The 115343-nt window shown below is 64.3% G+C and carries 97 protein-coding genes, 1 tRNA gene, 1 other RNA gene and 2 pseudogenes (1 of these 101 running past the window's edge); 70 read left to right on the top strand and 31 right to left on the bottom strand.

What is annotated here, in order from left to right; translation table 11 throughout:
• The 4 genes in view from O3932_RS04470 to O3932_RS04455 are tightly spaced (at most 44 nt apart) and all read right to left on the bottom strand, a layout consistent with a single transcriptional unit that may run on beyond the window.
• On the bottom strand, window positions 1–5845 hold the 5' portion of the coding sequence (locus tag O3932_RS04470) for a fatty acid synthase subunit beta domain-containing protein (RefSeq protein WP_371536529.1). The gene continues 3383 nt to the left of window position 1, outside the view; only the first 5845 of its 9228 coding nucleotides appear in the window; its start codon is at window positions 5843–5845; its stop codon lies beyond the left edge, outside the window.
• Between the two features lie 44 nt (window positions 5846–5889).
• Window positions 5890–7446 (bottom strand): acyl-CoA carboxylase subunit beta, encoded by a 1557-nt coding sequence (locus tag O3932_RS04465; RefSeq protein ID WP_371536519.1) that lies wholly within the window; start codon window positions 7444–7446, stop codon window positions 5890–5892.
• Entirely contained in the window at window positions 7443–9236 is a 1794-nt protein-coding gene (locus O3932_RS04460) for a biotin carboxylase N-terminal domain-containing protein (protein ID WP_371536517.1), read from the bottom strand. Before O3932_RS04460 ends, O3932_RS04465 begins: the two co-directional genes overlap by 4 nt.
• Complete coding sequence (locus tag O3932_RS04455) at window positions 9223–10107, bottom strand: biotin--[acetyl-CoA-carboxylase] ligase (protein WP_371536515.1); 885 nt, start codon at window positions 10105–10107, stop codon at window positions 9223–9225. The genes O3932_RS04460 and O3932_RS04455 overlap by 14 nt, the downstream gene beginning before the upstream one ends.
• Before the next feature lie 318 nt (window positions 10108–10425).
• Between O3932_RS04455 and ettA the strand changes: the two genes are divergently transcribed.
• The 3 genes from ettA to malQ all read left to right on the top strand — a co-directional run bounded on the left by ettA (window position 10426) and on the right by malQ (window position 14858).
• Window positions 10426–12108 carry an energy-dependent translational throttle protein EttA gene (gene ettA / locus O3932_RS04450; protein WP_009648576.1) on the top strand — a complete coding sequence of 561 codons (1683 nt, stop codon included), beginning with the start codon at window positions 10426–10428 and terminating at the stop codon, window positions 12106–12108.
• A gap of 273 nt (window positions 12109–12381) precedes the next feature.
• Window positions 12382–12666: a PTS transporter subunit EIIB gene (locus O3932_RS04445; RefSeq protein WP_009648597.1), complete on the top strand. Its 285-nt coding sequence runs from the start codon at window positions 12382–12384 to the stop codon at window positions 12664–12666.
• A 41-nt stretch (window positions 12667–12707) separates the two neighbouring features.
• The gene (malQ, locus tag O3932_RS04440) at window positions 12708–14858 is read left to right on the top strand and encodes a 4-alpha-glucanotransferase (RefSeq protein ID WP_009648599.1); all 2151 of its coding nucleotides are present in this window, start codon (window positions 12708–12710) and stop codon (window positions 14856–14858) included.
• A gap of 97 nt (window positions 14859–14955) precedes the next feature.
• On the opposite strand, the gene O3932_RS04435 is transcribed toward malQ, so the two are convergent.
• From O3932_RS04435 to O3932_RS04420, 4 genes are all read right to left on the bottom strand, one after another.
• On the bottom strand, window positions 14956–15423 hold the full coding sequence (locus O3932_RS04435; protein ID WP_296504512.1) for a PTS glucose transporter subunit IIA: 468 nt from the start codon (window positions 15421–15423) through the stop codon (window positions 14956–14958).
• On the bottom strand, window positions 15420–15650 hold the full coding sequence (locus tag O3932_RS04430; RefSeq protein ID WP_009648624.1) for a glucose PTS transporter subunit EIIB: 231 nt from the start codon (window positions 15648–15650) through the stop codon (window positions 15420–15422). Before O3932_RS04430 ends, O3932_RS04435 begins: the two co-directional genes overlap by 4 nt.
• Window positions 15651–15742: 92 nt before the next feature.
• On the bottom strand, window positions 15743–17008 hold the full coding sequence (locus O3932_RS04425; RefSeq protein ID WP_371536511.1) for an MFS transporter: 1266 nt from the start codon (window positions 17006–17008) through the stop codon (window positions 15743–15745).
• Window positions 17009–17024: 16 nt separating this feature from the next.
• Entirely contained in the window at window positions 17025–17903 is an 879-nt protein-coding gene (locus tag O3932_RS04420; protein WP_371536508.1) for an HAD hydrolase family protein, read from the bottom strand.
• 128 nt (window positions 17904–18031) lie between these two features.
• On the opposite strand from O3932_RS04420, the gene O3932_RS04415 reads away from it, so the two are divergent.
• Together O3932_RS04415 and O3932_RS04410 are read left to right on the top strand one after the other, a co-directional pair.
• Window positions 18032–20473: a glycoside hydrolase family 3 C-terminal domain-containing protein gene (locus O3932_RS04415; protein ID WP_371536506.1), complete on the top strand. Its 2442-nt coding sequence runs from the start codon at window positions 18032–18034 to the stop codon at window positions 20471–20473.
• A 349-nt stretch (window positions 20474–20822) separates the two neighbouring features.
• Window positions 20823–21833, top strand: coding sequence for a glycosyltransferase family 2 protein (locus O3932_RS04410; RefSeq protein ID WP_371536503.1), 1011 nt, complete (start codon window positions 20823–20825; stop codon window positions 21831–21833).
• A gap of 9 nt (window positions 21834–21842) precedes the next feature.
• On the opposite strand, the gene O3932_RS04405 is transcribed toward O3932_RS04410, so the two are convergent.
• Entirely contained in the window at window positions 21843–22361 is a 519-nt protein-coding gene (locus O3932_RS04405; RefSeq protein WP_371536501.1) for a GNAT family N-acetyltransferase, read from the bottom strand.
• 348 nt (window positions 22362–22709) lie between these two features.
• On the opposite strand from O3932_RS04405, the gene glf reads away from it, so the two are divergent.
• The 5 genes from glf (at window position 22710) to O3932_RS04380 (ending at window position 27484) form a co-directional block, all read left to right on the top strand.
• On the top strand, window positions 22710–23852 hold the full coding sequence (glf, locus tag O3932_RS04400) for a UDP-galactopyranose mutase (protein ID WP_009648639.1): 1143 nt from the start codon (window positions 22710–22712) through the stop codon (window positions 23850–23852).
• Window positions 23853–23868: 16 nt separating this feature from the next.
• Window positions 23869–24807, top strand: a complete 939-nt coding sequence (locus O3932_RS04395) for an AEC family transporter (RefSeq protein ID WP_371536498.1) — start codon at window positions 23869–23871, stop codon at window positions 24805–24807.
• A 175-nt stretch (window positions 24808–24982) separates the two neighbouring features.
• The gene (locus O3932_RS04390; RefSeq protein ID WP_371536495.1) at window positions 24983–26569 is read left to right on the top strand and encodes a sodium-dependent transporter; all 1587 of its coding nucleotides are present in this window, start codon (window positions 24983–24985) and stop codon (window positions 26567–26569) included.
• Window positions 26566–26727, top strand: a complete 162-nt coding sequence (locus tag O3932_RS04385) for a methionine/alanine import family NSS transporter small subunit (protein WP_009648582.1) — start codon at window positions 26566–26568, stop codon at window positions 26725–26727. The genes O3932_RS04390 and O3932_RS04385 overlap by 4 nt, the downstream gene beginning before the upstream one ends.
• A 10-nt stretch (window positions 26728–26737) precedes the next feature.
• Window positions 26738–27484 carry an HAD-IIB family hydrolase gene (locus tag O3932_RS04380; protein ID WP_296504501.1) on the top strand — a complete coding sequence of 249 codons (747 nt, stop codon included), beginning with the start codon at window positions 26738–26740 and terminating at the stop codon, window positions 27482–27484.
• A gap of 86 nt (window positions 27485–27570) precedes the next feature.
• Here the strand turns inward: O3932_RS04380 and O3932_RS04375 are convergent, their stop codons facing one another.
• The 4 genes from O3932_RS04375 to O3932_RS04360 all read right to left on the bottom strand — a co-directional run bounded on the left by O3932_RS04375 (window position 27571) and on the right by O3932_RS04360 (window position 31074).
• A complete protein-coding gene (locus tag O3932_RS04375; RefSeq protein WP_296504500.1) occupies window positions 27571–28440 on the bottom strand; it encodes an RNA methyltransferase in 870 nt (289 codons plus the stop codon).
• Window positions 28441–28448: 8 nt separating this feature from the next.
• On the bottom strand, window positions 28449–29513 hold the full coding sequence (locus O3932_RS04370; protein WP_296504499.1) for a quinone-dependent dihydroorotate dehydrogenase: 1065 nt from the start codon (window positions 29511–29513) through the stop codon (window positions 28449–28451).
• 18 nt (window positions 29514–29531) lie between these two features.
• On the bottom strand, window positions 29532–30260 hold the full coding sequence (locus O3932_RS04365; RefSeq protein ID WP_371536491.1) for a hypothetical protein: 729 nt from the start codon (window positions 30258–30260) through the stop codon (window positions 29532–29534).
• A gap of 193 nt (window positions 30261–30453) precedes the next feature.
• Window positions 30454–31074, bottom strand: coding sequence for a DUF3043 domain-containing protein (locus O3932_RS04360; RefSeq protein WP_371536488.1), 621 nt, complete (start codon window positions 31072–31074; stop codon window positions 30454–30456).
• A 58-nt stretch (window positions 31075–31132) separates the two neighbouring features.
• Between O3932_RS04360 and O3932_RS04355 the strand changes: the two genes are divergently transcribed.
• The 7 genes and pseudogenes from O3932_RS04355 (at window position 31133) to trpD (ending at window position 36505) form a co-directional block, all read left to right on the top strand.
• A complete protein-coding gene (locus O3932_RS04355; RefSeq protein WP_371536485.1) occupies window positions 31133–32506 on the top strand; it encodes a M20/M25/M40 family metallo-hydrolase in 1374 nt (457 codons plus the stop codon).
• A complete protein-coding gene (locus O3932_RS04350) occupies window positions 32503–33465 on the top strand; it encodes a glycerate kinase (RefSeq protein ID WP_371536483.1) in 963 nt (320 codons plus the stop codon). The genes O3932_RS04355 and O3932_RS04350 overlap by 4 nt, the downstream gene beginning before the upstream one ends.
• A gap of 85 nt (window positions 33466–33550) precedes the next feature.
• A complete protein-coding gene (erpA, locus tag O3932_RS04345) occupies window positions 33551–33904 on the top strand; it encodes an iron-sulfur cluster insertion protein ErpA (protein ID WP_009648609.1) in 354 nt (117 codons plus the stop codon).
• A 20-nt stretch (window positions 33905–33924) separates the two neighbouring features.
• Window positions 33925–34485: pseudogene (locus O3932_RS04340) on the top strand (FKBP-type peptidyl-prolyl cis-trans isomerase); the annotation flags it as partial.
• Window positions 34486–34649: 164 nt separating this feature from the next.
• Window positions 34650–34757, top strand: a pseudogene (locus O3932_RS04335) (hypothetical protein); the annotation flags it as partial.
• 300 nt (window positions 34758–35057) lie between these two features.
• Window positions 35058–35453 (top strand): response regulator transcription factor, encoded by a 396-nt coding sequence (locus O3932_RS04330; protein ID WP_009648606.1) that lies wholly within the window; start codon window positions 35058–35060, stop codon window positions 35451–35453.
• Window positions 35450–36505 (top strand): anthranilate phosphoribosyltransferase, encoded by a 1056-nt coding sequence (trpD, locus tag O3932_RS04325; protein ID WP_371536481.1) that lies wholly within the window; start codon window positions 35450–35452, stop codon window positions 36503–36505. Before O3932_RS04330 ends, trpD begins: the two co-directional genes overlap by 4 nt.
• Window positions 36506–36519: 14 nt before the next feature.
• Here trpD and O3932_RS04320 read toward each other — a convergent pair whose 3' ends face one another.
• Window positions 36520–38115, bottom strand: coding sequence for an exonuclease domain-containing protein (locus tag O3932_RS04320; RefSeq protein ID WP_371536478.1), 1596 nt, complete (start codon window positions 38113–38115; stop codon window positions 36520–36522).
• Window positions 38116–38311: 196 nt separating this feature from the next.
• Here O3932_RS04320 and O3932_RS04315 point away from each other — a divergent pair, with 196 nt between their 5' ends.
• From O3932_RS04315 to O3932_RS04305, 3 genes are all read left to right on the top strand, one after another.
• A complete protein-coding gene (locus tag O3932_RS04315) occupies window positions 38312–39127 on the top strand; it encodes a 1-acyl-sn-glycerol-3-phosphate acyltransferase (RefSeq protein WP_009648614.1) in 816 nt (271 codons plus the stop codon).
• 201 nt (window positions 39128–39328) lie between these two features.
• Window positions 39329–40546 (top strand): pyrophosphate--fructose-6-phosphate 1-phosphotransferase, encoded by a 1218-nt coding sequence (locus O3932_RS04310; protein WP_009648598.1) that lies wholly within the window; start codon window positions 39329–39331, stop codon window positions 40544–40546.
• Between the two features lie 10 nt (window positions 40547–40556).
• A complete protein-coding gene (locus O3932_RS04305; RefSeq protein WP_371536475.1) occupies window positions 40557–41996 on the top strand; it encodes a class II 3-deoxy-7-phosphoheptulonate synthase in 1440 nt (479 codons plus the stop codon).
• Between the two features lie 131 nt (window positions 41997–42127).
• On the opposite strand, the gene pknB is transcribed toward O3932_RS04305, so the two are convergent.
• The gene (gene pknB, locus O3932_RS04300) at window positions 42128–44101 is read right to left on the bottom strand and encodes a Stk1 family PASTA domain-containing Ser/Thr kinase (RefSeq protein WP_371536473.1); all 1974 of its coding nucleotides are present in this window, start codon (window positions 44099–44101) and stop codon (window positions 42128–42130) included.
• Window positions 44102–44184: 83 nt separating this feature from the next.
• Here pknB and O3932_RS04295 point away from each other — a divergent pair, with 83 nt between their 5' ends.
• A complete protein-coding gene (locus tag O3932_RS04295) occupies window positions 44185–44538 on the top strand; it encodes an Rv2175c family DNA-binding protein (protein WP_299241571.1) in 354 nt (117 codons plus the stop codon).
• An 18-nt stretch (window positions 44539–44556) separates the two neighbouring features.
• On the opposite strand, the gene O3932_RS04290 is transcribed toward O3932_RS04295, so the two are convergent.
• Complete coding sequence (locus O3932_RS04290; protein WP_371536470.1) at window positions 44557–45660, bottom strand: polyprenyl synthetase family protein; 1104 nt, start codon at window positions 45658–45660, stop codon at window positions 44557–44559.
• Between the two features lie 145 nt (window positions 45661–45805).
• Between O3932_RS04290 and O3932_RS04285 the strand changes: the two genes are divergently transcribed.
• From O3932_RS04285 to O3932_RS04205, 17 genes are all read left to right on the top strand, one after another.
• Window positions 45806–47296, top strand: a complete 1491-nt coding sequence (locus O3932_RS04285; RefSeq protein WP_371536467.1) for an RNA polymerase sigma factor — start codon at window positions 45806–45808, stop codon at window positions 47294–47296.
• Between the two features lie 126 nt (window positions 47297–47422).
• The gene (locus O3932_RS04280; protein WP_314736070.1) at window positions 47423–47818 is read left to right on the top strand and encodes an ABC transporter; all 396 of its coding nucleotides are present in this window, start codon (window positions 47423–47425) and stop codon (window positions 47816–47818) included.
• Between the two features lie 57 nt (window positions 47819–47875).
• Window positions 47876–49105, top strand: coding sequence for a signal recognition particle-docking protein FtsY (ftsY, locus tag O3932_RS04275; protein WP_314736069.1), 1230 nt, complete (start codon window positions 47876–47878; stop codon window positions 49103–49105).
• 100 nt (window positions 49106–49205) lie between these two features.
• Window positions 49206–50789 carry a signal recognition particle protein gene (gene ffh / locus O3932_RS04270; RefSeq protein WP_299241583.1) on the top strand — a complete coding sequence of 528 codons (1584 nt, stop codon included), beginning with the start codon at window positions 49206–49208 and terminating at the stop codon, window positions 50787–50789.
• 3 nt (window positions 50790–50792) lie between these two features.
• Window positions 50793–51899, top strand: a complete 1107-nt coding sequence (locus O3932_RS04265) for an amidohydrolase family protein (protein WP_299241586.1) — start codon at window positions 50793–50795, stop codon at window positions 51897–51899.
• Between the two features lie 224 nt (window positions 51900–52123).
• Window positions 52124–52582, top strand: a complete 459-nt coding sequence (rpsP, locus tag O3932_RS04260; RefSeq protein WP_009648590.1) for a 30S ribosomal protein S16 — start codon at window positions 52124–52126, stop codon at window positions 52580–52582.
• A 2-nt stretch (window positions 52583–52584) separates the two neighbouring features.
• Complete coding sequence (locus O3932_RS04255; RefSeq protein ID WP_003792828.1) at window positions 52585–52824, top strand: RNA-binding protein; 240 nt, start codon at window positions 52585–52587, stop codon at window positions 52822–52824.
• Window positions 52825–52913: 89 nt separating this feature from the next.
• Complete coding sequence (gene rimM / locus O3932_RS04250) at window positions 52914–53426, top strand: ribosome maturation factor RimM (protein ID WP_371536462.1); 513 nt, start codon at window positions 52914–52916, stop codon at window positions 53424–53426.
• 1 nt (window position 53427) lies between these two features.
• Complete coding sequence (trmD, locus tag O3932_RS04245; protein ID WP_371536459.1) at window positions 53428–54801, top strand: tRNA (guanosine(37)-N1)-methyltransferase TrmD; 1374 nt, start codon at window positions 53428–53430, stop codon at window positions 54799–54801.
• A 154-nt stretch (window positions 54802–54955) separates the two neighbouring features.
• A complete protein-coding gene (rplS, locus tag O3932_RS04240) occupies window positions 54956–55312 on the top strand; it encodes a 50S ribosomal protein L19 (RefSeq protein ID WP_009648633.1) in 357 nt (118 codons plus the stop codon).
• Between the two features lie 111 nt (window positions 55313–55423).
• The gene (gene lepB, locus O3932_RS04235; RefSeq protein ID WP_371536456.1) at window positions 55424–56170 is read left to right on the top strand and encodes a signal peptidase I; all 747 of its coding nucleotides are present in this window, start codon (window positions 55424–55426) and stop codon (window positions 56168–56170) included.
• Window positions 56167–56838, top strand: coding sequence for a ribonuclease HII (locus O3932_RS04230; RefSeq protein ID WP_371536453.1), 672 nt, complete (start codon window positions 56167–56169; stop codon window positions 56836–56838). Before lepB ends, O3932_RS04230 begins: the two co-directional genes overlap by 4 nt.
• Before the next feature lie 55 nt (window positions 56839–56893).
• Window positions 56894–57193: a DUF2469 domain-containing protein gene (locus tag O3932_RS04225; protein WP_021611788.1), complete on the top strand. Its 300-nt coding sequence runs from the start codon at window positions 56894–56896 to the stop codon at window positions 57191–57193.
• A gap of 141 nt (window positions 57194–57334) precedes the next feature.
• Entirely contained in the window at window positions 57335–57775 is a 441-nt protein-coding gene (locus O3932_RS04220) for a YraN family protein (RefSeq protein WP_371536451.1), read from the top strand.
• Complete coding sequence (locus O3932_RS04215; protein WP_371536448.1) at window positions 57772–59319, top strand: YifB family Mg chelatase-like AAA ATPase; 1548 nt, start codon at window positions 57772–57774, stop codon at window positions 59317–59319. The genes O3932_RS04220 and O3932_RS04215 overlap by 4 nt, the downstream gene beginning before the upstream one ends.
• Window positions 59309–60478, top strand: coding sequence for a DNA-processing protein DprA (gene dprA, locus O3932_RS04210; RefSeq protein WP_371536446.1), 1170 nt, complete (start codon window positions 59309–59311; stop codon window positions 60476–60478). Before O3932_RS04215 ends, dprA begins: the two co-directional genes overlap by 11 nt.
• A 4-nt stretch (window positions 60479–60482) precedes the next feature.
• A complete protein-coding gene (locus tag O3932_RS04205; protein WP_371536444.1) occupies window positions 60483–61394 on the top strand; it encodes a tyrosine recombinase XerC in 912 nt (303 codons plus the stop codon).
• A gap of 192 nt (window positions 61395–61586) precedes the next feature.
• Here the strand turns inward: O3932_RS04205 and O3932_RS04200 are convergent, their stop codons facing one another.
• Window positions 61587–62105, bottom strand: a complete 519-nt coding sequence (locus O3932_RS04200) for a M23 family metallopeptidase (RefSeq protein WP_371536442.1) — start codon at window positions 62103–62105, stop codon at window positions 61587–61589.
• A 420-nt stretch (window positions 62106–62525) separates the two neighbouring features.
• Between O3932_RS04200 and rpsB the strand changes: the two genes are divergently transcribed.
• The 18 genes from rpsB to aspA all read left to right on the top strand — a co-directional run bounded on the left by rpsB (window position 62526) and on the right by aspA (window position 78845).
• Window positions 62526–63353 carry a 30S ribosomal protein S2 gene (gene rpsB / locus O3932_RS04195; RefSeq protein WP_291452378.1) on the top strand — a complete coding sequence of 276 codons (828 nt, stop codon included), beginning with the start codon at window positions 62526–62528 and terminating at the stop codon, window positions 63351–63353.
• A 26-nt stretch (window positions 63354–63379) separates the two neighbouring features.
• The gene (gene tsf, locus O3932_RS04190; protein ID WP_009648644.1) at window positions 63380–64207 is read left to right on the top strand and encodes a translation elongation factor Ts; all 828 of its coding nucleotides are present in this window, start codon (window positions 63380–63382) and stop codon (window positions 64205–64207) included.
• A 130-nt stretch (window positions 64208–64337) separates the two neighbouring features.
• Window positions 64338–65048 carry a UMP kinase gene (pyrH, locus tag O3932_RS04185; protein ID WP_009648591.1) on the top strand — a complete coding sequence of 237 codons (711 nt, stop codon included), beginning with the start codon at window positions 64338–64340 and terminating at the stop codon, window positions 65046–65048.
• 38 nt (window positions 65049–65086) lie between these two features.
• Window positions 65087–65644 carry a ribosome recycling factor gene (gene frr, locus O3932_RS04180; protein WP_009648630.1) on the top strand — a complete coding sequence of 186 codons (558 nt, stop codon included), beginning with the start codon at window positions 65087–65089 and terminating at the stop codon, window positions 65642–65644.
• Window positions 65644–66555 (top strand): phosphatidate cytidylyltransferase, encoded by a 912-nt coding sequence (locus tag O3932_RS04175; protein WP_299240972.1) that lies wholly within the window; start codon window positions 65644–65646, stop codon window positions 66553–66555. The genes frr and O3932_RS04175 overlap by 1 nt, the downstream gene beginning before the upstream one ends.
• 53 nt (window positions 66556–66608) lie before the next feature.
• Window positions 66609–67832, top strand: a complete 1224-nt coding sequence (gene rlmN / locus O3932_RS04170) for a 23S rRNA (adenine(2503)-C(2))-methyltransferase RlmN (protein ID WP_009648579.1) — start codon at window positions 66609–66611, stop codon at window positions 67830–67832.
• On the top strand, window positions 67829–68449 hold the full coding sequence (locus tag O3932_RS04165; protein WP_314568050.1) for a cell division protein DivIVA: 621 nt from the start codon (window positions 67829–67831) through the stop codon (window positions 68447–68449). The genes rlmN and O3932_RS04165 overlap by 4 nt, the downstream gene beginning before the upstream one ends.
• Window positions 68449–68997: a DivIVA domain-containing protein gene (locus tag O3932_RS04160; RefSeq protein WP_009648589.1), complete on the top strand. Its 549-nt coding sequence runs from the start codon at window positions 68449–68451 to the stop codon at window positions 68995–68997. Before O3932_RS04165 ends, O3932_RS04160 begins: the two co-directional genes overlap by 1 nt.
• Window positions 68997–70268: a 1-deoxy-D-xylulose-5-phosphate reductoisomerase gene (gene dxr, locus O3932_RS04155; RefSeq protein ID WP_009648640.1), complete on the top strand. Its 1272-nt coding sequence runs from the start codon at window positions 68997–68999 to the stop codon at window positions 70266–70268. The genes O3932_RS04160 and dxr overlap by 1 nt, the downstream gene beginning before the upstream one ends.
• 2 nt (window positions 70269–70270) lie before the next feature.
• Entirely contained in the window at window positions 70271–71512 is a 1242-nt protein-coding gene (locus O3932_RS04150) for an RIP metalloprotease (RefSeq protein ID WP_371536436.1), read from the top strand.
• 135 nt (window positions 71513–71647) lie between these two features.
• Entirely contained in the window at window positions 71648–72814 is a 1167-nt protein-coding gene (gene ispG / locus O3932_RS04145) for a flavodoxin-dependent (E)-4-hydroxy-3-methylbut-2-enyl-diphosphate synthase (protein ID WP_051023533.1), read from the top strand.
• Between the two features lie 18 nt (window positions 72815–72832).
• Window positions 72833–73336, top strand: coding sequence for a hypothetical protein (locus O3932_RS04140; protein ID WP_009648641.1), 504 nt, complete (start codon window positions 72833–72835; stop codon window positions 73334–73336).
• Between the two features lie 109 nt (window positions 73337–73445).
• On the top strand, window positions 73446–73862 hold the full coding sequence (locus O3932_RS04135) for a hypothetical protein (RefSeq protein WP_371536433.1): 417 nt from the start codon (window positions 73446–73448) through the stop codon (window positions 73860–73862).
• Window positions 73863–73939: 77 nt separating this feature from the next.
• Window positions 73940–75748 (top strand): proline--tRNA ligase, encoded by a 1809-nt coding sequence (locus tag O3932_RS04130; protein ID WP_371536430.1) that lies wholly within the window; start codon window positions 73940–73942, stop codon window positions 75746–75748.
• A 1-nt stretch (window position 75749) separates the two neighbouring features.
• Window positions 75750–76241 carry a peptide deformylase gene (gene def / locus O3932_RS04125; protein WP_009648613.1) on the top strand — a complete coding sequence of 164 codons (492 nt, stop codon included), beginning with the start codon at window positions 75750–75752 and terminating at the stop codon, window positions 76239–76241.
• Window positions 76242–76416: 175 nt separating this feature from the next.
• Entirely contained in the window at window positions 76417–76920 is a 504-nt protein-coding gene (locus O3932_RS04120) for a DUF3145 domain-containing protein (protein WP_034504225.1), read from the top strand.
• Complete coding sequence (locus O3932_RS04115) at window positions 76920–77297, top strand: phosphopantetheine-binding protein (RefSeq protein WP_009647345.1); 378 nt, start codon at window positions 76920–76922, stop codon at window positions 77295–77297. The genes O3932_RS04120 and O3932_RS04115 overlap by 1 nt, the downstream gene beginning before the upstream one ends.
• Before the next feature lie 135 nt (window positions 77298–77432).
• A complete protein-coding gene (gene aspA, locus O3932_RS04110) occupies window positions 77433–78845 on the top strand; it encodes an aspartate ammonia-lyase (RefSeq protein WP_371536427.1) in 1413 nt (470 codons plus the stop codon).
• A 79-nt stretch (window positions 78846–78924) separates the two neighbouring features.
• Here the strand turns inward: aspA and O3932_RS04105 are convergent, their stop codons facing one another.
• The 3 genes from O3932_RS04105 to aceE form a co-directional block, all read right to left on the bottom strand.
• Window positions 78925–79494 (bottom strand): flavin reductase, encoded by a 570-nt coding sequence (locus O3932_RS04105; RefSeq protein ID WP_371536425.1) that lies wholly within the window; start codon window positions 79492–79494, stop codon window positions 78925–78927.
• 120 nt (window positions 79495–79614) lie between these two features.
• Window positions 79615–81354, bottom strand: coding sequence for a tetratricopeptide repeat protein (locus O3932_RS04100; protein WP_371536422.1), 1740 nt, complete (start codon window positions 81352–81354; stop codon window positions 79615–79617).
• Window positions 81355–81764: 410 nt separating this feature from the next.
• Window positions 81765–84512 (bottom strand): pyruvate dehydrogenase (acetyl-transferring), homodimeric type, encoded by a 2748-nt coding sequence (gene aceE / locus O3932_RS04095; RefSeq protein WP_371536419.1) that lies wholly within the window; start codon window positions 84510–84512, stop codon window positions 81765–81767.
• A gap of 324 nt (window positions 84513–84836) precedes the next feature.
• On the opposite strand from aceE, the gene O3932_RS04090 reads away from it, so the two are divergent.
• Together O3932_RS04090 and O3932_RS04085 are read left to right on the top strand one after the other, a co-directional pair.
• Window positions 84837–85238, top strand: a complete 402-nt coding sequence (locus O3932_RS04090; RefSeq protein ID WP_276740735.1) for a DUF3052 domain-containing protein — start codon at window positions 84837–84839, stop codon at window positions 85236–85238.
• Between the two features lie 103 nt (window positions 85239–85341).
• Window positions 85342–85415 (top strand) — tRNA-Val (locus O3932_RS04085).
• A 76-nt stretch (window positions 85416–85491) separates the two neighbouring features.
• Here O3932_RS04085 and O3932_RS04080 read toward each other — a convergent pair.
• Complete coding sequence (locus O3932_RS04080; protein ID WP_371536416.1) at window positions 85492–87837, bottom strand: tetratricopeptide repeat protein; 2346 nt, start codon at window positions 87835–87837, stop codon at window positions 85492–85494.
• A gap of 1454 nt (window positions 87838–89291) precedes the next feature.
• Between O3932_RS04080 and O3932_RS04075 the strand changes: the two genes are divergently transcribed.
• On the top strand, window positions 89292–89474 hold the full coding sequence (locus O3932_RS04075) for a transposase (RefSeq protein WP_371536414.1): 183 nt from the start codon (window positions 89292–89294) through the stop codon (window positions 89472–89474).
• A gap of 383 nt (window positions 89475–89857) precedes the next feature.
• On the opposite strand, the gene O3932_RS04070 is transcribed toward O3932_RS04075, so the two are convergent.
• From O3932_RS04070 to lipB, 5 genes are all read right to left on the bottom strand, one after another.
• Window positions 89858–92674 (bottom strand): tetratricopeptide repeat protein, encoded by a 2817-nt coding sequence (locus O3932_RS04070; protein WP_371536411.1) that lies wholly within the window; start codon window positions 92672–92674, stop codon window positions 89858–89860.
• 173 nt (window positions 92675–92847) lie between these two features.
• A complete protein-coding gene (locus tag O3932_RS04065; protein WP_371536408.1) occupies window positions 92848–94215 on the bottom strand; it encodes an NAD(P)/FAD-dependent oxidoreductase in 1368 nt (455 codons plus the stop codon).
• Window positions 94216–94293: 78 nt separating this feature from the next.
• A complete protein-coding gene (locus tag O3932_RS04060) occupies window positions 94294–95787 on the bottom strand; it encodes a class I adenylate-forming enzyme family protein (protein WP_371536406.1) in 1494 nt (497 codons plus the stop codon).
• Window positions 95784–96851 (bottom strand): lipoyl synthase, encoded by a 1068-nt coding sequence (gene lipA, locus O3932_RS04055; protein ID WP_371536404.1) that lies wholly within the window; start codon window positions 96849–96851, stop codon window positions 95784–95786. Before lipA ends, O3932_RS04060 begins: the two co-directional genes overlap by 4 nt.
• Window positions 96848–97525 (bottom strand): lipoyl(octanoyl) transferase LipB, encoded by a 678-nt coding sequence (lipB, locus tag O3932_RS04050; RefSeq protein WP_299241336.1) that lies wholly within the window; start codon window positions 97523–97525, stop codon window positions 96848–96850. Before lipB ends, lipA begins: the two co-directional genes overlap by 4 nt.
• Before the next feature lie 61 nt (window positions 97526–97586).
• Here lipB and O3932_RS04045 point away from each other — a divergent pair, with 61 nt between their 5' ends.
• Complete coding sequence (locus O3932_RS04045; protein ID WP_371536401.1) at window positions 97587–98498, top strand: Nif3-like dinuclear metal center hexameric protein; 912 nt, start codon at window positions 97587–97589, stop codon at window positions 98496–98498.
• Complete coding sequence (locus tag O3932_RS04040) at window positions 98495–99238, top strand: hypothetical protein (RefSeq protein ID WP_315294745.1); 744 nt, start codon at window positions 98495–98497, stop codon at window positions 99236–99238. Before O3932_RS04045 ends, O3932_RS04040 begins: the two co-directional genes overlap by 4 nt.
• Before the next feature lie 3 nt (window positions 99239–99241).
• Here O3932_RS04040 and O3932_RS04035 read toward each other — a convergent pair whose 3' ends face one another.
• Both O3932_RS04035 and O3932_RS04030 read right to left on the bottom strand, forming a co-directional pair.
• The gene (locus O3932_RS04035; protein WP_371536399.1) at window positions 99242–100579 is read right to left on the bottom strand and encodes an alpha-L-fucosidase; all 1338 of its coding nucleotides are present in this window, start codon (window positions 100577–100579) and stop codon (window positions 99242–99244) included.
• A 79-nt stretch (window positions 100580–100658) separates the two neighbouring features.
• Window positions 100659–101471: a YaaA family protein gene (locus tag O3932_RS04030; RefSeq protein ID WP_371536396.1), complete on the bottom strand. Its 813-nt coding sequence runs from the start codon at window positions 101469–101471 to the stop codon at window positions 100659–100661.
• 51 nt (window positions 101472–101522) lie between these two features.
• On the opposite strand from O3932_RS04030, the gene rnpB reads away from it, so the two are divergent.
• Window positions 101523–101888, top strand: an RNA gene (gene rnpB / locus O3932_RS04025) — RNase P RNA component class A.
• A gap of 77 nt (window positions 101889–101965) precedes the next feature.
• Here the strand turns inward: rnpB and ppgK are convergent.
• From ppgK to panB, 3 genes are all read right to left on the bottom strand, one after another.
• On the bottom strand, window positions 101966–102715 hold the full coding sequence (ppgK, locus tag O3932_RS04020) for a polyphosphate--glucose phosphotransferase (RefSeq protein ID WP_009647816.1): 750 nt from the start codon (window positions 102713–102715) through the stop codon (window positions 101966–101968).
• Window positions 102716–102879: 164 nt separating this feature from the next.
• On the bottom strand, window positions 102880–103764 hold the full coding sequence (gene map / locus O3932_RS04015) for a type I methionyl aminopeptidase (protein WP_296504449.1): 885 nt from the start codon (window positions 103762–103764) through the stop codon (window positions 102880–102882).
• Between the two features lie 28 nt (window positions 103765–103792).
• The gene (gene panB / locus O3932_RS04010; RefSeq protein ID WP_371536393.1) at window positions 103793–104653 is read right to left on the bottom strand and encodes a 3-methyl-2-oxobutanoate hydroxymethyltransferase; all 861 of its coding nucleotides are present in this window, start codon (window positions 104651–104653) and stop codon (window positions 103793–103795) included.
• Window positions 104654–104822: 169 nt separating this feature from the next.
• On the opposite strand from panB, the gene pheS reads away from it, so the two are divergent.
• From pheS to tyrS, 8 genes are all read left to right on the top strand, one after another.
• Complete coding sequence (pheS, locus tag O3932_RS04005; RefSeq protein WP_009647819.1) at window positions 104823–105908, top strand: phenylalanine--tRNA ligase subunit alpha; 1086 nt, start codon at window positions 104823–104825, stop codon at window positions 105906–105908.
• Between the two features lies 1 nt (window position 105909).
• Window positions 105910–108558 carry a phenylalanine--tRNA ligase subunit beta gene (gene pheT / locus O3932_RS04000; RefSeq protein WP_034504611.1) on the top strand — a complete coding sequence of 883 codons (2649 nt, stop codon included), beginning with the start codon at window positions 105910–105912 and terminating at the stop codon, window positions 108556–108558.
• A gap of 100 nt (window positions 108559–108658) precedes the next feature.
• Window positions 108659–109147, top strand: coding sequence for a flavodoxin domain-containing protein (locus tag O3932_RS03995; protein WP_009647824.1), 489 nt, complete (start codon window positions 108659–108661; stop codon window positions 109145–109147).
• Between the two features lie 74 nt (window positions 109148–109221).
• Complete coding sequence (argR, locus tag O3932_RS03990) at window positions 109222–109743, top strand: arginine repressor (protein ID WP_051023510.1); 522 nt, start codon at window positions 109222–109224, stop codon at window positions 109741–109743.
• 63 nt (window positions 109744–109806) lie between these two features.
• Window positions 109807–111027: an argininosuccinate synthase gene (locus O3932_RS03985; RefSeq protein ID WP_009647825.1), complete on the top strand. Its 1221-nt coding sequence runs from the start codon at window positions 109807–109809 to the stop codon at window positions 111025–111027.
• Window positions 111028–111124: 97 nt separating this feature from the next.
• The gene (locus O3932_RS03980; RefSeq protein WP_314736681.1) at window positions 111125–112483 is read left to right on the top strand and encodes an O-antigen ligase family protein; all 1359 of its coding nucleotides are present in this window, start codon (window positions 111125–111127) and stop codon (window positions 112481–112483) included.
• A 43-nt stretch (window positions 112484–112526) separates the two neighbouring features.
• On the top strand, window positions 112527–113954 hold the full coding sequence (argH, locus tag O3932_RS03975; RefSeq protein WP_009647834.1) for an argininosuccinate lyase: 1428 nt from the start codon (window positions 112527–112529) through the stop codon (window positions 113952–113954).
• Window positions 113955–114026: 72 nt separating this feature from the next.
• Window positions 114027–115289 (top strand): tyrosine--tRNA ligase, encoded by a 1263-nt coding sequence (gene tyrS, locus O3932_RS03970; protein WP_296504444.1) that lies wholly within the window; start codon window positions 114027–114029, stop codon window positions 115287–115289.
• Window positions 115290–115343: the final 54 nt, after the last annotated feature.

Raw genomic sequence — 115343 nt, 5'->3', positions numbered from 1 at the left:
TGGGCAGGGAGACGGCGATGCCTTTGCGGGCCGCGACGGCCGCCACGGCCGCGTCGATGAGGGCATCGACGCCTGCGGCGTTCGTCGGGGCGTCCAGCGGCAGGGTCGCCAGGCCGCCGTCGCGGGTCGAGGCGCCCTCACGGGTGCCCAGGACGATCTCAGCGGTGACGTGCTGGGCCCAGCCGGCACCCAGCTGCCACGTGCCCGTGACACGCTCGGTAATGCGGTTCGCCTTGACGCCGGCAGCACCGAACAGCTTGCGTGTGCGCTCCTTGACGGCCTCGGCCAGGACCGGGCCGAAGGGCTTGTAGCCCTTGGCGGCCTTGTCGACCGTCGCGGACAGGGTGGCCACGTCGGCCTCGCCGGCACCGTCGATGGAGTTCAGGCCCAGCTCGGAGGACATGTCCATGAGGAGCTGGTTACGACGCGAGGAGACGCCGTTGGTCAGCGACTCGGTCGTGTCGGTGGCACCGACCTCGTCGATGCGAATCTTCGCGGACAGCGCCAGCAGGGCGCGAATCGCGGAGGACGCGGTGAAGGGTAGATCGGCGACGTCGGCACCCGAGGGACCACCGGTCGCAGCCACGGGGGCGGGGGCCGGAGCGGCCTCGGCCACGGGGGCGGCGGGAGCGGGCGCGGGGGCAGCCTCGGCGGCGGGAGCCTCTGGGGTGATCTCCTCGTCGTCTTCGTCCTCAATCACGGCAACATCGGTCGCGTAGACGCGGGACTCGTCGCGCTGGACGTTGAAGACAACCACACGCGAGAGCGCGAACTCGGGGGCGAGCAGAGTACGGGCAGCCAGGTTGGCCAGGGTCGGGGCGGCACCGAGGCCCACCTCGATGACCTGATCGACACCCAGGCCGGCGACGCCGGGGGCGGCCTCTTCGGTCGAGAGCAACACGCGCTGCGTCTCGATCCAGCGCACCGGAGAGGCAAACTGCCAGCACAGCAGCTCGATGAGCAGCGTGCGGGTCAAGGCACCCGGGTTGGCCAGGGCCGCGTCCCACGCGCCGGGGACCTCAAGCAGCACGCGCACCGTCTCGGAGGGAACCACGTCGAGGATGGAATGAGCGAACTCACGGGTGAGCTCGAAGGGACGGGCCACCAGGTTGGGGATGTAGCGGCCCACGAGCTTCGCGGGATCGATTTCGGCCGGGATGCGCTCGTCGAGCTTCGTGCGGAAGTCCGCCACACCGCTGCGCAGGACGGTGGAGTGGAAGGGCACGTCGATGCCGGGAACGTACATGAAGGGACGCTTGCCGCCGCGCTCGGCGGCGCGCTTGGTGGCGTCCTCCTCGAGGGCCTTCAGGCCCGCGACCGTACCGGCGACCGCGTACTGTGCACCGGCCAGGTTGAAGTTCACGATCTGGAGGAACTCACCCGAGGCCTGAGCGATCGAGTCGACGTACTCCACGACGTGAGCATCGTCGACGCCGAACTGGTTGGGACGCAGGGCACCCATGCGGTAGTTCGAACGGCCGTTCTCGTCGCGGGGCACGAGCGAGTGCATCGTTGAACCGCGCTGGAAGACCAGGTCGAGGACGGTTTCGAGGGGGAACACTTCCGCGTAAGCTGCCAGCGCGTCGTACTCACCGAGGGAGTGACCGGCGAAGGCAGCGCCGGGGACCAGGACGCCCTCTTCGCGCATGCGGGCCGTCTGGCCAATCGCCAGCGTGGCGAGCGCGACCTGTGTGAACTGGGTGAGGTTCAGGACGCCCTCGGGGTGACGGTAGGTCACGCCGCGCGCCACGATCTCGGTCGGGTTGTCGCGCACGATAGCGAGGATGGAGAAGCCCATTGCCGAGCGGGTGTGTGCATCCGCGCGACGCCAGACCTCGTCCACGGCCTTGGACTTGGTGCGTTCGTCCAGGCCCATGCCGGCGCTCTGGATGCCCTGGCCGGGGTAGACGTAGGCGACCTTCGGCGCGAAGGTGTAGGCCGACGCGCGAGAAACGACCTGCTTGTTGATGCGGCAGGTGACCTCAAGGGACAGGCCGCCGCCGACAACACGACCCACGCGCTCTACGGTGATCTCGACCTCGTCATTCAGGTCGACGGTGCCGTACATGTAGTACGTCCAGCCCGCGATCTGGGCACCGCCCTGACCGGCGACGACGGCCTCGGCGGCGTGCTGAGCGGTGGCCGACAGCCACATGCCGTGCACGAGCGGGGCGTCCATGCCAGCGACCTTGGCGGCCGCGTAGGAGGTGTGGATCGGGTTGTAGTCGCCCGAGACAATCGCGAAGGGTGTCATGTCGTCGGGAGCCTTGACACTCACGCGGCGCAGGACCGAGCGAGGCGTGTCAACGACCTCGACCTTGGCACCGCCGAAGGGCGCGGCCTCGGAGGGGGCGCGGTTGCCGGTAGCTCGGCCGCGGATTGCGAAGCGCTCCTGCGTGGAACCCACGTGCTCGCCGTTGGCCTTGAGTTCGAGAGCGACCGTGACGATACGTCCGGAGGATGACTCATCGACGGCGGCCACGTGGCTGGTCACGTCAATCGTGGTGATACCGCGCTCAAGCATCTGCTCGGGCGTGTACTCCAGGGTGATCGAGTGGTCGAGGTGGACGGCGTTGAGGAGGCCCTCAATGACCGGGTAGTCGTTGTGGATGGCCGAACCCAGGGCCGCGTAGATCGCGGGCCAAGCGGGGCCGAGCAGGGCATCGGGTGCCCACGCAGCCAGCTCGTAGTTGGCGGGCAGCGCAGCGCCCGTGGCCTCGGCGTGGTCGAAGCCGAGGGTGGGGGCCAGCGTGAAGGAGTAGTGGGCCTCGCCGAAGACCGACTTGGTGGAGGGAATCGTCACGGGCAGCGCGTCCACGGTGTCACCCGCGACGGACACGGAGGTCACGCCGGCGGTCGCCGCGAGCATCGCGTACATGTGCTGGGGCAGCTTGGCCTCGTCGATGACGGGGACCGCGCCGTCTTCACCGGAGATAACCAACGGGAAGATGAGCTCGCGCACCGCGTGCTTCTCGGCACCACGAGGGTCGTGATCCCACGCCGTGTCCAGGTGGATCACCATGTCCACGCCGGTCTCGGTCGGAATCAGGGAGACGCGCTCCTCATCAAGGATGGAAGCCGGGTTGGTCATGAGGTGACCGGTCCACGAGATGAAGGGGACCTTACGCAGCCATTCCTCGCGGGTGGCGGCCGGCTTGCCGTTGCCCAGGCGAGAAGCGACCGGGGTTGCCACCACGCCGGAGTCGGCCAGGCGAGAAGCAGCGGCGGCCTCGAAGCGACCCAGGAGGGAGGCGACGGGTTCGTCGACGCGGTCAATGCCAGCCACGGAGACGGGGCCGGGGATGATACGGACCTGGTCGGCGCTGTAGCGCTCGTCCTGCGCCTGCCACAGGCAGTCCTGGCCCCACCAGCGGATGAGGTCGTCGTCCAGGATCGGGACGAAGGGCATCGGCTTGGGGTAGGAGCGGCACAGTGCCGGGAACCACGCGGCGTCGATGGGGGTGATGTGGGTGGTCGCGGCGTTCGGGTAGGCGGCCAGCAGACGGTCGGCGGCGGCGTGTGCGTCGGCGACGTCTTCGACGGTCGGGAAGAGTGTCTCGACCTCGCCGTGGTCCACGGGGGCCAGGCGCGCCTCGACGCGCTGGAGCAGGTCGTGGTAGCGGATCTGCCACGTGGGATCAACCCACGGGTAGGACAGCTCGGCGAAGCGGCGCACCCAGGCCTCGTAGGTCATCTCTTCGAGGTCACCGAAGTAGGGCTTGGCCGTGTGGGAGAGAATTTCGACGATCTCGTCCTTGCGGGCGCGCACCTGGGCACCGTCGGAGCCGATCTCGGCGATGATGCGCGCGGCGGCTGCCGCGGCGTTGGAGACTTCGTGCATGTCGGCGCGCAGGTGGGACAAACCAGAGGTCATGCCACCGCGGGTGACACCCTCGCCGACCCAGCCACCGAGTTCGTCGTTGTCGGGCACGCCCGGGGTGGCGACGAGGAGTTCCTTGACGGCTTTGGTGGTGTGTGCTTCCTTGGTCGTCATTGCGGCGGTGCCCACGAGGACGCCATCGACGGGCATCGGCGGGCGACCGTAGCGGGCCGACCAGTCGCCGGTGAGGAAGTCAGCGGCGCGCTCGGGGGTGCCGATGCCGCCGCCCACGGTCAGGACGATGTTGGACTGGGCGCGCAGCTGGGCGTAGGTGGCCAGCAAAAGGTCGGAGAGGTCCTCCCAGGAGTGGTGGCCGCCGGAGTGGCCGTCTTCGACCTGGACGATGACCTTGATCGGGTCGGCTTCGCGGGCGATCGCGATGACCTTGCGGATCTGGTCGACCGTGCCGGGCTTGAAGGCCACGTAGGGGAAGCCGTCGGCGCGCAGCTGCTCGATGAGGGCGAGAGCCTCGTCCTGCTCGGGGATACCCGCGGAGACGACGACACCGTCGATGGGGGCACCGGACGCGCGCGAACGCGACACGATGCGGGCCTGGCCGAACTGGAGGTTCCACAGGTAGCGGTCCAGGAACATGGAGTTGAACTCGGCGGTGTGGCCGGGGCGCAGCTGGGCGCGCAGGCCCGCGAGGTTCTCGTTGTAGACCTCTTCGGTGACCTGGCCGCCGCCCGCCATCTCGGCCCAGAAGCCGGCGTTCGCGGCAGCGGCGACGATCTCGGGGTCCACGGTCGTGGGGGTCATGCCGGCCAGGAGGACGGGGGAGCGGCCGGTCAGGCGCGAGAAGGCGGTGTCAACGACGGTCTTGCCGTTGGGAAGGGTGACGAGGCCGGGGCGCAGGTGTGACCAGTCGGTGCCGGGTTCGGGGGCCCAGCCGGGGGTCGCGGCCTTGTCGCGGTCGGAGGCGGTACCGGCGGCGACGACGCCGACGCCGGTACCCTCAACGAGGGCACGGGTCATGCGAACCGTCGTGGCACCCGGACCCATGTCAACGATCCACGTGGCACCAGATTCGGCGGCGGCGCTGATCTGCGCGGGCCAGTCCACGGGAGTCGTGAGCACGGCGGCTGCCAGCGAGTGCGCCAGCTTCGCATCGATGCCGCACTGCGCGGCCCACTCGTCCACGAGAGCGAGAGCGTCGGCGAGCATAGGGGAGTGGAACGGCACGTACACCGGCAGGTATTCGCACACGGGGGTCAGCGGGCGACCGCCGCGCTCGTGAGCGTCGTGCGCTGCCTTATCGGCGGCGGCCGCGCGCTCGATGGCGGCAACCAGGGATGCCAGGTCATTCGGCGCGCCCGAGACCACGTGCGTGTCGGTGTCGTTGCGCAGCGCGATCGACAACGGGTGCGAGGTAGAGGGCAGGGAGTCAACGATGCGGGTCAGCAGCGCGTCGGACACACCACGCACGGACACCATGTAGGTCGCGTCCCCGGCGTGCGGGGCGCGCGCACGACGCGTCACGCGGGCGGCGGCCGCACCGATCAGGCGAGCAAGCGCGAACACAGACGCAGCCCGGGCCTCGTCCCCGGCGATCCAGGCGCGCGCGATCTCCACGCCGAGTACACCCTGCGAGTGACCCTCGAAAGCGGTGGGCTGGTTGCTCATGATGTTCAGGCCCGCGCGCGTCAGGTCGATGAGCGCGCCCAGCTGGGCGGCGACGATACCCGGAACGGACAGGGCGGCCTCGTCAGGACCGGCAACCTCGCGGGTCACGGCCACCTCACCATCGGGAGCGGGCAGAGTGAAGGGGAGAACCGACACGGACTGCGTGGCCAGCGAGCGGCGCACGGGGGAGAGCACCTTGTCCGAGGCCTCGATGACGCCCGCGACGATCGCCGCGATCTCCGGGTCGTGGGCAATCTCGTCGAGCGCAGCGCGCCACGGGGTCGCCTGACCAGCGAAGGTCAGCGCGTAGGGGGTCTCATTCAGAGAGGACACAAACGACATGTTCATTCTTTCAATCGGGGACAATACTTCTCAAACGACGCCGGTCACAGGGGACCGTTGTCGTGACGCTTCACATGGGGGGCACGCTGATCCTTGGTGGCCAGCAGGTGCAGGGAATCGATGATGGTCTGACGGGTGTCTGCCGGAGCGATGATGCCGTCAAGCTGACCCGAGGCCACGGACACCTCCGGGTTGACGGTCTCATCCTCGTAGCGCGCCACGAGAGCAGCCTTCGTCTCGTCGAAGGTCCCGTCCTCGCGGGCGGCGGCCAGCTCGCGGCGGTACATGATCGAGGCCGCGCCCTCGGCACCCATGACCGCGATCTGAGCATCCGGCCACGCGAACGCCAGATCCGCGCCAATCGACTTCGACCCCATCACGATGTACGCACCGCCGTAGGCCTTACGCAGGATGACGGTCACCATCGGGACGGTCGCGTTCGCGTAGGCGACGATCACCTTCGCGCCGCGGCGGATGATGCCCGCCTGCTCCTGTTCGGTGCCCGGACGGTAACCCGGGACGTCCACAAATGTCACGATCGGCAGACCGAAGGCATCGCAGAAACGCACGAAACGCGCCGCCTTCTCCGAGGCATCCACGTCCAGCGTGCCCGCGTCGTTCATCGGCTGGTTCGCCACGATGCCCACCGACTGCCCGTCCACGCACGCAAAACCAATCGTCACGTTGGGGGCGAACAGGTCCTGAATCTCCACGTACTCGCCATGGTCCACGAGCGCGCGCACGACGTCACGCACGTCGTAGGGCTGACGCGCCGCGGTCGGCACCAGGTCCGCGACCGCACGGGCCGCAGCCTCGTCCTCGGCATTGGGAACGTACTCGTACTTGGGGGGCGCAACCTCGCACGAAGACGGCAGGTAGTCGAGCAGCGAGCGCACGTAGTCGATCGCCTCTTCCTCGGTGTCAGCCATGTGGTGGGCCACGCCAGACTGGAAGTTGTGGATCGTCGCGCCACCCAGCTCATCAAGCGTGACCTTCTCACCCGTCGTCGCGGCGACGACATCCGGGCCAGTCACAAACATGTGCGAGTTCTCGCGCGTCATCACAATGAAATCGGTCAAAGCCGGCTGGTAGACCGCGCCGCCCGCGCAGGGACCCAGAATGATCGAAATCTGGGGAACCAGACCCGAGGCCTCACACGTCTTCTTGAAGATACGACCGTACTGGGCGAGCGCGACGACACCTTCCTGGATACGGGCGCCACCCGAATCCTGAATGCCGACAATCGGAATACGCATCCGAATACCCCGGTCAATGAGATCGACGATCTTGTCGCCCTCCACCTTGCCGAGCGTCCCACCCAACACCGAAAAATCCTGCGCGTACGCGGCGACCATACGGCCCTGCACACGACCGAAGCCGGCAGCGACAGCCGAACCAACGCGCCCCGCACGAACGGACCCACCAATGAACTGGCCGACCTCATGCCACACGCCGTCGTCAAAGAACAGCGCGAGGCGCTCGCGGGCCGTCAGCTTCTGCTTGGCGTGCTGGCGCTGGGCGGCCTTTTCTTCGGCCGCCTTGGCGATCTCTTCCTGGGCTTGGATGAACCCTTCGCGCGTAAACCGGTTGGGGGTGGTCATTGCGCCTCCTCTTCAGTGGCGATGTGTGCGATGCGGGTACCCGCAGTCACGGTGTCACCCTGCTTGATGGACAGGGACGTAACGGTGCCCGCGCGGGGAGCCAGCAGCGGCTTCTCCATCTTCATGGCCTCCAGAACGGCCACGAGCTGGCCTTCCTCCACCTGATCACCGTCAGCGACGGCCAGGGCGACGACGATGGCCTGCATGGGGGCGACGATGTCGCCGGGGGCACCCTGGTGGGACCCCGCCTGGTGCGTCGAGGTTGCGGTGCGGCGCGAGGCCGAGCGCAGCGGCTGCGGCGGACGAGGGGGCGCAGCAGACGGTGCGTTGAACATGCCGGCGGGCAGGGTCAGGGACACGCGGCGACCATCCAGCTCGATGATGTAGGTCTGGCGCGGCAGATCCGCGGTGGACGAGGCCTCGGCGGGGACAGCCAGATCCGAGTAGTCGTGCTGGGGCATGAACGTCGTCTCGAACCAACGGGTGGAAACGTTGAAGCCGCCGACGCCGCAGAAGTCGGGGTCGTTGATGATGTCCTGGTAGACGGGCACAGGAGTGGCCACGCCCTGCACTGAGAACTCGGCCAGCGCGCGCCGCGAACGGGCCAGCGCCTGTTCGCGGTCCGCACCCGTCACGATGATTTTGGCGATCATCGAGTCGAAGGCCGTCTGCACGGAGTCGCCCTGATCAATACCGAGTTCCAGACGAATGCCCGGCCCCAGCGGCCAATGCACCTCATCCAGGCGGCCCGCCGTGGGCGTCAGGTCCTTCGAGGGATCCTCCGAGGTCACTCGGAACTCGAACGAATGACCGCGCGGCTCGGGGGGCGTCGTGAGTTCCAGGCCCTGCGCAATACGAATCTGCTCGCGCACCAGGTCGATACCGGTCACCTCTTCGGAGACCGGGTGCTCAACCTGCAGACGCGGGTTGACCTCGAGGAACCAGATGTTGCCGTCCGGCTCCAACAGGAACTCCACCGTGCCCACACCCACGTAGTCCACATGCTCGAAGAGCGCGCGGGAGGCGTTCACGAGCGTCTCGTGCGCGCCCTCGGGCAGGAAGGGAGCCGGAGCCTCCTCGACCAGCTTCTGGTTGCGACGCTGCACTGAGCAATCACGCGTCGAAATGACGTGGAAGTTCCCCAGAGAGTCACGCGCGGACTGCGTCTCAACGTGCCGGGCGACCTCGACGAAACGCTCCACGAAGTGGGCACCCAGATCAGCCGCATCCGTGTGACGCGCAAAAAACAGATCGAGGTCGGAAGCCGAGCGAATGATGCTGATGCCTCGTCCACCACCACCGTCGGCACGCTTGAGCACCACCGGATAACCGGCCGACTCAATAAACGCCTCAACTTCCTCACGCGACGTCACAGGCTCCGACACCCCCGGCACAGGGGAGACACCGCAGGCCTCGGCAATACGACGCGCATTGATCTTGTCGCCCAACGCATCGATCACCGAAGACGCGGGACCCAGCCACGCGATACCGGCGTCCTCGACGGCGCGCGCAAACTCGGAGTTCTCAGACAGGAAGCCATACCCTGGGTGAATGGCATCCGCACCGGTCTCCAGGGCAATCGCCAGGATCTTCTCACCGTTGAGGTACGTCGACGCAGCATCGTCCCCGCCCAGCGAGAGCGCCTCGTCGGCCTCGCGCGTGTGGGGAGCAGCCATGTCCTGATCGGCATAGACCGCAATCGTGGCAATGCCCATGTCGGTGGCCGTTCGGCACACACGCAGGGCGATTTCGCCACGGTTGGCGACGAGGATTCGGTTAATTGTTCGCACGCTTCTCCTTGGTGTCGTGAACGGGTGTCAGGGGAGTGCCGGTCGCAAGCACGTCCCCGGCGTCAATCTGGTGGGTCTGCCCATCGTCATCGCGCACCAGCAGCGCGCCCGTCGGGGCTAGACCGAGGGCAACCCCCTCAAGCGCCGGAGTCCCGAATGCGTCTGTGGGGCTGGCAAGCACAATGCGCGTACCGATGAGCGGCAGAGCAGCCTCGGCCTCGGCTGCGAGGCCAGCGCTCGCGGCATCGCCGTGGGCGACGAGGGAACGGATACGCTCATCGAGGCCGGCGAGGATCGCTGCGAGAACCTCGTGGGCGACGGCTGTGGGGTCGGTGCCCGCCTGCACATCTCCTTCGGCCAGCAGGGATGTGGCCTGCGGAGTAGGAAGAGTCCCTGGTGCTTGGGCGATGTTGATGCCGTAGCCGAGGATGACCGCAGTCGTGAAGGGGGACGAGGCTGGGGCGAGTTGGGCGAGGATGCCGCAGATTTTGCGTGAACCGTCGACGAGGACATCGTTAGGCCACTTGAGGGTGACGGTGTGACCGAGGGGTTTCAGGCGCGCGGCCAGAGCGTGGCGCACGGACAGTGCGCACGCATGGACGATCCAGCCGAGAGCGTCAGCGTGCAGGGAGACGGGCAGAGAGATGATGGTCGAGGCGAGGAGGGCCTGGCCGGGTGGGGTGATCCAGGAGCGGCCGAGACGGCCTCGTCCTGCGCTTTGACGATCCGCGATGATCGTCGTCAGGTGGGGGGTGGGCGTGGCGGTGTCGGCCAAGAGGGAGGCGGCCAGGTCGAGCGTTGAAGTCACGCTTTCCACGTAGTACACGGGGGCGTGAACGGCGTCGATTGAGATGCGCGTTGGTGCAATCATGCGCGCTCCTTCCCATGAATGGCCGTGTTTGACAGGGGCGGGTGAACGCCCCTGTACTTAAAATTTTGTCTTAAAACTCGAAGAGATGCACGTAGTCTTTAAAAAATTGGAATAGTTTCCCAAAAATCACTACGGAGGCGTAACCAAGCGCGATGCCCGTGACTGCGCGGAAGGCGCGAAATGCCCACGTTTTTGCCCTGAGATGAGGATCACCGAGGCCTCTGGTGCCCTGGGGTCCAACCTGGCGCCGTTGGGATCGGTACCATAGGAGCGAACCCGCGCGCGCGTGCGCGCCTCGAACCACCCGAACGGAGTAACGTGGCGGAGTTTATTTATCAGATGATCAAGGCCCGCAAGGCCATCGGTGACAAGGTCATCCTCGACGACGTCACCATGGCGTTCTTCCCGGGTGCCAAGATCGGTATGGTCGGTCCCAACGGTGCGGGTAAATCCTCGATCCTGAAGATTATGGCCGGACTGGATGAACCCAGCAATGGCGAGGCTCGTCTGACCCCTGGCTACTCGGTCGGCATCCTCATGCAGGAGCCGGTCCTCGACGAGACGAAGACCGTTATCGAGAACGTGCGCATGGGTGCAGCTGACATCTTTGGCAAGCTCGCACGATTCAATGAGATCTCCGAAGAGATGGCAAATCCGGATGCCGACTTCGATGCTCTCATGGACGAGATGGGTAAGCTGCAGACCGAGATCGATGCTGCCAACGCGTGGGATATCGACTCCCAGCTTGACCAGGCGATGGATGCGCTGCGCTGCCCGCCGCCGGATCAGCCTGTCTCCGTTCTCTCCGGCGGTGAGCGTCGTCGCGTTGCGCTGTGTAAGCTCCTCATCGAGGCCCCCGACCTGCTCCTCCTCGACGAACCTACTAACCATCTCGACGCCGAGAGTGTCCTCTGGCTCGAGAAGCACCTCGCGTCCTACCCGGGTGCCGTCATCGCTGTCACCCACGACCGTTACTTCCTTGATCACGTCGCCGGCTGGATCGCGGAGGTTGACCGTGGTCATCTCTACCCCTACGAGGGCAACTACTCGACCTACCTGGAGACCAAGGAGAAGCGTCTGCAGGTTCAGGGGCAGAAGGATGCCAAGCTGGCCAAGCGCCTGAAGGAAGAACTCGAGTGGGTTCGCTCCAATGCGAAGGGGCGTCAGGCCAAGTCGAAGGCTCGTCTGGCTCGCTACGAGGAGATGGCTGCCGAGGCCGAGCGTACCCGCAAGCTAGACTTCGAGGAAATCCAGATCCCGCCGGGTCCGCGTCTGGGCAGCGTCGTGATCGAGGCCAAGGATCTCCAGAAGGGATTCGGAGACCGTTCCCTCATTAACGGTCTGTCTTTCTCGTTGCCGCGCAACGGTATTGTCGGCGTCATCGGCCCCAACGGCGTTGGTAAGACGACGTTGTTCAAGACGATTGTCGGTCTCGAGCCCCTTGATGGTGGCGAGCTGACGATCGGTGAGACTGTCAAGATTAGCTACGTCGATCAGTCTCGCGCCGGCATCGACCCGGATAAGACGCTGTGGGAGGTTGTCTCGGACGGCTTGGACTTCATCCAGGTTGGCAACGTCGAGATGCCTTCGCGTGCCTACGTCTCAGCCTTTGGCTTCAAGGGGCCGGATCAGCAGAAGCCTGCCGGTGTACTGTCTGGCGGCGAGCGTAACCGTCTGAACCTGGCCCTCACCCTCAAGCAGGGCGGCAACCTGCTCCTGCTGGACGAGCCAACCAACGACCTGGACGTCGAGACCTTGGGTTCTCTAGAAAACGCGCTGCTCGCATTCCCCGGCTGTGCCGTCGTCGTCACCCATGATCGTTGGTTCCTCGACCGCGTCGCTACCCACATCCTCGCGTGGGAGGGGACCGAGGAGCATCCGGACAACTGGTACTGGTTCGAGGGGAACTTCGAGGCGTACGAGAAGAATAAGGTGGCCCGCCTTGGTGAGGCTGCTGCGAATCCGCACCGCGTGACGCACCGCAAGCTGACGCGCGACTAATGCGCTGAATAAACGTGTAGGGGGAGGGCCTGGCGGTCCTCCCCCTACACTTGTGTCTCGAGGTGGTGATGCCCATCGTGTTTTCTCTGGTCACCGATGTGTCACTGGGATGGGCGGAGTGCGTAATTGTAGCTGGGTGCAGAGTTTTTTGCTTCTGTCAATGTCTTTTTGCTGGAGATTTGCTCATGTAGCGGATCCCACTTGCCTTTTGTACAGGTCACATCTAGCATGTGATACGTATCGCAAACTTTTAGCGGCGCGAAAGGGGCTCCGATGGCGATTGAACAAGCGCTCATCGACGCGCTGGGTGGACACCTCAACATTGTTGAGATCGAACCCTGCACAATGCGTATCCGTGTTCAGGTAAAAACTCAGCGGGCAGTTGATGAGGCTGCGCTACGCGTGGACGGTGTTTTGGCTGTCGTGCGCTCCGGTGACATCGTTCAAATTGTCTGCGGGGCTTCCTCCGACGATGTCGCAAGCGCGATGATCGCTTCGCTTGAATCCGTGGCCCATGACACGCCGGTGGAGGCTTTGTCACAGCGGGCGCACGCATAAACTAAATGTGTCCCTGGCCCACAACGTAGAGAGCTTTTCCCGTGGATATTCATTCACCCGCATCTGACAACATTGACCTGCTGCGCCATGTCGCTGACATGAATGGCGTTGCGACCGGCTTTTGGGACTGGTATGGGAACTGGGTGGGCGTTGGTGCCCCAACCCTCCTGAAGGTCCTTGGCGCGCTCGGTCTTCCCCTGAACGAATCGTCTACGGTGGGGGACGTCGAGCATGCGATGCGTCTGACTGAGGAACGTGAGTGGCGTCGGACTCTGCCTCCGACGATTGTTGCCCGCGAGGGTGGCGGTTATCTGTTCCCGGTGCATGTGCCCGACGGCTCGTGGGTCAACGTTCAGTGGGTCCTCGAAGATGGTCGTAAGGGCCAGTGTAAGCAGGTTGATCGCTACGTGCCCCCGCGCATGATCGACGGTCAGCTCGTGGGGCGCGCGACCTTCGATGTGCCGCATTGGGTGCCGATCGGTTGGCATCGCCTCGTTGCAACGGTTGAGGGAGGACATGTCGAGTCCGCAACTCTCATCGTTGTTCCCAATGCCCTGTCGTTGCCCATCTTGGAGTCCTCTCGCCGCGCGTGGGGCGTCAACGCTCAGCTCTATTCGACGCGTTCGTCCTCTTCCTGGGGGATCGGCGACGCGGCTGACCTGGCTGACCTGGCGGCGGTGTGCGCGGACAAGGGGGCGGACTTCCTTCTCATTAACCCTGTCCACGCGTCCCAGCCGGTTTCTCCGCTGGAAACCTCCCCGTACCTGCCGGTGTCTCGCCGCTGGGTGAACCCGATTTACATCCGCCCCGAGTCCATTGAGGAATTTGCCTCGTTGCCTCAGGCTTCGCGCGAGGCCATTGAGCAGTTGCGCGATGTCACTCGCGAGTTCGCCAGTCGTGAGGATCTGATCGACCGCGACCGCGCCTGGGAGGCTAAGCGCAAGGCGCTGGAAATTATTTTCGCCGCGCCTCGTACCTACCACCGCCAGTCGCAGTTCGACCACTTCGTGGAAAAAGGCGGCTCCGAGCTGTCTAACTATGCGCTGTGGTGTGCGCTTGTCGAGCGTGAGGATACGCTGGAGCTGCCCGAGGACCTTGAGCGTTCCTCGTCGCCGCGCGTTGAACTCGAGCGCCTTGAGCTGGCCGACCGCGTCGATTTCTGGGAGTGGTGCCAGTGGATTGCGTCCGAGCAGCTGGTCCACGCACAGGAAGTGGCCCGCGAGGTCGGCATGGAGATCGGCATTATGGCCGACTTGGCTGTGGGCGTCCACGGCCATGGGTCCGAGAAGTGGAGCCGTCCCGAACTGTTCGCCTCTGGCATGACTGTGGGTGCTCCGCCGGACGTGTATTCGCAGCAGGGCCAGAACTGGTCACAGCCGCCGTGGTCTCCGCGTTCGCTGGCTGAATGTGGCTACACGCCTCTGCGCGACATGGTGCGCGCCGCCCTGGCTAATGCTGGTGCCGTGCGTATCGACCACATCCTGGGCATGTTCCGCCTGTGGTGGATCCCGGAGGGCTGTGTGGCGACCGAAGGCACCTACGTGTACTACGATCACGAGGCCATGATGGGCATTATCCTCCTGGAGGCCCAGCGTGCGGGTGCTGTTGTTATCGGTGAGGATCTGGGCGTCGTGGAGCCGTGGGTGCGCGATTACCTGCGCGACCGTGGCGTCCTGGGTACCTCCGTCGTGTGGTTCGAAAAGGAGGGTGGCGGTTGGCCGCTGCGTCCCGAGCACTACCGTGATCGCGCGCTCGCTGCGGTCAACATCCATGACTTGCCTCCGACGCTCGGTTACATCCGTGGTATCCAGACGACGCTGCGAAGCGAGCTGGGGCTGCTGACTGACGACATTGAGACCGTGCGTGCAGCGGATCGCCTCGAGCTTGATCAGGTCGCGGCTCGCCTGCACGAGTACGGCTGCATCGATGGCGCGGAACCCAGCGAGCGCGACATGGTCGAGGGCCTGTACCGCTATGTCGCGAAGGTTCCCTCCAAGCTCGTCGTCGCCTCCCTGGTAGACGCGGTAGGCGACGTGCGCCCGCAGAACATGCCGGGCACGGGCGCGGATCAGTACCCGAACTGGTGCGTGCCGCTGTGCGACTCCGACGGCGAGGAGGTCTTCATTGAGGACCTGCCCTCCAACGAGCGTCTGACCTCGCTGTTCTCCCTGCTGAGGGGTTCCGTGAGCTAGCGCGACCGTTTGACAGTACGACACCCCGTAGCCCGTGAGGGCTGCGGGGTGTCGTACGAGTGAGGCGATGGCGTCGGTGCGGCCCCGAGTAAGGTGCCTAGCGTGAGGTCTCGGTCGAAAAGAGTGGCGCGAGCACGGATACGTCGGGGCCGGTTACTTCGTGCGTGACGGCGGCACCCGGCGGAGTGACGACGACGATGGGGACGCAGGGGGAGAGACCGGCGTCGCGCACGAGGGTGAGGTCCCAGTGGATGAGCGGGGCACCCGCCGCCACGACGTCCCCCTCATCGACGAGGGCCGCGAAGCCCTTGCCATGTAGACTCACCGTGTCGATGCCGAGGTGGATGAGGATCGATATGCCCTGCGTGGAGGTGATGATGGCGGCGTGCGGCTTGAGCTTGGTGACGACGCCGTTGATAGGGGAGTGGACGGTTAAACATTCCGAGGCGGAGTCGGGGATGAGCGCGCAGCCACCCCCGACGACTCCGCTTGCGAAAACGGGATCAGGCACCTCACTCAGCGCCATGACGTGCGCTGCGAAGGGTGCGCAGACAGAGAGTGTCACCGGCTGGCGAGCATTTCGTCGACGAGATCCTCGGAATCGGGGCCAATGACGACCTGAACCGCGTCGCCTACGATGACGACGTCGAAGGCACCGGCGGCACGTAGCTTGGCCTCGTCGATGAGGTCGGTGTTGGCGGCGTCCAGGCGAATGCGTGTGATGCAGGCTTCAAGATTGGAGATGTTCTCCCAGCCGCCCAGGGCTTCGATGATGGTCGTTGCGGTGCTCATGGGGTCCTCCTTGGCTCATGCGGTTTGCCTCACACTTATGGTATCGCGGAGGTGGAGTCGTTGGCACGCCATGGGCCTGGGAGCGCGTCACATTATGGGACGGTGTTGATGGCGCTGGTGCCGCGGATACGAGCCGCGGGGGTGAGGCCCATGGCGATGCTGGCTCCGACCGCCAGAGCAATGAAGACGTACATGGCGGCCTCGACCCCCATCCACGAGGCGGCCGCGCCGGACGCGAGGGAGCCCAGCGGCATGACGCCCCACACGGCAAAGCGAAAGATCGCGTTCATGCGTCCGAGCATGTGGGGCGGGCAGATCTCCTGACGCAGACTCATCTGGGTGACGTTGTAGATGGTGAGGAAATAGGAGGAGACAATGCCGGAGACCGCAATGATTGCTGCGGCCGCAGCGGGGGCGTGAACGGCTGCCGGTTGGGCGGCTAGGACAGCGACGCCGATGATGCTTGTGACGACGATGGTGCGCCCGATGCCCAGATGCTTCATCCATGCCGAGCGCGTGAGCGCGCCGAGGATCCCGCCGATTGCCCCGACGCTCAGGAGGAGGCCGAGCTGGGTAGCGCTCATGTCCAGCGTGCGCAGGACAAGGATGGGCAAGAGAACCTGGATGCCGGCGGCAGCGAATGCGGCGGCCGCAATGCAGGAAAAGAGGGGAAAGAGTAGGCGTTGCCCGCGTACGAAGGCTAGCCCCTCGCGGATCTGCGCGACAAGCGTGGCTTCGGTGCGCGTAGGCGCAGGCTCCGGGGTGGCGATGCGCCAAATCGCCCAGGTCGAGAACGCGTAAGTGAGGGCAGTAAGCAGATAGACGAGAGGAGGGGCGAGCAGCCCGAGGAGCCATCCGCCCAAGCCCGGTCCACCCGCGTGCCCCACCTGGTAGGAGGCCTCGAGCCGCCCGTTGGCCGCACCGATATATCGCCGAGAGGCGATGATCGGAACATAGGACTGGTAGGCAACATCGAAGAAGACGGTGCACAGGCCCAGAAGCGCGGCGACGATCATCAGGTGCGTCAGCGTGAGGGTCGCGAAGACATAGGCCAGGGGAATCGAGACCAGGGCACCGATGCGCGCTAGGCCCGCGATGATCATGACGCGGCGCTTACGCCACCCATCCACCCAGGCACCCGCCGGTAAGCCGACGATCAGGAAGGCGAGTGTCTGCAAGGCCGAGAGCACACCGATCTGGGTTTCGCTGGCACGCAGGACGCTAATCGCAATCGCTGAGGTAGCCAGCGTCCCCACCTGGAAGCCAACCTGCGCAGCGGTCTGCCCCGCCCACAGGTGCATGAACGCCGAGTTACGGGTGAGCGGGTGGTGGAACCAGGCCCTGACGGTGACGGCCATCTGTCGGCGCCGAGGCCTAGGCCGGGCTGGGTGCCCCGTCGATGAGCCCAGCGGCGGCCAAAGCCCAGGCGAGGCCGTCGTCGCCAACCGCGGGGGCGACAATATCGGCAACCTCAACCAGAGCCTCGCACCCCTCCCCAATACTGACGCCGACAGCGGCGCGTGCCACGGCCTCGACATCATTGTTAGAGTCGCCAATAGCCACAGTACGTGACATGGGGACGCCGATGTGCTCACACACGGCCTCCATACCCACCGCCTTGGACAAGCGGTCCGGGAGAATCTCGAAGGGAACATACCCTGCGGCCCCCACCGATCCGATGATGGCGCGGTAGCCGTCGGGCAGCGCCGCACTCACGCGCTCCATCGACGCCTTCTCCGGAGGCACATAGGCCGTCACCTTCGTGAAAGACCCACCCTCAACGTCAACGACAAAGGGCGTCACCGACTGGGCATACTCGGCCCAATCCTCAGGGGTAAGACCCGCTCGGGGCACGAAAAACTCCAGATAGCCGCGCGAAGGCCCCATCTGGTCAGGCCCCTGCCACACGTAGAACGCATCCAAATCCTCCCACAGAGCAGTCAGAACCCGGACGTGCTCGGCAGGCATACGCTCATCAAGCAGCGCCGTGTCACCCACCGCCGCATACCCGCCAGCCCCACCCACGATGCCCTCAAAACCCAGGTCAAAGAAACGCGGATAGACCTCCGGGACAGAACGCCCAGTACAGATAAACAGACGGTGGCCACGCTCACGCACCTGCGCCAACGCACGAACCGCTGAACCGGGAACGCGCTGGCGGGAATCACACAGCGTCCCATCCACGTCGATGAAAACTGCACGAGGAGCAGCGCCCTCAGTGTTCCGACCAATCACACCCGCGTCACAGCTCATAACGCCATGGTAGCCCAGCCACCACCAGCGACACCCCACACAACAAACCCAAGAAACAACAAACCACGCATTCGATTGGTAAAACCACACCCCCATAACCCACACTGGAACCAGCGACGACACCCGCAATGGAGCACGAAAGACAACTCACAACGATGCAACACACAGCACTCACGAACGCCAGCGACCTCACCCTCCTACAAGCAGCAGCTCTCCTCTCCGGCGCAAGCGCCTGGAACTCACGCGCCATCCCCACAGCACACGTCCCCTCCTTCATCATGAGCGACGGCCCCCACGGCGTACGCCGCCAACTCGGCGACGCCGACTCCGAAAAAGCCACCTGCTTCCCGACGGCCTCCGCGCTCGCGGCCACGTGGAACCCCGACCTGGCCCGCCAGATGGGTGAGGCGTTGGGGACGGAGGCGCGTGGACTCGGAGTCAACGTCCTGCTTGGCCCCGGCCTGAACATCAAGCGTTCGCCCCTGTGCGGACGCAACTTTGAGTACTTGTCCGAGGACCCGATCCTCGCAGGGCGCATGGCGGCAGGCCTCACCCAGGGCATCCAGTCCACGGGAACTGCCGCCTGCCCCAAGCACTTCGCCGCTAACTCCCAGGAGCTGCGACGCATGGCGTCGGATTCCGTTGTGGACGAGCGTACGCTGCGTGAGATCTATCTGACCGGTTTCGAAATCGTGTGCCGCAGCGCCAAGCCTCGAGCAATCATGAGCTCCTACAACCTCGTCAACGGAACCCACGCCCACCAAAACAAGCATCTGCTGACCGACATTCTGCGCACCGAATGGGGTTTTGATGGCATGGTCGTCTCCGATTGGGGAGGATGCACGGATGCCGTCGCCACCGTCCGCGCAGGTGGAAGCCTCGAGATGCCCGCCCCCGGACTGGAGGATGCTCGTCGAATTGTTGCCGCCGTCGAAGCCGGGACGTTGGAGGCATCCGATGTGTATGCGCGCGCCCAAGAGGTCTTGAACGTCGCCGCCGCGAGCGCCGACCTTCCCGCGCCTACCCCCTACGACCTCGATGAGCACCACGCGCTGGCCACGCGCATCGCCTCCGAAGCGATCACGCTCCTGCGCAACGAGGACGATGCCCTGCCTCTGAGTTCTGGCACCAGTGTCGCCCTCATCGGTGACCTCGCTGACACGCCGCGCTACCAGGGAGCAGGCTCCTCCCAGGTCAACCCCACACGCCTCGAGACCCCGCGCGAGCTACTCGAGGCCGGGGGAGAATCCGCCCGAGGCTTGGTCCTGACAGGATACGCTCCCGGATATGAGCGTCACGGTGGCACGAGTGACGCGCTCATCGCCGAGGCCGTGGCGCTCGCGGCGCGCGCCGACGTTGCGCTCGTGTACGTGGGTCTCGATGAACTCGCCGAGTCGGAGGGACTGGACCGGACCCACATGCGGCTTCCCGAAGGGCAGGATCGACTCATTGAGGCAGTCGTGGCCACCAACCCTCGTACCATCGTCGTCCTGACGGGCGGTTCCAGCGTTGAGATGCCGTGGGCGTCCTCCGTGCCCGCGCTCGTCAACGGTTACCTGGGCGGTCAGGGAGGGGCTGGCGCGATGTTGGATGTCCTCACCGGTGTCGTCAACCCTTCGGGACGCCTGGCTGAGACCTATGCGCGTTCCCTGGAGGATCATCCGACCGCCGCGTGGTATCCGGCGACCGGTCCTCTGTCCTACTACCGTGAGGGTCCCTTTATCGGCTACCGGTACTTCACAACTGCTGGCGTAGATGTTGCTTTCCCTTTCGGGTACGGCCTGTCCTATTCACGCTTCGAGTACTCCGATCTTGCTGTCGATCAGGATGGGGCGACCCTGACGGTCGCCAACACCTCAATGCGTGACGGTACCGAGGTCGTTCAGCTCTATGTAAGCGCCCCGGGCGGCGTCTTCGGCCCTGCGCGCGAACTTAAGGGGTTCACCAAGGTTGTCGTTCCAGCCGGTGAATCTGTGCGCGTCACCATCCCCTTTGACCGCTACACCTTCCGCCACTGGGAGACCTCACGTGGAGCGTGGGAGACCGAGGCTGGAACCTGGACGATCCATGTGGGGCGCAACGTCGAGGACATGCCGCTGAGCGCCACCCTCGAGGTCGAAGGAACCACGCCCTCGCCAATCGACCCGGCCCTCGGACACTACCTGAACGCCGACGTCGCGGGCATTACCAACGGAGAGTTCGCGGTCCTGCTGGGTCGCACCATTCCTACCGCTCACCCGAGGGAAGACATCACGGCGTTCGACCTGATGTCGGATCTGATCCGTGCCAAGAGCTGGCTTGCCCGATTGACGGGCCGCAAGCTACACGCTGACAAAGCGAAGGCTGACGCTAAGGGCATCCCGGACCTCAACGTTCACTTCGCGCTCAACATGCCGCTGATGTCGCTCACCAAGTTTTCGAACGGTTCTGTGAGCACAGGCATGATCGACGCGGTCGTGGAGGTCATTAACGGCCACTTCTGGCGAGGTATCACGCGTCTAGCGATCCGTTATTGCGCCAACGCGCGTGCCAACAAGGCTACCCAGCGTGAACTTGATCAGATACGATGACGCGGCCTCGGCCTCGGCCTCGTCCTTGTCAGGCAACGCCGTACAAGAATACTGATCCAGGCAGCGAAGCACTGATGGTGCGCCTGAAGGATTGCACACCGCGACCGCACAGGTCAGCACCTTCAATGCTCACCGTCAGGTCACCGTCACATCGAACTCCTTGGTCAGGAAGATAGCATTCTGGTACGCGAGTGCGTGCGTTTTGTCCACCATGCCCACCGCTGTAGCCATGTCCTTGTGGGGTGTTTTCTTACTCGTCACAGCGATTTTCGCACAGGAAGATCTCAAGGAGAGCGCGCAGGTGAATCAGGCACAGTAGACTACTGCCAGACCTGCGAGAGGAGAACCCATGAGCACGCCCCTTCTGACCGTGATCGTGCCCGCCTACAACTCCGAGGACTACATTGACCGGGCGTTAACCACGCTCGTCGGATACGGCGACGAACTCGAGGCGATCATCGTGAACGACGGCTCGAAGGACCGAACCGCACAGATCGCCGACGAGTGGGCCGTTCGTTACCCCTCCGTCAAGGTCATTCACCAGGAGAACAAGGGGCACGGCGGTGCCGTCAACGCCGGCCTCGCTGCCGCTACCGGCACGCACGTGCGCGTTGTCGACTCCGACGATTGGCTGGACCGTCGCGCCACGAACGCGGTGCTCGATCTCCTGCGCGAGGAGCGCAAAGCCGGGCGTCACCTCGACTTGCTCGTCACCAACTACGTCTACGACAAGCAGGGAAAGGCCCACAAGGCCGTCATCCGTTACCGCAACGTCCTGCCGCGCGGACGCACCTTCGGCTGGGCGGACCTGCGGCGGTGCCGCTACGACCAGTACCTGATGATGCACGCCTTGACCATGCGCACCGAAGTCGTGCGAGCCTCCGGCCTGGTCATGCCCGAACACACGTTCTACGTGGACTACCTCTACTCGTTCGTGCCACTGCCCTACATTTCCACGATCCGCTACCTGGACGTGGACCTCTACCACTACTTCATCGGGCGCGACGACCAGTCCGTCAACGAGAAGGTCATGATCACGCGCCTGGATCAGCTCGCGCGGGTGAACGAGGCCATGACCCGTGCGCTGCCTCCGCGCGCCGAGGTCGAGGATAAGCTGTGGCGCTACATGGTCCACTACCTGCGCATCAACGCCGTCGTCTGCTCCGTCATGGCTCAGCTCTCGGGCACGCCCGAACACCTGGCCCTCAAGGAACAGATCTGGGAGACCATGGACCAGATCAACCCCGAAGCCACGGAGCGTCTGCGCAAGGATCTGCTCGCCGGCCTCGTGCGCCACGCGTCCCCGATGGTCGTGCGCGGCGGCTACAAGGTCGCGGCTGCGGTCCTCGGCTTCAACTAACGAGCGCCGTCAGTGCGCGGCGAGCGCCAGCTCGGTGCAGTGGACGGTGAGGTGCTTACCGATGAGCGGGTATTCCACGCCCTCCTCGCGGCTTCGCCACGTAAAGCCGAGCTTTTCTGAGACGCGTCGCGACGCATCGTTTCCGTCGAAGTACTTCAAGATGATTGTCTCGACGCCCAGTTCCCTCGCGCGCTCGATGATGGCGCGCCCCGCCTCGCTCGCGTAGCCGTTGCCCCAGTAGGGCGCGCCGATCCAGTATCCGATGTCAGCGACGGTCGCTTCGGGGGAGTCTGTGTCAATGCGCAGTGCGATTGAGCCGACCAGTTCACCGGTTGATGACAGCGTCACCGCGTAGCTGTCGGGTGCCGCCAGGAAAGTTGACAGTGCCTCGTGTGCATCGTCGACGCGCTCGTAGGGCTTCCATCCGCACAGCATCCCGATGCAGGGATCGCGGGCCAGCTCAAAGAGCGCGGGAGCGTCCGCGTCGCTCCAGGGGCGCAAGCACAGGCGCTGAGTGTGAATGATCATTGGTCGTTCTTTCCCGTTGAAGGTGACGGCAGGTAGGAGGCGACGACAGCAGGATCGTCGGAACCAATCAGTGGCGGGCGACATCCGGCCTCTCCAGGACTTCAACGTACACGCTCACATGACCCTCTGTCCCGCACCTCAACCCGCTTGCCGGAACGTAGGCGGGGTCGCCCACGTCCTGGACAGCGGGTTAGCGTGCGGAGCCACCCGACATGTCAGCAGATGGAACAAGAATAGGTGAGCGTCGCCTCTCTGTTGGAGCGTGTCCGCGCCCCGGCCTCGTCCCCGTTCCAGCACGCCCCGGCCTGGGCGGATACGATGGTGTTAATCAAGTGAAAGGGGAGCGGCGTGGATCTGCTCGTTGTTGGATCGGGCTTTTTCGGCCTGACGTTCGCCCGCGAGGCCGCGGAGCGATTCGGTATGAACGTGACGGTCATCGAGCGCCGCGACCACATCGGAGGCAACGCCTACTCGTCCATCGACGAGGCCACGGGCGTCGAGGTGCACCGCTACGGCACCCACTTGTTCCACACGTCGAACGAACGCGTGTGGTCCTACGTCAACCGCTTCACAGCATTCAACGACTACCGCCACCGCGTCTACGCCAACTACCGGGGCGTCGTCTACCCGCTGCCCATCAACCTGGGTACGATCAACCAGTTCTTCGGCGCCGCCTACTCGCCGACCGAGGCCCGCGCGCTCATCGAGCAGCAGGCCGCCGAAATCACGGGCGAACCCGACAACCTTGAGGAGAAAGCGATCAGCCTGATCGGTCGCCCGCTCTACGACGCATTCATCGCCGGATACACGGCCAAGCAGTGGCAGACCGACCCGCGCGAGCTGGCCGCCTCCATCATCACGCGCCTGCCCGTGCGATTCACCTACGAGAATCGCTATTTCCAGGACCGCTACGAGGGTCTGCCCCTGAACGGTTACGGAGCGTGGATCGCGAACATGGTTGACCACCCGCGCATCAGCGTGCACACGGGCGTGGACTTCTTCGACGGCGCCTCGCCTTTCTCGAAGGCCGCGACGGTTGGCCAGGTGCCTGTCGTCTACACGGGCGCGATCGACCGCTACTTCGACTACGAGGCCGGCGAACTCGGCTGGCGCACTCTCGATTTTGAGACCGAGGTCGTGGACGTTCCCGACTACCAGGGATGCTCGGTCATGAACTACTCGGACCGCGACGTCCCCTTCACGCGCATCCACGAGTTCGCGCACCTGCACCCCGAGAGGGATCGACGCGGTGCGACCAATACGATCATTCAGCGCGAGTACTCGCGATTCGCGCGCCCCGGCGACGAGCCCTACTACCCGATCGCCTCGCCGTCGGATCGCTCGACGCTGGCGGCCTACCGGGAGATGAGCGCGGGGGAGAAGGACGTTCTCTTCGGCGGGCGCCTGGGCTCCTACCAGTACCTGGACATGCACATGGCGATCGCCTCGGCCCTGACGAAGGTCGACGAGGCCGTGGCCGCCTGGCGCTGACGGGTTTCCCACTCGCATGGTATCGATCGTCTGGTCGGTCCTGTCGATCGCTCTCATCATCGGCGTCGGCTGGATCGCTCGCCGAGGGGGTGCACTCGGCCCTGATGCCGCTGGCTCCCTCGCATCGGCAACGTATTGGGTGGCCAGCCCAGCGATGCTGTTCCACGCGATTGTCTCGACCGGCACGTCCGGAGTTTTTGGCGCTCCGCTCGCCGTGGCCGCCGCGTCGGGCGTGGGCACCGCACTGCTCTTCGTGCTTGTCGCACGCCTGTTTCTGCGCCTGTCGCGCGGGGAAACCACCTTGGGGGCCATGGCCTCGTCCCTGAACAACGGGGCCTACATCGGCATCCCGATCGCCGTCTACGTCTTGAACGACGCCTCCGCTGTTGTTCCCATCCTGGTGTTTCAGCTGGGTTTCTTCACCCCGATGTTTTTCGTCCTGGCCGATCTAGTGGGGTCGGGGCAGCGCCCGTCGGTGCTCGGTGTTGCGAAGGTCGTGGCGCGCAATCCCATGGTCATTGCAGCGGCGTGTGGCTTCCTGTTCTCCGCCGCGGGGTGGCCGATGCCGACGCTCCTCGACGTGTCGACCTCAATGCTGGGGTCAGCAGCACCCCCGATGATCCTCTTATCCTTTGGGGCGTCCCTCGTGGATCGTCGTTCGGCGTCCGGGGATTCCGGTATTGCGGCGACCGCCTGCGCTATCGCCTGCAAACTCGCCCTCCAGCCCGCTATCGCGTGCGGCGTCGGAGTGCTGCTCGGGCTGACCGGTCCTGCCCTCATGTCGGTGACCATCATGGCTGCCCTGCCAGCCGCGCAAAACGCCTACATCGCGGCCACTCGGGCGAAGGCGGGGGAGCGCATCGCGCAGGGAACAGTCCTCGTGACGACCTTCGCCTCCCTGCCCGTTGTCGTCGGTATTGCCGCGCTTTTCCACGGCCTCGGACTGGTGGCTTAATACGCCCGACGGTGCCCATCGCAATTCCGCACTGACCCACAAACCAGCCATGGCCTCGTCAAAAAGAGGTCAAAAGCACGGTCTATATCGTGGACTGTAGCTGACATCCTCGTGTAACGGCCATAGTCTGACTGAGCATTATCCCAAAATCAAACGAATCCAAGGAACACGATTCATGTCATCCTCCGCATCCCGCCCCGCGCCCCGCGCGCGCGACTCGTGGAGCGGCCAGACTGGCTTCCTACTGGCGGCCATCGGCTCGGCCATCGGCCTGGGCAACATCTGGCGTTTCCCCGGAGTCTCCTACTCCAACGGCGGCGGCGCCTTCCTGGTCCCGTACCTGGTTGCCCTGATCTTCGTCGGTATCCCCATGCTGTGGCTCGACTACGCGGTCGGCCACAAGTTCCGCGGCTCCCCGCCGTGGGCACTGCGTAAGATCATTGGAGGCGGCGAATTCATCGGCTGGTTCCAGACCTTCGTGTGCTTCGTCATCATGGTCTACTACGGCGCCGTCCTCGCGTGGGGCGTGCAGTACACGATCTACTCCGTGAACGAGGCCTGGGGTGCCGATCCGACGACGTTCTTCCTGGAGTCCTTCCTTGAGAAGGTTCCTGGCGACACCTTCTCGTGGGCCCCTGCATGGGCCGTCATGATCCCGCTTGCTCTCGTGTGGGTTCTCGTGCTCTTCGTCATCGGTCGCGGCCTGTCCAAGGGCGTCGAGGCTGCGAACAAGGTCTTCCTGCCGCTCCTCGTCATCCTCTTCCTTGCGCTCGTCGTTCGAGCAATCTTTCTGCCGGGCGCCATTGAAGGCCTCAACGCCTTCTTCACCCCGAACTGGGGCGCGCTGGCCGACCCCAACGTGTGGCTGGCCGCCTTCGCGCAGATCTTCTACTCGCTGTCCGTGGGCTTCGGCATCATGCTGACCTACGCCTCCTACCTCCAGCGTAAGTCGAACCTGACGGGCACCGCTCTGGTCGCTGGCTTTGCGAACTCCTCTTTCGAGATCCTCGCTGGCATTGGCGTCTTCAGCGCTATCGGCTTCATGGCACACCAGGGTGGCGTGAGCGTCTCCGAGGTTGAGGGCCTGACCGGCCCGATCCTCTCCTTCGTGACCTTCCCGAAGATCATTTCGATGATGCCCGGTGGGCCCCTCTTCGGCGTGCTCTTCTTCTCGTCCCTCGTTCTGGCCGGTGTCACCTCTCTGCTCTCCCTGCTTCAGGTCGTCTCCGGTGGCCTGCAGGACAAGTTCGGCTGGTCGCCCGCTCGCTCGGCTCTTGTTCTTGGCGTTCCCGCCACCGCCATCTCGCTGGTGCTCTTCGGCACCCGATCGGGCCTGAACAACCTCGACATCGTCGACAACTTCATCAACTCGGTTGGCGTCGTGTCCTCGGCGATCCTGTTCGCCGTGCTGTGCGCAGTCGTCGGCCCCCGCCTTGGGGTGCTCCGTGCACACCTCAATTCGGTGTCCAGCGTGAAGGTCCCCAAGCTCTGGGAGCCCCTCGTTGGCATCGTCATCCCGGTCGTCCTCTTTGTCATGATGGCGATGTCAATCGTGAAGGTCCTGAAGGATGGCTACGAGGGCTACCCCAGCAGCTACGTGCTGATCTTCGGCTGGGGTTCTGTGGCGGTCGCGGTCGTCGCGTCTCTGATTTTCACTCTCATCCCGTGGAAGCACCGCCCGGTGGATACCCACGCGACGGTCGCTCAGATCCTCGCGGAAGACGCCGAGGAGACCGCTTCGACCGAAGGAGGCGCCAAGTGACCGCTCCCGCTATCGCCCTGATGATTCTGACGATCCTGCTCGTGTGGGGTGGCCTCGTCGCTTCCGTCGTCATGCTGCAGATCCTCCCCGTCCCCACGGACGAGGAAACTGAGGCTGCTCAGCGCGCTATCGATGCCGACCAGGCCGCCAGCCGGTAGGGTGTCAATCGTGAAGCTCGTTGCCTTTGATCTCGATGACACGCTGGCCCCCTCGAAGTCGCCGCTGCCACCCCAGATGGACGTGGCGCTGCGCTCGCTGCTGGATCATGTGGAGGTGTGCATCATCTCCGGTGGCCAGATGGGGCAGTTCCGTACGCAGGTACTCGACAACCTGAACGCCTCCGACGAGGAACTCTCGCGTCTGCACCTGATGCCGACCTGCGGCACTCGCTACTACCGCTTCGAGGGCGGGCAGTGGGTCGAGCGTTACGCGCACGACCTGGACCCTGAGGTGGCCGCCCGCGTCATCGAATCCCTGGAGCGCCATGCCCGCGAGCTTGGCCTGTGGGAGGAGAACCCATGGGGCAACATCATCGAGGACCGTGGCTCTCAGATCACCTTCTCGGCGCTCGGGCAGGAGGCACCCCTCGACGCGAAGCGCGCGTGGGACCCGGATGGGACCAAGAAGGCTGCTCTGCGTGATGCGGTGCAGCCCGATGTGCCGGAGCTGGATGTGCGCGGTGGTGGCTCGACTTCGGTCGACATTACGACGCGTGGCATCGACAAGGCCTACGGCATGGGTAAGCTCGTCGAGGAGACGGGGATTCCGGCCTCCGAGATGCTCTTCATCGGCGACCGCCTGGATCCCGAGGGCAACGACTACCCCGTCAAGGCCGCCGGCTACGCGACGCGCGGCGTGTCGGGTTGGGAAGAGTGCGTCGAGGTTATCCGCGAACTCGTTGACTCCCTGAGCTGACGCAGAGACGACTACGGTACGAGGCCGGGGCTGGGTGTCCAGCTCCGGCCTCGTTTCGTTGTACGTCGCTGGGCGAGTGCGGTTGCCTAGGCTCCGATCCCGCGAGTCGCCCAGAAGACGACGGCGGAGGCGGCCGCGACGTTGAGGGAGTCGACCCCGTGGTCCATGGGGATCTTGACGGTGTAGTCGGAGGCGGCGATGGTGCGCCTGCCGAGGCCGTCGCCCTCGGTTCCCATGACCATCGCTAGGCGCGCGCCCGGCCTTTGGAAGGCGGGCAGCGCTGCGAAGTCGTCGAGGGAGACGGAATCGTCAGACAGAGCGAGGGAAGCGACGGTGAAGCCAGCCTCTTGCAGCGCCTTGATATCGCCGGGCCAGGATTCCAGGCGAGTCCACGGTACCTGGAAGACGGTGCCCATCGAGACGCGCACGGATCGCCGGTAGAGCGGGTCCGCGCACTGTGGGGTCACGAGGACTGCATCCACGCCGAGCGCTGCTGCGCTGCGGAAGGCCGCGCCCACGTTCGTGTGGTCGACCAGGTTTTCCAGGACGACGACGCGCCGTGCGGGTGCGCCATCTCGGGCGGTGGCCAGCAGCTCGCCAAGGGAGGGCAGGAGGGGGCGTTGCATGGCGGCCAGAGCGCCGCGGTGCAGATGGAAGCCCGTCATGTGCTCCAGGACGTCTTCCTCGGCCACAAAGACCGGGACGTCAGCGCCGTCGCCGGATCCCGTGGCGTGCTCAATGAGCGACGTCAGGGATTCCAGCCACCGTGCCGACATCAGGAAGGATCGGGGCCGGTGTCCCGCCCGGATGGCCCGTTCGATGACGTTGGCGGATTCGGCCATGTACAGGCCGCGTTCCGGCTCGATCTTCGACCGTAGCTTGACGTCTTTGAGGCGCGTGTAGTCGTCCAGGCGTGGATCCGCAGATAGATCGGCGCGGGTCAGTTCGATGATCACGTTATTCCTCAGGCGCGCTGGAGGGCGCGAGAGACCTCGCCCGGCCAGGACGGACCCTCGAAGATGAAGGCGGAGAAGGCCTCGACCAGGTCGGCACCTGCGCCAATCATGCGCAGCGCGTCCTCGGGGGAGGAGATGCCGCCCGTACCGATGAGGATCTGCTCGTCGTCGAGGTGGCGCGCCACCAGGGACACCACTTCGAGCGCGCGGGGCAGCAGGGGAGCGCCGGAGACACCGCCCTCACCCAGGTCGTGGTTGATCGTCGTGTTCGTGGCCACAACGCCCGCCAAGCCCAATTCCTTTGTCAGCTCGACGACGGCGACGATGTCCTCGTCGGCCAGATCGGGTGCGATCTTGACGAAGAGGGGCATGACGCGGTCCGGTGCGCCGGCCTCGCAGCCGCGTCGTGCGGCCTGGAGAATCGGGCGCAGGTGGTCGACCGACTGCAGCTCACGCAGGCCGGGAGTGTTGGGGGAAGAGACGTTGACGACGACGAAGTCGACCCAGTGGGCGAGCGTCTTCGCGCAGTACTCGTAGTCGGCGGGGGCCTCGGCCTCGGGGGTCACTTTGTTCTTGCCGATGTTCGCACCCACGATGGCGGCGCGGCCCGCGTGGGTGGAGCGCAGCTCGCGCAACTTCTCGGCGGCCGCGTCCGCGCCCGCGTTGTTGAATCCCATGCGGTTGCGCAGGCCTCGGTCCTCCATGAGGCGCCATAGGCGTGGCGCCTCGTTGCCCGGCTGCGGGCGCGGTGTCACGGTGCCGATCTCGACGAAGGCGTAGCCCAGGGCGCTCATACCCAGGACTGCTTCGGCGTCCTTGTCCATGCCGGCGGCTAGGCCGAGGCGCGAGGGCAGCTCGCGGTGACCCAGCATGAGCGGGACCTCGACACCGCCGACGATGCGGGTCGGTCGACGCAGGGGGTCCATGTAGCCCAGGGTGGCCCGCATGAGTCCCCGCGTGAGAGCGCAGCGCCCTGCGAGGGAGATCGCACCCAGGCCCAGGTGGTGTGCCTGCTCCGGGTCAGAACGCGAAATGAAGTGTCGGAAGGTCCAGTTGTACGCGCGTCGGATCATAGCTCCAAGGGTAGTTGATTAGTCCCACCATGCCCACCACCAGCGCGTGGATGATGCGTCTCGCACGAGGAATCGCATCTCGTCGGGAGGGACGGCGTCTGCTCCCAGCCCGAGGACCTGAGCGAGGGTCAGCCAGTGTTCGTACGACGGACAGGAGGCGTCGTCAATGGGGCGTCCGGTGTGTGCGATGATTGCGGACTCGGGGACGCATACGGTATCGATGCTGACGCGCTCGTCCCAGCGGGGAGCGCGGATGACATATCCTTCGAGCGTGAGACCGTCGATTCGGGTGGCAGCGCGCAGCAGGTCGGAGATGCGCGGCGCATTGTTCTGTCGGTCATCGCGTGCGAGCGGAGGCAGGAGCGTGCGCAGCCTGCGCGCCTCTTCGCCCGACAGATCAGCGAAGCGTGCGTAGTCGCCCGTGTCCCATCCTTCGCAGATGTAGGGAGCGAGCAACGCCGTTACGTGGCGGTCGTCGAGCCAGTGCATGGGTCCGTACATACCCTCGCGCACTGGCCCCTCCTCGGTGGGGTCCTCATACGGAGATTCGACGCCGGGTTCCGTTTGCGCCGAGGCCGTGGTGTCCTGCGTGGAGTCGGGGACCCAATCGGTCGGGTTGTCTACGGGGATGGGAACGGTCGAGGCCGTGGTGGCCTCGCCGGTGGGGGTGGCACGGAGCGTCACCGATGTGTCCTCGTCATCGATGTGGACCTGTGAGGTGGCGGTGAGTGTGAGTGAGACGCGCATAGCGGTGTCCTTCCGGTAGGGGCGGCGTTGGTGCCGCATGTATGTCAGGATCGCGCCCTGGGCCCACTCAACTCCAGCCGCGTGCGCCACCCTGTGGATAGCGGGGCGACACGCGGCAGGCCTGTGGAAACAACAGCCGCGGCCCCACACCCTGTGGATGGGTGCGGGGCCGTGAGTAAGAATGCCGTGGGGGTTACTTGGGGAACTCTCCGCGTGCTACCTGGGGGCGCGGGGAGCGCCAGCGGCGCGGCATGATCATGCGCGAGAAGGTGTAGTAGCCGGTGCCGCGCGGGATCTCATCGCGGGGGTGTTCCTGCGTGAAGGCGTTCTTGATCTTACGCCACACGAGCATGGCCTCGACGCCGGTGACGATGAAGGCACCGTACATGAGGATCGTAGAGGCGTAGAGGATGTAGACCTGCGTCTGCTCGGGGATCTTGTTGCCAAAGAGTGAGAGGATCATGATGAGGATGATGGAGGCCATCATGACGAGGAGAACCCACTCGGAGAACGAGTGGCGGGCATCGACGTAGTCGCGCACAAAGCGGCGTGCGCTTCCCTTGTCGCGCGTGGGCAGATGCTTCTCATCGCCCGTTACCAGGGCGCGCTGTTCGGCTTCCCAGCGGGCGTTGCGCGCCGCCCTCGCTGCCCGCTTTGCTTCCTTGCGGTCGGCGGGTACGAGGGGGTGAAGGCGGGCGGCCTCGGCCTGCTTGCGCTTCGGCGTGGGGCGACCTTTTTTGCCGCCGGGCGTGGTTGAGACAGGCTCAACGGTCGTCGAGGTCTCGTCGCTGTTGTTTTTGTTTCGTCCAAACACGCTCCAAGGCTAGCCGATAGGCCCCCCGCCGTGCACTGTCATGGTCTACCCTGTGCGTATGGCTGAAACTTCACATGAATTGTCGACGTCCGTTTTAAGGGAGCGCCTCGAGGCTGCTTTCCCGTCTCTCCTGGAGGAGCTCACACAGCTGGTCGCTATTCCGTCGGTGTCGTCGGACCCGGCTCACGCGGCTGACCTGGAGCGCAGCGCCGAGCATCTGAGGGAGCGTTTTGAGGCTCTGGGACTGGCTGCGAAGGTCCTGCGCGAGACGGCCGAGGATGGCACGGAGGGCAAGCCCGCCGTTGTCGCCCACACGCCCCACATTGAGGGAGCACCGACCGTCCTCCTGTACGCCCACCACGACGTGCAGCCGGTGGGTGAGCTGAGCCGTTGGAGCATGGATCCCTACAAGGCTGAGGTACGCGGCGACCGTATTTATGGGCGCGGCTCCTCTGACGACGGCGCTGGCGTGACCGTCCACTTGGGTTCGCTGTCCATCCTGGGCGCGGACCTGCCTGTCAACGTTGTTGTCTTCATTGAAGGTGAGGAGGAGATCGGCTCTCCGTCCTTCACTGCCTTCCTGGATGCTCACAAGGATGAGCTCGCCGCTGACGTCATCGTCGTGACGGACTCGTCGAATTGGAAGCCGGGCGAACCCGCCGTCACGTCGACGCTGCGCGGTAACGCTATCGTGACGGTTGACGTCACGGTCGCGGATCACGCGGTTCACTCGGGTGCCTTTGGCGGCCCCCTGCTCGATTCGGTTGCGATTTCCTCGATGCTGATTGCGTCTCTCTTTGATGACAAGGGCGACGTTGCGGTGCCGGGTCTGGGTGGCTCGGATCACGCGGACGTTGATTGGCCGGAGGCGGAACTGCGCGAGGCAGCAGGAATGGTTGAGGGCCTGCAGCTGGCCGGTTCCGGTGATATCGCGGCTCGCATGTGGACGAAGCCGTCGATCTCCGTCATCGGTTTCGATGCCCGCCCCGTCTCTAACGCGTCAAATACGATTGCCCCGCATACGCGCTTCCGTCTGTCGATGCGCACGGTGCCGGGCGTGGATCCCGCGCAGGCGCAGGCCAAGCTGGCCGACTTCCTGCTCTCCCACGTTCCCTTCGGCGCGCGCGTCGAGGTCACGTGCGAGGACGCAGGTGCCGGCTACCAGGCTGACATGGACTCTCCGGTCACGAAGACTCTGCACGAGTGCCTGACCGAGGCGTGGGGCGTGCCCTCCGTCAACATTGGCGTGGGCGGTTCGATCCCGTTCATTTCGGACTTCCAGCGTATCTTCCCGGGCGCGCAGGTCGTCGTCACGGGCGTTGAGGATCCGCTGACGAACGCGCACTCCGAGGACGAGTCGCAGTCGATCCCGGATCTGAAGGCCGCGATCCTCGCCGAGGCGCTGCTGCTGACCCGCCTGGCCTCCCTGTGAGGCGAGTTGTCGTAGCCGGTCGGTGGGATGGGGCGCGTCCCCTCCTGCCGACCGGCGTCGCGTTGGAGGAGATCGGCCAGGGCGTTCTCGCCGGCTGCGCGGACGCGGAGCCGGTGCTCCTGCCGTTCGGGGCTGGCCCCACCTTCGACGAGGCCGTGGCCGCCTCGCGCTCCCAGGCCTCGTTCGTGCGCGTCCCCACCGACGTGGCCTCGACCCGTGAGGCTGGCGAGCGCGTGGCGACGGCGCTGGGGGAGTCCAGGGTCGTCGTCGAAGGCGGCCACAACGCCTCTCCTGACTGCGGACTCGGCTTCCTGGCGGGCCTGCTCGGCGTGGCCGACTCCGAGGTGAGCGGCGACGCGCTGCCCGCTGCCCTGACGCGCGCCGAAGAACTGGTCGCGGCCAGCGGCACCGACCTCGTGTGCGCCGCCTCAACGCCTCGGCCCCTGCTGGGCCTCGACTCAGTGCTCGCGGTCGACCCCGACCTCACCCCCATTGAGGAACAGAACACAGCGCTCACGGGGTTGCTGACGCAGGCCTTCGCGCACCGGCCGCTGGGGCGTCGCCAGTTAATCGAGAGTTCCATCGGTCATCCTGCGCGCGGCTATGGATCCGGAGCGGGGGGCGGCGTGGGCGCGATCATCGCTGCCAGCGGCGGGCGCATCGTTCCCACAGGAGTGCTGCTCGATGACCTCCTCATCCTCGATAAAGCGCTAGAGTCCGCCGATCTGCTCATCGTGGCAGAACCGGAGTTGGCCTCGCCGCTGCTAGCTACGTCCACGCTCGACTCACTGACGAAAGCTGCTGGAGCGCACGCACTTCCGGTCGTCGGCTGCACCGTCCGTTCCAGCCTGTCCCATGTGGAGCGAGCCGAGTGGGGACTTCACGGCGTCTTCGAGACGGAGGCGCGCGTCACCCTTCGCGAGGCCGGGAGACGCATCGCGCGCACGTGGTTACGCTAAGCGCGCATCCCACCTCTCGCGCGGGGCGCAGCCGGGGGAGTACTGTGTCAAACGCATACGTCTATTCAGCACGATAAGGAGCACCATGTCCGAGTCCACAACTCAGGCTCCCACCCACGAGGTCACCCTCACCGACGTCGCTGCCGCGAAGGTGAAGAGCCTCCTCGAGCAGGAGGGTCGCGACGACCTGCGCCTGCGTATCGCCGTGCAGCCCGGTGGCTGCTCGGGCCTGATCTACCAGCTCTACTTCGATGACCGCATGCTCGACGGGGACGCTATCCGTTCCTTCGACGGCGTCGAGGTCGTCGTCGACCGCATGAGCGTGCCCTACCTGAGCGGTGCCACGATTGACTTCGCTGACACCATCGAGCGTCAGGGCTTCACGATCGACAACCCGAACGCCCAGAACACCTGTGCCTGCGGCGAATCCTTCCACTGAGCCGAAAGAGACTCCCACCCATGATGTCCTCCCTGCGCCGCTTCGGCGCCCTCGCTGGCGCTGTTGCCCTCGCACTTGGCCTCTCCGCCTGCACCGACCTGACCTCCTCGTCCAACACGACGTCGTCCGCGTCTCCCACCGTCTCGGCAAGCGAGATCGACTACTCCGCGTGTGCGACCGACGATTCCGCGGACCAGCAGAAGTTCGTTGACCGCTCCGGAAAGGGGTCTTTCCCCGGTGTCACGGGCGACGACACCCCCGTCATTGCCGCGGGAACGGGTTCTGAACCCACCGACAAGGTCCTGGTGAAGACCCTCAAGCAGGGTGACGGCGCGCTCGTGTGCCCCGGTGCGACGGTGAAGGTCAACTACGTTGGCGCGTTGTGGAACGGCACCGTCTTCGATTCCTCCTACACGAAGGGCCAGCCGATCGAGTTCCCCCTCAGTAAGGTCGTCAAGGGATGGGGCTACGGCCTGGCACACACGCACGTCGGTGATCGCGTCGAGCTGGTTATTCCTTCCTCGCTCGGTTACGGGTCCCAGGCAAACGCTTCGATCCCGGCGAACTCCACGCTGGTGTTCGTGGTTGACATCCTGGCAGCGAGCACTCAGAAGATCGCCGATGCATCTGTCCTGACCGGCGCGACTGCGACCGGTGAGGAACTGCCCGCCGGCATCACTGTGTCCGGTGACGCTGGCGTCGAACCAACTCTGGCGATCGACGAGTCTCAGAGCGTCCCGACCGAACGCAAGATCTACACGGTCTACAAGGGAAGCGGCGAGGAGCTGGCGAACGGCCAGACGTTCCTGTACAAGGCGGTCGCTGGTGGATTCGGAGCGCAGGGACAGACTGAGTCGACCTGGGCGCAGGCGGTTGAAGAAGCTCCCGTGACCGATGCCGGTCTGGCCGGGTACACGGTTGGTTCCCGTCTCCTCTTGGTCACCCCGATTCCTGGCGCAGGCGGGCAGTCGGGCGCTTCGGCTCAGGCGAGCGTCATGATCGTCGATATCGTCGGCGTGTCCTCGATGGAGTAATTGACTCCGACTTGATTCCAGTCAACGGTTGCGGGCGGCTCCCAGTGGGGGAGCCGCCCGCAACCCGTTAGAATGTGGCCAACGCGTCTATTTACGCCACACATGCAAGGAGAGTTTCCATGAGCGACGAAACCGTTCGAATCCTGGTTTTCAGCGACGATAAGGACAAGCGCGCCGCCGTCATCAACGGCATCGGTCTGCGCGCGTCTAAGGACACGCCCCGCATTGAATGGGTGGAGGCCGCCACCGGCTTCGGCGTGCGCGACGCCTTCGACCAGCAGGATTTCGCGTTGCTCGTCCTCGACGCCGAGTCAAAGAAGGAGGGCGGCATGTCCGTCGCCCAGGATCTCCAGGAGACCCGCGACGGCGTTCCCCCGATCATTTTCCTGACGGCGCGCCCCCAGGACGAGTGGCTGGCCACCTGGGCCGGTGCCACCGCCACGGTTTCCGACCCGATTGACCCGATCATCCTTCAGGAAACTGTCGCCGAGGTCTTGCGTGGGGCGGCCCGATGAGTCGGCGCGAATGGGGTCCGATCATCGCTTCTCTCATCGCCGGTGAGGCGCTGGACTACGACCAGTCCTACTGGCTCATGGACCAGGTGATGAGTGGCGAGCTGGGTGAAGCCCGCCTCGCCTCCTTCCTGACTGCCATGGCGATCAAGGGAGCCACGGTCGAGGAGATCCACGGCCTCGCTGATGGCATGCAGGATCACGCGCAGCGCGTGGACCTGCCCAGCCGCGCCCTCGATATCGTTGGCACGGGCGGGGACGGATACAAGACCGTCAACATTTCGACCATGTCCGCGATCGTGCTGGCCGCGATGGGCATTCCCCTCGTTAAGCACGGTAACCGGGCGTCCACGTCGAAGTCCGGTTCTGCCGACGTGATCGAGGCGCTGGGCGTCAACCTGGACGTCGAGGTCGATCAGCTGCGCTCCATTTTTGATGAGGTCGGCATCGCGTTCCTTTTCGCTAACAAGATGCACCCGTCGATGCACTTTGCCGCCCCGGTGCGCCGCGCGCTCGGCTTCCCGACGGCCTTCAACGTGCTTGGTCCGCTGACGAACCCCGCGAAGGTGCAAGCCTGCGCAATCGGTGCGGCCAAGGAAGAAAACGCGCGCCTCATGGCGGGGGTCTATGCGTCGCGCGGGCTGTCCGCCCTTGTTTTCCGCGGCGCGACCACGGGACTTGACGAGCTGACGATAACTGATACGAACCAGGTGTGGATCGTGAACGGTGGTCACGTCAGCGAGGTTGCTTTCGACGCTCGTGACTCTCTCGGCATGGCGTCGGCGACCATCGAAGACCTGGCCGGTGGCGAAGCCGTTGAGAATGCTGCCGTGGCCCGCGAGGTCCTCTCGGGTGGTGGAGCAGACGCCGTGCGCGACGCCGTCGCCCTCAACGTTGGTGCGGGCATCCTGGCCTGGGAGGGCCTGGACAACCCGGTCAGTCCCGCCGACTTCGAGGAGCGCATGCGTGTCGCGGTTGATCGCGGCCTTGCTGCTCTCGCGGACGGTGTCGGAGCACGCCTGGTTGAGCGCTGGGTGGCGGCGTCCAACGCCTAACAGCCTGTTCGCGCCTACACGCGCGAGCGTTCGTGCGGATGGGCGGTTGCGTGAGCGAGGAGTTCACGCAGCCGCCCGTCGCGTAGGGGACTGAGCATCGGTGCCGCCCATGGCAGGGGGGACTCCCACGCGATGAGGCGCGTGCCCGGCTCGCTCAGCTGGGCGCAGATGAGCGCGCTCTCCGACCATGATGCTGCCTGTGCTGCGAGTCCATCGACCTCGAGCACAGGCGTCGATGTCAGGACCTCGATCCATGCAGTGGGATCGGTTCGGGGCGGCACCACGACCGAATTGATGTAGCGCCCATAGGACGCCACATGCATGACCCATCCGGGTTCGCCCGCGTCTCGGCGCGCGCCCCACACAATGCGCGGTGCCGCGAGGATAGGGCGCATCGTCGCGCGTTCAACGCCCGCCATGTAGGCGCCGAGCTCGTCGCGCGCGCGGGCTGCCGACTCGAAGAGGCCCTGGGCGCCAAGACGCGTCATGACCGCGGTGAGGGCCTCGGGAACGGCGAGCGACGAAGCGGCCACGGCCTCGTCGATGAAGGAGGGGGCCTGCGCGTCTTCGCTCTCGGACAGCGCCCGCATAATCGCGTTCGCTGCCCGCGTGGCGTGTGCACGCGTGCCGAAGGGGCCGAGTGCCCGGGGTAGGTCAGAGAGACCGACGCGGGGGACCACGACGGCACGATCTGCTTCGCGCACGACCCAGTGCTGATTGGCTTGCCTGCGCGACGCTGAGTTGTATGGCGGTGCCAGCGCCGCGATGTCGCGCAGCTCCCGCACACGCGCCTCCAGCACGGAGGCAGTGGGAAACGAGTGCACCCCGGCCGCCAGAGACACCATGCGCTGGACCTTTGGGCGCTTCTCCGCACGCGTGTAGTAGCTGCCCACGCGTGAGCGCAGGGACGAGGCCGACCCGACGTAGAGCGCATCCCCCGAGACGTCGACGAAATGATAGACACCCGGAGCGCTCGGCAGCTCGGCGACGAAGGACGGCGTGGCGGGGCGGCGGGAGGGAACTGCATCGCTGAGGACCAGCAGGTCCTCCACGTCGGTGACGCCCGCCGAGGCCAGGAGGTCTACGAAGCCGAGCAATACCTCGGCCGTCGCGCGCGCATCCCCGAGCGCGTGATGCTCCGGGACTGTCGCGGTTCCAAAGTACGAGGCGATGGTTCCGAGCTTGTGGTTACGCACGAGCGGACGGGGCAGTGCTAAGCGCGCCAAACCGAGCGTGTCCACAACCCGGACCTTCGGCCAGGGACGCCCCGACGCGCGCGCCGCTCGGCGCAGGAACCCGACGTCGAAGGACGCGTTGTGAGCGACGAGCACAGGCGCATCCTCACCCTCCAGCCCCGACCACTCAAGAAAGCGTTCCAACACCGGTCCGATAGGATCCGCATCGGCGACCATCGCGGGAGTAATGCCCGTCAGGGAGGTAATGAACGGGGGAATTGGTGCGCAGGGACGCGCGAGTGAGCAGAACTCGTCGGCAAGGCGCCCGCCTCGCACGCGCACCGCGCCGATTTCTGTGATCTCCGCTCCGACGCCCAGACCCGTCGTCTCCAGGTCGACGACCACCCAGTGCCCGTCCGAGGCCGGGGTGCCCACAGCGTCGAGGCTCAGCTGAACCTCCGGTCTCGCACTACGAGACAATGTGTCAGAAACAAGCTCGCGAGCATAGCGTTTGTCCGACCCTACGGGCGCGATGCTTCCTGAACAATTGCGCACGTGAGTCTCTTTCGTCATAGAGTTGATACTAATTCGAACGCGCGCCCGCGCGCCCGCTGACAATTGAGGAGTCACAGTGGCGTTCTACCAGGCACTCAAAGCGACCGGCAGTCCCGTTCTGAAGGCTGCGTATCACCCGTGGATTCGAGGCAAGGAAAACGTCCCCGCCGAGGGACCCGCCATCCTGGCCTCCAACCACAATGCCGTGTGGGACTCCGTGTTCTTACCCATGATGCTTGACCGCGAAGTCGTCTTCATGGGCAAGGCCGACTACTTCACCGGCACCGGTGTGAAGGGCTGGATGACCAAGGAGTTCATGCGTGCGGTCGGCACCATCCCCGTGGATCGCACCGGCGGACGCGCCTCCGAGGCTGCGCTCAACGCCGGACTCAAGCGCCTGCGCTCGGGTGAGCTTTTCGGTATCTACCCCGAGGGTACGCGTAGCCCCGACGGTCGCCTCTACCGTGGTAAGACCGGCGTTGCCCGCCTGGCCCTCCTGTCTGGCGCGCCCGTCATCCCCGTTGCCATGATCGGCACGCACGCTGCCCAGCCGATCGGCCAGAAGATCCCCTCGCGCACCAACATTGGAATGGTCATCGGTGAGCCCCTCGATTTCTCGCGCTACAAGGGTCTGCACAAGGACCGCTACGTGCTGCGCGCCATCACCGATGAGATCATGTACAACCTGATGCTGCTGTCCGGTCAGGAGTACGTCGACCTGTACGCCGCGGATGTCAAGGCCCAGCTGGCAGCCGAGGGCGCGTTCGAGGGGCCGGTTCCCTCCAACGGCCGCACCGCCCCGGGCGGACGCACGGCTCCCGACGTGCCCGTGCCGACCGCTCCCGAAGAAGAAACGTCGGAGGAAGAGAACAAGGAGGATTCCTCCAAGTAATCGCCTCTTGCGGGACGATGCTTCGGCATCGTTCCGTGGGACGGGCGTCCTTGGCGAAACGTGACACGGGCCGGGTAGAATGGACTGTGCCCTGCTCACGCGCGGGTCCATGCACTAGGCAGCCCCATCGGGCAGCCCGGGTGTCGCGGCTCGCCTATCTGCGCGGGGCCGTACCTAACCAACCTGAGAAAGGTGACATTCATGTCGGTCCGTCGTGTTGCCCTGCTGACCGCAGGTGGCTTCGCCCCGTGCCTGTCCTCCGCTGTCGGTGGACTCATCGAGCGCTACAACGAAATTGATCCCTCCGTCGAGATCATCGCTTACCAGAATGGCTACCACGGCCTGCTCACCGGCAACTACGTGCTGGTGGACGAGGAGGCTCGTAAGCACGCAGCCGTCCTCCACCGCTACGGCGGCTCCCCGATTGGTAACTCCCGCGTCAAGCTGACGAACAAGAAGAACCTGGTCGAGCGCGGCCTCGTCGCCGAGGATGAGGATCCGCTGCAGAAGGCTGCCGAGCAGCTGCGCACCGACGGCGTTGATGTCCTGCACACCATCGGTGGCGACGACACCAATACGACGGCCGCCGACCTTGCTGCCTACCTGGAGGAGCACGACTACCACCTGACCGTCGTGGGCCTGCCCAAGACCATCGACAACGACGTGGTGCCGATCCGTCAGTCCCTCGGCGCTTGGACCGCCGCCGAAGAGGTGTCGGAGTACTCCCAGAACGTTATCGGCGAGCATCGCTCCAACCCCCGCATGCTCATCATCCACGAGATCATGGGCCGCCACTGCGGGTGGCTGACCGCTGCGGGTTCGCACCGCTACCACGAGTGGCTCAAGACCCAGGAGTGGGTGCCCTCGATCGGCCTGTCGAAGGAACGTTGGGACATCCACGCCATCTTCGTGCCCGAGATGAAGATCGATCTGGACGCCGAGGCCAAGCGCCTCAAGGCGATCATGGACGAGCAGGGCAACGTCAACATCTTCCTGTCTGAGGGCGCTGGCGTCCCCGAGATCATCGCGGAGATCGAGGCTGCCGGTGGCGAGGTCCAGCGCGACCCCTTCGGCCACGTCAAGCTCGACACGATCAACCCCGGCCAGTGGTTCGCCAAGCAGTTCGCCGAGAAGATCGACGCTGAGAAGGTCATGGTTCAGAAGTCCGGCTACTTCTCGCGTTCCTCGCGCGCCAACGCCGACGACCTTCGCCTGATCAAGTCGATGACCGACCTGGCCGTCGAGTGCGCGTTCAAGGGCGAGTCCGGCGTCATCGGTCACGACGAAGAGGACAACGATCGTCTGAAGGCTATCCCGTTCCCGCGCATCGCGGGTGGCAAGCCTTTCGACATCTCGGCTCCGTGGTTCCTCGAGATGATGGCCGAGATCGGCCAGAGCGTCGAGCCGGCTGGCGAGTGAGTCGCTTCGCGTGATTCCTTCCATCACTCCCGGACGCGGCGGGGAGCCTGTGCGTAAGCCTCGCACCCGCCGCGTCCCCGAGCGTCTGTGGTCGCCCGAGTCCGGGGAGCGCGCTCCCTGGGATACGTGGCGCGGCCTGGACGCGGCCCAACAGCCCTCGTACGCGGATGCCGAGTCCGTGTCCGAGGTGACGGCTCAGCTGCGCCGTCAGCCGCCCCTCGTGTTTGCGGGCGAGGTCGATGACCTGCGCACGTGGATGGGTGCGGCGTCCCGCGGCGAGGCCTTTGTGCTGATGGGCGGAGACTGTGCCGAAACCTTTGCGGAGGCGACCGCCGATCACGTGCGTTTGAAGATCCAGACGCTGCTGCAGATGGCTGTCGTCCTGACGTACGGCGCGTCGCTGCCGGTCATCAAGGTCGGTCGTATCGCGGGGCAGTACGCCAAGCCTCGTTCCTCCGACCTGGAGACGCGCGACGGCGTGACGCTGCCGAGCTATCGCGGCGACGCGGTCAACTCGTTCGAGTTCACTCCCGAGGCGCGCGAGCCCGACCCGCAGCGCCTCCTGTCCCTGTATAACCATGCGGCCTCGACGCTGAACCTGATCCGCGCCTTCACGAAGGGCGGCTATGCGGATCTGCGGCAGGTACACCGTTGGAATCAGGGCTTCATGTCGAATCCGGCGTATGCGCGCTACGAGTCGCTGGCCGCCGACATTCACCGCGCGATCAAGTTCATGGGAGCAGCGGGCGTTGATTTTGAGACGCTGCGCGACGTGGACCTGTATTCCTCGCATGAGGCTCTGCTCCTGGAGTATGAGTCGGCGATGACGCGCATTGATTCGCGTACGGGCGAGCCCTACAACACGTCTGCCCACTTCCTGTGGGTGGGGGAGCGGACGCGCGAGGAGGAGGGAGCTCATATCGAGCTGCTGTCGCGCGTGCGTAACCCGATTGGGGTCAAGCTTGGTCCGTCCACGACACGCGATCAGATGCTCTCGCTCATCGACCGCCTCAACCCGGATGGCGAGGAGGGACGCCTGTCCTTCATCACGCGCATGGGTGCGCGACGCATCCGTGAGGTGCTGCCTCCGCTGCTTGAGGCGGCGCGCGAGGATGGCCGACCGATCACGTGGATGACGGATCCGATGCACGGCAACACGATCACGTCGTCGACCGGATATAAGACGCGTCGTTTTGAGACGGTCATGGACGAGGTCCGTGGCTTCTTCGAGGCGCACGAGGCAGCGGGCACTGTGCCGGGCGGCCTGCATGTCGAGCTCACCGGTGACGACGTCACCGAGGTGATTGGCGGCTCCGAGCATATCGACGACGAGTCGCTGCGTGATCGTTACGAGACGCTTGTCGATCCTCGTTTGAATCATCAGCAGAGCTTGGAGATGGCATTCCAGGTCGCTCAGTATCTGGCGAAGGGTTCCTCCCACGAGGAGTGAGCTATCGCGGAGAGAGGATCCCCGGCCTCGTTCATTCATTCATGTGGACGAGGCCGGGGATCTTTCTGTGCTCGAGGCACCCCCGCGTGCGGTGAGATCGGCGAGCGGCGGATAGTCGCCGCGCCGTGGCGTCACACGACGGAGATCGTCACGGTCGACCCCTTCTTGACTTTGCTGCCGCCGGCGGGGTCGGACGAGCGCACGGTGTTGAAGAAGCCTCCGAGGATCAGGTCTTCCTGGACGGTGAATCCGGCTCCTTCGAGCTTGTCGTGTGCTTCCTGACGCTGAAGGCCGACGACGTCGGGAACGGTGACCATCTCGGGTCCCTTGGATACGGTGTAGGAGACGGAGTCGCCACGGTACACGGTGGAACCCTCGCGGGTCTGCTGGGAGATCACCTGTCCCTCGGGGACTGTGTCGGAGTAGGCCTCGGTGGGTGAGGCAACGAGGCCGAGGGCCTCGATCGAACTCTTGGCGGCGGAAGCACCCTTGCCGGTCAGCGTGGGCACGGTCCGGGGTTCGCGGCCCTTGGAGAGGACGACGTCGACCGTGGAGTCGTGGGCCAGGGAGGTGCCCGCTGCGACGGACTGGGAGATGACCTGACCTGGGGGAACTTCTTCGGAGTAGGCATCTGTGACAGCGCCCAAGGCCAATCCGGCGTCTGCCAGGGTACGCGAGGCCTCGTCCTGTCCCTTTCCGACGACGTTTGGAACGTCCTTCATGTCGATGCCCTTGGAGACGTACAGCTGGACGTTCGTGCTCTTATGCACGGAGCTGCCGCCGTCCGGGTCGGAGTGGGTGACAATGCCGGATTGGACGTCGTCAGAGAACTCCTCTTCAACGGAAGAAGCCAGTCCGATGGCACCCAGGTCTGCCTGCACGTCTGCCAGGTCCCGTCCCGTTGTGGTGGGCATCGTCAGGTAAGAACCGGGACCATACTCGGTCCACCACCAGCTCCCGCCGAAGCTGGCGGCGACGATGAGCAGAAAGGCGATGACAGCCAGGAGTATCGCTCGCGTGGACATCTTCGCAGGAAGTTCGCCCGCGGAAGGGGTCTCGGTCGGGGTGGAGGCGTGCACGGTGGTGACGGCGGTCGCGGTGGGGAGAGCAGTCGCGGTGGTGACGGCGGGCGCGGGCATCGCTTGCGTGAGCTGGGTGGGCATGACCTCCGTGTTCAAGGCGGTTGTCTCGGAACCGCTTTGGCTGTCCTCGTGTGCTACCTCGGCGCGGCGGTTGGCGATGTCGGAGGGGATGGACGCTGCGGCCCGCGCCACCAGGTCGAGGGCGTCGGACGCGTCGGCGCATCGGTTCGCGGGGTTACGCGCGGTGAGCGCGGCGACGAGGTCGTCGATCTCGCGGGGAATCCACGGAAGGGTGGCCGAGGGACTCGGAACGTCGTCCGAGACGTGGTGAGAGGCGATCTGTAGGGGTGATTCGTCAGCCCACGGCACGGCACCGGTGAGCATCTCGTAGAGCATGATGCCGACGGAGTACAGGTCGGAGCGTGCGTTAGCTTCGGTGGTCAGAGCGATCTCGGGCGCAATGTAGGCGACTGTTCCCAGCATGTTGCCCGTGGCGGACGTCGACCCCTCCGAGACCGCGCGAGCCAGGCCGAAGTCGGCGACCTTCGCGGGACCATCGGTGGGAACAAGAATGTTCTCGGGCTTGATGTCGCGGTGAATGACACCCATGCGGTGGGCTGCGCGCAGAGCCTCGAGGATGTCGGTCGTGTAGCGCAGTGCCTGCGGAATCGTGAACGCGCCCTGGGCATTCAGGAGTGCGCGCAGGTTGGTCCCATCGATGAGCTCCATGACGAGGAAGCCCTGGCCCGAGACGACTCCCTGGTCGAAGACGGAGACGACGCCCGGGTGGACAATGCGGGCGGCGGCGCGCGCCTCTCGGTGGAAGCGCTCGACGAAGGCATCGGATTCAGCGAGGTGGGGGTGCATGACCTTTAGGGCCACGGGTCGCTCCAGGCGTTCGTCCTGGGCGACGTATACGGTCGCCATGCCGCCGCGCGCCAGTCTGCGCGTGACCCGGTATCGCTGATCAATCAGGCGGCCGATCAGTGGGTCGGTTTGGTCGTATGTCTTCTCGTCGCTCACTTTGTTGATTCTATGGGAGTTTTCGGCAAATCATTGGAAGTGTAGATACCGGTGCGGCGCAGCGATGCGGTAGTGTTGCGGTCATGACCAGTGCTGATATGACCCTGTTATCCACCGACGAGGTGTGCCGTCTGCTCGGTATTGAGGAACGCCGCCTCAAACAGCTGATTCGTGACCGCGTCCTGATCGAGGCGCGCTCTGCGTCAGGCGAACGCGGGGTACCCCGCGACATCATCGTGAAGGGCGAAAACGGCTGGGAACCGCTGCCCGTCCTGCAGGGGACGCTGACCCTCCTGGCCGATGACGGCTTCACTCCCGAGGAATCCCTGGCCTGGTTGTACGCCGTGCAGGACGAGCTGGGTGAACGCCCCATCGACGCGCTCACCTCGGGTCGTCACCACCGCGTCAATCGCATCGCCTCGGCCTTGGCATTCTGATGTCCTCGCCCCCGGTGTCTAGGCGCGCCGGGCGGTGAGGATGTCACAGAGTTCACGCAGCATGGCGGATGCTTCGTCGCCGAAGGCTGACGCGTCAAGTGCGCGGTGGCCTTGTGCGACGAGGTTCGCAATTTCAGCCTCGTGCGCGCTGCGTCCGTTGCGCTCGATGATCTGTGTCGCGACCGCGATTTCGTCGGCCGAAGCCTCTGCAACCCCGAGTACGTTCGCAAGAGCTGTGCGCTCGGCGGGGGAGGAGGCCGCCCAGGTCAGGGCAAGCAAGACGGTTCGCTTGCCCTCGCGCAGGTCGTCCCCGGCTGGCTTGCCGGTGACTGTTGGGTCTCCGAAGACGCCGAGGTCGTCGTCGCGCAGCTGGAAGGCCAGCCCCCAAGGCGTCAGGATTGCATCGAGGGTGTCGGTCATGTCGTCGATGATGTGTGTCGAGTTGGCTCCGCAGATCGCGCCGAGCTGGGCGGGACGAACGACGGAATAGTGCGCGGACTTGTGCAGGGCGACATCGAGGGAATCGGCTGCGCTCAGCGCGTCGGCGCGCCGGGGATCCAGCGGACTCTGTTCGGCCATGATATCGAGGTACTGGCCCAGTGCAACCTCAGCGTGCATGTCGGCGAAGCTGCGGGCGAAAGCGCGTGCATTCGCCTCGGGCAGGTCCAACGCCTGTTCGTCGGCCTCGGCGCTCGCTGCCGAGAAGAGGAAGTCTCCCACGAGAATCGCGGCGTTGCGGCCAAAGGTCCCTGACGACCCGATCCATCCCGCGCCCCGGTGGAGGTCTGCGAGGCGGCGGTGAGGCGTCGGTGCACCGCGCCGCTCATCCGCATGATCGATGATGTCGTCGTGGACGAGGGCGCTGGCCTGGTAGAGCTCAAGTGCGGCTGCCAGGTGGGGCAGGCGCGCCTCCGACAGGGGCCTGCCCGAACTCAGTGACCAGCCGACGTGGGCCATGAGAGCGCGGAAGCGTTTGCCTCCTTCCGCCGAGGAAACTACGGCCTCGGAGAATGCGGACGAGCGCGGTGTCGCGCCCGCGCGGGCAAGGAGGCGTGCCAGGGCGGTCGCGGTCGCCTCGTCGATGTGGGGACGTAGCACGGAGAAACTCTCGCTCAGACTCATGTGGTCACTGTAACTGACGGGCGAGGGTATGCGCGGGCCTTAGGCAGGGAAGCGTCACACCTACCGTCAGGAAAACTATCGAGTAACGCACTAAACTGGTGATGGTATGCCGATTTGCAATCGGCGCTGTTTTGCATACCCATCAATGAAAGGGACCCGTGTGAGTGCATCGCGCGCTTCGGCAAAGGACTCCGCGACGACTGAGGACGCCCCGGAGGTGAAAGCCCTCGCGCAGAAGACGACGCGCACCAGGAAGGCCGCGTCGACTGCGAAGGCTGAGGCAGCCTCGGGCACCGAGGAGAAGAAGCCTGCCGCCAAGAAGTCCGCCGCGAAGAAGGCTCCCGCGAAGAAGGCTGCTCCCAAGAAGACCACGAAGCGGGCGGCGGAGGGTGCCGAGGAGAAGAAGCCCGCCGCCAAGAAACCTCGCGGCCGCAAGAAGAAGGATGCGGAGGTTATCGAGGAGGTGACGCCGGATCTCGAGGTCGCGGAAGAAGAAGACTTTGATCCCACGGGTGAAGACCTTGAGGATCCGGACCTGGAGACCGATACCGACGACGAGGATGTGACCGAGGGCGAAGAGGAGCCTGAGGAAGAAGAGACGAAGGCAGCCGAGGGTGCCGCGCTGCGCGAACGCACGAACGCCGGCATTCACGTCAAGGGTGGATTCGTCGTCTCCGACTCTGACGAGACCGACGAGCCCGTCCAGCAGGTGACGGTCGCTGGCGCGACCGCCGACCCTGTGAAGGACTACCTCAAGCAGATCGGCAAGGTCTCCCTGTTGAACGCCGAGCAGGAAGTCGACCTGGCCCGCCGTATCGAGGCTGGCCTGTACGCCGAGTACAAGCTGAAGAACCAGGCCGACGAGATGACCAGCCGTGAGCGTCGCGAGCTGCACTTCTTGGCCCAGGATGGTCAGCAGGCGAAGAACCACCTGCTCGAGGCCAACCTGCGTCTGGTCGTGTCGCTGGCTAAGCGCTACACCGGTCGCGGCATGCAGTTCCTGGACCTCATTCAGGAGGGTAACCTCGGTCTTATTCGCGCGGTCGAAAAGTTTGACTACACGAAGGGGTACAAGTTCTCGACCTACGCCACGTGGTGGATCCGTCAGGCGATCACCCGAGCGATGGCTGACCAGGCTCGCACGATCCGCATCCCCGTGCACATGGTCGAGGTCATTAACAAGCTTGCCCGTGTCCAGCGCCAGATGCTGCAGGACCTGGGTCGTGAACCCACCCCCGAGGAACTGGCGAAGGAACTCGACATGACTGCCGAGAAGGTCGTCGAGGTCCAGAAGTATGGCCGCGAACCCATCTCGCTGCACACTCCGCTGGGTGAGGACGGCGATTCGGAGTTCGGTGATCTCATTGAGGACTCCGAGGCTATCGTGCCTGCCGACGCCGTATCCTTCACTCTGCTCCAGGAACAGCTCCACCACGTCCTCGACACGCTGTCGGAGCGTGAGGCCGGTGTCGTCTCCATGCGTTTCGGCCTGGGTGATGGCCAGCCTAAGACGCTCGATGAGATCGGCAAGGTTTACGGCGTCACGCGTGAGCGCATCCGCCAGATTGAATCCAAGACGATGTCGAAGCTGCGTCACCCCTCGCGTTCGCAGGTTCTGCGCGACTACCTCGACTGACGTACACCGTACGTACATGGGGGCCAGGAACATACGTTCCTGGCCCCCATGACAACATCGTCACAATGCGATCAGCTTCGGGTGGCCTCGTCGCACTGAATGGGGTTGGTAGGGCAGGATGAAGACATGCTTGAGGGTACGCTGATTCTTGTTGTGACTGTCATTCTGGTTATCGTCGTCGCGGCCGGTGTTGTGGCCGTCCTCGCGCTGTCGCGACGCAGTGCCGACGACTGGAAGGGTGTTATCAAGCGTGAGCGCGAGGAAATCACGCAGGATGTGCGCACGCATTCCTTACCTAAGCGTGCCTCGTCGTCTTCCGATGGGCCTGTCGTTCCGCGTACGGCGTCACTGGATGCTCTTTTGAGCACTGCTGACTCTTCTAGCGCGTACTTCGATGCTGATCGGCTGCCCGGCGTTGATCGCCTCGAAAATGTCACCGGGCGTGTCAGTGGTCGGTTCGACCGCAACGGCAAGGAAAACAAGCGCGGTGGCGGCTCGCGAGGCAAGGCGCAGGGTCAGTAACGCACCCGGCGAGACTCACGCTTTCATCCGGATGCGTCCATGGGGGATAATGGCCCCATGGACGCATTTGTTTCATTCCTTCAAACGCCGTGGGCAGTCGTCGTCGGCCTGGTGCTCGCCGTGCTGGTCGGCCTGGTCATCCGCCTGGTCGTCAGCTCGCGTCAGCGCCCGTCCGAGGACGTTTCGGTCCCGGCCCAGCCCCAGGTGCCCGCCACCGGTGAGAGCCCAACGCCGACGCAAGCCGATGAGGAAAGCCCAGAGCGGCCTCGCGCCGGCCCCGAGGCATCGGAAGAGTCCGCCGCCCCGGCTGAAGCGGAGATCACCGCCGAGCCGGCCGTCGAACGGCCCGAACCCGTGCGTGGGCGCATGGAGCGCCTGCGCGAACGTCTCGCTTCCTCCGGCGCACTTGGCCGCGCGATCCTCGGAGTTCTCAGTCGAGGCCAGCTCAGTGCCGCAGACTGGGAAGAAATCGAGGAGTCCCTGCTCATCGCGGACCTCGGCTTGGAGGCGACCGATTCCCTCATGGAGGCGCTCAAGCGCCGTGTCGCCGTCGAGTCCACGACTGACGAGGCTCGCATCCGTGAGATCTTGCGCGAGGAACTCCTGGCCCTCGTCGGCCCCGACATGGACCGCTCTCTTGATCTGACCCGCCCGGAGGCGGACGGAACGTCCAAGCCAGCCGTCGTCCTCATGGTTGGTGTGAACGGCACCGGCAAGACGACGACCGTCGGTAAGCTTGCGCGCATCCTCGTCGCGGAAGACAAGTCCGTCCTCCTGGGCGCTGCCGATACCTTCCGCGCCGCCGCCGCCGACCAGCTCGCCACGTGGGGTGAGCGCGTGGGCGTCGACGTTGTGCGAAGCGACCGAGAAGGTGCCGACCCGGCATCCGTTGCCTTCGAGACTGTGCGCGAGGGCATTGCACGCGACGTCGACGTCGTCCTCGTCGACACGGCGGGCCGTCTGCAGAACAAGTCCACACTCATGGATGAGCTTGGCAAGATCAAGCGCGTCATGGAAAAGCAGGCCCCCGTCTCCGAGGTCCTCCTGGTCCTGGACGCCACCACCGGTCAGAACGGTATGAAGCAGGCGGAGGTGTTCGCGCAAGCGACCGGAGTGACCGGCATTGTGCTGACCAAGCTTGACGGATCCGCGAAGGGCGGCATCGTTGTCTCGGTCCAGCGGGCCCTGGGCGTTCCCGTGAAGTTCGTCGGCCTCGGCGAAGGTGCGGACGATCTGGCACCCTTCGACCCGCAGGGTTTCGTCGACGCGATCGTGGGCCGCGCCTAAGCACCCACTTGCCACGCCACTATCCTCGGCCCTGGTCACACGACCGGGGCCGAGGTGCGCTAACCTGACCTAGTACTGTAGCCATCTTGGGAGAACACACGTGTTTGGAAACCTGTCAGATCGCCTGACCCAATCCTTCCGCACCCTGCGCAGTCGCGGGGTCCTGACCGAGTCCGACGTCGATCAGGCGATTTCCGATATCCGCCGCGCCCTCATCGAGGCGGATGTCGCCCTTCCCGTCGTCCGTCAGTTCACCTCCCAGGTTCGCGAGAAGGCCTACGGTGCGGCCCGCTCCAAGGCTCTCAACCCCGGCCAGCAGGTCGTCTCCATCGTCCACGACGAACTCGTTGAGATCCTGGGCGGTGCCACCCGCGAACTGACTTTCGCGGAGTCCGGTCCCACCGTCTTTATGCTCGCCGGCCTTCAGGGTGCCGGTAAGACCACCCTGGCCGGAAAGCTCGGCAAGTGGCTGCGTGAGGAAGGCAAGACCGTCCTCCTCGTGGCGTCCGACCTCCAGCGCCCTAACGCCGTCCAACAGCTTCAGGTCGTCGGCGAGCGCGCCGGCGTCAAGGTGTGGGCTCCCGAACCCGGCAACGGTGTGGGCAACCCCGTCGAGGTCGCACGCAGCGGTGTTGAGTTCGCCCGCCAGAGCGGCATCAACGTCGTCATCGTCGATACCGCCGGTCGCCTCGGCGTCGACCAGGAGATGATGGACCAGGCGATCGCGATTCGCGACGCCGTCAACCCGCACGAGATCATGTTCGTCCTGGACGCCATGGTTGGTCAGGACGCGGTGTCCACGTCGACGGCATTCCGCGATGGCGTCGGATTTACCGGCGTGGTCCTGTCCAAGCTGGACGGCGACGCGCGAGGCGGTGCCGCCCTGTCTGTGCGCGGCGTGACCGGCGCTCCGATTCTCTTCGCTTCCACGGGCGAGGGACTCGATGACTTCGAGCGCTTCCACCCGGATCGTATGGCCGGGCGCATCCTCGACATGGGTGACATCCTCACCCTCATCGAGCAGGCCGAGAAGAAGATGGACGCTGAGGAGGCCGAAAAGGTCGCCTCCAAGGCCCTGGCCGGCCAACTGACCCTCGCCGACTTCCTCACCCAGCTTCAGCAGATTAAGAAGCTGGGGTCCATGAAGAAGATGCTCGGCATGATCCCGGGTGCTGCCCAGCTGCGCGAGCAGATCGACAACTTCGACGAGCGCGAGGTCGACCGCGTCGAGGCTATCGTCCGTTCGATGACGCCCGCCGAGCGTGAGGATGTCTCGATCCTCAACGGCTCGCGCCGCGCGCGTATCGCCCGCGGTTCGGGCACGACGGTGAAAGAGGTTAACCAGCTTGTCCAGCGCTTTGAGGCTGCCCGCGAAATGATGGGCCAAATGGGCCAGATGGGTGGGGGAGTGCCCGGCATGGGTGCCCTGCCGGGACGCGGCGGCAAGGCCAAGCAGAAGGTGAATGCCCGTAAGGCACAGGCCCAGCGCGCTCGCGTGAAGAAGAAGGCTCGCTCCGGTAATCCCGCGAAGCGCCGCCAGCAGGAACTTGAGGCCATGCTGCCCCCATCGGAGCGCAGCGCCCCCCAGGGATCCTCCTTTGGTGGTGCCGCTCAGGCACCCGCCGCGCGTCCGACGATTGACGATCTGCCGGACGACGTCAAGCGTATGCTCGGACAGCTCTGAGCCGTGCTCGTCACCGGCGTCGGCCTGTGGGCTGAGGATGCGCTCGCTCGCCCGCGGTGGGTGAGCGGTACGTGGTCTGTGTCCGACGGACTTATTCGTCGCGTCGGTGACGAATTGGCGAATCGCGCCGAGCGCTGCGGCTTTATCGTGCCGGGCATGGTGGACGCGCACTGCCACATTGGTTATTCCTCGTCCGGCCCGGTGTCGCCCGAGGAGATGATCCGGCAGTCGGCGCTCACGCTTGCCAGTGGCGTGACGCTCGTGCGTGATTGTGGCGTGCCCGTCGATAACTCGTGCGTGAACGACCTTGTTGGTCCGCGCCTGATCCGCTGCGGCCGCCACGTTGCGCGGCCCAAGCGCTACATGCGTGACCTGCCGCTGGATGTCGAGGATCAGCGTGAGCTGCCCCGCGTCCTGGCCAACATGGCGGGGCGCTGCGACGGCTGGGTCAAGATCGTCGGTGACTGGATCGACCGCAGCGGCGGCGCGGACGCTGACCTCATGCTGCTGTGGGATCCCTCCGTCCTGCGCGAGGCGGTCGCCGCCGTGCACGAGGCCGGGGCACGCATCGCTGTCCACGCTTTCTCTCACCGCGTCATTGATTCGCTCATTGAAGCGGGTGTCGATGACATTGAGCATGGCAGCGGCATCGACGCGGACCAGGCCAGTGAGATCGCAGCGCGCGGCATCGCCGTAACGCCGACCCTGCGCCAGGTTGAGCTTTTCGCGGACTTCGCCGCGCAGGCGGGGACTAAGTACCCCGTCTACGCGGCCACCATGCAGCGCATGTATGACACGCGTGTCGAACACTTCCAGATGCTTCTGGACGCAGGCATCCTCCTCCTGCAGGGAACCGATGCTGGTGGATACCAGGAGCACGGTTCCATCGCGGGCGAGCTTGACCTGTGGTCGCGCTGGGGTGCCTCGTCCCAGGCCGTCATCGACGCGTCCACCTGGGTCAGTCTCCGATACCTGGGCCGCCCCGGCCTCGTCGAAGGATCGGACGCTGATCTGCTGATACTTGACGATGATCCGCGCGCCGACCCGCTCGCCCTCGCGAGGCCGACCTCCGTATATATCGGGGGAGAGTGTGCGTGGGAGCGTCCCTAGACACTCCACGTATGTGTAGTGATGGATCTAACCGCGCTGCAGTGTCAAGCATGGCGTTCCCCTGTGGGATTCAGGCTCGAATTATGGCATAATCGCTAGCTGTACCCGGCGGAACGTAGACCCTCTCACTGCGTGTCGTCGTGTCCCGGTCCGATGCGACCCCTGTGTTTCCCACCTCGGGACGCAAAGGTCCACACCAATTCTGAAATGGAGAGACCACTCAAGTGGCAGTTCGAATTCGCCTGAAGCGCATGGGCAAGATCCATGCCGCCCAGTACCGCGTTGTCGTCGTCGATTCCCGCAAGAAGCGTGACGGCCGCGTCATCGAAGAGGTCGGCTACTACGATCCTCAGCCGAACCCGTCGATCATCCGCATCGACTCTGAGCGTGCCCAGTACTGGCTCGGTGTTGGCGCTCAGCCCTCCGACCAGGTCCGCAACCTGCTGGTCCTGACCGGTGACATTGCTAAGCACAACGGCAAGGCCGACGCGGTTTCCCGCGTCATCGTCTCCGAGGCCGACAAGGCCGCCCAGGCCGAGCAGGCCATCAAGGACGCCGAGGCTGCGGCCGAGAAGTCCAAGGCTGCTGCCTCCGCCAAGAAGGCCGAGGAAGAAGCTGCTGCTGCCGCGGCTGCCGCCGAGGCCGAGCAGGCTTCTGACGAAGCCGCTGGAGAGGATGCCTGAGCATGCTCGCCGACGCGCTGGAGCACCTGGTCAGCGGCATCGTTGACCACCCCGAAGATGTCGAGGTGACCCCTCGCTCGATGCGACGCGGTCAGCTCCTTGAGGTTCGCGTGAACCCCGAGGACCTGGGACGAGTCATCGGTCGTGGCGGTCGGACGGCTCGCGCTCTGCGCACCGTCATGGGTGCGCTGTCTACGCGCGGCACCGTCCGAGTCGACGTTGTTGACACGGATCGCGAGTAAGACTCGCACACGTCACGAAGGGGTCCGGCACCGCCGGACCCCTTCGTTGTATCCTTCGGACAGATTCCCGTTCATGATGAGGAGAACCCATGCAGCTCACAGCCGCTATCGTCGGCCCCGCTCACGGCCTGCGCGGTGAGGTCATTCTCGACGTTCGCAGTGACGATCCGGAGGTGTTGACACCGGGCGCGCGCCTGGACGTCGCGGGACGCGGCACTGCGGTGACGGTCCGATCCATCCGCGTCCATAAGGACCGTGTCCTGGCCTCCTTCGAGGAGTGCGTGTCGCGCGAGGAGGCCGAAGCGCTGCGCGGCGCTCGACTGCTTGTGGAGGAGCACGAGGAAGAGGACGCCTGGTATCCGCATCAGCTCAAGGGTCTTGCGGCCCGCACGCGAAGTGGCGAGGTACTCGGTACCGTCAGCGGTTTGACCCCCGGTGCCGCCCAGGACCTGCTGCTCGTCAAGACTCAGGCAGGTACCGTCATGGTTCCCTTCGTCACTCAGCTCGTCCCCACCGTTGACGTGGAGGGCGGTTTCGTCGTCATCGACGCACCCCCAGGCCTGTTCGACGATCAGGCCGTTTCTGAGCGGGACGGCGAGTAGCGTGCGTTTCGACCTTATTTCGATCTTTCCCGATTATTTCGCGCCCCTGACGCTCTCCCTCATGGGCAAGGCAGAGGATGCTGGCCTCGTCTCGGTTGAAGCCCATGACCTGCGCGAGTGGGCCACCGGCAAGCACCGCAGCGTCGACGACACTCCCTACGGTGGCGGCGCCGGCATGGTCATGCGCGCAGACGTGTGGGCGCGCGCCCTCGATGAGGTGCTCGCCATCCCGCTGCGCACCGGTGACGAGGATGGGACCCCGGCCTCGTCGCGGCGTATCCTCGCGATCCCGACACCGTCGGGTACCCCGCTGACCCAGCCCCTTGTTGAAGACCTGGCGTGCGCCGATCAGATTATCGTCGCGTGTGGGCGTTACGAGGGGATCGATGCGCGCGTGGCCCAGCACTACCGGGGAGCGGGCGTCGAGGTGTTGGAGTTCTCCATCGGTGACTACGTCCTCAACGGTGGCGAGGTCGCGGCGATGGTGCTCACCGAGGCAGTCGCGCGCCTCCTGGACGGCTTCATGGGCAATCCCGACTCGCTCGTCGAGGAGTCGCACTCGGGCGCGGGTCTCCTCGAATATCCTGTTTTCACTAAACCCCGTGAGTTTCGTTCTTTGGAGATTCCAGAGGTTCTGCTGGGAGGCAACCACGCGGCCATCGAGCGCTGGCGACGCGACCGTGCGATCGAAAAGACCGCTGCGGTGCGTCCCGACATTGCCCTGTCGTTGCGCGCCGACTCGCTTGGCCGTGAGGACCGCGCGGCTTTGGCCGCCTGCGGTGTCGCGTACCCGCGTGAGGGGGCGGCTCGCCCCGTCGACATTCGTAGCGCCGAGGCCGGGGATGCGCACGCGCTCAGTGCCCTGGCCGCGCGTACCTTCCCCGAGGCGTGCCCTCCCGATCTACCCCGCGAGGCCATTGACGCGTTCATTGCGGCCGAGTTAAGCCCCGACATGTTCGAGGCCGTGGCCAGTCAGCCAGGGCGGTACCGAATACTGGTCGCCGAAGTTGATGGTGCCCTCGTCGGATACACGCTGACGGTCGTCGGCAAGGGAGCGATCCCCGACGAATGCGTGCGCCCCGGAAAGGTTGAAGCCGACGCTGCGTACCTGTCCAAGTGCTACGTCGACGCGCCGTGGAGGGGCAGTGGCATCGCCGATACGCTCGTCGAGCGTGCGCTCGCCGATGCGGCGCAGTGCGGGCACACGTCCGTGGCTCTGGGCACCAACCGCGCCAACAAGCATGCGCAGGCCTTCTACAAACGCCATGGGTTCCGTCGTCGTTCCACCCGCACCTTCGATGTTGGCGGCGTCCTTAACCACGACGTTGTGATGGTGCGTCATCTCACGGGCGCTGACGGCAGGCAACTCGCCTAAACGTGCCCGATGTATGGGATACTAGCCAGGATTGTGCGTGGTTCATCCTGCCGCAGGGGGACACCGAGGCGCACAATCAGACGAACGAATGAGCGGGCACAGACCCGCCCAACCAGGCGCCCCCGACCTGCGGCAGAGGCGTCAAGGAGAAAAAATGCAGAAGCTGGACGCTGTTGACGCGCCTTCGCTGCGCGATGATATCCCGCCGTTCCGCGCGGGCGACACCCTCAAGGTGCACGTCAAGGTTATCGAAGGCAACCGCTCCCGTATCCAGGTCTTCCAGGGCGTTGTGATCGCTCGCCGCGGTCACGGCGTGTCCTCCACGTTCACGATCCGCAAGGTTTCCTTCGGCGTGGGCGTTGAGCGTACCTTCCCGGTTCACGCCCCCACGATCGACCACATCGAGGTCGTCACCAAGGGCGACGTGCGCCGCGCCAAGCTCTACTACCTGCGTGAGCGTCACGGCAAGGCTGCGAAGATCAAGGAGCACCGCTCCGGCAAGGCCGAGTGAGGCTAGCCGGGCCACGTGCCTTGGCATTTTTCACGGAAAGGCCCGACACCGCGCGCTGGTGTCGGGCCTCGCCGTATTCTTGGATGGTCCACGAGGAATAAAGGAGAATGCATGATCTCGACTGCAAGCCCTGAACTCGGACCGGCTCACGCGCCGTCGCTCCGGGATCGCGAGCGCGCGGAAGCACGGGCACGGCGTAACCCCTTGGTGTGGTTGCGCGAGATCATCGTTATCATCGTCGTTGCACTCCTCATCTCCTCACTGCTGCGTGCCTTCATCATCCAGGTCTTCTGGATCCCGTCTCCCTCGATGCGTAACACGCTGGTGGAGGACGACCGTATCGCGGTCTCCCGTGTCGATGCGCTTCGATCAAACATTCACCGTGGTGATGTCGTCGTCTTCGACGATACGCTCGGGTGGCTTGGACCTACGGAGATCACGTCTCCCTCCGCGATCCGCAAGATCGGAGAGTTCACAGGCTTCGTCCCTGCCGGTGGCGAGCAGACCCTCGTGAAGCGTGTTATCGGTGTCGGTGGCGATCACGTGACGTGTCAGAGCACCACAGGCAAGGTCAGCGTCAACGGTGTTGAGATCGACGAACCCTACATCGCGAACGGGCAGGTGCCCTGCGGTGAGCGTACGTTCGATATCACCGTTCCCGAGGGACATCTGTGGGTCATGGGAGATAACCGTTCCAACTCCGCCGACTCGCGCTATCACATGGGTGAGGGCCAGTCTCCCTACGTCCCTGTCTCCTCGGTCGTTGGTACGGTTCAGGCCGTCATTTGGCCGACCTCTCACTGGAGTACGGATGTGGGCCGCCCCGAAACCTTCGCATCCGTCCCCAAGTCCTCATGAGCACAGCCTCGCGTGACCTCGAGATGTCCCTCGCGACGCGCTGGGGGATCGTCGCCGGCATGGACGAGGTCGGTCGCGGTGCTCTCGCCGGCCCTGTCGCCGTCGGCGTCGCCCTCATCGGGGCGGACGCTCCGCCCGTCCCCGCCGGACTCACCGACTCCAAGGCGCTCACCCCGCGCCGTCGCGACGCTCTCATCGAGCCTATTCAGTCCTGGGTCAAAGACTGTGCCGTCGGATACGCCTCACCTCAGGAGATCGACCGGTGGGGGATCATTGTCGCGCTGCGCCTGGCTGGGCGTCGTGCCCTCGCCGAGGTCGCGAGCCGAGGCCTCGTCCCCGGCGGCGTCCTCTTGGACGGCTCCCATGACTGGCTGTCCGAACCCGACGACCTGTTCGGGGGCATCGACGGACCCGAGGATCCTTTCGGCGTCGCCCTTCCCGTTCGTATGCAGGTCAAAGCCGACCTATCCTGCGCGGTCGTGGCCGCCGCGTCCGTCCTGGCCAAGGTCGCGCGCGACCGCCTCATGACAGAGACCGAGGATCCCGGATACGGCTGGGCCTCGAATAAGGGATACGGCTCTGCCGCGCATGCGCGCGCTATCGCTGAGCTGGGTGTGAGCGTTTTTCATCGGCGTTCATGGAAGATGCCGACGAAGCCCACAAAGTAGGGCGCGCCGGGGTGGCAGGGTGACCCATGTGGTCTTCCCCGGCATGATGGGGTCCGTGAGCGAAGAAATCGAAGGTTATGAGAACAACCTGGAGCTGGAGCTTTTCAAGGAATACCGCGACGTCATTGGCTTGTTTAAGTTTGTCGTGGAGACTGAGAGGCGTTTCTACCTGTGCAATCACGTCGATGTCCAGGCGCGTCCCGTCGGCGGCGACGTGTTTTTTGAGCTGACGCTGACCGACGCGTGGGTCTGGGACATCTATCGATCATCGCGTTTCGTTCGATCAGTTCGCGTCATCACCTACAAGGACGTGAATGTCGAGGAGCTGTCGAAGCCAGAACTCGACATCCCGTAGCGTTCTCCATCCACAGGCCCCTCGCCGTGTCGCGGTGTATCCACAGGGCCTCGCGCGTGCCGCCTCCTATCCACAGGGGGCGGTTTTCACGTTGAAAGCGGCGTGTCCTGGGGAGCAGTGTGGTCGTGGAGGTGAGTCCGCATGGATTGCTCAACACGACCCGACCGGCGGGTCCTAGGTGTGGCGGGGGAATACACGGCGCGCCTGATCATCGAAGAGGCGGGCCTGCGTGTCCTGGAATGCAACTGGCGCGACGGCAGGCGCGGAGAGCTCGACATCATCGCTCGCGACGACACTGATCCGGAGAACCCGTGGACTGTCGTCATCGAGGTTCGCACTCGGGTGGGCAGACAACGGGGGAGCGCTCTCGCGTCGGTAGATGCTCGCAAAGTCGCTCGGCTGCGCGCGCTCACGGGCGCGTGGTGTCGACAACGAGGCCGACTGGGGTCTCGCGTCCGCATCGATGTTGTGGCATTGACCCTGGATGCGCAGGCTTTGCGTCACTGGCCGGTCGTGACGTGCACTGATGTGGATCTGCGCCCGCTTGGCGCGCAGGTGGTCTGGCTGCGAGGTGTGCAATGAGCGGGCCGGGTCTTGCGCGTACCTACTCGATGAGTGTTGTCGGCATTGAGGGGCACTTGGTCGATGTTGAGACTTACGCGGGGGCTGGCCTCGTGGCCTTCACGCTCGTCGGACTGCTGGACACATCGGTTCGCGAGGCGCGCGACCGTGTGCGCGCCGCCTTCGAGTCCTGCGGATTGGACGTGCTGGATCAGCGCATCACCGTCAATCTTTCCCCGGCGGGCATCCCAAAGTCGGGGTCCGTCTTTGACCTAGCCATCGCCTCGTCCATTGCGCTGGCGACCGGACTGGTGTTGCCCAGAGCCTTCGAGGACAGCGTCATCGTCGGAGAACTGGCCCTCGACGGGAGCATTCAACCCGTGCGAGGGGTACTGCCCGCCGTGCTGTCTGCTCGTTCGCTCGGGGTGCGCCGCGTCATCGTCCCCTTCGCCTGCGCGCGCGAGGCGCAGCTGGTCTCTGGGATCGAGGTCATTGCCTTCGAACACCTCGCGGATATGATCGCATGGGCTGGGGGAGAGGCAATCAAAGCGCCTTTTCAAGGGCACCTGGGCGTGCGCCGCCGGGATTGTTCCGCGGAGGATGTCTCGATCCTCGACATGGCGGATGTCCGCGGCCAGCCCGAGGCCGTTGCAGCCATGGAAGTCGCCGCTGCGGGAGGACACCACGTGTTTCTGCTGGGCGAGCCAGGCTCTGGCAAGACAATGCTCGCCTCGCGCCTTCCCACAATTTTGCCCGACCTGGACCCGGACACCGCCCTGGTCACCACGTCCCTGCACTCTGTCGCCGGCCTCGTCCCGACGGGCACGGCTCTCGTCACGCGTCCTCCGTTCCAGGCACCCCACCACTCGGTGACGATGGCTGCGCTCATCGGTGGCGGCTCTCGAACCCTCACGCCGGGCGCGGCATCGCTGGCCCACGGTGGGATTCTGTTCCTGGATGAGGCTGCCGAGTTTGCGCCCTCCGTTCTCGACTCCCTACGTGAACCCATGGAATCGGGTGCGGTCAACCTGCACCGCTCGGGTATTCACGCGCGCTACCCGGCCTCGTTTCAACTGGTCATGGCATCCAACCCGTGCCCGTGCGGAGGGCGGCGTGGTGGACGCCGCTGCACCTGCTCGTCCATCGCACGGCGTCGCTACATGGCTCGCCTGTCCGGACCGTTGCTGGACCGCATGGACATTCGCATCGACGTGCACACCCCGACCCGCGCGGACATGGCGATAGGGGACTCGCGTGACTCGGCGACCATCCGGGAGCGGGTGGTGGTCGCGCGTGAACGAGCACGACACCGACTGACTGACACGCCGTGGCACTGCAACGCGCAACTGCCCGGGGCATGGATCAGGCGGAACTCCGGCATCGACGCCGACCTGGTGGCTCAGCTCGACCGACTCGTCGACGCTGGGGCGTCGTCAATGCGAGGCATCGACCGAATGCTTCGGCTGGCATGGACGCTCGCTGATCTGGACGGTGTCCCTCACCCGACAATTGACCACATCGTTGCAGCGCAGCAGCTGCGGAACGGACACGATCATGACAACTGATGATGACATCTGGGAGGGTGCCTGGTGGTCTGCCATCTCCGAACCCGCCGACCCCGCAGCACGCGTCGTGCGATCAGTCCTCGGGGATCGAGCGGGGCGCGAATGGCTCCAAGGGTCCTGGGCGGGCGTGCCTTCACCGCTTGCCGCCCATGCGAGAACGGACTGGTTCACGCAATGGAATCGGTGGCAAGCGCGTGTGCACGAGGTTGACGTCGATCAGGATCTTGCCCGCATCGAGCGAGCTGGAGGGGGTTTTGTGACCCCGTCGGATCCTCGGTGGCCCTCGCAGCTCTCCTGCCTGGGTGACGATGAACCGCTCGGCCTGTGGTACCTCGGGACTCTGCCCAGTGATTCCAGCAGTGATGGGCACGTGTCGATCATCGGAGCTCGTGCATCGACCGGAGCTGGCGGCAGGTGTGCCCGAAACATGGCCTATCACCTAGCGCGCTCGGGGTATACCGTCGTGTCGGGCGGTGCCATCGGCATCGACATCGAAGCGCACAGAGGCGCGATGGCGGGTGGTGAGGCGACGGTTGCCATCCTGGCGGGTGGCGTTCTCAACCCCTACCCGGCGTGTCACATCCCTGACTTCCGTGCAATGACGGCTGGGGGCGGTGTTCTCATTTCAGAGGTGTCTCCCACCGCCCGGCCCGCGAAATGGCGTTTCCTCACCCGCAACCGGCTGATCGCCGCGTGGAGCGCCGCAACCATCGTCGTCGAGGCAGGGGCGCGCTCGGGAGCACTGGCGACGGCCCGGTGGGCGATGAGCTGCGGTCGGGAACTCGGTGCCGTGCCCGGCGCGGTCGATGCCCCCATGTCGGTGGGATGCCTCGAGTTGGCGCGCAACGGCGCGACAATCATTCGAGACGGGCGCGATGCTGCCGAGCTGGCCGGTCCCCTCGACGTCGATGCTGAGGCGACGCTGTTCGGAATGCCAGTTGAGGAAGACCGAGGCATCGATGCACTGCCGCCTATCGCCCGCCGCGTGTGGGAGGCTCTTCCACGCAGCGCTCCCGCTGGCGTACCCACGATCTGCGCATCCGCCGGACTTGGACGAGACGAAGTGAATCGTGCTCTCATGGACCTGACAGTCGCTGGCCTCGTCACCAGCTCGACGCGCGGGTGGTCCCGCAGGCGGGGGAGTGACACCGTAGGATGAACGCATGAGTGAGAGCGTGGGGGATCAGTGGGGTGAATACCTGCGTGTGGGCAGGCGGATGAGCGAGCACACCGTAGACGCCTACATGGGTGACCTGCGTGCTCTCCTGGACTACCTGGGAATCGGTTGGGATGCACCCGCCGGCGAGTTCGCGCATGCCCTCACGCAGCGCCGCATCCGTTCGTGGCTCGCCGACACGCTGGTGCGCGGGGGAGCGCGCTCGACGATCGCTCGTCATACGGCAGCCGTTCGTAACTTCACCGCATGGGCCGTGCGAGAAGAAATACTGCCGAGCGACCCGGCAGCCGCTCTTTCCAGCCCTCGTGCCGATCAACGTCTACCCACGCCCCTTGACGAGTCCGACGCGCGTACCCTCATTAACCTCGCCAAGTCTGAGGCGCTGACCGGCGGCCCCTCGCAGATGCGCGCATGGGCGATCCTCGAACTCACATACGCGTGTGGGCTGCGTGTCTCAGAGGTGTGCGCGCTCGACGTGTCCTCACTCAATCGAGAGGCACTGACCGTCCGCGTCCTTGGTAAAGGCAACAAGGAGCGCGTCGTTCCCTACGGCCCGCCTGCCGAGGACGCCCTCGATCACTGGCTCGTACGAGGCCGACCCCAGTTGGCTGGGGAGACCAGCGGCAGCGCGCTCTTCCTCGGAGACCGAGGCGGGCGCATTGATCCGCGCGTCGTTCGCTCCATGGTCCATCGAATGGCCGCGAAGGCCGGAGTGCATGACATTGCGCCCCACGGACTGCGCCACTCGACGGCCACCCATCTCCTCCAGGGCGGAGCCGACCTGCGCGCCGTCCAGGAAATGCTGGGCCACGCTTCCCTGGTGACGACTCAGCGCTACACCCACGTCGATACAGCCAGGCTCAGCGCTATCTACCAGCGCGCTCACCCCCGTGCCTGACACACGCACCCACGAGCCTGACGCTTCCAATCCCCGGGACGCAGTTCATGGGCGGCGCGGGGCCTGCCCGCCCGCTCACAGCCGCGCAGCGAGCGGTGCTTGGTGCGTCGTCAGATGCACGGCCAGGCCCTGCAAGCACCGCGCCGCCCCGCTCGAGTCACCGTCGCGCCCATGGGACGCGACGAGTTCTTGTCAGCTCCCATCCCAGGGCAGGAGCCGTGGCCTGTCAACCGTCAACCGGATCGGATCGACGTACGTTTTCGGTCCTGTCTTCGCTCCCCAGTGCAGGGTCTGCGATTCTTCCTCGACAGTGCCGATCTGCGCGCCCATCGTGACTGTCTCTCCGACGCTCACGCTCGGCGTCACCGGTAGATAGGTCGACCAGATGGTGTGCCCGCGCGTCTCGTGCTGGATCGAGACAACCCCGCGCCCGCCGACCTGGCCCGCGAACGTCACCGTTCCGGAGGCGCACGCGTATACGGGTGATCCGCCCGGATACGTCAGGGTGACACCGCGCCTTCCAGGCAGCCAATCGTGGACGGGCGGTGCGAACGAAGAGGCGACGGGAACGGGGGAAAGCGTCGGCCACTGCCAACGCTCACGATGCTGCGCAGACCCAGCGGGCGCGCACATGACAAGTACAAGACAGCACGACAGAGAGACGAGGAGAACGGCGCGCAGCAGACGGCGGCAACAACGTAACGAGTTCATCTCTCCACCCTGCGCTCACCGAACCGACAGAACCACTCAGACGAGCGAGCCTGTGGACAGGCCGCGACACGTTCGGACCCCTGTGGATAACGACTCGCACCCACCGCCGACTGCGCGCGACTGACCAAGCCGACCCAGGCCTCGTCTATCCGTATGAAAGTCAGCACACTCACACCCCTCCTGTCACAGGAGAGTGTGCGGCGGTGAGGTAAGATGACCGCGCACTTGTTTCGTGCAGGTGACTTCGCGTGCCATTTATCGCACGTCCACGGGCAACCAAAGGGCGGCGAGACGCGGTGGCTTCGGTCCCTACGGGGATGGTCGCCGATCATGGCACCAGGGTGCGCACTGCGCACAGCAAACCGATAACCCGGGGGAAACCCCACTGATCACTCGCGACTTGCGGGGAAAGGACGAACCATGGCAATCGTTACCATGCGTCAGCTCCTCGAGTCCGGTGTCCACTTCGGCCACCAGACTCGCCGTTGGAACCCGAAGATGAAGCGCTTCATCCTCACCGAGCGCAACGGCATCTACATCATCGACCTGCAGCAGACCATTGCTGACATTGACATCGCCTTCGACTTCGTGAAGCAGACCGTTGCCCACGGCGGCACCCTGCTCTTCGTCGGCACCAAGAAGCAGGCCCAGGAAGCCGTGGCCGAGCAGGCCCAGCGCGTCGGCATGCCCTACGTGAACCACCGCTGGCTCGGCGGCATGCTCACCAACTTCTCCACCGTTGCGACCCGTCTGCAGCGCCTGAAGGAACTCGAGCAGATCGACTTCGACGACGTGGCCTCCTCCGGTCACACCAAGAAGGAACTGCTCATGATGCGCCGCGAGAAGGACAAGCTCTCGCGCACCCTGGGCGGCATCCGCGACATGACCAAGGTTCCCTCGGCCGTGTGGATCGTCGACCCCAAGAAGGAGCACCTCGCGGTCTCCGAGGCTCGCAAGCTGCGCATCCCGATCGTCGCCATCCTGGACACCAACGCTGATCCGGACGAGGTCGACTACCGTATCCCCGGCAACGACGACGCTATCCGCGCCGTCGCGCTGCTCACCCGCGTGATCGCCGACGCCGTCGCCGAGGGCCTGATCGCCCGTTCCGACGTCCGCAAGGGCAAGGGCGAAGAGACCGCTGCTGAGCCGCTGGCTGAGTGGGAGCGCGAGCTCCTCGAGGGCGAGGTCAAGGCTGACGAAGCCGCCGCCGAGGTTGCCGAAGAGTCGGCCACCAAGCAGGACTGAACGTTTTAACTGAGAGGAATCATCCGATGGCGAATTTCACCGCTGCAGATGTGAAGGCGCTGCGTGAGCAGACCGGCGCCGGCATGATGGATGTCAAGAAGGCTCTGACCGAGGCCAACGGCGACGCCGAGAAGGCCCTCGAGATCATCCGACTGAAGGGCCTGAAGTCCCTGTCCAAGCGCGAGGGCCGCCAGGCCTCCGCCGGCCTGCTGGCCGCTCAGACCGACGGCACCGTCGGCGTGCTGGTCGAGGTCAACTCGGAGACCGACTTCGTCGCCAAGAACCAGAAGTTCATCGACTTCTCTAACGAGGTCCTGGCCGCCGCCGTCGCCTCCAAGGCTGCCGACCTGGACGCGCTGCTCGCCGCCCCCATGGGCGAGGGCACCGTCAAGGATCGCCTGGACGCCTTCGCTGCCATCATCGGCGAGAAGCTTCAGGTTGGCCGCATCGTGCGCGTTGAGGGCGAGAACGTTGACCTCTACCTGCACCAGACGAACCCCGACCTGCCCCCGCAGGTTGGCGTCTTCGTCGTCACCGATGCCGCTGGCAAGTCCGTTGCCCACGACATCGCGATGCACGTTGCCGCTTACATGCCCGCCTACCTTGATCGCGATTCGGTTCCCGCCGACGTGCTCGACAAGGAGCGCGCTACCCTCGAAAAGATCACGCTCGAGGAAGGTAAGCCCGCCAACATCGTTCCCAAGATTGTTGAGGGCCGCCTGAACGCCTTCTTCAAGGACAACTGCCTTGTTGACCAGGCCTTCGCCCGTGACCCCTCGAAGTCCGTCGGCCAGGTCCTCAAGGAGGCCGGTGCCACGGTCACCAACTTCGTGCGCGTGCACGTGGGTGCCTGATCTGGTGACGTCGTCAGCTTGCTGACAGTTGGAAGCGGCTCCGCCCACCGGCGGGGCCGCTTCACTTTTACCAGGTAGTATGGTTACTAACCGTTCCGCCCACCCAGGGCCGTTAAAAAGGAGAAGCGTCATGTCGACGAAGCGCCGCGTTTTGCTCAAGCTTTCCGGAGAGGCATTCGGAGGTGGATCGATCGGCTTGGATCCCAAGGTCGTTCGCAACATCGCTGAGCAGGTGGCCACGGCCGTACGTGAGGGCGTCCAGGTTGCAATCGTTGTCGGCGGCGGTAACTTCTTCCGCGGTGCTCAGCTTGCCCGCGAGGGTCTGGAGCGTTCGCGCGCGGACTACATGGGGATGCTCGGTACCGTCATGAACGCCCTCGCCCTGCAGGATTTCATCGACCAGACCGGCGTGCCCGCTCGCGTCCAGACGGCGATCACGATGGCCCAGGTTGCCGAACCCTACCTGCCGCTGCGCGCGATTCGTCACCTGGAGAAGGGGCGCGTCGTTGTCTTCGGCGCTGGTGCTGGTCTGCCGTACTTCTCGACTGATACTGTCTCTGCCCAGCGTGCCCTGGAGATTCACTGTGATGAGCTGCTCGTCGCTAAGAACGGCGTGGACGGCGTCTACGACGATGACCCGAATAAGAATCCCGATGCGCGCCGCTTTGACACGTTGACCTACTCGGAGGCCCTGCGCCGTGACCTGAAGGTGATCGATGGCTCGGCGCTGGCGCTGTGCCGCGAGAATGGTCTGACGACTCGTATTTTCGGCATGGGCGAAGACGGGGCTGTTACCCGCGCGCTGATGGGCGATGAAATCGGTACCCTAGTGACGGCGTGATATAACCTTCACAGACCACTGACGTTAAGGAGCACATAGTGATCGACGATATCCTCCTCGAAGCTGAGGAAAAGATGGACAAGGCCGTCGAGGCGGCCCGCCACGAGTTCACGAACATCCGCACGGGACGCGCGACGTCTTCGATGTTCGAGCAGCTGCTGGTGGACTACTACGGCGCACCCACGCCGATGCAGCAGCTTGCGAGCTTCCAGATTCCCGAGGCTCGCACGGTCCTCATCTCGCCCTTCGACCGTACGGCGACCCAGGAGATCATCCGCACGCTGCGCGAGTCCGACCTGGGTGTGAACCCGACCGACGACGGCAACGTTGTGCGCGTCGTTCTGCCCGCTCTGACCGAGGAGCGCCGTAAGGAGTACGTGAAGCAGGCTAAGAGCAAGGCCGAGGACGGCCGCGTGTCCGTGCGCGGTGTGCGTCGTAAGGCCAAGGATCAGCTTGATCGCCTCAAGAAGGACGGCGAGGCTTCCGAGGACGACGTCGAGCGCGCAGAGAAGCACCTTGACTCGACGACTAAGGCCCACACTGAGCAGATCGACAAGATGCTCGCGACGAAGGAAAGCGAACTGCTGACGATCTGATGGCGTCAACGGATCCTTCACTGCTGGCTCGTATCTTTTCCCCTGGTCCCACGCGCGATAATCATCCCGCGAGTGGGGCCACGGGGAAGGCGGGTCGTAATCTTGCGCAGGCAATCACGACGGCGGTCGTTCTGATCGCCGCTGTCGCGGTTCCCCTGTTTACGTCGCTGCCCGCATTCGTAGGTGTCATTGCGTTCGTGTGTCTGGTGGGCATTTGGGAGTTGGCTGGCGCGTTTGCGCGCATGGGCATCACCCTGGCTGTGACACCGCTGTACGTGGGTGCGATCGGCATGGTGACGTGCGCGTGGTGGCTCGGCAGCGAGGGAATGCTCTTCGCTCTCTACATCACGGTGTTCGTGTGCGCTGCGTGGCGTCTGCTGGATCGGCGTCAGGAATCGAGGATGAGTGATGTCGTCTCGACGACGTTCACGGCGGCGTATGTACCGTTCCTGGCCTCGTTCGTGGTGCTTATGCTCGCCGCGTGGCGTAACCCGTGGGTGTTCGTGGTTTTCGAGTTGATGGTGATCGCCAACGATACGGGGGGCTGGGCTGCCGGTGTTCTGTTCGGTAAGCACCCGATGGCACCTGCGCTTTCTCCGAAGAAGTCGTGGGAGGGTTTTGCCGGTTCGGCGCTGACTGCGGTCGGCGTGGGAGCGGTCGGCCTGTGGTGGCTGGGTGCCGCCTGGTGGTGGGGAATCATCGCCGGCATCTCGATTGCGTTTGTGGGCACGATGGGTGATCTCACTGAGTCGCTCATTAAGCGTGAGGCGGGCCTGAAAGACATGTCGAAGATTCTGCCTGGGCACGGTGGCGTTCTCGACCGAGTGGACGCGCTGCTCATGAGCGCGCCGGTCGCCTACTTCATTTTTGCGTGGGCGCTGCCGGGTATTTCTTGGGAGTCCAAGCATTGAGTCAATCGACGAAGGGTCGTTCCGGGTCCGATAGGCGTGAGAGGGACGAGGCCGTGGCTGCGTCCCCGATTCGCCGTAGTCCGCGGCGCGAGGTGCGTCCGACGGATCAACCTCCGGAGGGTGCGACGCATAAGGATGCGAAGCCTGTCTTGTCGTTTACTGCGAAGCGCAGGGGCAAGGCTCCGTCGCATCTGGCGGATCTCGACGCCGCAGGACGCAAGCAGGTCCTGAAGGATCTGGGCCTGCCCGCATTCCGTGCCGACCAGTTGTCGCGTCATTACTTCACGCACTTCGAGGCGGATCCGGAGCGCATGAGTGATATTCCGGCAGGTATGCGCGCGCAGGTGCGTGAGGCGCTTTTGCCGACTCTCGTGTCGAAGGTCGTCTCGTTGGAGGCGGATGGTGGTCGCACGATCAAGGATCTGTGGCGTCTCTATGACGGCGCGCAGGTCGAGTCGGTCCTTATGCGTTATCCGCAGCGTACGACTCTGTGCGTGTCGTCGCAGGCGGGGTGCGGTATGGCGTGCCCGTTCTGCGCGACAGGCCAGATGGGTCTGACCCGTAATCTGTCGACGGCCGAGATCGTCGATCAGGTTCGCTACGCGCAGGCCGCGTGCCGCGACGGCGCGCTGGCGGGTGGCCCGACGACTCTGTCGAACATCGTGTTCATGGGGATGGGGGAGCCGTTGGCCAACTACAAGACGGTCATCGGTGCGTTGCATCGCCTCATTGATCCGGCACCTGAGGGCTTTGGTATGAGCGCTCGCAACATCACTGTCTCTACGGTTGGCTTAGTTCCGGCGATCCGCAAGCTGGCGGGGGAGGGGATGCCGGTGACGCTGGCCGTGTCCCTGCATGCTCCCGATGATGACCTGCGCGATGAGCTGATTCCGATCAACTCGCGGTGGAAGGTGGGTGAACTCCTCGATGCGGCCCGCGCCTACTTCCTGGCGACCGGTCGCCGCGTCTCGATCGAGTACGCGCTCATTAAGGACATGAACGATCAGGAGTGGCGTGCGCAGCTCCTGGCCGATGAACTCAATAGACGAGGCCATGGCTGGGTTCACGTGAATCCGATTCCCTTGAACCCGACGCCCGGTTCGATTTGGACGGCATCGACGAGGCATGCCCAAGACGCTTTCGTGAGTCGGCTGCGTGACAATGGCATTGCCACATCGATCCGTGACACACGCGGCTCGGATATCGATGGAGCGTGCGGTCAGCTCGCGACCGCGGTCGCCGAAGGTAAGCGCGGGCCTGGGAAGGAGAACGCATGATTAGGAAAGACTTTTCGCGCAGCTTTTTGCGTATGGGATACGACGCGAGTGAAGTTCTGAGCTTCCTCGTTGATATCGAGCGCACCATCACGGGCGAGGAAACCGATCCTGAGAAGGTCATTACCGCTCAGAAGGCGGAGGACCAGGAGTTTTCCGTGAAGTGGCGTGGCTTCAATGATGAAGAGGTCGACATGGAGATTGATCGGCTGATTCAGGTGTTGCGAGGCCTTGATCGCCAGCGCGAGCAGGCGGCGCAGAACGCCGAGCAGACTGAGACGGCTGCTGTTCCGGCCCAGCCTGCCGCGGCCTCGGCGCCGGTGGCTGCACCTGCGCAGCCCGCGCCGATTCCCGCCGTTGCGCAGATGCCCCAGGTAGCCGCTGGTGGCGCAGGCGTTGCGGGTGCCGCGTTGCCAGAGGGGACCGCGACGGAAAGCTCAGCTGTGCCGCTCGCGCGCGTGTCCGCTACGCTGCCTACGACTGACGATTTCATCTCGGCACCGCCTGTGGCGATTCCTGATGCCGAGCCGATGGCTCTGCCCGCCGAGTATGCCGATTTCGGCACGCAGAAGGCCGTTGATGACATTCTTCGTTCCATGACTCAGAGTAAGGAGCAATGATGGCTGAGTTCCCGAGGGTCGGTTTCTTCTCGAAGGGATACGACTGCGGACAGGTGGATGCGTTCTTTGAGGATGCGCGACGCGCGTATGAGGGCGGTGTGCCTCCGGAGCAGTTTAGTGCGGAGCAGGTGCGCCTGGCGACGTTCGAGCTGAAGAATCGTGGCTACCAGATCGAGGCCGTGGACGGTGCGATGAACCGCCTCGAGGCGGCGTTTATCAACCGCGACCGCGCCGACTCCGTGGCGGCTGAGGGTGAGGCTGCGTGGTATAACCGCGTCGCTGATCGTGCGACCACCCTGTACCCGCGTCTGCAGCGCCCGCGCGGTGAGCGTTTCTCGAATCCGACGAGTGGACGCGGCTACAGCTGCGAGGAGGTCGACGATCTGCTTGATCGCATCGCCGCTTACTTCGACGAGGCCGAAGAGTTGACTGCGAACGAGATTCGCACGGCGACGTTCCGGCCTAAGCGCGGCAAGAAGGCGTACGCGGAGGGGCCGGTGGATGCCTACTTGGCTCGCGCGATCGAGATCCTGCTCGCGGTCGACTGATGGAGGCTCGCGAGACGACCCTGATGGGTCCTGCCCCCGTTGTTTTGTTGGGCTCGACCGGTTCGATTGGTACTCAGGCGCGAGAGGTCATTGAGGCGCACAGGGGTCGTTTCGATGTGCTGGGTCTGAGTGCGGGCGGCTCGTCGATCACCGAGTTGGCTGCGCAGATCGTAGCCCTGACACCCGCGTACGTGGGTGTGGCGCGGGACGTGCGCGAGGAGTTGGCGGCTGCTGTCGAGTCGATGGGCGGCACGTGCCCCGAGGTGTTTGTGGGTGAGAATGCCTCCGTTGAGGTCGTGTGTGCCTCGGTCGAATTGGCGGCGCAGCTGTATCCTTGCGAGACGCCGGTGGTCCTCAATGGCATTACGGGTGGCGTCGGTTTGTCCTCGACGCTCGCGGCCCTCAACTGCGGGGCACGCCTGGCGCTGGCGAATAAGGAATCCCTGGTCGTGGGCGGCGCGTTGGTCAAGAACGCGATGCGTTTCCCGGGCCAGATCGTGCCGGTCGATTCGGAGCACTCGGCGATTGCCCAGGCGTTGGCCTCGGGCGTGCATGAGCGTGGTCTGACCTCGCCGGTCGTTTCTGGCCGTTCGGAGGTGGCCGATCTGGTGCTGACAGCCTCAGGCGGTCCTTTCCGCGGGCGTACTCGCGATCAACTGCGTGGGGTGCGTGCGGCGCAGGCGCTCGCACACCCGACCTGGAATATGGGTCCGGTCGTGACGATTAACTCCTCGACGCTGATTAACAAGGGCCTGGAACTCATCGAGGCACACCTGCTGTTTGATGTGGAGCCGGAGCATATTGTGGCGACGGTTCATCCTCAGTCGATCGTCCATTCGATGGTGACGTGGCGCGACGGGGCGACGACGCTGCAGGCGTCGCCTCCGGACATGCGGCTGCCGATTGCGTTGGGTCTGACGTGGCCTGAGCGCTTGGATGACGTGGAGGCACCTCTCACGTGGGGCAGTCCGTCGCAGTGGACTTTTGAGCCGGTCGATAACGAGACGTTCCCGGCGATTAACTTGGCCCGTTTTGCTGTGGGTGCGTCGGCCACTCACCCCGCGGTGCTCAACGCCGCGAACGAGGTCATGGTGGATGCCTTTATCGACGGTGTTGTGCCGTGGCTGGCGATTGTCGACACGGTGTCGGCTGTCGTTCATGAGCATGAGGGCGTCGCCGATCCGACGCTGGAGGATATTCTGGCCGCGCAGAGTTGGGCCGATCAGCGCGCACGCGAATATATCGGTGCCGGCCAGTGGAAGGATCAGTGAGCGTGGGTTCGATTACGGGTATCGTCGTCATCATCATCGGTATTTTGGCGTCGGTGGCTCTCCATGAGGTGGGGCATATGCTGCCCGCGAAGAAGTTCGGCGTCTTGGTGCCGGATTACGCGGTGGGCTTCGGCCCTGCCCTGTGGAAGAAGAAGATCGGCGATACCACGTACGCTTTGCGCGCGATCCTGCTTGGCGGCTACGTCAAGATCGTCGGTATGTATGCTCCGGCTCGCCCGGGCACGCGCCTCGTGGGGCGGCGCGGAAAGGTGACGCTCGCGCAGGAAGCCAGGGAGGCCTCGACCGAGGAGATCCCGCAGGGCCAGGAGCATCGCGCGTTTTACCTGCTGAGCGCACCGAAGAAGATCACGGTTATGCTCTGCGGTCCGCTCATGAACCTGCTGATCTGCTTTGTACTCAGCGCTGTGACCATGGTGGGCATTGGCGCGCCCGCTGCGTCTCGCACGATTGCTTCGGTGTCCGCAACGATCCAGACATCGGAGGGGGAGATCGCCTCTCCGGCGTACGAGGCCGGGGTTCGTCCCGGGGACACGGTCCTTGCGTGGAACGGAACGCCGATCGAGACCTTCGCACAGTTCCAGCGGGCGGTGGGTGCTACCCCGGAGGGTGAGTCTGCTGTGCTCACGGTCGGACGTGACGGGACGACCGTGGATCTGACGGTGACCCCGGTGACGGGCGCGCGGGGTGCCCGGTATGTGGGCGTGACGGCCGGGTACGAGTATGTGTCCGCGTCGCTGACGGATGTGCTGCAGGCCGACTGGCAGATGTTTACGGGAACTGCATCTGTCATCGTGCGCCTGCCCCAAGCCGTGTGGCAGGTCGGACGCTCCGTCGTGACCGACGAGCAGCGCGATGCGACCGGCGTCGTCTCGGTTGTGGGCGTGGGCCGCATGGCGGGTGAAGTGACGGGAGATTCGGCGGCGTTGGGCCTGCGTGACACTCGTCAGGTGGTGGGCGCGCTGCTCAGTCTGCTGGCCTCATTGAACATGGCGCTCTTTGTCTTCAACCTGATCCCGCTGCCGCCTCTGGATGGCGGACACATCCTGGGCGCGGTGTATGAGGGCGTGCGTCGTCAGGTTGCGAGCCTGCGCGGCAAGGAGGATCCCGGTCCGGCCGACACTGCGCGTCTGGTTCCTCTTACCTGGGCGGTTGGAGGGGTTCTCATCGTGATGAGTTTCATTCTTATCGTCGCCGACATCGTCAAGCCCATTTCGCTTAGCTGATCCCGGTGTGCCCAGCTCCTCGACAAAGAATGCGTGGAGGCGAGGAAAGCGAGCCTGACCACGTGGGCGGTGCCCGCGTGGGAAGGATGCGCCCGGGTAAGCGATAATGGGCGGGTGAGTGAAATCAATCTTGGTATGCCTTCAGTTGCCACGTCGCCGTTCCCGCGCAAGCCGACGCATCAGCTGATGGTCGGAAACGTTCCCGTGGGCGGCGGGGCACCGGTGTCCGTCCAGTCTATGACGACGACGAAGACGCACGACATCGGCGCGACGCTGCAGCAGATCGCCGAGCTGACGGCCGCAGGCTGCGACATCGTTCGAGTCGCCTGCCCGACGGATAAGGACGCGGAGGCGCTGCCGATCATCGCCCAGCAGTCGCGTATCCCTGTTATCGCCGACATCCACTTCAAGCCGAAGTACGTCTTCCAGGCGATTGAGGCCGGTTGCGGTGCTGTGCGCGTGAACCCGGGCAACATCCGCAAGTTCGACGACCAGGTCAAGGACATCTGCAAGGCCGCCTCCGATCACGGTGTGTCCCTGCGTATCGGCGTCAACGCCGGTTCGCTGGACCCGCGCCTGCTCAAAAAGTACGGTCGTGCCACGCCCGAGGCGCTGGTTGAATCCGCGATCTGGGAGGCCTCGCTCTTCGAGGAGAACGACTTCCACGACTTTAAGATCTCGGTCAAGCACCACGACGTGCTCACCATGGTCCAGGCGTATCGCATGCTCTCCGAGGCGGGCGACTGGCCGTTGCACCTGGGCGTGACCGAGGCCGGCCCTGCTTTCCAGGGCACCATCAAGTCCGTCTCTGCCTTCTCTATCCTGCTGGCCGAAGGCATCGGCGACACGATCCGTGTTTCTCTGTCGGCTCCTCCCGTCGAGGAAGTCAAGGTCGGCACGAAGATGCTGGAGTTCCTGGGCCTGCGTGAACGCACGCTCGAGATCGTGTCCTGCCCGTCGTGCGGTCGCGCCCAGGTGGACGTGTGGACACTGGCAGAGAACGTCACCGAAGGCCTCAAGGAACTGACCGTTCCGCTGCGCGTGGCCGTCATGGGCTGCGTCGTCAATGGCCCCGGTGAAGCCCGTGAGGCAGACCTGGGTGTCGCGTCGGGCAACGGCAAGGGCCAGATTTTCATCCGCGGCAAGGTCGTCGAGACCGTCCCCGAGGACCAGATCGTCGAAACCCTCATCCGCCGTGCGAACGCGCTGGCCGAGGAGATGGGCCTGGAGCCTGGTTCCGGTACCGTCGAGGTGAATCCGATTACCGCCCCGGAAGGCAAGCTTCCGGGCAGTGGATGTTGAGAGATAAAGAGGAACCCCATGCGTCTTCGTACCCTTGTCTGCCTGTCCCTCGTGGGCGGCGCGTGCGTCCTGGCCGCGACCGGCTTTCCGCGCCGCATTGGTCTAACCGCTTCCCAGGCGGATGTGTCCCTTCCCGGCGACCTGCTGCTGCCCGGCGCAAACGTAGTCGTGGACCGCGGTATCGCCATTGACGCCCCGGCTTCGGTCGTCTGGGACGTCCTGGGTCACGTGTTCGAACCCGCCGATGAGTCGACGATCATCGAGATCGCTGATGAGGACCACGTCCTGATGCACGTGGCCGCGCCTGCTGCGCCCGGGGATGCCCCGGCCTCGGGAACCTGCGTGATCGCCCTGCTTCCCCTGTCGCCGTCGCGCACCCTGCTGCACATCCGTGAACGTCATGAGGCGCACGGACGCGAACGCGCGCTCGTCTGGGCGGGCGTGGCAGCCGAGTCCCTGTCCTCCCTGTCGATGCTGCGTGACCTGCGTGATGCGTGTCTGGCACACGCCGTCGACGCCTGAGTCACACGGATCCGCCCCTGTTTCGGGTGGCGCACTCATCCCCGCGGTGTTGTAGTATCGAGCTACACGCAACGCCGACGGGGATGTTGCGCTTTCTGAAGGGTGACCAATGCTCCTCAACGCCACCGCACTGCTTGCAGTCATCGGCCTGCTCATCGCACTTCTCTGGGCGTGGGTGTGGTCTGGCGTGTTCGCGAGTTCCCGACGCGTTGCGATGCGCATGGACATGCGCGGTGGCTCGGCCAGTGCGGAGCTGAACCGTGTTGTGTGGCCGCTGATGCCTCTGCTCTCCCTCGTCTGGTTTGTGACTGCCGACCTCGTGGGTCGCGAGGCAGTCGGCGCAGACACCATGGGGTCGTGCGCGCTGCTCCTGGGCCTTTTCGGCGTTATGGTCGCCGTCGCGATTCAGTCCCTGTACCTGGGGGGACTGCCCGAGTGGGCATACCCGGGGTGGATGGCACGTCGCTACTACGTGGCAAATCCGGGTGCTCGCGAGCCTGAGCTGGGCGCGGGCGCGGTGATCTAACGGGCTTCATGCCCTGATGAGGGGTCACACGGCTGTGCCGGTGGCCTTCAAACCAGTGCGTGCCGTACTCTTGGAGCATGCTTCGAAATCTCTCGACTTTCTTCCTGCGAACTCTGCGTGAGGACCCGGCTGACGCCGAGGTCAATTCCCACAAGCTGCTGGTTCGCGCCGGTTACATTCGCCGCTGTGCCCCCGGCATTTACACGTGGCTGCCCCTCGGCCTGCGTACGCTGCGCAAGATTGAGGACATCGTCCGCGAGGAAATGGACGCGATGGGTGCACAGGAGGTGCACTTCCCGGGCCTGATCCCCGCCGACCCCTACAAGGCGACGAACCGCTGGGAAGAGTACGGCCCGACGCTGTTCAAGCTCAACGACCGTAAGGGCGGCGACTACCTGCTGGCCCCCACGCACGAGGAGATGTTCACGCTCCTCGTCAAGGACATGTACTCCTCGTACAAGGACCTGCCCGCCACCCTCTACCAGATTCAGACGAAGTATCGCGACGAGGCCCGCCCGCGCGCCGGCCTGATCCGCGGGCGTGAGTTCGTCATGAAGGACGCCTACTCCTTCGACATCGATGACGAGGGACTGGACGCCTCCTACCAGGCTGAGCGCGACACCTATGAGCGCATCTTCCAGCGTCTGGGCCTGCGCTACGTCATCGTGTCCGCGATGAGCGGCGCGATGGGCGGCTCGCGCTCCGAGGAGTTCCTGCACCCCTCGCCGATCGGTGAGGACACCTTCGTGGCGTCCCCGGGTGGCTACGCCGCCAACGCCGAGGCTGTGACCACCCCCGTCCCCGAGGCCGTCGACGCGTCGGGTGTTCCCGCGCCCGTCGAGGTTCCCACGCCCGACGCTCCGACGATTGAGGCGCTCGTGGATCTGCTCAACGAGCGCTACCCGCGTGAGGACCGCCCCTGGACCGCCGCCGACACGCTGAAGAATGTTGTCGTGACGCTCACCCACCCGGACGGTGAGCGCGAGCTGCTCGTCGTGGGTATCCCCGGCGACCGCGACGTCGACATGAAGCGCCTCGAGGCCGCCGTGGCTCCCGCCGAGGTCGACATGGCGTCGGATTCGGACTTCGAGCCGCACCCCGAACTGGTGCGCGGATACATCGGCCCCACGGTGCTGGGACCCAACTCGCCGCGGCGCGTCGTTGATGAGGAAGGCAACGCCTCCGGTTCTGTGCGCTACCTGGTGGATCCGCGCGTCGTCGAGGGCACCGCATGGGTCACGGGTGCGAACGCTGAGCAGCGCCACGTTCTGAACCTCGTCATGGGCCGCGACTTCACGGCCGATGGCACCATCGAGGCCGCCGAGGTGCGCGAGGGCGACCTGGCCCCCGACGGATCGGGTCCCCTCCACCTGGAGCGCGGCATCGAGATCGGCCACATCTTCCAGCTGGGCCGCAAGTACGCCAAGGCCTTGGGCCTGACCGTCCTCGATGAGAATGGCAAGACCCAGGTCGTGACCATGGGCTCCTACGGCATCGGCGTCACCCGCGTCATGGCTGCCCTGGCTGAGGCGAACTGCGACGACAAGGGCCTGAGCTGGCCCGCGCAGATTGCCCCCTTCGACGTGCACGTCCTGGCCACCGGCAAGGGCGACGAGGTCTTCGAGACCGCTCAATCGCTGGGCGAGCAGCTTGATGCGGCCGGCCTTGACGTCCTCGTCGACGACCGCCGTAAGGTCAGCGCCGGCGTGAAGTTCAAGGACTACGAGCTGGTCGGCGTGCCCTTCGGCCTCGTTGTGGGCCGTTCGCTGGCTGATGGCCAGGTCGAGATCCGCGTGCGTGCCACAGGCGAGACCATCGTCGTGCCCGTCGAGGAAGCCGTCGCGCGTCTGCGCGAGCTGCATGCCGCAGCCCTGAAGGGGGAGTGACATGGCGATCCGTCCCATCCGCATCATCGGTGACCCCGTGCTGCGCACGGTGTGCGACCCGATCACGGAGATCACCCCGAATGTGAAGGCTCTCGTCGAGGACCTCCTCGAGGGCGTCGATATGGAGGGCCGCGCCGGCCTGGCCGCTAATCAGATCGGCGTCAGCCTGCGTGCCTTCTCCTGGAACATCGACGGGGAGATCGGCTACGTGCTCAACCCCCGCATTGTCGCCCTGAGCGAAGACGAGTATCAGGACGGCGACGAAGGCTGCCTGTCGGTTCCGGACCTGTGGTATCCGACCGAGCGCGCCTGGTATGCCCGCTGCGAGGGTACCGACCTGGACGGCAAGAAGGTCGTTGTCGAAGGTGAGGAACTCATGGCTCGTTGCATCCAGCACGAGTGCGATCACCTCGACGGACACATCTACATCGACCGCCTGGATCGACCGACCCGCAAGAAGGCGCTGCGCGACATTCGTAAGGCTGGATTCTGACCTGCCGGAAGTTGATCAAAGTGCGAAACGCGCCGGGAAATGCCCTGCATTTCCCGGCGCGCTCCTCTATCCTGTCAGTACATCGTGTGTGCTCGTTTCAGCGCATTTCGTTGCGACTCCCAGGTAATTAGGACGTAGGGGAAGACGATCCTGACAAAGCCTACAAGGAGGAACAATGAGAGGGTCATACACCCGCGGTGTATTTTTCGTGCACTCAACACCGCCCGCTCTGTGTCCGCACATCGAGTGGGCGTTGGGTACCGCGCTCGGCCAGGAGGTTCGCCTCCAGTGGACCGATCAAGATGCGGCGCCGGGCATGGTCCGCTGCGAGTTTTCGTGGGTTGGGCCGGTTGGCTCGGGTGCCCGTTTGGCGTCCGCTCTGCGCGGTTGGGAACACCTGCGCTACGAGGTCACCGAAGAGGCGACCGCCTCGAACGATGGTGGGCGCTGGTGTCACACCCCGTCGCTGGGCATCTTCCACTCACAGATGGACTCCGTCGGTAATGTTGTCGTCCCCGAGGACCGCATTCGCGCCGCCATGGAGAACGCGTCCTCCTACGAAGAGCTGGTCGAGGGCCTGGAACTGGCGCTCGGTCAGGCGTGGGACGATGAACTTGAGTCCTTCCGTCACGCGGGCGCGGGTGCGCCCGTGCGCTGGCTGAACAACCGGGTGGGCTGATGGGTTCCATCGCTGATCTGCTGGGAGACCAGCTGCGTGCCGGGTTAGCGCAGCTGGTCGATCCCGCTACCGAGGACGATGCGCCTGAGGGTACCCAGGCCTCGTCCATCGACGCGGGCGAGTCCGTAAGTACCCAGGACCGTGCGCGCGAGGCAGCGATGGAAGCCGTCCTCGACGAGGCCGACCTTGCCCCTGGCGATGCGCGCGCCGAGCTGACCCTGCGCGGGGATCTGGACATGGACGATGTGTCCCTGTATGCCGTCGTTGCGCGCGTCGAACGTGAGGCGAAAGTGGCGCTCACCGACGCGCAGATCGAGGAGTGGGAAACACTCGGGGACCTGCTCGACGCCGTTGCGCAGGCCGCTTGTCATGACTGACGAAAGGCCGAGTTAGGGGAGCGTCAACGACCTTTCCGAGAATCGTAAAGTTCCTGACAAAGCGGGACTTCGTGCCTACCATGGAGGCGGATCGCCGGGAAACTTCCGGCGTACACTCCGACGGAAGGAACGACGTTGACCCGCACCGAAGAGGATCTGCTCGGCACGCGCGAAGTACCCGACGACGCGTACTGGGGAATCCACACACTGCGAGCCATTGAGAACTACCAGATCTCAGGCCGCACCATCAATGAAGCACCCGAACTGATTCGTGCATTTGCGCAGGTCAAGAAGGCGTGCGCCTTGGCGAACATGCAGCTCAAGGCCATGAAACCCGTTAAGGCCGAGGCAATCATCGCCGCCTGCGACGAAATCATCGAAAACGGGCGTTGCATGGACCAGTTCCCCGTCGACCAGTTTCAGGGCGGCGCGGGCACATCCGTGAACATGAACGCGAACGAGGTCATCGCGAACCTCGCGCTCGAAATCCTGGGGGAGGAGAAGGGGCGCTACGACGTGATCAACCCCAATGATCACGTCAACCGCTCGCAGTCGACGAACGACGCCTACCCGACCGCGTTCCGCATCGCCCTGTGGCGCAAGGTGAATCGTTTGCGCAAGGCCCTCGACGAGCTGGCGGACGCCTTTGACGAGAAGGGTGCCGAGTTCCGCAGCATCCTGACGATGGGACGCACCCAGCTGCAGGACGCCGTTCCCATGTCGCTGGGCAGCGAGTTCTCTGCGTTTGCGCACACGCTGCGCGAGGAAGATGAGCGCCTCGTCAACAACGCCGAGCTGCTCCTGGAGACGAACCTGGGTGCCACCGCCATCGGTACGGGCCTGAATACGCCGGACGGCTACCAGCAGGTCGTTGTGCGTCACCTGCGCCGCATCACGGGCGCGCGCGTCGTCGGCTCCCCGAACCTCCTCGAGGCCACCTCCGACACGGGTGCCTACGTGTCCATGCACGCCACCATCAAGCGCAGCGCCGTGAAGCTCTCCAAGGTCTGCAACGACCTGCGTCTGCTGGCCTCCGGCCCGCGCGCTGGCCTCAACGAGATCAACCTGCCGAAGATGGCAGCCGGCTCCTCGATCATGCCCGCAAAGGTCAACCCCGTCATCCCCGAGGTCGTCAACCAGGTGTGCTTCAAAGTCATTGGCAATGACCAGACCGTCACCATGGCGGCCGAGGCCGGACAGCTCCAGCTCAACGTCATGGAGCCCGTCATCGCGCAGGCCCTCATCGAGTCCATCAACCTGCTTGTCAACGCATGCGATACGCTGCGCGAACGCTGCATCACCGGCATCACAGCGAACGAGGAAGTGTGCCGCGGCTACGTGGAAAACTCCATCGGCATCGTCACCTACTTCAACGACGTGATCGGACACCACCTGGGCGACGTCGTCGGCAAGCGCGCCGCCGCCGAAGGCAAGACCGTGCGCGAGGTCATCCACGACATGGAACTCCTCTCCGAGTCCGAGGTTGAGCGCATCCTCTCGCCCGAAAATCTCGCCAACCCGAAGTACGCGGGCACCGAAGAAGAGTGAGCACTGCGCTCACAGCCTGCGCATATGACCGAGGCCGGGGAACCCACGTGGGGACCCCGGCCTCGTCGTTTGTGTGATCTCAGGACTGCAGTGACTCCTTGAAGGCGCGCACGAATGTACCGAAACGCTCCACCTGTTCTGAGAAGTACCGATAGATGCGGCGGCGTGCATCGCCCACGTATTCGACGGTACGAAGCTCCTCGTATCGGAATCGACCTCGTTCGTCGATGAGGTCAGAATCAACCAGCCGGGCGGTGACCTCGCAGCGGAAGTGCGTGTAGGTACCGTCATCCGTGGCCTCTAGGACACGGCACACGAGGCTCATCTGTGAATCGTCGAGCACGGGGATGCCGTCATAGTTGCTCGATGCCACGTGGGTGTCGCTGAGCTTATCTCCACCAGAGATGGTGCCCGCGTATTCGAAGAGTCCCATGGCCTCGGCCCCGAAAAGATTGAGGGAACACACGCCCGAGCGCTTGATCGAGCGCGCCGCGTGCGTGGTGGAATCGCAGCCGATCATGACCATCTGGCCAAGCGAATACGACGAGGACCCTGTCGTGATGCCGACCCCCACTTCCTCATCGGGATAAGCCAGGATGTAGACGGGAAAACCGTAATAGAACTTCTCGGTGTCGTAGGGAACGTGCATGCTTCCATTGTGCGCCGGACGCATCGGGTGGGCAGGGCGTACGACGTGGAAGGAGAGCATGTCCACGAGGCACGAGTGGGCCGGAAGCACACGCTACCGGCCCACTCGGTTATACGCGCGCTAGTCGGCGGAGGGGTTGTCCCGCTGCTTCAGCTCGCGCCGCACGTCCTCGAGTTCCTCACACATAGCCGTGGTGAACGGATGGTCGGCACCCAGGACGCGCTGGCTGCTGACGAGGAGCTGTTCGTACAGGGTGATGGAATTGTCTGTGCGACCAGCCTCTCGGTATGAGTCTGCGAGTTCACGGCGCGTGTTGTACGTACCCGGGTGGTCCTCGCCCAGGACGCGGATCTGGTCTTTCATGACCTGCTCGTACAGGGTAATGGCCTCAGGGAGGCGGCCAACAGACCGGTATGTGTATGCGATGTTGTTGAGCGTGGTGAGCGTGTGGGGATGGTCTTTGCCGAGGGCGCGGGCCTGGTCTTGAGCGACCTGCTCGTACAGGGTGATGGCTTCATCGTGGCGCTCAGCAGACGCGTATGCGCTTGCGAGGTTGTTGCGTGCGGTGAGTGTGTGGGGGTGGTTGTCACCCAGGATGCGCGCGCGGTCTGTGATGACCTGCTCGAATAGGGTGATGGCTTCATCGTGGCGCTCAGCAGACGCGTATGCGCATGCAAGGCTGTGGCGTACGGTGAGCGTGCGGGGGTGGTCGGGACCCAGGACACAGGTCAGGCCTGTGACGACCTGTTCGTACAGGGTGATGGCTTCATCGCGGCGGCCAGCTGATTCGTATGCGTCAGCCAGGTTGTTGCGCGTGTTGAGTGTGTGGGGGTGGTTGGCGCCCAGAATGCGCGCGCGGTCTGTCGCGACCTGTTCGTACAGGGCGATGGCTTCATCGCGGCGGCCCACCGCATTGTAGGTGTATGCGAGATTATTGCGTGTGCTGAGTGTGAGGGGGTGGTCTTCACCCAGAACGCGCGCGCGGCCTGCGGCGACCTGCTCGAACAGGGCGATGGCCTCAATGCGGCGGCCAGCAGACTCGTATGCGTCTGCCAGGCTGTTGCGTGTGCTGAGTGTGAGGGAGTGGTCTTCCCCAAGGACGCGCGCGCGGCCTGCGGCGGCCTGCTCGTACAGTTGGATGGCCTCAACGAAGCGGCCCGCCTGCAGGTGACAGTTTGCAAGGTTGTTACGCAAGGTCAGGGTGTTAGGATGATCGTCGCCAAAAATGCGGATGCTGTCGGTGATGACCTGCTCAAACAGGGTGATGGCCTCATCGAGGCGTCCCGCCTCCTGGTAACAGGTGGCGAGATCGTTGCATGCGCTGAGCGTCTGAGGATGATCCTCACCCAGAACACGTGCATAGTCTTCGCGGATCTGCTCGTACAAGGTGATGGCCTCATCGAGGCGCCCTGTCTGCACATAGGTGTCCGCAAGGTTGCTGCGCTCGGCGAGTCTACTGAGGTGGTCTTCGTCCATGCTGTGGGTCGGGTCTTTGGTGGTCTGCTGGTGGGAGACCTGTGTCAGTGCGGTGATTGTGCGCTCGAGTGCTGTGTGCTTGAAATCCGGTGACGCTGGTGCGAGCGTCAGGTACTCCTGCGCGACGCTACCCAGGAGTGTGTCGAGGTATTGGAGTTCGCCGGGGGCGTAGTTCTGGCGTGCTGAGGCTGATTGTACGAGAACGTAGTGTCGGAACACCTCGGGCTTGAGTATTGCTTCACGTAGGGCGTTCTCGTCGTCGGCAAGGAGCGTGATGGTTTGCTTCACTGATTCCTCGAGATGATCGATGAAGCTATCGATGTGGGACCTGTCGTAGCCCGATTCAACGAGCTGTCCCTCGATTGCGTCTAGTTCAGCGCTCATCGAGTTTGTCAGGTGGTGACACGTCTGTGCGTCGCAACTACTAGGTATTTCGGCCGAAAGGCTGAGGGCCTGTTGGTAGAGGTCGTGCCCACCCTCAATTGAGTCGGCTGTGAAGCCGAATCCCGGTACTGTAACAATCGATGTCACGATGTTGGTCGTGATATTTAAAGCTGCCATCGCTGTGTTCATGCGCACAGTGTACTTGCTACAACAGGCGGGAATGACAACCGGAGAAAACTTGTTGCAGCTGGGGCGAACGTGACGATGGGCGGTCTGGTTTCGTGGCACGAATTGAGTGAATCGAAGACGTGAGGGAGAGCTGACGAGGCCGGGGAACCCGCGTGGGGAACCCCGGCCTCGTTCTCATGATCGCTGGGCACCGCGAGGGAAGAACGCGGGCCTAGCGACGATCACTCCTCGCCAGCGTGGTCGTTGCCCTGGATGGCGTAGTTGAAGAGCTCGTACTTGTCGATCGCCTGCTGGACGACCGACGGGTCGACCTGGCCCTTGTCAGCGAGGGCAGCAAGCGTGCGCACGACCATCGACTCCGCGTCGATGTGGTACCAGCGGCGAGCGGCGCGGCGGGTGTCGGAGAAGCCGAAGCCATCCGCACCGAGCACGTGGTAGTCGCCGGGGATCCACTGACGGATCTGGTCGGGCAGCATACGGTCGAAGTCGGAGGAGGCCACGAACGGACCCTCGCGACCCGCGAGCTTCGTCGACACGTAGGGGGTACGGCGCGGTGCGGACGGGTGCAGGAAGTTGTGTTCCTCGGCATCCAGGCCGTCGCGGCGCAGCTCGTTCCACGAAGTCACGGACCACACGGCGGCGTCAACGCCCCAGTCGCGAGCCAGCAGCTCGCGGGCCTCGCGCGCCCACGGTACGCCGACGCCGGAGGCGAGCAGCTGAGCCTTGGGGCCGCCGAAGTTCTGGTGCTCATCAAGGTTGTAGATGCCCTTGATGATGCCCTCGACGTCCACGTTCTCCGGCTCAGTCGGCTGGTGGATCGGCTCGTTGTACACGGTGATGTAGTACATGACGTTCGGGTCGCGGCCGCCTGCGTCACCGTACATGCGCTGCAGGCCGTCCGCCATGATGTGGCGGATCTCGTAGGCGTAGGCCGGGTCGTAGGACACGAACGCGTGGTTGGTCGCGGCCAAAACCTGAGAGTGACCGTCCATGTGCTGCAGGCCCTCGCCCGCGAGCGTCGTGCGGCCGGCCGTCGCGCCGATGACGAAGCCCTTGGAGAGCTGGTCGCCGGCCGCCCAGAACTGGTCGCCCGTGCGCTGGAAGCCGAACATCGAGTAGAAGATGTAGATCGGCACCATCGGCAGGTCGTGCGTGGCGTACGCCGTGCCGACGACCTGGAAGGCGGCAGCGGAGCCAGCCTCGGTGATACCCGTGTGCAGGATGCGGCCCTGCTCGGACTCGCGGTAGGACAACATCATGTCCGCGTCGACGGGCGTGTAGGACTGGCCGGTCGTGTTGAAGATCTTCGCCGAGGGGAAGATCGCGTCCAGACCGAAGGTGCGGGCCTCGTCGGGGATGATCGGCACGAAGTACTTGCCGACCTGCTTGTCCTTCATGAGGTCCTTGATCAGACGTACGAGGGCCATGGTCGTGGCGACCTCAAGCTTGCCGGAACCCTTGGACAGTGCTTCGAAGGGGCGGGCGGGCAGCTCGGGGAGCTTGGGCTGGCGGTCGGCGCGGCGCTCGGGCACCCAGCCGCCGAGGATCTCGCGGCGCTCCTTCATGTACTGCAGGGCCGGGTGATCGGCCGGCGGCATGTAGTACGGAGGCATGTAGGGATCGCGCTCGAGTTCTTCGTCCGTGATCGGGATCTGCAGGCGGTCGCGCAGCTGCTTGGCGTCCTCGAGCGTCAGCTTCTTCATCTGGTGCGTCGAGTTACGGCCCGCGAAGTGCGTGCCCAGCGCGTAGCCCTTAATGGTGTGGGCGAGGACGACGGTCGGCTGGCCGGTGTGCTCCATGGCTGCCTTGTAGGCCGCATAGACCTTGCGGTAGTCGTGGCCGCCGCGCTTGAGTTCCCAGAGCTGGTCGTCTGTCCAGTTCTTGACCATTTCCTTGGTGCGCGGGTCACGGCCGAAGAAGTGCTCGCGCACGTAGGCGCCGTCGTTCGCGCGGAAGGTCTGGTAGTCGCCGTCCAGGGTTTCGTTCATGACGTGGACGAGGGCGTCGTCCTTGTCGGCGGCGAGCAGCTGGTCCCAGCCGCGGCCCCAGATGACCTTGATGACGTTCCAGCCGGCACCCTTGAAGAAGGCCTCGAGTTCCTGGATGATCTTGCCATTGCCGCGAACCGGGCCGTCGAGGCGCTGCAGGTTGCAGTTGATGACGAAGGTCAGGTTGTCCAGGCGCTGCTGGGCGGCGAGCTGGAGCATGCCGCGGGACTCGGGTTCGTCCATTTCACCGTCGCCAAGGAAGGCCCACGTGTGCTGCTGGGATGTGTCCTTGATGCCGTTCATGTGCAGGTAGCGGTCGAACCACGCCTGGTAGATGGCTTCGGCGGGACCCAGGCCGAGCGACACGGTGGGGAACTCCCAGAAGTGGTCGAGCTGGCGCGGGTGCGGGTAGGAGGGCAGGCCATGCTTGGTTGAAACCTGCTGACGGAATCCGTCCATTTCCTCTTCGGAGAGGCGGCCTTCCAGGAAGGCGCGCGCGTAGGGGCCGGGGGAGGCGTGGCCCTGGAAGAAGACGTGGTCGCCGCCGCCGGGGTGGTCCTTGCCGCGGAAGAAGTGGTTGAGGCCGACCTCGTAGAGGGTGGCGACGGAGGCATAGGAGGAGATATGTCCGCCGACCTTGACGCCGGGGCGCTGGGCGCGCGTCACCTGGACGGCGGCGTTCCAGCGGATCCAGCGGCGGTATTCGCGCTCCGTGGCTTCGTCGCCGGGGAAGTACGGTTCCTGGTCAACGGGGATGGTGTTGACGTAGGGGGTCGTGTATTCCTGGGGGAGCTGAACGCCGTTGCGGCGCGCTTCGTCCAGCATGTGCAGCAGGATGTAGCGCGCGCGTGGGCCGCCCTTTTCGTTGATGAGCCCGGACAGGGACTCGACCCATTCGGCGGTCTCCTGGGGGTCGTTGTCGGGGACCTGGGGGATCAGCCCGTTGACGACGACGGGGCGTGACTCGTGGAGTTGGCTCACGGTGTACCTTCTCGCTTGACTCGGAGCTGCGACGTGCAGCGTTCTAGGGCGGTGTCTTCGATCGACACCGCACATATCGGGACCATTGTCCCACTAATGGTGTGGCTTTTCTAGCGTTTGATGATCCGCGTGTGTATGAGGTGCCTTTCACCGATGTTGGACGCTGGCGCTATGCGTAAACCTGCTGGTCAGAGTGATGTTGTCCATCATGGGTGTTTCGCCTGGTGTTATCCCTTGCATTCGATCTGGTTTCATGCCCTAGGATGAAGGAGTGAACGTTGATATGACACAGAGCAGCAGCTCGTCGAGAGGCGGTGCTGCGTGATGGCAGTGAGCCTGGGTTTTGCGTCCGATGCGATCGTGCAGGAGTTCTACGTCGATGATGACGTCGATCAGAAGGTGCGCGAGTCGATTGAACAGGAGACCGGTCATCCGCTGGTTGACGTCGATTATGGCGATGTCGTGGACGGCGCGATCGTGTGGTGGCGCGCGGATGACGCTGAGGAGGAGGACCTGGCCGACGTCCTGGTGGACGCCATGTCGAACCTGGATGACGGTGGCCTGATTTGGGTTCTGATTCCTAAGCCGGGGCGTCCTAATTCGGTGCGCGTGGGCGACGTTGAGGAGGCCGCAAAGATTGCGGGTCTGCACGCGACGACGTCGACGGCGCTGGGCGAGGAGTGGGCGGGCGTGCGCGTGACCGCGCGTCCTCGTTCGCGTCGCTAGGTTCATCGACGAGGCCTGGGCGGGGGAGCGCTCTTGGGTGTTCCTTTCGCTCGGGTCAGAAAGTGACCGTTCGCGCTCGATCTGGTAGATTGGCGCGTGCGTGGGGCCTTTAGCTCAGTTGGTTAGAGCGTCTGGTTTACACCCAGAAGGTCATCGGTTCGAGCCCGGTAGGGCCCACAAAACGGGTGGGGCCGGAAGCGAAAGCTTCCGGCCCCCAACGCGTATCTTTAAACGCGTATCTTTAGGCGGCGCGCTACTCGGCGGCTGAGCCATCCTCCTGCTGCTCTAGCTCGCGCTTGGCTGTTTCGAGTCTATCCCGCACCGTTTTGGTGAGCGGGTGGTCTTCACCTAGGATGCGAGCACAGTCTTTGGTGACCTGCTCGTACAGGGTGATGGCCTCGGTGAGGCGTCCCGCCGACTTGTATGCGCCTGCGAGGTTGTTGCGCGAGGTCAGGGTGTTGGGGTGGTCTTCGCCTAGGACGCGGATACTGTCGGGCAGGACCTGCTCGTACAGGGTGATGGCCTCGGTGAGGCGTCCCGCAGACTCGTATGCGCCTGCGAGGTTGTTGCGCGAGGTCAGGGTGTTGGGGTGGTCTTCGCCTAGGATGCGGATACTGTCGGGCAGGAGCTGCTCGTACAGGGTGATGGCCTCGGTGAGGCGTCCCGCAGACTCGTATGCGTATGCGAGGTCGTTGCGCGAGGTGAGTGTGTCGGGGTGGTCTGCACCCAAGACCCGGATGTGGTTGGGCAGAAGGTTCTCGTATAAGGTGATGGCCTCATCGAGGCGCCCCGCAGACTCGTATGCGCCTGCGAGGTTGCAGCGGGAGGTGAGTGTGTCGGGGTGGTCTGCACCCAAGACCCGGATGTGGTTGGGCAGAAGGTTCTCGTATAAGGTGATGGCCTCATCGAGGCGTCCCGCAGACTCGTATGCGCCTGCGAGGTTACAGCGGGAGGTGAGTGTGTCGGGGTGGTCTTCGCCTAGGATGCGGATACTGTCGGGCAGGACCTGCTCGTACAGGGTGATGGCCTCGGTGAGGCGTCCCGCCGACTCGTATGCGCCTGCGAGGTTGCAACGGGAGGTGAGTGTGTCGGGGTGGTCTGCACCCAAGACCCGGATGTGGTTGGGCAGAAGGTTCTCGTATAAGGTGATGGCCTCATCGAGGCGGCCAACAGACCGGTATATGTTTGCGAGGTTGTGGCGTGAGGTGAGTGTATCGGGATAGTTCGGCCCCAGGACACGGGCACGGCCTGTGGCCACCTGCTCATACAGGGCAATGGCCTCGCCTGTGCGGCCAGCCTTCCGGTACGTGTCTGCGAGGTTGTGGCGTGAGGTGAGTGTATCGGGGTGGTCCTCACCCAGAACACGGGCACGGTCTATGATGACCTGCTCGTACAGGGTGATGGCCTCATCGAGGCGGCCAGCATCTCGGTATACATTTGCGAGGCTGTGGCGTATGGCGAGCGTGCGGGGGTGGTCCTCACCTAGGTCACAGGTTCGGTCTTTGATGACCTGCTCATACAGAGGGATGGCCTCAACGAAGCGGCCCGCTAAGCAGTATGTGTATGCGAGGTTGTTGCGTGCAGCAGATGTCTTTGGATGCTTGTAGCTGTACGCACGGGTGTAGTCGATGAGAAGGATCTCGTACTCGGTGATGGCCTCATCGAGGCGGCCAGCTAACCGGTAGGTGTATGCCAGGTTGTTGCGCGTGGCGAGTGTTTTGGGGTGGTTTTTTCTCAGGGTACGGGCACAGTCGGTGAGAAGGGTTCTATACTGGTCTATGGCCTCGTCGAGGCGACCAGCTGCCTGGTATGCTTTTGCGCGCTTATGACGCGAGGTAAGTGCATCGAGATTGCCGCTACTTAGGACGCGGGTAAGCGCGTTGGGATCAGCGGTGTCGAGGATACGGGTGACTGCTGTGGGGACGTGTCCGTACTGGGTGGTAACTGTGTCTGGGCTGTCCGTGTCTTTGTCATCGTCGACGAGGTTGTTGCGCTCGGCGAGTGTGTCCAGGTGGTTCTCGCCCGTGCTGTGGGTCGGGTCTTTGGTGGTTTGCTGGTGGGAGATCTGTGTCAGTGCGGTGATTGTGCGCTCGAGTGCTGTGTGCTTGAAATCCGGTGACGCTGGTGCGAGTGTCAGGTACTCCTGCGCGACGCTACCCAGGAGTGTGTCGAGGTGGTGGAGTTCGCCGGGGGTGTAGTTCTGGCGTGCTGAGGCTGATTGTACGAGAACGTAGTACCGGAATACCTCGGGCTTGAGTATTGCTTCACGTAGGGCGTTCTCGTCGTCGGCAAGGAGCGTGATGGTTTGCTTCACTGATGCCTCAAGATGATCGATGAAGCTATCGATGTGGGACCTGTCGTAGCCCGATTCAACGAGCTGTCCCTCGATTGCGTCCAGTTCAGCGCTTATCGAGTTTGTCAGGTGGTTACATGTCTGTGCGTCGCAACTACCGGCTATTTGATCCAGAAGGCTGCGGGCCTGTTGGTAGAGGTCGTGTCCACCCTCAATTGAGTCGGCTGTGAAGCCAAATCCCGGTACTGTAACAATCGATGTCACGATGTTGGTCGTGATATTTAAAGCTGCCATCGCTGTGTTCATGCGCACAGTGTACTTGTTACAACAGGCGGGAATGACAACCGGAGAAAACTTGTTGCAGCTGGGACAAACATGACGGCAATCTGAATCTCATACGCGGTGTGATTGAACAATTCTTCGCGTATGAGGGTCCGGGTAGTGTGGTTTGCGGAAGGCCCCATTGCTGCGATTGTTACAGACAACCCGATAGGTGCAAGTAACCCGCCTACGTGCAGCTGCGCCGATAACTGGTATCGGGAATCCCACCCGCATCACCTCCAACGCTCTGGCGAACTCCATGCTCCCTGACACACCTGAATGAAAAGAATTCGCGTCTGGCGCGTATTGAGCGAATCAAAGATGTGCGGCAGAGCTGATGAGGTCGGGGATCCGTACGGGGATCTCTGACCTCGTCAATTGACACTAGGTGACACAGTGGAGGAGTACGCGCCTAACGACACTTGCGCCTGACTGCTTCGAGATTTTCGTGCACTGTCATGGTTAGCGAATGATCGGGTTCCAGGATAGTCTGGCACTCGGTCACTAGCTCCTCATACAGGCGAAGAGCGTCGTAAAGAGGCTCTTCTGAGTTGTGTGTGGGTGAGTGGGTGTTGGTCGGGGGTTGCGGGTAGAAGTTGAGGTCCGTGATGATGAGCGGACTTCTACCCCGCTGTCGTCAAGGGACCTCGGGCGGTGTCTCACCCTACCTGCTGATGTTCTGTGTCGCTTGATCGTTGTGATCGGTGTGATCTGCTCGTCGGTTTGGAGGGCTTCCATCTGATGAGCGTAGCTCGCACCCCAGATGCTCTAGTGCTCGATGTTGAGTCGTGCAACCAGCTGGCTGGCTGCCCGGGTTGTGGGCTGAATCGCTCAAGGCCACGGGCGTGTGGTGGTGGAGGTGATCGACGCGCCCTGGGCCGGGGTCCCGGCGCGGATCCGATGGTTTAAGCGACGCTGGATATGCCGCGAACACACCTGCCAGATCGCGACCTTCATCGAGCAGAACCACTCAGTGTGTGCTCCCAGGGCGCGTTTGGGCGCCCGGGCGATCCGCTGGGCGATCCGACAGTTACGCTTCGAAGGAGCCACCACCTGTGGCTTGGCCCGCCAGTTAGGAACCACGTGGAACACCGCGTGGTCCCACATCAAGCCGCGCCTGCAAGCCGCATCTGATGACCCCGCCCATTTCGCAGGCGTGCGGGTACTGGGGGTCGATGAGAGGCGTGTGGCATCACCAGGACCGACGCCGACGAGGGCCCACGTGAGCTCACCGGCATCGTGGACCACTCGCGGGAAGGATCATCGCACGGCCCGCTTGAGTGGACCTGGTCCCAGGAAGGTCTGGCACCGCGCATGAGAACTGGCTAGAAGAGCGCGGCGAACAGTTCGCTCCGGTATCCAGATCGCGACTCTAGACCCCTCCAAGGGGGAGACAGTAAGAACGCCATCGCTTGGCCTGCTCCCAGGGCGCAACCAGCGTGCTCGACACCTTTCACATCGTCACGCTCGCTGGCGACGCTCCAGGCGAGGTGCGTCGCCGCGTCCAGCAACACACCCTGGGTCACCGCGGACGCAAGGGTGACTCCCTCTACCAAATCCGGCTTCTTTTGCGCGCCTCACACACGCAAGCTCACCCCCCGCCAACAAGAACGACTCCGTGAGGCCTTCACGGCAGATGAGGCGCATATCAGTGTCGAAGTCGCCAACCTTCACCGGGCAAGTGCGCGAGGTCTTCCACCAAGACACACCCACCCAAGGCCAACGCCTGGCCACACACCTCATCCAGCGCCTACCAGCCTGCCCCATCCCCGAAATCGCACGCCTAGGGGCGAACCACCCTACGCAAATGGAAGGACGCACTCGACGCCTACTTCGACACCGACAGAGCAAGCAACGCACCCCACAGAAGCCATCAACGGACATTATCGAACTAGGAAAACGCACCGCCAGAGGCTACCGCAACCCCACCAACTACCAACCCCGAACGCACCTCATCGCAGGAGGCCTAGACGCCTCCACCCACACCCAACTCTGAAGAGCCCCATTACAGTTGTGCAATACGATTTCGCTCCTCTCGCAGTTGCTCAGTCGATGGAGATGTTGAATCAACGGATGACTCTGAAATTACAATCAAGTTATCGTATATGCCGGTTGCTTCGCGATATTGTTTATCCTCTGTGAGCCATCGGGCAAGATTATATCGCATTGTAAACACATCGGGATTTGAGTCCGACAACCGATCTGCGGCCTCCTTCACGAGAGATCTTAGATCGGTGATCAATTCCGGAGATGTACCGTTGGCCTTCTTCTTGGAAGCAAGTAAATTGTGTCTATAAGTAATGATGTCGGGATGTGAATCTCTGAGCACTTCTTGAGCTCTTTGCAAGGCCTTGTTGGAATATCTAATGGCTTCAGTGTGCTCTCCTGTCAAGCTGTATGACTGTGAGAGTGCGGTAAATGCGTGGGCTTTGAATTGTTTCTCGTGTGATAAGATGATGGGATCCATGTGTTCAATAGCGTGGTGAAGATGGTTTATTGCAGTTTGAATCTGATTGTTTTGTTCTTGTTTACTCATGTTAAATGAATTGATAGTGTCGTTAGTTATTCTTGCGAAATAATATTCATAATAGCTGTAGTAGGGGTCGTCCTGATTAGTATATGCAAGTGTCTCCTTGCAAATTTTCAACGTCGTATCATCTTTTCCTTCAAAGTAGTAAAGTAGGGCTATGTGTGATCGATAGACGTAATACTTTGGGTGACTAATGCTGATTAGTGAGAATAGTTCGTCATACACTGCGTGAGCATCAGCAAATTTTCTGAGTGCGCGCAGATTAGTCCCAAGATGGTCAAGAATTCTGATCCATGTTTCTGTATTGTGTTCTAGCGAGCGTAGGTCTCTAATTGAAGTGTATAGAGTTGCTCCGTAATTATAGAGGCTAAGGTCGTAGCAATTCGATAGAATTTCTTCAATTAGAGTTGTCATGGTGATCTGGTCGACGCTGCTGACGGACGATAAGTCTGGTGCGATTGCCATAACTTGAGTGGTTAGGTCGCGCAGTTGTTGTCCGTATTGCAAAGTGTTGCCTAGTGAGGTCTTTATGCTGCTGGCGCGCGCTAATGTGTCGCAAGCGTTGCCCACCGCCGCGGATTTCGCCGATTGCTTCCGTATTGCGTGGCCGAATAAACGATGGATTGTTGTGTATCTTGAGTCCATCGACTCTTCGATAATTGATGCATCAAGTAAAGCGCGATATGCTTTACTTCTGTTTAAATTGCTATGCTCTTTGAGCCAAGCAGATGGGACGCCTGATTTGTCGAGGTAGCAGAGTGAGTCGAGGATTCTAATGGCTTCTTCTCGAATCTTACCTGTTTGGATTCTGTCGAGTGTTGTTTGTACAGCAGTATGAAGAGCTAGAATGGCACCTAAGGTGTAGTTATCCCCTTCGATAGGTTCAAGTAGGTCTTGCAGGTCATTGTCGCTACAGGATGTAAGGGCCATGAGATATTCGGATAAGCTAGAGTTGAAATATCGTGAAGCAGTAACTGCTGCCTGGGTGATGGCAAGTGGTAAGTTACCAAGATGTTCAGCTATTAGGTTTGCGCTTATCTTATCTTCGTCGTTAGTGGTTTCAACTAGGTATTTGCATGATTCTTTTTGGGTAAAGTCGTTGAGGTAAAAGCAGTTCCAGTCATTATGGAGATCCCATCCGCGATTATTACGTGTTGTGATAATGACGTGTGTGCGCGGAGCGTCCGGTAGGAGATCCTTTAGATCCTCGACTGTTTCTACATTGTCGAAGATAAATAGACAATCTTCTTTGATGGCGGATCTAAAGGTTGTAAGTACCTGTTTCACTCTAATTAGTATATCCATTTCTTTATCAGTATTTACATTTAACAGTGATTCGCCAAATGCGATTAAGTCTGTTATTATTTTAGTGCGTGCTGATGCGTCGATCCATGCAACTAGTGACCAGTGTTTCTTGATGCATGTGTCTGCAATGGTTGCTGCAAGGCGTGTCTTGCCACTTCCTGCATGTCCAATGAGGGCGCTAAAATGTGTGTGGTCTGATGAACTGGGATTGAAAATTGTGGCGTACAGTGTTTTGTTATCATATGTTGGATTACGTTCGATCCAGAGCTTCAGCGGTTGTGGACGGCTACCCCATGTTGAGTTGTTAAGTTGACGTGAACGGTGGTTGCTGAGTGCATCCTCTACGGTTGTCTGAAGCCGTTCGATTTTATTGTTAATTTCTTGATGCTCTTTACTATGCGTTTCTGACGTGTTCGCGACAAGGTTTTGCAGTGTTTCAAGTTCTGCGCGGATCTTACTAAGTTGTTCGACCGTAGCCCTAAGTGCAGTCTCATTATAGTTTGGCGATTTTTTAGCTAGCCTCAAGTATTCGTCTGCAATGCAGCGAAGAAGGCTGTCGAGGTGGTGTTCCTCCTCAGGTGCGTAGCTCGCTCGTTCCGGTGCTGATTGCGTTAAAACGTAGGCGTGGAATTTTTCGGGCTTTGTGATTGCTTCGCCTAACGCATTCTCATCATTGAGGAGTTGTGTGATAGTTCGTTTGGCCGATGTCTCAAGGCGTCCTATGAACAGGTCAATACTCTTCTCGTCACGGCCTAAACTACCTAGCTGGTACTCGATAGAGGCCAGCTCATCGCTGATTGAGTTTCTGAGCGTCCCGCTCATCTGCGCTTCCGCACTGCCGAACGTCTCATCTTTAAGGCTGCAAGCGAGCTGGTAGAGCTCTTGTCCACCTTCTATAGCATCAGCGACGAAGCCGAAGCCGGCTACTTTGACAACAGATTTGACGATGGTGGAGGAGATATTGAATGCTGCTCTCACTGTGCTCATACGCACAGTCTACAGACTTAGCGGATGGTATGTGGTAACACGCAAAGTAGCGTGACAGTGGGGCCGGAAGCTCTCGCTTCCGGCCCCACACCGTGCCTGTCTGCCTGTTTGTCAGGACACCTTCATTCAGTGCCCGAAGGCGCGCCTGAAGAGACCGTCAGAGCGTGGCCCGCTCAGGCCTCGTGAATGCGCTCCTCGACGACGTCCTCGCCGGCGACGAGCTTGCCGGAGGCGCCGGCCCCCAGCTGCTCCATGGCCAGGCGGCCCACCATCTGCTGGTTCGTCGTCGTGCGCTGCGAACGCGCACCCGACAGGAAGCTGAAGAACCAGTTCACCAGCGTGCCCACCTGCGACTTGAAGCCGACGATGTACAGCAGGTGCAGGAAACACCAGGCCACCCACGCGGTGAAGCCCGTCAACTTCGTGTTACCCATCTTCACGACCGCCTTGAAGCGCGCGATCGTCGCCATCGAACCCTTATCGAAGTAGGAGAACTCCGTGGCCTTCGGCTTACGGCCCGCCAGGCGCGCGGCGATGGTATCGGCGGCGAAGCGCGCGGACTGGATGGCACCCTGCGCGACGCCGGGCACGCCCGGGAACGCCATCATGTCACCCAGCACGAAGATCTCGGGGTGCCCGGGCAAGGTAAGGTCCTTGTTGACGGTGACGCGGCCCGCGCGGTCCACCTCGGCGCCCGTGGCCTCGCCCAGCGCGCGGCCCAGCGGACTCGCGGACACGCCCGCAGCCCACACCTTGCACACGGACTCGATCCGTTCCTCCTCGCCGGACTTGTACTTCAGGGTCACGCCCTCGGCATCCACGTCGGTCACGAACGCGTTCATCTTCATCTCGACGCCAAGCTTGGCCAGCGCCTCCTCGGTCTTGTGGCCGAGCTTTTCGCCGAACGGGGGGAGTGGGTGCTCGGCACCGTCCACCAGGATGACGCGCGCCTTCGTCGGATCGACGTTGCGGAACTCGCCCTTCAGCGTGTGAGAGGCGAGCTCGCGGATCTGCCCGGCCATCTCGACGCCCGTCGGACCCGCGCCCACGACGACGAAGGTGAGGAGCTTGCCTACCAGGGCAGGGTCGGTCTCAATCTCGGCCAACTCAAACGCGCCGAAAATACGTGCGCGCAGCTCGAGCGCGTCGTCGATGGTCTTCATGCCCGGCGCGAACACCGCGAAGTGGTCGTTGCCGAAGTAAGACTGACCGGCGCCCGCCGCGACGATCAGCGTGTCGTATTCGGTCTGCTCGTACTTGTTGTGGTTGCGCCACTTGACGACGCACGCCTCGACGTCGATTTCCTCGACGAGAGCCTGCAAGACCGTGACGTTCTTCTGGCGGCGCAGGATCTCGCGCGTGGTGGGGGCGATGTCGCCCTCGGAGAGGATGCCCGTGGCCACCTGGTAGAGCAGGGGCTGGAACAGGTGGTGCGACGTGCGAGCCAGGATGGTGATATCGGCGTCGACCTTCTTCAGTCGACGAGCAGCCGTGAGGCCTGCGAAACCGGAGCCGATGATGACAATGCGATGGCGGGACATAAGATCTCCTTCGATAAAGCAAGGCTAATCTTACCTAAATGTGGCTCATGTAAATTGTGAAGTCGCGCGCACTTGTCTCTAGAGTCTTGACGCCGTCACAATCTCGGCAGCCGCAAGGGGATCGGGCTTACCGGTGGGCGTCGTCGGCAGCTCGTCCACGACCGCAATCCGACGCACCTTCTCCCAGGGGGCCAGCGCCTCGCTCAGGGCCTCCGACAGTGCTTCGGCGTTCATCGACGAGGCCTGGGCGCGGCCCGCGGGTGAGGGGACGATGAGCGCGGCGACAATTTGCCCCCAGCGCTCGTCCGGCAGCCCCACGACGAGGGCATCGGACACGGTGTCCAGGGTTCGCAGCGCGCGCTCGACGGTGGGGGGAGCGACGAGTTCCCCAGCCGTGTTGATCATGCGGTGGGCTCGTCCCACCAGGTGCAGCCAGCCGTTCTCATCGCGCGTAGCAAGGTCGCCGGTGTGCAGCCATTCCTCGCCGCGCACGACGCCGGGGCCTCGCACCCAGATCTCGCCCATCTCGCCGACGCCCGCCTCGCGCTCGGGGGTGGCCATCACCCGCAGGTCCACGTAGGGGAAGGGGACGCCCAGTGATCCTGCGGGCGCGCCGCAGTCGGGCGTCGCGACCGTCCCGGCCCCCGACGTCTCCGTCATGCCCCACACGTGGATGGGCGACAGGCCGACCGCTCGCATCGCGTCCGCCAGGTCCGCCGTCATCGCGTCACCGCCGATCAGGGGCCGCACCCACGAGGACAGGTCCCCTCCGCCGCGCTTGTACTCCTCGACGAGGGCGCGCACAATCGCGGGCACAGCAAACATCATCGAGATCCGATAGCGCCCAATTGCGTCCAGCACGCCGCGCGCATTAAAGGAACCCGGGAACCCCAACGTCACCAGCGTCCCACCGCGCGTCCACACGTCCATCGACGTGCCGTTGAAGCCGCCGATGTGGCTGACGGGCGCGCACACGCCCACGACCGACGAGGTCGGCGCGTAGTCGAAGCCCTCACGAAAATTCGTCGACCCCCACCACATGACCTCGTGGGTCAGCTCAACGGGACGAGGCGTGCCCGTCGATCCGGACGTGAACAGGACGGCCGCCAGCTCGCTCCCGCAGCGCGCGGGCGCGGTACGCATCGGCGTCGCGCAATCCACCCAGGCAGCCAGGTCGCCAAACGACGCCCGGCGCAAGCCCGCGGAAGCCAGGGCGAGCGCAGTGGGGGAGGAGGCCTCGTCGTGGAAGACCCACGAGGCCCCCACCTGCGCGCACATCGACGCGAGCGCGGAGGCGGGCATGCGCGGGGAGAGCGGAACCGTCACCGCGCGCAGCCACGAGGCCGCGACGTGCACGATGTAGTGCCACGGAGAATTTGCACCGATGACAGCCACGCGCGTGCCCGCACCGATGCCCGCCTCCGCGAAGGCGCGAGCCAGGCGAGCGACCGTGTCAACCGCCTCACGCACGCTCCATTCCTCGCCCGTCACCGCGTCGACCAGGGAGAGCCGCTCAGGGTGGCGGCGCGCCGAGGCCAGCAGAGCCCGCGCGGGTGAATAGTCGGGGGTCACGAGGCCGCGGCGGCCTTCGCGGCGGCCATGGCCGCGTGACGCTCCGAGCGCTCCCTCAGGCGAGCCAGCACCGACCCGGCCTCCTGCAGCGTCGAGCCGGAGTTCGCGATGTGTTGCAGCTGCTCGGGGATCTCGAAGCCGCGGGCACGCATGCCCTTCGCCCACAGCAGGCCCGCACGGTACGAGGAACGCACAAGGGGGCCGGCCATGACACCAGCGAAGCCCATCTCCTCGGCCTCGGCGGCCATCTCCACGAACTCCTCGGGGTGCACCCAGCGGTCAATCGGGTGGTGCAGGGGAGAGGGACGCAGGTACTGCGTGAGCGTCAGCAGATCGCAGCCCGACTCGTGCAGGTCGCGCATCGCCGCGCTGATCTCCTCGCGCGTCTCGCCCATGCCCAGGATCAGATTCGACTTGGTGACCATGCCGCCGTCGTGGGCGCGCTTGATCATCGCGAGCGAGCGATCATAGTTGAAGGCCGGACGAATCTTCTTGAAGATACGCGGCACCGTCTCCAGGTTGTGCGCGAAAACCTGCGGGCCAGCCTCCACAACCATGTCGATGGAGGCAGCCTGACCGCGGAAGTCATCGACCAAGAGTTCCACACCCGTGCCCGGGTTGAGTTCGTGGATCAGACGGCACGTCTCGGCATACAGCCACGCGGCACCGTCGGGCAGGTCATCGCGGGTCACGCCCGTGATCGTCACGTAGCGCAGATCGAGGTCGCGCACGGACTCGGCGATACGACGCGGCTCGTCCTTGTCGTATTCGGTGGGACGTCCCGTCGCGATGTCGCAGAAATCGCAGCGGCGCGTGCACAGCGCACCACCCAGGAGGAACGTTGCCTCACGGTCCTGCCAGCACTCGTAGATGTTGGGGCACCCGGCCTCGGCGCACACCGTGTGCAGGCCCTTCGCATGCGAGAGCGAGCGCATGTCCTGGTAGTTCTCGCCGGCCTTCGCGGTCGTGCGAATCCACTCGGGCTTCTTCTCGATCGGCGTCTGCGAGTTGCGCACCTCGATGCGCAGCAGCTTGCGGCCCTCGGGATCGGGCAGTGTACTCATAGCGTTGACCTCGTCGTGTAGGAAACAGTAGCGGGCGGGGTTGCCAGACAGGGAGCGATGCGCTCCACCATGCGTGGGATGAGCTGGGTCGCGGCCTCGGCGACGGTCGTGTGGATTCCCTCCCAGGACAGGGAGGTCACGTCCGCGTCGGTCAGGCCGCAGGGAATGATCCCCTCGAAGGCATGGGCCGGGTCGATGTCCACGTTCAGGGCGACGCCGTGCAGGGTCGCGCCGCGCGCGACCTTCAGGCCAATCGCGCAGATCTTGCGGTCGCGGCGTCCCTCCTCGGTGAGCCACACTCCCGCGCGTCCTTCGATGCGGTGGACGGGCAGGCCCCAGGCTTCACGTACCGTGTCGATGACCGAGGCCTCGACCGCGCGGATCCACTGGACGAGATCGACCGGTTCCTTCAGGTGCACGACGGGGTAGACGACGAGCTGACCCGGCCCGTGCCAGGTCGCCGACCCCGCGCGGTCCGTGCGGATCACGGGAATGGTCGTCGAGGGGATGTCCTGGGGCTTCGTGTGGCGCCCGGCCGTCCACGTGGGCGTGAACTGGGAAACGATCAGCGTGTCCTCGCCGCCTGCGAGGACCTCCTCGTGCAGGGAGCGCTGGAGCGCATCAACCTGCGAATAATCGACCAACCCTTGGTCGAGGAGACTCAAAATCTGCACGGATGTGATCATAGTCGCGGGCAGGGTCCCTTGCTTGTTGGGGGTCCGGTATGCTTATCGCATGCGATTGTCCTCTCATTCTTCCGAACCCGACGCCCCCGACTCAGCCCAGGCCTCGTGGCGCGTCGGCGACCTCATGGCCCTCATGGAGTCCTGGTACCCGCAAGCCACGGCGCAATCCTGGGATCGCGTCGGCCTGATCGTCGGCGACCCGGACGCCCCCGTACGCTCTCTTCTCCTGGCCCTCGACCCGACCGCCGCCATCGCCGAGCAGGCCGTCGCCGGACCGGATAGTGACGGACATCCCTACGACATGGTGATCACGCACCACCCGCTGCTCCTGCGCGGAGCGTCCTTCCTGCCGGTCACCGACCCGAAGGGAGCAGTCGTGACGCGGCTGATCCGTGCGGGTGTCTCCCTCTTTAACGCGCACACGAACGCCGACGTCGCCTGCGAGGGCGTTGCCACGGCACTCGCCGACCTCATCGGCCTGCGCGACACCGTACCGCTCGAACCCTGCGGCGTTGACGCCGAGGGACACGAGATCGGCCTGGGGCGCGTCGGGACCGTCGAACCCACGACGCTCGGGGCCTTCGCCGACCACGTCGCCTCCGTGCTCCCCGCCGGCCCCACCGGCCTCCTCGTCGGAGGGGACGAGGCCATGGCCGTGTCCCGGGTCGCCGTCCTGGGTGGCGCGGGGGACAGCGCATTGGACGCGGCGCGCGCCGCCGACGTTGACGTGTACCTCACGGCCGACCTGCGTCACCACCCAGCCTCCGAGCACCTCGAGGGCGGACGCCCCGCGCTGCTGTGCGGTTCCCACTGGGCGACAGAATCCCCGTGGCTACCCGTTCTTGCCCGCCGTATCCGGGCGGCGGCCAGCGCTTCTAAAGTGGAACTTCGCGTCGAAGTCTCTACGATTGTCACCGAGCCATGGACCAGCTACCGAGTCACCCAGGGAGAACTAGCGTGAAAGCGACGCACACCGACCAGCTCGACCTTCTCGAGCTCCAGAAGCTTGACCAGAAGGAATCGGCGCTGCGCCACAAGCGCGACTCCCACCCCGCGCACGCGACCGTGCGCGAGTTCGCGGGCCGCGTCGCCGACCTGCAGCGCGCCGCCATCACTCAGAGCGCCCTCATCGCGGACACCACCCGCGAGGTGACCCGCATCGAGGACGAGATCGCCAAGGTGAGCGAGCGCCGCAAGCGCCAGCAGAGCCGCATCGACAACAACCAGGTGCCCCTGCGCGACATTTCCGCCATGGAACACGAGATCGCCCAGATGGATCGCCGCCTGGCCAAGCTCGAAAACGACCAGGTGGACGCCGAGGAGCGCGTCGAGGCCGCACGCGCCGCGCAGGAGAAGATGAAGGAAGAAGCTCAGGCCATCGCCGCCGACATTGAGCGCCTCAAGGCCGAGTTCCAAGCCGACGTCGCCGAGGCCGACGACGAGCTGCGCAGCGTCATCGCAGCGCGCCGAGCGCTGGCTGAGCGTCTCCCGCACGCCCTGCTTGAAGAATACGAGGAGGCACGCCGCCGCAATGGTGCTCTCGCCGTCATCGAAGTGCGCGACGGCTACGGTATCGGCGTGGCCGCCGACCTCAGCCCGATGGAACTCGAGCGCATCCGCCTGACCCCCGCCGACGAGCTGTACCTGACCGAGGACACATCCCAGATCGTCGTGCGCACGGCGGCGAACACGCCGCGCTGAGGCTCAGGCCCGAACCGCGTAGACATCCGCCAGGTAGAAGCCCTGCCTGCTTGTCGTGACCGTCACCCGCACCCGGGTGGCGGTCACGGGCTTATCCAGGGTAATAATGCGACGGTAGCCCACGCAATGAACGCGAGCGATCTCCTGCTCAGGGCTGCCCTCCACGCACGCGCTCACCACGGCCTCGTCGATGCGCTGGCCCTGCGCGATGTCCTCCTCAAGCACCACGGCACCCACCGTGTGCGGCGCGTCGAAGCGTAGCGTGATGACGTTGCCCTCGTCTTCGCGGGAGGCGTCGACGCGGCGCGCGCGGAAGTCCGCGATCTTTTCGCCGAGGCGCGCGAGGACCTGCACGTCGGCATCTGCAAGAAGGCCGTCGCGGTTCGGGGGAACGTTCAAGAGGAAGGTCGCGTTGCCGCCGACCGAACCCTTCCAGATCGAGAACAACTCATCGACGCTGCGCACCTGGGAGTCTTCGACGTCGTGGTGGAACCAGCCTGTGCGCGTCGAGGTGTTGACCTCCGCGGGGTACCACGCCAGGGGACCGGAGTAGTCCGCCAAGGCCTCGCGCGACCCCAGGTCTTCGTCGCCGGAGGCCACCTGTCGGGAGAATTCGCCGTCGTCGGCCTTCTGCGACTTTTCTGCGGTGCGTTCGGCCTCGCGCAGAGAAGCGGGAACAACCGACCATTCGTTGGCTCGAACGGAGCCCGCCTCGTTGCCACACCAGCGCACGTCCGGGCCGCACACGGAGATAACCGCCTCGGGTGCCAGCGCGCGGACCGTGTCGTAGATGCGCTGCCAGTCATAGACCTGCACCTTGCCGTTGGGACCCTCGCCGCACGCGCCGTCCAGCCACACGGAGAAGACGGGTCCGTAGTGGGTGAGCAGCTCGATGAGCTGGTTGATATAAAAGTCGTTGTAGGCCTCACCCTGGCCATACGTCGGCTCCGTCATGTCCCAGGGGGACAGGTACACGCCGAACTTCAGGCCGTGACGCGCCGCCGCGTCAGACACCTCGCGCACAAGGTCGCCCTTCCCACCCTTCCACGGGGAGGAGGCCACGGAGTGCCTGGTGTAGGCCGACGGCCACAAGCAGAACCCATCATGGTGCTTGCACGTGAGGATCACGCCGGTCATGCCAGCGCTCACGAGCGCGCGCATCCACTGATCGACATCGACGTTTCCCGGGTTGAACAGTGCGGGATCCTCGTGGCCCTCGCCCCACTCGCGGTCCGTCATCGTGTTCATGCCGAAGTGGATGAACGCGTACATCTCCATCTTCTGCCACTGGAGCTGACGGTGGGTGGGCCGAATGTTGGCCAGGTAGTCCTCGTTGATCATGCCTATGGTTTCCGTTTGATGACCGGTGCATCGGCCGGGCCTGCACCCTGCAGGTTCCTGACAAAGGATAGCCCAGCGGTTAATTGGTCACCAGCGTGAGCGCGCGCGTCGTGCCGCCCTGTTTTGCCTTCTTTTCCGGCCCGAATTCGACGTCGATAACGCGGTGCTCGGCCCCGCGAGCGTCGTGCAACGTCACCGAGCGCGCCGCATCCGTCAGCGCCTGTTCACACTCGGTCGTCTCGCTTGCCGAATACCCTCCCGACGCCAGGAGCGTACCCGTCACCGCGCCCCGCCAACGCTTGGCATCGTGGGAAATCACCGAGCGCTTACCGTCAGCCTCACGCACGACGCGCAGCTCCCACACGCGCGCCCACGGTGCCTTGCACGCAGCCCGGTAGGGACCCGAGCGCGCGTCGATAACGACCTGTCCTGCTGCCTCCTCGCGCAGAGCCTCATCCAGGCGCGGCGCCCACCACGTGGACAGGACGCCGAAACCGGGCAGAGACACGCCCATCGCCAGCCGGTGATCGGGCACGACGTCGGCGGGGGAGAGGACCCCAAAGAGGCCGGAAAAAATGGAGATCACGCCCGCGCCCGCGCTCTCCCAGGCACGCGGGGTAACGGCCTCGATGGCCTCGAAGAGAACGCCCGTGAACAGGGACGAGGCCGGGGCGCAGGGGGCGCTCATCAGTGCCTCATTGACGGACAGGTCGATGCGTGCGCCAACCTTGAGCGTAGCCGCCGCTTCGGGCCCCGACCCCAGTGCAATCAGCGCCTCGGCGACGCTGCGCCGATCCGGTGTCAGAGCCGGGCGGGACAGAGATTCCAGCGATAGAGAGGGGCCGCAGGCGGGCGCGTTCTTCCCCTCCGACGGGGGCAACCAGATCAGCATGGAGCCACCCTATCGCGCCGCGAGCACTAGGCGCGCTAGAATCGGTGCGGATCTGTCGGCTGGGCGGCCGCGCGCGGAAACGCTCGAGGAACGTCCGGGCTCCACAGGGCAGGGTGATGGCTAACAGCCACCCGGGGTAACTCGAGGGATAGTGCCACAGAAAACAAACCACCTCCACGATTCGTGGCGGTAAGGGTGAAAAGGTGAGGTAAGAGCTCACCAGCGGCGCGGGTGACCGCGTCGGCTCGGTAAACCCCACCCGGAGCAAGACCGAGCAGCAGGCAGGGCGGCCCGCCCAATGCCTGCGGGTAGGTTGCTGGAGGCCGTTGGTAACGACGGTCCTAGATAGATGGTCGCCACCGCGAGACCGGTAACGGTGCGCGGGGACAGAACCCGGCGTATAGGCCGACAGATCCAACAGAGTGACCCCGACGCGCGTCGGGGTCACTCTGTTTGTCGGTGGGGCTGTCGGCCCAGCCGCTACGGGTGTCCTCTCAGGAGTTCTGCGCCGCGTAGTAGGCTGCACCCACGATGCCAGCCGTGTTCAGCAGCTTCGCGGGAATCATCGGGGTCTTCAGTTTCAGCAGCGGCATGAACTTCTCGTGGTTCTCCGACACGCCGCCGCCCACGACAAACAGATCAGGGTTGAGCAGGAACTCCACATGGCTGTAGTAGCGCTGCAGGCGCTGCGCCCACTGCTCCCAGTTCAGGCCCTGGAGGGTCTTCTGGCCCGAGGACGCGTTCTTTTCGGCGTCGGTGCCATCGATCTCCAAGTGGCCCAGTTCCGTGTTCGTCAGCAGCGTGCCGTTGACAATGATCGCCGAGCCGATGCCCGTGCCCTGCGTGGTGAACACGATGACGCCGTCGCGGCCCTTCGCCGCGCCGTACGCGACCTCCGCGATGCCGGCTGCGTCCGCGTCGTTGAGGGCAACGACCGCGCGACCCAGGTGGCGCTCCATGAGAGCATCCACATCGACGTTGACCCACGACTGATCCAGGTTCGCCATGTAGGGGATCACGCCGTTAAAAACGGGGGCGGGGAAGGTGACGCCAATCGGAACGCCAATCTTCACGTCGAGCTGGTCGATGACCTCGCGGCACACTGTTGCCACGGCCTCGGGTGTGGCCGGATTGGGGGTCGGGATGCGGATCTGATCGCCGATGTACTCCCCGGTCTCCAGATCTACCAGTGCGCCCTTCACGCCGGATCCGCCGATGTCGATGCCGCAAGCGACCTGAACCATGACCCCTCCTCGGGTAACGTGTGTCGGTTTGAATGCGGGCTGCTAGTGCCCGTCGTCTCTGAATTGTAATGGACGCCACCGGGGGAAGTGCAATCCGTTTACGAGATGGGAACAGCCCGCGTCGAATCGTGAGATACGACGCGGGCTGCGGTGCGTTGAAAGACTCAGGGGAGGGTCAGAATCTCCGCCCCATCCTCGGTCACGACAATCGTGTGCTCGAACTGCGCGGTGCGCGAACGGTCGGCGGTGACGATGGTCCAGTTGTCCTCCCACTGCTCCCACTCGACCGTGCCGAGGGTCAGCATGGGTTCAATCGTGAAGACCATCCCCGGTTCCATCACCGTGTTGTAGGCGGGAGCCGCATCGTAGTGGGGGACGATCAGGCCCGAATGGAAGGCCTCACCCACGCCGTGACCCGTGTAGTCACGCACGACGCCGTACTCGAAACGCTTCGCGTAGGCCTCGATGACGCGGCCGATCACATTGATTTCGCGGCCCGGACCCACGGCCTTAATGCCGCGCATCATCGCGTTCTTGGTGCGCTCGACGAGCAGGTGCGATTCCTCGTCCACGGTGCCGACCTCGAACATGGCGCAGGTGTCGCCGTGGACGCCGTCCTTGTAGGCGGTGATGTCAATGTTGATGATGTCGCCGTCTTCGAGTGGGCGGTCGTCGGGGATGCCGTGGCAGATGACCTCGTTGATCGAGGAACAGATGGACTTCGGGAATCCCATGTAGCCCAGGCACGAGGGGTAGGCGTCGTGGGCGATCAGGTACTCGTGGCCAATGCGGTCGAGTTCCTCCGTGGTCACGCCCGGCGCGATAGCCGCACCGACGGCCTCGATGGCACCGGCGGCGATACGTCCGGCCTCGCGGATCTTCGCGATCGTCTCGGGAGTCTTGATGTCCGAGGCGGTCACGCGTTCGGGACCGTCGTGGAACATGTACTCGGGGCGTTCGATGTGCTCAGGTACGGCGCGCATCGGCGAGACGCGTCCGGGCTTCAGCGTGCCCAGCGGCGCGCGGCGTGCAAGTGGCGATGCTTCCATGTGTGCTTCCTCCTGCTAGTGGGCGAAGTCAGTCGTTCTTGTAGTTCTTGGGTCCGGGGAAGCTGCGTTCGCGCACGGAACCGACGTAGTCGGAGGCGGCCTCATGCAGCGCCTGACCGAGCTGGCCGAACTTGTGCACAAACGAGGGCGTCCAGTCGGAGTATCCGGCCATGTCGGACCACACCAGGACCTGACCATCAGTGTTCGGACCGGCACCGATGCCGATCGTCGCGATGGACAGCGTCTGCGTGAGCTCCGTGGCGATGTCGGCGGGCACCATCTCGAAGACGACGGCAAAAGCGCCGGCCTCCTGGACGGCGAGGGAGTCGCGGCGCAGCTGGTCGGCACCGTCGCCTCGTCCCTGCATGCGTGGGCCGCCCAGCGTGTTCTCGGACTGGGGGGTGTAGCCCAGGTGCGCGCACACGGGGATACCTGCCGCGGTCAGCGCGGCGATGATGTGCGCGCGGGCTTCGCCACCCTCGAGCTTGACGGCGTGGGCACCGGCCTTCATGAGGCGGGCCGCGGACGCGAAGGCATGCTCGGGGGAGTCCTCGTAGGTGCCAAACGGCAGATCGGCAACGATCATGGCGCGCGAGGTTGAGCGTGCGACGGCCGCCGTGGCGCGTTCCATGTCCTCCAGCGTGACAGGCAAGGTGGAGGAGTGCCCCAGGATGACGTTGCCCAGCGAATCACCGATGAGCAGCATGTCGACACCAGCGGCCTCGAGGATGGGCGCGGTGAGCGCGTCGTAGGCAGTCAGCATCGTCAGGGGAATGCCCTCGGCCTTGGCGCGCGCGATGTGCTGGACACGCACGCGTCGGGCGTTAAACAGGGGAGGGTTCGAGGACGAGGCCGGGGCCGCGCCTTCGGGGTTCGTAATGTGAGACATGGATTTCCTGTCTGGAGACGACGGGTGCGCTCGCGCGCGTTCATGCCTCCCAGGGTAGCGCGGTGGCGAACCCGGTGAGCTGTGAGGATGTGCGAACGGGTAAGATGGAATGCGGTGCGCGTGATGCGCGCAGTAATGCCCCCAGTAGGAAAGAAGAAGGAAGCAGGACATGGCTGGCAATGCCCCTGACCTTGATCCTCTCGATGAGGCCGCCGTCGACGCAGTGCGTGCCCAAGGCCTCGTCGATATTAAAGAAGCAGATTCGCTGGACGCCCTCAAGGCCGTCCGCGCCGCGCTTCTCGGAGATCAAGCCCCCCTCGTGACCGCGAACCGCACCATCGGTTCGCTCGAGCCCTCGAAGCGTGGTCTGGCTGGTAAGAACCTCGGACAGGCGCGCAAGGCGCTGACCGAGGCCCTCGACGCTCGCAAGGAGATCCTCGCTGCCGAGCACGAGGCCCGCATGCTGGTCGAGGAATCAGTGGACGTCACGGTCCCCACGCGCCGCCGCGCCGCCGGTGCGCGCCACCCCCTGGAGACGCTCATGGAAGAGGTCGCTGACTTCTTCGTTGCCATGGGCTGGGACATCGCCGAGGGTCCCGAGATCGAGCACGAGTGGTTCAACTTCGATTCGCTCAACTTCGACATCGATCACCCTGCCCGCCAGATGCAGGACACCCTCTACATCGACGGGCGTTCTGCTGGCGGTGAGAAGGAGGAAGACGGTCACCTGGTGATGCGCACGCACACCTCGCCGGTGCAGTCCCACTCGATGCTCAGCCGCGGCGTTCCGCTCTACATCGCCTGCCCGGGTAAGGTCTTCCGCTCTGACGCCCTGGACGCGACGCACACGCCCGTGTTCCACCAGGTCGAGGGTCTCGCGGTCGACAAGGGCCTGACGATGGCGCACCTCAAGGGTGTCCTGGACCACTTCGCCAAGGCCATGTTCGGCCCCGAGGCGAAGACCCGCCTGCGTCCCTCCTACTTCCCCTTCACCGAGCCCAGTGCCGAGATGGACCTGTGGTTCCCCCAGAAGAAGGGCGGTCCCGGCTGGATCGAATGGGGCGGCTGCGGCATGGTCAATCCCAACGTCCTGCGCGCCAACGGTATCGACCCCGAGGTCTACTCGGGCTTCGCGTTCGGCATGGGTATCGAACGTACGCTGATGCTGCGTCACGGCATCGCTGACATGCACGACATCGTCGAGGGAGACGTTCGTTTCTCCCAGCAGTTCGGCATCAATGGAAGGGGAAACTGACATGCCTATGGTTCCGCTGAGCTGGCTGGCTGACCACGTCGACGTCGTTGACGGCACCGACGCCGAGGCGCTGGCCGCCGCCCTGGTCAAGGTCGGCCTCGAGGAAGAGGAAATCCATCCTGCCCGCGTCATCGGCCCCCTCGTCGTGGGCCGCGTCCTGACGCGCGTGGAGGAGACCGCCTCGAACGGCAAGGTCGTCAATTACTGCCGCGTGGACGTGGGCGAGTACAACGATGCCCCCGGCACGGGCAAGGAACCCTCGGAGCTGCCGAGCCGTGGCATCATCTGCGGTGCGCACAACTTCGACGTCGACGACCTGGTGGTCGTCTCGCTGCCGGGTGCCGTGCTACCGGGTGACTTCCAGATCGCCGCGCGTAAGACCTACGGTCACATCTCTGACGGCATGATCTGCTCCGCACGTGAGCTGGGTCTGGGGGAGGACCACGACGGCATCATCGTGCTGCCCAAGTACTTCCCGGACCGCGAGATCCCCGCCGTCGGCACAGACATCGTGTCCTGGCTGGGTCTGGGCGAGGAAGTCCTCGAGATCAACGTGACCCCGGACCGCGGCTACTGCTTCTCGATGCGCGGCATCGCGCGCGAGTACTCTCACTCGACGGGCGCAGCCTTCCGTGACCCGGGTCTGCCGGGTGTTATCGCGGCTGAGCCGCCCGCAGCCAACGCCGACGGCTTCCCCGTGGTCTTTGCTGACGACGCGCCGATCCGCGGCCGCGAGGGCGTTGACCGCTTTGTCGCGCGCATCGTTCGCGGCACGAACCCCGCCGCGCCGACCCCGCGATGGATGGTCGAGCGCCTCGAGGCCGCCGGTATGCGTTCCCTGTCGCTGCCCGTCGACATCACGAACTACGTCATGCTGGACCTGGGCCAGCCGATGCACGCCTACGACCTGGGCGCGCTGGCCGCGCCGATCGTCGTGCGTCGCGCACGCGCAGGTGAATCGCTCGTGACCCTGGACGATGAGAAGCGCGAGCTGGATGAACAGGACCTGCTCATCACCGACTCGCCCCAGGGTGAGGGTTCTCGCATCATCGGTATCGCCGGTGTCATGGGCGGTGCCTACTCCGAGGTGGAGGAGGGAACCACGGACATCCTGTTCGAGGCCGCCCACTTTGACTCGGTGTCTATCGCGCGCAGCGCCCGCCGTCACAAGCTGCATTCCGAATCCTCCAAGCGCTTCGAGCGTGGCACCGACCCGCAGCTTCCTGCGGTGGCTGCCCAGCGTGCTGTCGAGCTCCTCATTGAATACGGCGGTGGCACCGTCGATGAGGGTGTCACCGACGTGGATCAGCGCGCCGACGCGACCGTCATTTCGCTGCCCGTGGGTGAGGCCCAGCGTCTTACCGGCGTCGCTCACAGCCCCGAGCGTATCGCTGAGCTGCTGACGACGGTCGGCTGCCTCGTCGAAGGTCCGGTGAATGACGTCTTCACGGTGACCGCCCCCTCGTGGCGTCCCGATCTGACGCTGCCTGCCGACCTGGTCGAAGAAGTCGCACGCCTCGACGGCTACGACAACATTCCCGTTGTCATGCCGACCGCCCCGGCGGGCCATGGTCTGACAACAGCGCAGAAGGCACGCCGTCTGGCCGCCGCTGCACTGGCCGACGGCGGCCTCGTCGAGGTCGAGTCCTACCCCTTCGTGTCCGATACGTGGGATCGCCAGGGTATCCCTGCGGATGATCCGCGCCGCGAGGCCCTGCGCCTGCGCAACCCGATGGCGGACGATTCCCCGTGGCTGCGCACCTCGGTGCTCGACACGCTCCTCGACGTCGCTGGCCGCAACGTCTCGCGCTCCAATGCGGATGTCGCCGTCTTCGAGATCGCCAAGGTTGCCCGTCCCCACGGCACTGTCCCCGCGCCGCTTCCCGGCGCGCAGGAGAGGCCCTCCGACGAGGTGCTCGCCGCGCTGGAGGCAGGTATTCCCGCCCAGCCCTGGCATATCGGCGGCGTCCTGACCGGCGCGGCCGAGGCCGCAGGTGTCGTGTCGAATCCGCGCGCCTACGACTGGGCTGACGCCCTCGAGTACGTGCGTCGTGTCGCCTCGGATCTGGGCGTGCGCGTCGAGGTGACCCGCGCGTGGATGGACCACGTTCCCGCGCACAAGGGTGCCCCGATGCCCGCTCCCGCTAGCGATCCCGCGGACGTGGCCCCCTTCCACCCTGGCCGCGTCGCTCGCGTGTTCGTGCGCGCCGGTCGCGACCTGGTGGACGTGGCGCTCGCCGGCGAGCTTTCGCCGGCGACCTGCCGTGCCTTCGGCCTGCCCGCTCGCTCCTGCGCCTTTGAGATTGACATGGACGCGCTGATCGCGCACATGAGCGCCGATCCGATCCAGGTCAAGGGCGTCTCGACGTTCCCGCTGGCCAAGGAAGACATCGCGCTCGTGGTGCCCTCCGACATCCCGGCTGCACGCGTCGAGCAGATCGTGCGCCAGGGGGCTGGCCCGCTCGCCGAGTCCGTCACCCTCTTCGACATTTACGAGGGAGACCAGGTGCCCGAGGGTTACCGTTCGCTCGCCTTCGCGCTGCGCCTGCGCGCCGCCGACCACACGCTGACTGCCAAGGAATCCGAGGCCGTCCGCAAGCAGGTGGTCACGAAGGCTGCCAAGGTCCTCGGAGCCTCGCTGCGCGCCTGACATACTCAGCAGAAGGCCGGTTGAATCTCACGTGTGGTGCCCCACTCATTTGGGGCGTTGCACCCGCAGATTCGACCGGTCTTCGCTTTAGTATGGGCCTATGCACATCCTTGTAACTGCAGCATCAAAGCACGGGGCGACGGATGAGGTCGCCGACGCCATTGCCAAGCGCATTGAAGCGAGTGGCATCACTGTCGACCGTCTTGCGCCGGCCGATGTGACCTCCGTCGAGGGATATGACGCCGTGATTGTTGGCTCGGCTGTCTACATTCTCCAGTGGATGCCCGAGGCGCACGACTTCATGGAGCGCTTCAAGGACGATCTGCCCGTCGGACAGGTGTGGGCCTTCTCTGTTGGCATGAATGGCGTTCCCAAGCACTCGGAGCAGGATGGCACGCGCGTCGGCCCGCTGCTCACACACGTGCGCTGCCGCGAGCTGCATACTTTCCCGGGCCGTTACAAGCCCTCTCTGCTGTCCCTGCGTGAGCGTTCCGTCGCGCGTTTGGCCGGCGTTGTCGAGGGTGACTTCCGTGACTGGGACGCCGTTGATCAGTGGGCTGACAAGATTGTCGAGGCTCTGCAGGGCTGACGCTGTCAGGTGCTGAGCGGGTGAGCGACGCGACTCACCCGCTTGCACACTAATATGCATATGAATGTATAATCATGCATATGAGTCCAGCAGCAGCGTTCCCCAGCACCAAGAGTGCCAGGCATGAAATGATCCGCGACCTCCTCGCCTCCGAGTCAATCGGCAGCCAGGAAGCCCTTCGATCCCGCCTGGCCGAGCGGGGCATCGACGTTACCCAGACGACACTCTCACGCGACCTCATGGACCTGCGGGCCACCAAGGTGCGCAACGCCTCGGGCGTGCTCATCTACACCGTGCCCGACCATGACGGAGGTGCGACCCACGACGCTGAAGCGGCCAATGTTCGTCTCGCCCGCTGGTGTCAGCTCCTGCTCGTCACCTCCGTGAAGGTCGATAACCAGCTTGTATTGCGCACGCAGGTCGGAGCCGCGAACCTCCTCGCCTCCTCCATTGACGCCGTGCGGCGCGACGAGATTGCCGGAACGATCGCAGGCGACGACACGATCCTCGTGATCTGTCGCTCGAGTGAGGACGCGAGCGCAATCGAACGCATGCTCCTCGCCCTCGCGGAACCCGCTGCGCTCCCCGACAACTAGCCCCGGCCTCGTCCCGACGAGCGGGCACACGAACCTACGAAACCCCATTTGGAAGGAATCCACATGTCGAGCAAAGATCGCGTTGTTCTGGCCTATTCAGGCGGCCTGGACACCTCTGTCGCCATCGGATGGATCGGAGAGCAGACCGGCCGCGAAGTCGTGGCCGTCGCCGTCGACGTCGGCCAGGGCGGCGAGGACCTCGAGGTCATCCGCCAGCGCGCGCTCGACTGTGGAGCTGTCGAGGCTTACGTCGCCGACGCCCGCGACGAATTTGCAAGCGAATACTGCATGCCGGCCCTGAAGGCCAACGCGCTCTACGAAGGCAAGTACCCGCTCGTTTCCGCGCTGTCGCGCCCCGTCATCACCAAGCACCTGGTCAAGGCCGCCCGCGAATTCGGTGCCACCACCGTCGCCCACGGCTGCACCGGCAAGGGTAACGACCAGGTCCGCTTCGAGGTCTCCATCACTTCGATGGCCCCCGACATGGACTGCATCTCCCCGGTGCGCGATCTTGCCCTGACCCGCGACGTTGCCATCGAGTACGCCGAGAAGCGCAACCTGCCGATCGAAACGACGAAGCACAACCCCTTCTCGATTGACCAGAACGTGTGGGGTCGCGCCATCGAAACCGGCTTCCTCGAAGACCTGTGGAATGCCCCCACCAAGGATGTCTACAACTACACCGACGACCCCACCTACCCGCCGCTGCCGGACGAAGTCGTCATCACCTTCGACAAGGGTATCCCTGTCGCTATCGACGGACGTCCCGTCACCCCGCTTGAGGCTATCCAGGAAATGAACCGTCGCGCCGGCCTCCAGGGCATCGGCCGCATCGACATGGTTGAGGACCGCCTCGTCGGCATCAAGTCGCGCGAAATTTACGAGGCCCCAGGAGCCGTCGCGCTCATCGAGGCCCACCAGGCCCTCGAGGCCGTCACCCTCGAACGCATGCAGCACCGCTACAAGCGTCAGCTCGAGCAGACATGGGGCGAGCTGGTGTACGAGGCCCAGTGGTACTCGCCACTCAAGAAGTCGATGGACGCTTTCATCGAGCACACTCAGCAGTATGTCTCCGGCGATATCCGCATGATCCTGCACGGCGGACGCGCGACCGTCAATGGGCGCCGATCAGAGTCCTCGCTCTACGACTTCAACCTCGCGACATACGAGACCGGCGATACTTTCGACCAGTCCTCCTCGCGCGGCTTCATCGACATCTACGGCTTGCAGTCCAAGCTGGCCGCTGCGCGTGATGTGCGCTTCGGTGTTGATATGGGGTACTGAGTACTCATTGAGGGTTCTCTCACAGGGAATGTTTCAGTTGTGTTTCAAGGGGTGGGAGCGTCGGCGACGACGCTCCCACCTCGCTTACTGTGTCGGTATGACGTATCAAGAGAGTGCGGCGATTGATGCTACGGCGGGCGTCGATCAGGATGAGGCCATGCACGAACGGATGATGCGCTACACGGTGGCAGGCATGTTTTTCGTCGGGTTCGCGGGTAAAGGTATTCGCGGCATCTTCGGCGACATCGGTTCTCTCGTTCCGATGCTCATTCTCCTCGCGGCCTTCGTCGTTCTTTTCCGCAGCTCCGGCCGCTCGCTGCTGCTGCGTCGTTTCCCGACGACGATCAGCATGTTCGTCCTGTGGTGCGCCGTCACGTGCATCTGGTCGATTGACCCGGCGCTGAGCGCCCAATACTGGGTGGTCCAATCGGCGCTCACCTTAGTGGCAATAGCCGTCTCCGTCGCTCTGCCGCTGACAGACCTGGTCGAGTCACTCATCTTGTCCTTCCAATGGATTATCGCGTCCTCTTTCATTCTCGAGCTTGTGGTGGCCGTCATTGGTCGGGGACCCTTGGCGCCGCCCACCCTGTGGGGGAGAGGCCACCTGCCGGCATCCTCCTATTGGGTGGACGGGCGATTATTCGAGGGAGGCCCAATTCAGGGCTTCCCCGGTAACCGTAACCCGCTGGCCTTCATAGCGCTGCTGCTGGCTGTGTGCCTGGTGCTGCGCTGGATGCAGACCAGGCGCGCGCTGCCCTCCACGCTCGCGTGGCTCGCTGCGTGCGGCGTCACCTTGCTCCTCACGCAATCCGCGACAGTCGCTCTGTCTACCGCGGGTTGCTTGACTGTTGTCGTGGGCTTGGTCGTTCAGCGGCGCGTCCCCGTGCACCTGCGCCTGCGCGTCGTCGGTATCTTCACGGGGACGGGCATCATCGCGGCGGTTATTGCATTCTTTGCGCGGCATTGGATCGCCGATGCCTTTGGGCGTAGCCCGGACATGAGCGGGCGCTCCATCATCTGGCACTCCGCCGCGCCGCTCATCGCTGAGCGCCCGCTTGGGGGCTGGGGATGGTTTATTGGCTGGCCCACGTGGCTGGAACCATTCGCGGGCCTTGTGGTGCGTCAGGACGGAACATCGACGAACCAGGCTCACAATGCCTACGTGGAGGCGGCCCTGACGACAGGTTGCGTAGGCGCGTTCCTGGCGACGGCAGCGATCATCTGGACGTTGTTCCGCGTCGTCAAGGTCGCGGTCGCCCACATCGACGACAACCTGTGGGACGTCATCCCTGCCGTTCTCATGATCGCAATGTTCATCCAGTCCTTCACCGAATCCCGCCTTCTCTTCGAAGGCAACTGGATGCTCTTCGTCATCATCGCCACGTGGGTCAAGGTGCGCGGAGAGGTACCCATCGTATGGCCGTCGGCGGCACGACAGTATCTCGAATACTCTTAAGTCCAGAACGTTTATTCCCTTTGTCGACCTCGGGAGGTCCACCATGTCGCAGTCCGAAACGCACGTGTCCTTGTGGGGTGGCCGCTTTGCTGGTGGGCCGTCGCAGGCGCTTGCCGCGCTGAGTGTCTCGACCCACTTCGATTTCCGGCTTGCCCACGTCGACATCGCAGGCTCGCACGCGCATGCCGACGAGCTGCACCGCGTTGGTTTGCTCTCCGACCAAGAGTGTGCGGACATGCATGACGCTCTGTCGCGGCTCGACGCTGACGTTTCTTCAGGAGCCTTCGTTCCCAGCCCCGACGATGAAGACGTGCACACCGCGCTCGAGCGCGGCCTGATTGAGCGGGCGGGCGCGACCCTGGGCGGCAAGCTGCGCGCCGGACGCTCGCGCAACGACCAGATCGCTACTCTCATTCGCGTGTATCTGCGTGAAGAGGCGCGCCACCTGGCTGGTCGCGTTCTCGACATCGCTCAGGCCCTCGTCGGCCAAGCTGAGCGCGCGGGAGACGCCGTCATGCCGGGACGTACCCACATGCAGCATGCCCAGCCCGTCCTCGTCGCCCACCACCTGTTGGCCCATGTCTGGCCGCTCCTGCGCGACGTGGCCCGCCTGCGCGACTGGGACAAACGCGCCGCCATCTCTCCCTACGGTTCCGGCGCACTCGCTGGTAACACCCTCGGCATGGATCCGCGCCGCATCGCCGCGGCCCTCGGTTTTAGTGACTCCGTCGAAAACTCCATCGACGGCACCGCCGCGCGCGATGTCGTCGCCGAGTTCTCCTTCATCTGCGTTCAGATCGGCATCGACATCTCCCGCCTGAGCGAAGAGATCGTTATCTGGAACACCAAGGAATTCGGTTACGTTACGCTCGACGACTCCTACTCGACCGGCTCGTCGATCATGCCCCAGAAGAAGAATCCCGACGTCGCCGAGCTCGCGCGCGGCAAGGCCGGCCGTCTCATCGGCGACCTGACCGCCCTCCTCGCTGTCCTCAAGGCCCTGCCCCTGGCATACGACCGCGACCTGCAGGAAGACAAGGAACCCGTCTTCGATCAGATCGACACTCTCGACGTCCTGTGCCCCGCCGTCGCCGGCATGATCGACACGATGACCATCCACCTCGAGCGCCTCGCCGAGCTCGCCCCTCAGGGTTTCTCGCTGGCCACCGACATCGCTGAATGGCTCGTCAAGCGCGGCGTGCCGTTCCGCGATGCGCACGAGATCTCGGGTGCTTGCGTTCGCCTCGCCGAAGCCAGGGGAGTGGAACTCGCGGATCTGACCGATGCTGAACTCGCCCAGGCCTCGTCCCATCTCGACCCCGAGGTACGTTCCGTGCTCACCGTCGACGGCTCCGTCGGCGCGCGCCTGGGTCGCGGCGGTACCGCACCGGTACGCGTGGCCGAGCAGCTCGACGAGGCCCGGGCTGGCCTCGAGGATGCATGGCAGTGGGCGGTCGCTGGGCTGCGCTAACGCCCCTGGCTGCGAAGCCGATACACTTACAACCACAACAACCCGTCAAATCCGCAAGGAAGGACAACTTTCGTGACAGACATTCTGGACGACCTGCAGTGGCGTGGGCTGCTCGCGCAGCACACCGACCTCGAGGCGCTTCGCGCACACCTGAGCGCCGGACCTGTCACCTTCTATTGCGGTTACGACCCGACGGCCCCCTCCCTGCACCATGGCCACCTCGTCCAGCTGATCGTCATGCGGCACCTGCAGCTTGCGGGCCACCGCCCGCTCGCGCTCGTGGGCGGAGCGACCGGTCAGATCGGAGATCCGCGTCAGAGTGGCGAGCGTCAGCTGCAATCCACCGAGGTTGTGCGAGGCTGGGCGGAACGCCTGCGTGCGCAGATCTCGAAGTTCCTCGACTTCGAGGGGCCCGCCGCCGCGCAGATGGTGAACAACCTGGATTGGACCCAGGAAATGAGCGCCATCGACCTGCTGCGCACTATCGGCAAATACTTCCGCGTGGGAACCATGCTCAACAAGGACATCGTCGCCCGTCGAATCGCGTCAGACGAGGGTATCTCCTACACGGAATTCTCCTACCAGGTGCTCCAGGCCAACGATTTCCTTGAGCTCTACCGTCGTCACGGCTGCACGCTCGAAACCGGTGGCAACGACCAGTGGGGCAACATGGTCGGCGGCGTCGACCTAATCCGTAAGGTTGAGGGTGTTGATACCCACGTCATGACCACGCCGATCATCACCAAGGCCGACGGCACCAAGTTCGGCAAGTCTGAGGGCGGGGCTATCTGGCTCGACCCGGAGATGATGACCCCCTACGCCTTCTACCAGTTCTGGCTGCAGGTGGCTGACGAGGACGTGGTCCGTTTCCTGAAGATCTTCACTTTCAAGTCGCGCGAGGAGATCGAAGCTCTGGCGCTCGAGGTCGCCGAGCGTCCTCACCAGCGTGCCGCGCAGAAGGCCCTGGCTGCCTCCGTCACGGAGCTGGTGCACGGTGCTGATCAGCTCGAGCGTGTTCTCGCTGCGACCCAGGCCCTGTGGGGCGGCGGTGACATCCGTGATCTCGACGAGGCCACCCTGGCCGCCGCGACCGCAGACCTTCCCCGTGCTTCTTTGACCCTGGGCGAGTCCACCGTCGCCGACGCTCTCGTCGCCCTGGGCTTTGAGAAAGGCAAGACGGCCGCACGCCGCACCATTTCCTCCGGCGGTGCTTCCGTCAATAACGTGAAGGTTGAGGACCCCGAGGCTGTTTTCGGGGAGAATGACCTACTTGCCGGTGGTTTGGCTCTCATTCGCAAGGGACGCAAGAATCTCGCGGTCGTTGAGCTCCACTGATCAGGCGTGAAAAGAGGGCATCCGAAATTTTTCGGATGCCCTCTTTTCCTTGCA

This window comes from Pauljensenia sp. 20925_1_25 (assembly GCF_041433955.1).
Taxonomy (GTDB): domain Bacteria; phylum Actinomycetota; class Actinomycetes; order Actinomycetales; family Actinomycetaceae; genus Pauljensenia.
Note: the sequence above shows the minus strand (reverse complement) of the source record. Positions and strands in the feature narration are given on the sequence as shown.

What these genes read in the sequence shown, in the direction of transcription:
- O3932_RS04465 (WP_371536519.1), bottom strand. Translation starts at nt 7,446, where the DNA reads ATGACCACCCCCAACCGGTTTACGCGCGAAGGGTTCATCCAAGCCCAG.
- O3932_RS04455 (WP_371536515.1), bottom strand. Translation starts at nt 10,107, where the DNA reads ATGATTGCACCAACGCGCATCTCAATCGACGCCGTTCACGCCCCCGTG.
- O3932_RS04445 (WP_009648597.1), top strand. Translation starts at nt 12,382, where the DNA reads ATGGCGATTGAACAAGCGCTCATCGACGCGCTGGGTGGACACCTCAAC.
- O3932_RS04430 (WP_009648624.1), bottom strand. Translation starts at nt 15,650, where the DNA reads ATGAGCACCGCAACGACCATCATCGAAGCCCTGGGCGGCTGGGAGAAC.
- O3932_RS04425 (WP_371536511.1), bottom strand. Translation starts at nt 17,008, where the DNA reads ATGGCCGTCACCGTCAGGGCCTGGTTCCACCACCCGCTCACCCGTAAC.
- O3932_RS04420 (WP_371536508.1), bottom strand. Translation starts at nt 17,903, where the DNA reads ATGAGCTGTGACGCGGGTGTGATTGGTCGGAACACTGAGGGCGCTGCT.
- O3932_RS04415 (WP_371536506.1), top strand. Translation starts at nt 18,032, where the DNA reads ATGGAGCACGAAAGACAACTCACAACGATGCAACACACAGCACTCACG.
- O3932_RS04410 (WP_371536503.1), top strand. Translation starts at nt 20,823, where the DNA reads ATGAGCACGCCCCTTCTGACCGTGATCGTGCCCGCCTACAACTCCGAG.
- O3932_RS04405 (WP_371536501.1), bottom strand. Translation starts at nt 22,361, where the DNA reads ATGATCATTCACACTCAGCGCCTGTGCTTGCGCCCCTGGAGCGACGCG.
- O3932_RS04395 (WP_371536498.1), top strand. Translation starts at nt 23,869, where the DNA reads ATGGTATCGATCGTCTGGTCGGTCCTGTCGATCGCTCTCATCATCGGC.
- O3932_RS04390 (WP_371536495.1), top strand. Translation starts at nt 24,983, where the DNA reads ATGTCATCCTCCGCATCCCGCCCCGCGCCCCGCGCGCGCGACTCGTGG.
- O3932_RS04370 (WP_296504499.1), bottom strand. Translation starts at nt 29,513, where the DNA reads ATGATCCGACGCGCGTACAACTGGACCTTCCGACACTTCATTTCGCGT.
- O3932_RS04365 (WP_371536491.1), bottom strand. Translation starts at nt 30,260, where the DNA reads ATGCGCGTCTCACTCACACTCACCGCCACCTCACAGGTCCACATCGAT.
- O3932_RS04355 (WP_371536485.1), top strand. Translation starts at nt 31,133, where the DNA reads ATGGCTGAAACTTCACATGAATTGTCGACGTCCGTTTTAAGGGAGCGC.
- erpA (WP_009648609.1), top strand. Translation starts at nt 33,551, where the DNA reads ATGTCCGAGTCCACAACTCAGGCTCCCACCCACGAGGTCACCCTCACC.
- O3932_RS04330 (WP_009648606.1), top strand. Translation starts at nt 35,058, where the DNA reads ATGAGCGACGAAACCGTTCGAATCCTGGTTTTCAGCGACGATAAGGAC.
- trpD (WP_371536481.1), top strand. Translation starts at nt 35,450, where the DNA reads ATGAGTCGGCGCGAATGGGGTCCGATCATCGCTTCTCTCATCGCCGGT.
- O3932_RS04310 (WP_009648598.1), top strand. Translation starts at nt 39,329, where the DNA reads ATGTCGGTCCGTCGTGTTGCCCTGCTGACCGCAGGTGGCTTCGCCCCG.
- O3932_RS04295 (WP_299241571.1), top strand. Translation starts at nt 44,185, where the DNA reads ATGACCAGTGCTGATATGACCCTGTTATCCACCGACGAGGTGTGCCGT.
- O3932_RS04290 (WP_371536470.1), bottom strand. Translation starts at nt 45,660, where the DNA reads ATGAGTCTGAGCGAGAGTTTCTCCGTGCTACGTCCCCACATCGACGAG.
- O3932_RS04285 (WP_371536467.1), top strand. Translation starts at nt 45,806, where the DNA reads ATGAAAGGGACCCGTGTGAGTGCATCGCGCGCTTCGGCAAAGGACTCC.
- O3932_RS04280 (WP_314736070.1), top strand. Translation starts at nt 47,423, where the DNA reads ATGCTTGAGGGTACGCTGATTCTTGTTGTGACTGTCATTCTGGTTATC.
- ftsY (WP_314736069.1), top strand. Translation starts at nt 47,876, where the DNA reads ATGGACGCATTTGTTTCATTCCTTCAAACGCCGTGGGCAGTCGTCGTC.
- O3932_RS04255 (WP_003792828.1), top strand. Translation starts at nt 52,585, where the DNA reads ATGCTCGCCGACGCGCTGGAGCACCTGGTCAGCGGCATCGTTGACCAC.
- rimM (WP_371536462.1), top strand. Translation starts at nt 52,914, where the DNA reads ATGCAGCTCACAGCCGCTATCGTCGGCCCCGCTCACGGCCTGCGCGGT.
- rplS (WP_009648633.1), top strand. Translation starts at nt 54,956, where the DNA reads ATGCAGAAGCTGGACGCTGTTGACGCGCCTTCGCTGCGCGATGATATC.
- lepB (WP_371536456.1), top strand. Translation starts at nt 55,424, where the DNA reads ATGATCTCGACTGCAAGCCCTGAACTCGGACCGGCTCACGCGCCGTCG.
- O3932_RS04230 (WP_371536453.1), top strand. Translation starts at nt 56,167, where the DNA reads ATGAGCACAGCCTCGCGTGACCTCGAGATGTCCCTCGCGACGCGCTGG.
- O3932_RS04220 (WP_371536451.1), top strand. Translation starts at nt 57,335, where the DNA reads ATGGATTGCTCAACACGACCCGACCGGCGGGTCCTAGGTGTGGCGGGG.
- O3932_RS04215 (WP_371536448.1), top strand. Translation starts at nt 57,772, where the DNA reads ATGAGCGGGCCGGGTCTTGCGCGTACCTACTCGATGAGTGTTGTCGGC.
- dprA (WP_371536446.1), top strand. Translation starts at nt 59,309, where the DNA reads ATGACAACTGATGATGACATCTGGGAGGGTGCCTGGTGGTCTGCCATC.
- O3932_RS04205 (WP_371536444.1), top strand. Translation starts at nt 60,483, where the DNA reads ATGAGTGAGAGCGTGGGGGATCAGTGGGGTGAATACCTGCGTGTGGGC.
- O3932_RS04200 (WP_371536442.1), bottom strand. Translation starts at nt 62,105, where the DNA reads ATGAACTCGTTACGTTGTTGCCGCCGTCTGCTGCGCGCCGTTCTCCTC.
- rpsB (WP_291452378.1), top strand. Translation starts at nt 62,526, where the DNA reads ATGGCAATCGTTACCATGCGTCAGCTCCTCGAGTCCGGTGTCCACTTC.
- tsf (WP_009648644.1), top strand. Translation starts at nt 63,380, where the DNA reads ATGGCGAATTTCACCGCTGCAGATGTGAAGGCGCTGCGTGAGCAGACC.
- pyrH (WP_009648591.1), top strand. Translation starts at nt 64,338, where the DNA reads ATGTCGACGAAGCGCCGCGTTTTGCTCAAGCTTTCCGGAGAGGCATTC.
- O3932_RS04175 (WP_299240972.1), top strand. Translation starts at nt 65,644, where the DNA reads ATGGCGTCAACGGATCCTTCACTGCTGGCTCGTATCTTTTCCCCTGGT.
- O3932_RS04165 (WP_314568050.1), top strand. Translation starts at nt 67,829, where the DNA reads ATGATTAGGAAAGACTTTTCGCGCAGCTTTTTGCGTATGGGATACGAC.
- O3932_RS04160 (WP_009648589.1), top strand. Translation starts at nt 68,449, where the DNA reads ATGGCTGAGTTCCCGAGGGTCGGTTTCTTCTCGAAGGGATACGACTGC.
- dxr (WP_009648640.1), top strand. Translation starts at nt 68,997, where the DNA reads ATGGAGGCTCGCGAGACGACCCTGATGGGTCCTGCCCCCGTTGTTTTG.
- ispG (WP_051023533.1), top strand. Translation starts at nt 71,648, where the DNA reads ATGCCTTCAGTTGCCACGTCGCCGTTCCCGCGCAAGCCGACGCATCAG.
- O3932_RS04140 (WP_009648641.1), top strand. Translation starts at nt 72,833, where the DNA reads ATGCGTCTTCGTACCCTTGTCTGCCTGTCCCTCGTGGGCGGCGCGTGC.
- O3932_RS04135 (WP_371536433.1), top strand. Translation starts at nt 73,446, where the DNA reads ATGCTCCTCAACGCCACCGCACTGCTTGCAGTCATCGGCCTGCTCATC.
- O3932_RS04130 (WP_371536430.1), top strand. Translation starts at nt 73,940, where the DNA reads ATGCTTCGAAATCTCTCGACTTTCTTCCTGCGAACTCTGCGTGAGGAC.
- def (WP_009648613.1), top strand. Translation starts at nt 75,750, where the DNA reads ATGGCGATCCGTCCCATCCGCATCATCGGTGACCCCGTGCTGCGCACG.
- O3932_RS04120 (WP_034504225.1), top strand. Translation starts at nt 76,417, where the DNA reads ATGAGAGGGTCATACACCCGCGGTGTATTTTTCGTGCACTCAACACCG.
- O3932_RS04115 (WP_009647345.1), top strand. Translation starts at nt 76,920, where the DNA reads ATGGGTTCCATCGCTGATCTGCTGGGAGACCAGCTGCGTGCCGGGTTA.
- O3932_RS04105 (WP_371536425.1), bottom strand. Translation starts at nt 79,494, where the DNA reads ATGCACGTTCCCTACGACACCGAGAAGTTCTATTACGGTTTTCCCGTC.
- O3932_RS04100 (WP_371536422.1), bottom strand. Translation starts at nt 81,354, where the DNA reads ATGAGCGCTGAACTAGACGCAATCGAGGGACAGCTCGTTGAATCGGGC.
- O3932_RS04090 (WP_276740735.1), top strand. Translation starts at nt 84,837, where the DNA reads ATGGCAGTGAGCCTGGGTTTTGCGTCCGATGCGATCGTGCAGGAGTTC.
- O3932_RS04080 (WP_371536416.1), bottom strand. Translation starts at nt 87,837, where the DNA reads ATGAACACAGCGATGGCAGCTTTAAATATCACGACCAACATCGTGACA.
- O3932_RS04070 (WP_371536411.1), bottom strand. Translation starts at nt 92,674, where the DNA reads ATGAGCACAGTGAGAGCAGCATTCAATATCTCCTCCACCATCGTCAAA.
- O3932_RS04065 (WP_371536408.1), bottom strand. Translation starts at nt 94,215, where the DNA reads ATGTCCCGCCATCGCATTGTCATCATCGGCTCCGGTTTCGCAGGCCTC.
- lipA (WP_371536404.1), bottom strand. Translation starts at nt 96,851, where the DNA reads ATGAGTACACTGCCCGATCCCGAGGGCCGCAAGCTGCTGCGCATCGAG.
- O3932_RS04045 (WP_371536401.1), top strand. Translation starts at nt 97,587, where the DNA reads ATGCGATTGTCCTCTCATTCTTCCGAACCCGACGCCCCCGACTCAGCC.
- O3932_RS04035 (WP_371536399.1), bottom strand. Translation starts at nt 100,579, where the DNA reads ATGATCAACGAGGACTACCTGGCCAACATTCGGCCCACCCACCGTCAG.
- O3932_RS04030 (WP_371536396.1), bottom strand. Translation starts at nt 101,471, where the DNA reads ATGCTGATCTGGTTGCCCCCGTCGGAGGGGAAGAACGCGCCCGCCTGC.
- ppgK (WP_009647816.1), bottom strand. Translation starts at nt 102,715, where the DNA reads ATGGTTCAGGTCGCTTGCGGCATCGACATCGGCGGATCCGGCGTGAAG.
- map (WP_296504449.1), bottom strand. Translation starts at nt 103,764, where the DNA reads ATGGAAGCATCGCCACTTGCACGCCGCGCGCCGCTGGGCACGCTGAAG.
- panB (WP_371536393.1), bottom strand. Translation starts at nt 104,653, where the DNA reads ATGTCTCACATTACGAACCCCGAAGGCGCGGCCCCGGCCTCGTCCTCG.
- pheS (WP_009647819.1), top strand. Translation starts at nt 104,823, where the DNA reads ATGGCTGGCAATGCCCCTGACCTTGATCCTCTCGATGAGGCCGCCGTC.
- pheT (WP_034504611.1), top strand. Translation starts at nt 105,910, where the DNA reads ATGCCTATGGTTCCGCTGAGCTGGCTGGCTGACCACGTCGACGTCGTT.
- O3932_RS03995 (WP_009647824.1), top strand. Translation starts at nt 108,659, where the DNA reads ATGCACATCCTTGTAACTGCAGCATCAAAGCACGGGGCGACGGATGAG.
- argR (WP_051023510.1), top strand. Translation starts at nt 109,222, where the DNA reads ATGCATATGAGTCCAGCAGCAGCGTTCCCCAGCACCAAGAGTGCCAGG.
- O3932_RS03985 (WP_009647825.1), top strand. Translation starts at nt 109,807, where the DNA reads ATGTCGAGCAAAGATCGCGTTGTTCTGGCCTATTCAGGCGGCCTGGAC.
- O3932_RS03980 (WP_314736681.1), top strand. Translation starts at nt 111,125, where the DNA reads ATGACGTATCAAGAGAGTGCGGCGATTGATGCTACGGCGGGCGTCGAT.
- argH (WP_009647834.1), top strand. Translation starts at nt 112,527, where the DNA reads ATGTCGCAGTCCGAAACGCACGTGTCCTTGTGGGGTGGCCGCTTTGCT.